The organism is Rhodospirillales bacterium, assembly GCA_016712595.1.
Lineage (GTDB): Bacteria > Pseudomonadota > Alphaproteobacteria > Rhodospirillales > Defluviicoccaceae > Defluviicoccus.
The window spans coordinates 2,560,419-2,669,423 of record JADJQT010000001.1 but is presented as its reverse complement, the minus strand read 5'-3'; the positions used below and the strand labels follow the sequence as shown (position 1 = coordinate 2,669,423).

Genomic DNA, 109,005 nt, shown 5'->3' with positions numbered 1-109,005 from the left:
CAGAAGTCGCGCAATACCGACTTCCAGTCGAGCCGGCCGCCCGAGACGTCGTCGAGCTGCTCCTCCATATCGGCAGTAAAGCCGTAGGCGACGTAACGCTCGAAAAAGCTTTCGAGAAATGCCGTCACCAGTCGCCCTCGATCTTCGGGAATGAAACGCCGCTGCTCAAGCCGGACGTATTTGCGGTCCTGGAGAACCGAAAGGATGCTGGCGTAGGTCGACGGCCGGCCGATACCGAGTTCCTCGAGCCGCTTGACCAAGCTCGCCTCGGTAAAGCGCGGCGGTGGCTGGGTAAAGTGCTGGTTTGGCGTCACGCTGACGCGATCGAGGGCCTCGCCGCGCGCGACGTCCGGAAGCATCCGCTCGGTATCGTCGTCGGCGGGCGCCGGCGTGCCGGCGCCTCGGTCTCGGGATCGTCGCGGCCCTCGCGATAGGCGCGCAGAAAGCCGTCGAAGGCGATGACGGAGCCGGTGGCGCGAAACACGACCTGCCCGTCCGGCGAAGCGATGTCGACCGCCACCTGATCGAGAATGGCCGACTCCATCTGGCTCGCCAGGGTCCGCTGCCAGATGAGCTGATAGAGGCGGCGCTGATCGTTATCGAGGAAACGGGCGACGTCGGCCGGCTTGCGGCCGAGGTCCGTCGGCCGAATCGCCTCGTGCGCCTCCTTGCGCGTTCTTTGCCTTGGTTTTATAAGGCGCGGCTTTTCCGGGACGTACCGGGCGCCGTATTCGCGCTCGATCACCCGACGGGCGGCGGCGATCGCCTCTCCCGACATCTGCACGCCGTCGGTCCGCATATAAGTGATCAGACCGACCGTCTCACCATCGATGCTCACCCCCTTCGTAGAGGCGCTGAGCGACGCGCATAGGTGGCTGGCGCCGAAGCCAAGCTTGCGCGAGGCCTCTTGTTGCAAGGTCGAGGTGACGAACGGTGGCGCCGGATTGCGCCGGGTCTGCTTGCGTTCGACCGAATCGACCGCGTAGGTGCGGGCTTCGGCGGCGCGCACCGCCGCTAAGGCCGACGCCTCGTCGGCGAGGTCGAACTTTTCGAGCTTGCGGCCATCGAGGCGGGTGAGGGCGGCGGTTAGCGTCTCGCCACCCGCCTTGCGAAAGGTGCCCTCGACCGTCCAGTATTCCCGCGAGCGAAAATTATCAATCTCGGATTCGCGCTCGCAGATCAGCCGCAGCGCCACCGACTGGACGCGCCCGGCCGACCGGCTGCCAGGCAGCTTGCGCCAGAGAACCGGCGAGAGCGTGAAGCCGACGAGGTAGTCGAGTGCCCGCCGCGCGAGATAGGCTTCGACGAGTTCGCGATCAAGTTCGCGCGGGCGGGCGAAGGCGTCGACGATGGCGTTCTTGGTGATCTCGTTGAACACCACCCGCTTGATATCAATGCCGTCGAGCAGCTTCTTTTCTTCCAGCACCTTGCACATGCCAGGAAATCGCCTCGCCTTCCCGGTCCGGGTCGGTGGCGAGGTAGAGGTGTTGCGCGCCATCCAGTGCTTCGGCAATCGCCTGAGGTGCTTGCCGGCCTTGGCGTCGACTTCCCAGTCCATGTCGAAGTCGGCGTCCGGGCGCACGGAAACCATCCTTCGCCGGCAGATCGCGGACGTGTCCGTAGGAGGCGAGAACGGTATAACCGCCGCCGAGATACTTATTGATCGTCTTCGCCTTGGCCGGCGATTCGACGATCACCACGTCCATTCGCAAGCCTCCGCGAGTTACGTGATCAGCGAAACGCGATTGCCCGGATGCCGCTCAAGGCGGCCCGCCAATTCCACTCCCAACAGAATTGTCGAGATCAGGCCCGGCGACAATTGGCAGGTGCGGATGATTTCGTCAACCGCAACCGGCGTCGGCGAGAGCGTTTCGGCAACCGCCCGACGCGCCGCGTCGGGCGGATCCGCATCGATGCCCGTTCGCAACGGGCTCTTGGCATGGGCGGGCGGAGGCGTCGAAGCGGGGCGACCGCGATCGGCGGGCGACTCGCATCGCTCGCCATCGCCGCAGGTCGCGGTATGCGAGGCGCCGCCGGCGCCGGGAGAACCGCCAGAATATCGGCGATGGATTCGGTCAAGGTGGCGCCGTGGCGGATCAACTCGTTGCAACCGCGCGCGCGCGGATCGCGCGGCGAGCCGGGGACGGCGAAGACCTCGCGCCCCTGCTCGCCGGCCATGCGCGCGGTGATCAGCGAGCCGGACCGCAGGTTGGCCTCTCGACGACGACGACGCCGCGCGCGAGGCCGGAGATCAGCCGGTTGCGGCGGGGGAAATGGCGCGCCTGGGGCGCCATGCCGGGCGGTGCCTCGGCGATGATTGCCCCGCTCTCCTTGATGCGGGCGTAAAGATCCTGATGTTCCTGCGGATAGCAGACGTCGACGCCGCCCGCCAGAACCGCGCGATCGTGCCGTAGGAAGCGCCGCGCGATGCGCTTCGCCGTCGATGCCACGGGCGAGGCCGGAAACGACGACGAAGCCGGCGGCGCCGAGATCGCGGGCGAGTTCCGCGGCTGTGTGCCTTCCGTTCAGCGAGGCGTTGCGGCTGCCGACGACGGCCATGGCGGCGGCGGTGAGCAGGCCGGCGTCGCCGATCAGCGCGACGCTCGCCGGGGCATCGTCGATCGCCGCCAGCAGGGGCGGGTAGTCGGCATCGCCGCAGATGATCAGCCGCGCACCGCAAGCGCGGAGCGACCCATCTCCGCTTGTGCCCGGGCGGGCGGGCAGATCCGCACGGAGCCGCGCCGGCCGCCGCGCCGGGCGAGATCGGGCAGCGCGGCGAGGGCCTCGCCTGCCGAGCCATAGCGTTCGATCAATCGGCGGAAGGTGATCGGCCCGACGTTCTCGCTGCGGATCAGGCGCAGACGGTCGAGCCGTTCGGTTTCGCTGAGGCTGGGCATGGCGCGATCAGACATAACCCGAAAAGGTAGTTTGAATGGGCCCGGGGATCAACGCCCGCGGCAACCGCCATCCGATCCGATCCGCGCCCACCGTCCCGCGCGCACTGGTGCTATCCTCGGGCGGTGTCGCGGTTTCAATTCCGCCCTTGATCGTTCCGTCGTAATCCAACGCTTTATCCCAGCCTCGACCGTTTGGAGGTCGATCTAGTCGGCAACCGCTATGTTACCCTTAGCGTCGAATCCTGTAGGTCGGAATAGCCCCAGGCGTATTCCGACGGATGAAGGCTGTCGTGTACCGAACCGAAGCGGCTCGATGCCCGATTTCCACCGACACCGTGTTCCCGGCGGCTGCTTTTTCTTCACCGTCAACCTCTTGGAGCGGCGCGGCAACACGTTGCTCGCCGACCGGATCGATCTCCTTCGCGACGCGGTGCGGCATGTTCGATCCTCGCGGCCGTTCACCATTGATGCCTGGGTCGTCCTGTCCGATCATCTTCACGCGGTATGGACGTTGCCGCCCGGCGACGACGACTTCTCCATCCGCTGGCGCCTGATCAAGACCTTTTTCGCGCGCGCCTTGCCGAAGACGGAGCGGCTGTCACGGGTGCGCCGAGCCGACGGCGAACGCGGCATCTGGCAGCGCCGCTTTTGGGAGCACGCCATTCGCGACGATGCGGACTATGCCGCGCACATGGATTACGTCCATTTCAACCCGGTCAAGCACCGCCTCGTCGCCTCGCCGGCGGATTGGCCATACTCCACCTTCAGGTCGTGCGCCGAACGTGGCCTCTATCCGGTTGATTGGATCGGCAGCGGCGTCGAGGATGTCCCGGCGGGCGAACCCGGAGACTGAAAACATTCGTCGGAATACGCCTCGATATTCCGACCTACGCGGGCTAGGCTTGCTGCTGCCTGCCGAAACTCCCAGTGCTACGATGGCGCCGAGCAATGTTGGGAGACCGCCATGCCCGAAAATCTTAGCGACCCCTCGGAACTCGATATTGAGGATCTAGTACGGACGCTTGATGATCGAATTGATGTATCCAAGCGCTGGATCAGCGAAAGACTCGATGGCGGCCTCTTCATGTTTGTTAAGGAACTTGTGGATATAGAGGATAAGATCTCACAATTAAAAGATATTTCGAAACGTCATTCTGGGGACTTTGGCAAGCATCTAAGTGTACAGTTATCAATATACGAAAATGATATGGTTGATTTGCGCAAGCAGCACATTTTATTTCTCGAAAGAGGCCAATCATCACAGCGAGCGTTTGAAAACATCGTCTTTATGCATCAATACTATTGGAAGAGATCGAGTGATGGGTATGTGTCCGGGCATCGTTACCTTTTAATCGCATATGGTGCGGGCATAGTGGCCGTGTTGACCACAATAACAAGTCTTTGGGGTCACAAAGAATCTGTGGAACTACTGGTAACAGCAGGTTTTTTGCTCGGAATTGGTCTATCGCTCTGCTCGTGTGCTATTAGCATGAGGATCTCGTATGATGCTATGTACTCAAAATATTACTCTGCGCTTGTCCACGCAAAAATTACATCACGTGATGACATAGATTTCATTGAAATACCAAATCGGAAAAAGAAGATCCTGTTCTATATACATATTTCATGTTTTATCGGTTCACTGGTAATTTTCTTGGTGTGTATTCTGCTCGGATTTCTGGCGATGGCGCGGTTGGCAGGCGGAAGTGTCACTTTCTTAAAATTGATGTAGTCAAGCGAAGCCCAGGATGCAACGGCGCACTCCGGGGATCGCAAGCCAGTGCGCCTGGGAATCACAGCCGCTTGCGTGCCGGTTTGGCCCGGACGACGTAGCATTTTTCCGCAACCGCCAGCCGGAAATCCAGGATTTCGCTACTCTGCACCCCAGGCTTCGGTTCATGGCAACCCATGTTCGCTTCGCCATCGAAACCCGACGCAGGATGCGTCCACCTCCGCGCAACGGCCATGTCTCTCCATGGCGAAGGCGTGACTTCAAGCTGAGGCACCGTCCATCCTCGCGCTTTGTTGATTTTTGCTCCTGAACATAATATTCTATATTAGTTATATAATGTGTATCGAGTATCACTCGCAGCCGTCGATCACGCCTCGACCGGTTCGTCCGTCCATCGCCTGTTTGGCGCGAGGGAAGGGCGAAGGCGTACGGGGCGGCTCGATCGACAGGCTTTTCTTGGGGAGAGGGGAACAATGCGCAACTGGCTGGCTCCACTGGCGCTCTCATTGGCGTTGCCGGCACTCGCCGCGGCGGCCGAAACCAGCGACGCTGCTCTGATGAAGGAGGCGCAGGAGCTGTTCGAGCCGATTCCACTCAAGCCGCCGGTGCTCAAGGACAACGCCAGCACCCCGGCGAAGGTTGAGCTTGGTGCGGTGCTTTACTTCGATCCGCGGCTGTCACAAAGCCATAATATCAGTTGCAACACCTGCCACCAGATCGGTCTCGGCGGCGGTGATGCGCGGTCGACCTCGATCGGCCATAAGTGGCAGAAGGGCGGGCGCAACGCGCCAACAGTGCTGAATGCCGTGTTCAACACCGCGCAGTTCTGGGACGGCCGGGCCGCCGACCTCAAGGAGCAGGCGGGCGGTCCGATCCAGAACCCGATCGAAATGGGCATCACGCTTCAGCACGCGGTCGAAATGCTGAAAGGCATTCCCGGCTATAAGCCGTTGTTCGAGGCGGCCTTTCCCGGAGAAAAGGCGCCGATCAGCATCGATAACGTCGAAAAGGCGATCGCCGTCTTTGAGGCGACGCTCATTACCCCCAACGCGCCGTTCGACAAGTACCTGCGCGGCGATGCCAAGGCGCTCACCGCCGAGCAGAAGGCGGGCTTGCGCCTGTTCATCGATCAGGGCTGCTCCGGCTGTCATAACGGCATCAACGTTGGCGGCGGCATGTACGCGCCGTTCGGTGTGGTTGAAAAGCCGGGTGCGGACATCCTGCCGCCCGAAGACAAGGGCCGTTTCCAGGTGACGAAGACGCCGAGTGACGAATACGTCTTCAAGGTGCCGAGCCTTCGCAACATCGAGCTGACCGCACCTTACTTCCATACCGGCAACGTCTGGGACGTCAAACAGGCGGTGGGGGTGATGGGTACGGCGCAACTCGGCGCGCAGTTGAACAAGGAGCAGGAAGATCAGATCGAGAGCTTCCTCAAATCGCTGACCGGGGAGCAGCCGCAGGTCGTCTATCCGATCCTGCCGCCAAGCACGGCGCTGACGCCGCGCCCGGAGTTGTAGTCGTTACGACGAGACCTTGGGGACGGATCGCGGCGATGCGCGGCGGCGTCAGTGTCGCGCCGCCGCGACCCAGGCGAGAAAGGCGGGATACGGCGTACGGTCGACGGTCAGGATGCCCCAGTGCGCTTCGATCGGATCGCCAACCTGAGCTCCTTTCCATGGCGCATCGAACGCCTCGAAGGCCGCCGCGTAGGAGGCAAAGACGGGCAGGGAGCCGTTCGCTGCCGGCGTCGTGAGCCGGACAAGGCGGCCGCGGGCGAGCCACTCTGCCCAGAATGCCCGCTGGCGGTCTGGCGACTGGGGTTCGCCACCGCCGTTGGGAAGACCCGTCTCCTTGACCAGGACCGGCTTGCCGGCAAGGTGGGCTATCGCCTCGGCGCGGCCCCGCACCCAGGCGACGGCGGCATCCGGTGGCAGGGACTGGTGGTCGATCGCCGGATGAATGTTGGGGGCGAGGAAGTCACCGAACGCGCGAATCGGCGGCCAGCCGTAATCGCCGGCCGGCTCGCTCGTGGTGATCGCCAGCGCCCGGCCGCGGCCGATCAGCGCCAGCAACCGGTCGCGGGCGCGGGCGAGATCGTCAATCTGGTAGCGGTTATCATTGATGCCCTCATTGCCGATGGCAACCGCGAGCGCGAGACGGTCGCGCCAGCGGCGGACGAGATCGGCGGCGGCGGCGATTTCGCCCTCGGACGTCGGATCCCAGATGCCGAGCAGAATCGCGCGATAGCCCGGGCGCAGGGCGGCGAGGTCGGCGCGTAACGGTTCCGCCGGATAGGGCGTGCCCGCGGGCGGCATTCGCGGATCGAAGCCGCTGGGATTGAAGACGACGAGCGCCGAGCCTTCGTCCTCGAGGTAGCTGAGGAATGGATAGGCGGCCTCCGCCCGCACGCCGGCCGGCGCCAGCAGAACGGCGAGTCCCGCGAGCACGGCGCACACGATCCGGATCATGGCGCCGCCTCGTAACGGATATCATCGAGAAAGATGCTCAGGTGTCCGGCCGGATTGTGCTTGTCGTTGGCGATCAGCATGAACGGCGTGATGACCCGGGACAGGTCGTGGCCGTCGGTCGCGATCCGGTATTCGCGCCAGTCGGCCGAAAGGGTCAGCCAGCCGGAATCGATCGGAAGCGACGCCGAATCGCCGAACGGCTGATCACCGGCGACGCCGGCCTTGATCCGCACCCGCTCGCCGCCGGCGGCGCCGCGGGCGGAAAACACCAGTGTCCGCGCGCCGGCGAGATCGAAGCCCTCGCCCGGCGTCGCGCCCCAGTAGTTGGGAGCGCTGGCGACGGCGATACCGGCCCAGTGGCCGGGCGCGAAGGTGATGGCAAGGCGAATCGCCGTTCCGCGCGGCGCGCCGGGATCGGCGAGATCGATCTGCAGCCGGGCACCGGTGTTGGCGGGAACGACGTTGGTCCACGAACCGTGGTTCAGCGGGGACGCAACATCCTGATAGACCCACCAGACGTCGCCAGAGCGCATCGCCGCATCGCCCGGACGCGCTATGATCGTGGTGGCTAGCACGCCCCCGGCAAGGGCGGCGATGGATGCCAACCGGATTGGGGAGAAGGTCCGCATGCAATCAAGGATCGAGGTTATCGAGGCCGATATCACCACCTTGGCGGTCGATGCGATCGTCAATGCTGCAAACCAATCGCTCTTGGGTGGCGGCGGGGTCGACGGCGCCATCCACCGCGCCGCGGGACCGGACCTGCTCGAGCAGTGCCGGTTTCTTGGCGGATGCCCGACCGGTCAGGCGAAGATCACCCAAGGCTTTCGCCTGCCGGCGCGCTTCGTCATTCATACCGTGGGGCCGGTCTGGCGCGGGGGCGGCTCGGGCGAGGCGGCGTTGCTGGCGTCGTGCTACAGCGAATCGCTCGAGCTCGCGCAGCGCCATTTCTGCCGGGTGGTGGCTTTTCCCGCGATCAGCACCGGCATCTTCGGCTTCCCGATGGACCCGGCGGCGCGGATCGCGGTTGAGGCCGTACAGCAATTTGTTGCCCGGCACGCGCTGCCCGGGCGGGTGATCTTCTGTTGCTATAGTGCGGAGTCGGCGGACGCTCATCGCACGGCGCTCGCCCTGCCGGTAGCGTAATTCTGGTGGCAGCCTCGGCGCTTCAACGAGCCGTTTCCGTCATCGCGGATGACGAGACGGCGCCGGGCCGCGCGACGTGAATGTTGGCGGCGCCGTTATCGCTCAGGATTGCCCGGGCCCGTTGTTCGCCGGACGCATCGGCCGTGCGCACCCACAAGATGACGCTGCCGGCCGCGAGCGAGCGGGCAAAGTCCTCAGTGTGCGGCGTGGCGGTGACCTCTTCTAATAGGTCCTTGGCGGCGATGCCGCCGACTGCGGCGCCGATGATCGCAGCGATGGTGGCGGCGATCGTCCCTCCGGCGAGGAAGATCGCACCGGCGGCGATGAGCGGACCTTCGTATTTCAGCTCGCCCACCAGCGCCAGCGTCACCTCGCGCCATGAGCGGCCGGGTCGCCCGGCGGCGTCTATCGATTCATGTGACGCGAGCACGCTAAGGTCGGCGCGCCCGAATCCCGCCTCCAGCAGATTGGCTACTGCCCGCTCGAAGGGCTGGCGTTCGGTAAACAGCCCGACCACCTCGCCATCGTTCTGCGTTGTTGCGTCCGCCATCACCGCATCCTTGTTCTGTCCTTGGCATTGTGCCGTATCCGCGCCGGCGATGACCAGCGCTTCGAGCCAGGCCGGCGCGTGGCGCGCGACGTGGCGTTCCGCTGCCGGACAGTCGTGCTAGTCTTCGCCGATCGGATCTTCCGCGTGAGTAACCGCTCTGCCCGACGATCGTTTCTCCCGGCTCCCGGCGGAGGCGCTGCCATCCACGCCTCCCGCCCCGCCACACCCACCGATGCCCGAGGGCGTGCCTGAACACGCGCGCGCAAGCGCGCCCGGGGCCGCTGGCGTCACGCCGCTGATGGCACAGTACTGGACGATCAAGCGGGACTATCCCGATTGCCTGCTGTTCTACCGGATGGGCGATTTCTACGAACTGTTCTTCGACGACGCGGTGACTGCCGCGGCCGCTCTCGACATCGCCCTGACCAAGCGTGGCAAGCACGCGGGCGAGGACATTCCGATGGCCGGGGTGCCGGTGCACGCGCACGAGGCCTATCTCGCCCGATTGATTCGCCGTGGCTTCAAGGTCGCCGTCTGCGAGCAGCAAGAAGACCCGGCCGAGGCGAAGAAGCGCGGCGCCAAGGCGATCGTCGCCCGCGATGTCGTTCGTGTCGTCACGGCCGGAACCTTGACCGAGGAAACCCTGCTCGAGGCCCGTCGGCCGAACTATCTCGCCGCGCTTGCCGAGAAACGGGGCACGTTTGGTTTCGCCTGGATCGATATATCGACCGGCGAGTTACAGGCCCAGCCGCTCGGTCGCGCCGATCTTGGTGCCGCGCTGGCGCGACTGGAGCCGGGAGAGCTTCTGCTGGCCGAGCCGCTGTTGCGCGAGCCAGGGCTGGCAACGGTCATAACCGAATGGCGTGAGCGCCTGACCGTTCAGCCGGCGAGCCGTTTCGATCCGCCATCGGCGCATCGCCGCCTGACCGTACTCTTTGGCATCGAGACGCTCGATGGGTTCGGCGCCTTCGGTCCGGCCGAGGTGGCGGCGCTGGGCGCGTTGGTCGATTACATCGAACTGACGCAAAAGGGCAGGCTCCCGCGAATCGCCGCCCCCCGCCGCCTGGCGCTGGGCGCGGTGATGGAGATCGACGCGGCGACGCGGCGCAATCTCGAGCTGACCCGCACGCTCGCCGGCGAGCGCTCGGGCAGTCTGGTCGATATCCTCGATCGCACGCTGACTGGTCCCGGGGCGCGATTGCTGCTTGCCCGCCTTAACGCGCCACTAACCGATCCCGGCGAGATCGGCCGGCGTCTCGACATGGTCTCGACCTTCGTCGAGGCCGAGGCGTTGCGCGCCAGCATGCGCGCGGCGCTGACGCGCTGCCCGGATCTCGAACGGGCGCTCGCCCGCCTGTCCTTGGGGCGTGGCGGCCCGCGCGACATGGCGGCGATCCGCGACGGCATCCATCAGGCAGGCGCGCTGCGGGCGATCGCGGTGGCAACGCCGGGCGGTCCAGCTTGCGGCATCGCCGAGGCGGTTTGTGCACTCGGTGAAGAACCTGCGGTCGCCGATCTGCTGGACCGGGCGCTCGCGGACGATCTGCCGCTTTCACCCCGCGACGGCGGCTTCGTCGCCCGTGGCTTTCGCTCGGATGTGGACGAAGCCCGTCGTCTGCGCGACGACGGCCGCAAGCTGATCGCCGCCTTGGAAACCCGCTACGCCGAGCAGACGGCAATTCCCACCTTGAAGATTCGCCACAACGGCATGCTCGGCTACTACGTCGAAGTGTCGTCGAAGCATGCCGAGCGCCTGCCGCAGGGAGCGTCATCGCCGTTTATCCTGCGGCAGTCGATGGTCGGCGCCCAGCGATACGCGACCGTCGAACTGGGTGAACTGGAAGCCCGGATCGCCCGTGCCGCCGACGAGGCGCTCGCCCTCGAACTGGCGGTCTTCGATGAGCTCGCGCAGGCGGTGATCGCCGCCGCCGCGCCGATCGCGGCCACGGCCGGTGCGATCGCCGAGCTCGACGTCGCCGCGGCCCTTGCCGAACTCGCCGTCGCTCGCCGGTGGGTGCGGCCGTTGGTCGAGGAGGGGACGCACTTTATTGTTGATGGCGCCCGTCATCCGGTGGTCGAGGCGGCACTGGCGGACTCTGGAACCGGCGCGTTTGTCGCCAATGACCTGAAGTTGGACCGTGAACGGCGGATCTGGCTGCTGACCGGCCCCAACATGGCGGGCAAGAGCACGTTCTTGCGACAGAATGCGCTGATCGCTGTGTTGGCGCAGATGGGTGCGTTCGTTCCGGCGGAGCGGGCCCGGATCGGCATCGTCGACCGCCTGTTCTCGCGGGTTGGCGCAGCCGACGACCTTGCCCGCGGCCGTTCGACGTTCATGGTCGAAATGATCGAAACCGCGGCGATCCTCAATCAGGCGGGGCCCGGGGCGTTTGTCATCCTCGATGAGATCGGCCGCGGCACGGCTACCTTCGACGGTTTGTCGATTGCCTGGGCGGTGGTCGAGCACCTGCACGCGGTCAACCGCTGCCGGGCTTTGTTCGCCACCCACTATCATGAGTTGACGGCGTTGGCGGCGAAACTGCCGACGCTCGCCTGCCAGACGATGCGGGTGAAGGAATGGCAAGGCGACGTCGTTTTCCTGCATGAGGTGGTCCCCGGGGCGGCGGATCGCTCATACGGCATCCATGTCGCCCGGCTGGCGGGGCTGCCGCCGGCGGCGGTGGAACGCGCGCTGCAGGTGCTGGAAATTCTCGAGACGGGCGAACAGTCCTCGGCGGTAACCCGCCTCGCCGATGACCTGCCGTTGTTCGCGGCGGCCGAAAGGCGAAGCCAACCACAGCGCCCCTCGGCCGTCGAGGAGCGCCTGCAGGCGATCGATCCCGATAATCTTACCCCGCGCGAGGCGCTCGATCTGCTCTACGCGTTGAAGGCCATAATCGGCAGGGCGCCATCATGACAGTCTGGTGCCCTTTGCTCAAAATCGCCGCCCTCGCCAGGGCTATTGGTTGGGCGAGCGGGCGATTGTCTTGATCGGGCCGCGAGGGCGCCCGGACAGCTCGGCGATCTTTCGGTCCTGTTCTTCGATCAACGCCCGTGCCGGTTCGTCCCCGTCGAGGCCGTCGACCTCTTCGCGGGGCACCTTTCGGTTCGAACTGCGCGAGCCATCCTCGTAGAGGACGTCAAACAGCACGAACGCCCCTTCCGCCGTCTTTTTGCGGCTGACCGAGTCATGTTTTCTGCGTGCCATGGTCCCTCTCCAACTCGAACGCGCGACCGGTGTCCGGGCGAGCCGCGAACCGCGTGCGGAGGTGATCCGCACTGCGATCCGCCGGCTCGCCCGGAGCCGATTTCTCTAAGGTTCGGGAATTAAGTCGGCGTCAGCCGGCGTCGGCGACCGTAACGGCCTCGCGCCCCTTCGGCGTATCGACGACGCCCATCGCCACCCGCTGTCCTTCGGCGAGGTGCGGGATGTTCGAGCGTTCAAGAACGGAAATATGCAAGAAGACGTCCTTGCCGCCATCGTCACAGGCGACAAAGCCGAACCCCTTTTCCGCGTTGAACCACTTGACGGTCCCGACCATGTCGACGGCGTTCGAGACATCGACCGAACGGCGGGAAAAACCGCCTGGGCTAGCCCGCTCGGTTCGACGTGGCGGTGGCGGCGCGATATTGGTCTCGTCAACCTCGAGTACGCGGGTTATTTGCGGACCCTTGGCGCCCTGACCGACATGCACGCGAAGCTTTGCTCCCGGCTGCACGGAATCGAAGCCCGCCGCCTGGAGTGCCGCGACGTGCATGAAGGCGTCTCCTGAGCCGTCAGCAATCTCGGCGAAGCCGAATCCCTTTTCGGGATTGAACCATTTTACCGTCGCGTCGACGATCGGGCCCTCTGCAGGAGCCGCATCTCGTGCGACGTCGCCGAATGGGCGTGCCGGGCGTATTCCTCGGCCTTCGCGGGAAAATGGTTCGTCATCGTCGAACCCGCGACGTCTCGGTTCCCGAAAGCCCTTACCTTTTCGCATCATTGCTCGTCATCACCTTTTGCATCATAACCGTCATCACCGACGCCGACAGGCCGCTGGCTGTGTGCTGGCCGCCGGCACGTCGCATTCTACCTGCCGCTTCGCGATCGTTTTTGCTTTTGCTCAATAAGCTTTGCAGCCATCTCAGGCTGCGTCATCTGCTGCCGACAGGCTACGATCGCATGGAACCTCCTGCTTGCGTTTCACCATAACACGAAGCCAGAAGAGCGGTCGCCAATAACTCACGTGTGAGCGGCGGCAGGGCACGAAGCCTGCAAAATGTAACGTTTATCGTTGAAATGCGTCGGCGGTGACTCGCCTGACCGTTCGCGGAACCAAATGATCGCGAAGGGCGTTGGTTGCGCTTGAAGCTGCAACAACCGAGAGTAAACGTCATGCACAAGACCAATTTCACTGCTCCGATCCTCGGAGCCCTTCTGTTCGCGGCGGGCACCGCCGGCGCCTTTGCCGCCAGCTCTTCGCATATCGAGGCCATCGACATGGCAAAGACAACGCTCGTCCAAGCCATCGAAACCGCAGAGGAGCAAGGCCACGGCAAGGCAATCGAAGCCGATTTCGATGCCGATGCCAACCCTGCGCGCTACGAAATTAAAGTGCTCAGCCAAAATGCGCTCGTAGCCTACACCCTTGATGCCGATACGGGCAAGGTTGTCGATACGGCCGATCAGCCGATTGAAAAGCTTTTCACCATTCTCACTCCGGCAAACGTTCGCGCAGCCCCCACGTCGCTGGGACAGGCGATCGGCATCGCCGAGGAACACACCGGTGGCAAGGCGTACGAGGCCGAGGTCGATCGAGATGGGAAAATCGTCAGCTATGACGTGACTGTCGCCAGAGCCGATGGTTCCAAGCGTGACGTCGCGGTCGATGGCGCGTCCGGTAAGGTCACCTCGGTTAAGTAGCACGATCAAGGCGATGCCTGCGAGCGGCCGCCGCCGGCGCTTGTGCGCTGCGGCGGCGGCGTCGCGGGACTGGAATTCCTGCGGTGGATGAATACATGCGATGTGCAGCCGCTTCGCGCCGTTGCACATCGCTCTTTTGTTACGCGCCGTTGCCGGTCGCGACGGTGTGTTCCATGGTGAGGAGATTGGCCATGTTGTCTCCGGTCCCGCCCCAGCCGGCGGCCTCATCCCGTGTCTGGTTCATCACCGGATGCTCGACCGGTTTCGGCCGGGTCCTGGCCGAGGAGGTGCTGGGGCGCGGTGAGCGGGCAATTGTCACCGCTCGCAATCCCGCGTCGCTTGCAGGCTTCGCCGAGGCGGCAGGTGCACGCGTCGCCGCGCTCGACGTCACCCAGCCGGAGCAGATTGCTCGTGCGGTCGGGGATGCCGAGGCGGTGTTCGGCCGCATCGACGTGCTCGTCAACAACGCCGGCTACGGCTATCTATCGGCGGTGGAGGAGGGGGAGGACGATGAAGTCAGGGCGATGTTCGAGACCAACGTCTTCGGCCTCGCCGCGATGACGCGTGCGGTTCTGCCCGGCATGCGCGCCCGGCGGTCTGGACACATCGTCAATATTTCTTCGATGGGTGGTCTCGTCGGTTTTGCCGGCATCGGCTATTACAACGCCACCAAATTCGCCGTCGAAGGTCTCTCCGAAGCGCTGGCGATGGAAACGGCACCGCTCGGGATCAAGGTGACGATCGTCGAGCCCGGGCCATTCCGGACCGATTGGGCTGGTCGCTCATTGAAAACACCGAAGGCAGCGATCGCCGATTATGCCGCCACGGCGATCGCGCGGCGCGAGGCTGTCAGCGGCTACAGTGGCACTCAGCCGGGCGATCCGGTTCGCGGTGCGCGGGCGATCGTCGCCGCCGTCGATGCACCGAATCCGCCGCTCCACCTCGTTCTCGGCAAGCCTGCCTACAATATCGTGCAAGGTAAGCTCAAGGCCTTTGCGGGTGAACTCGAGACGTGGCGCGAGCTCACTTTGGGCGCTGATTTTCCGCAAGACGCTTCAGCAGCCTAGAATCACTTTGTTCGGAATTCTGCCGCCCCGCCGCCTTACGCGGGGCGGTGTAGCCGTCGGTGTCGGTTGGCAAGGCCTGTCGACAACGGCTGCGCCTGCAAGTCCACGATGATGATGGCTGTCACCAAGCACTGCCGCCAAACCCAGGAGGCTAAACCTTAAGCCCCGCGCACGAAGCCCTTGGCTTGGCGCACCTCACCTCCAGGCGTTCCAAGTTCAGATTGCGGTGTCGCTGGCTGGATCGGGAGGGCCACTGCAGGTCCCCGTCTGCTGGCAGGGCGTGCCGCAGGTATTGTCCTTGCACCCGCTGTTCACCGGACCGGGGTGTGACGAAACCGTCGTCTCGCCGCCGCCGCGGCCAGCCTGATCGTAAAGCGCCGAGAGAATATCACCGAGCGGCATGCACATCGCGTCGGCGCCCAGGCACTGCTCGGGCGGCCGCGATTTCGCCGCGGTCTCGCCAGCGTAGGCGACGATATCACGGGCGATTTCCGGGTATGCGACGCACGCATCGGATATGCTCGCCTGGAGATTAGTCGCGTCCCCGGTCGCCGACCATGCTGCCACAGCCTGAGTGATCTGCTGCCGGAGCGCGGGCGGCAAGCCGCTATCTGCGAAACTCAATGCCGGCCATGCGGAGACACCCAACACAGCAACCACGGCAACCATTAAGGTGCGAGGGCGTCCCACTCTTCTCGTCCCATCCGTTGATTGCTTCCTGTACGAACTGCCGTCGCCCTTGACCCGTTGTGGGCTTGCATACGAAGGGCACGCGAGTCAGTCCGCAAGCAACAACCTATTCTATCTTTTTTCCTCGGTAGCTCGCAATGATACCGTGACATCCGCCGAGCGAAACCGACTTGGCGTCGAGCGAGTGTTGTTAGTGCGCCACGAACGACGCACGGACCGGCTTGGCGCGTCGTCGTTGGTTTATGATCCCGCCGGGGACGAGTGAGATGGGTTTTCCGAACGATCCCAACGACGCAGGTGCGTCCCCCGGGTCCACCAAACGCCGGGGGGAGCGAAGCGGTGCCGGTCGCCGGCGCACAACCCGTCTTCGCCGCAGCCCGCATTTCTGGGTGTCCGTTATCGTCCTCATTGCTGCCGCGTTTGTCTCCCGCGCCGAGCCGTCGTTCTTGGTCGGCGTCCGTGAGAGTCTGTTTGATTCCTACCAGCGTCTCGAGCCGCGGGTGGCTCGAGACGCGCCGGTGCGAATCGTCGATATCGATGAGGAAAGCCTCGCCCGGCTCGGTCAGTGGCCGTGGCCGCGCTCGCGCCTCGCCGAGTTGCTGCAAAAGCTCGACGATGCGCGCGCGACCACCGTAGCGCTCGACATCCTACTTGCAGAGCCAGACCGGACGTCACCATCGCGCCTGCTTCTGCCGCGCTGGCAAGGGGCATCTTCGCACGGCGAGGGGGCCGAGGCGCTTCCCGATTATGACCAGCAACTGGCCGCGACCATGGCCACCGGGCGCGTCGTCACCGGCTTTGCCCTGGTCGAGGCTGGCCTGACTGCGCTGCCGGCAATGAAGGCCGGGCTTGCCTTCGTCGGCGAAGGCGGCGGTTCGGACGATGCGCCGGCAGCGGCAGCGGTGCTGGCATCGGTGCCAGGAGCGGCGGGCGCCGTCGGCACGTTGCCAATGTTCGAGCACGCGGCGAAGGGCAACGGCGCTCTTAGCATCAGCCTGTCGGCTGGCGGTGTGATTCGCCGTCTGCCGCTGTTGCTGCAGGCCGGCGGACATATCCTGCCGTCTCTCGGCGCTGAGGCACTGCGCGTCGCCCAGGGATCGGATACTTATGTCGTCAAAGTCGCCGACGGTGGGCACGGTATCGATGAGGTTCAGATCGGCGCCTACCGCATTCCGACCGACCGAGCCGGCCAGATCTGGCTTTACGCCTCAAAGCCGGTCACGAGCCGGTTTATCCCCGCCTGGAAAGTCATCGTCGGCGAGGTCCCACCCGCCGAACTCGAAGGCCGGATCGTGCTTATCGGCTCGACGGCGCGCGGCCTGCAGGACGTGCATCAGACCCCTCTCGGCGACGACGTTCCCGGAGTTGAATTCCATGCGCAGGCGCTCGAGCAGGTGATCCACGAGGTCTACCTGCGCCGACCCGACTGGGCGAAAGGAGCCGAAATCCTGACGTTGCTCGCGCTGGGGGCCACGGTTCTCACCGTCGGCTCCCGCGCCGGTCCCACGTGGACGGCGGTGTGCGCCGGTGCCGGCGTCGTCGGCGCTTTCGCCGTCTCGTGGGAGGCGTTCATCGCCGTCGGCCTGCTGCTCGATCCCCTTTTTCCGGCAGCGACGGTGATCGCCGTCTATTTCGTTTCCTCGCTGCTGCGCCACCTCCAGACTGAGCGCGAACAGCGCTGGATTCGCATGGCCTTCGCCAGCTACATCTCGCCGAAACTGGTCAATGCGCTGATCGAGGACCCCGGCCAGCTGCAGCTCGGTGGCGAGCGGCGGGAACTGACCTTTTTGTTCACCGACCTTGAGGGATTCACCCCCCTGGTCGAACGCACGCCGCCCGCCGTGGTTGTGCCTGCGCTCAATGCCTACCTCGACGGCATGATCCGCATTGCCTTTGCTCACGACGGGACCGTCGATAAGATTATCGGCGACGCTGTGCACATCATGTTCGGAGCGCCGGTCGCCGACCCGGCCCATGCCGAGCGGGCGATCGCCTGCGCGCTGGAAATCGATCGCTTCGCCAAGGACTTCGCACGGCAAAAGCGCAGCGAAGGCCTCGCCTTTGGCCAGACCAGGATTGGGGTCAATTCCGGAATCGCCATCGTCGGCAACTTCGGCGGGGCGCTGCGCTTCGACTACACGGCGCATGGCGATGCGATCAATACCGCGGCGCGACTGGAAGGGGCGAACAAGTATCTCGGCACTCGTCTGTGCGTCAGCGAGGAAACGGCGCGGCGATCGGCAACCTTCTTCGGCCGGCCGGCCGGAAATTTGTTGCTCAAGGGCAAGACCGAGCCGGTCCGGGTGTTCGAGCCATTGGATCCCGGCGCGGTCGATGACGATGCGCTGCGGGCCTATGAGGCGGCGTTCGCGCTGCTCGAAGCTGGCGATCCCGCCGCCGAGGCGGCATTTGCTGCCACCGTCGGTCGCGCGCCTGAAGACGGCCTCGCCGCATTTCATCTGCGCCGTCTGCGCGCCGGGCAAACCGGCAGCACCGTCATCCTAACCGAAAAATAGCTGCGCCGGAAAATACCTGTGCCAAGCGATCAGAACGGGAACTGTTCGGCAATCTGTGGCTCCCAATCCTCTGCCCAATGGCGCAGCGTCTCCATGACTACCTGCTTTGCCGGATCGGATGCCACCGCCTCGTTCGTCCAGTCCGCTGGCTGCCAGACTGTGTTCTCCGGCGGCGGAAGCAGCAGATCGGGGTTCCATCCGTAGTCCACCTGCCACAACTGACCATCGTGGAAGCGGATGAAGCGGGCACCGACCATGACGACGGGCAGGTATTCGTCCCTGCCTGCCGCGTAGTGGGCGAGGACGACGTTGATCCAGTGCGGATGTCCGCCGAGCCCGAGATTGATCTCCCGGATGTGCCAGCATGCGCCGCTTCCGGTATTGGCGGCGGATGAGTTGACCGCGTAGTAGTACTCGGGCCGGCTGCAGCTCGTCCGCGGCTTGAAGTCGTAGCGCATGCCGAGTTCGACACGGTAGACCAGAACCAGCCGATCGATGACGCCGTGGTTTTCGCTGACGAGGATGCGGCGATGCGAAACACCGCCGAGCAGATTCTGATCGCCTTCGTAGATCGACTGCCAGTCCCCAGGAGGCATGGGCGGCACCATCAACGCCGCCGTGGGTGATGCGGGCGAGGTGGTAAGGGAGACTTCCCGGTCGGCCCCTTTGTCCCCGGTGCAGCCGGTGAGCACTGCCGCCGCCAGAACGGCAAGCCGGCACAGCCAGGGAAATCTCGCGCGTTTCACCTCGGCGTCCGCCTCTGGCCAGTTAACGTCTCGTCCGTCGCAGGGACGATTTTTCAGCATCCGTCTACTCAGCATTAGCCCACTCAGCATCCGCTGCAGTCGGCCCCCGAGCTCTTCACCGTCGTCGACAGGCGCGACGTATTTGCCTCGCCCCTATTTGCGCGCACGGCCGCGGCCTCGCCGATGGAGAACGCCGTCGACTGATCCCCCTCGCCGGAAATGGAGAGCAGGGCACTGACCTTGATCGTCTCGGCGATCAACTCGCGCGAGGGCATTGCCGGCGGTTCCGGGGCAACCCCGCCGCCCGGCGTGACCCGGCTCGCCTGGCCGGCCCGGACCGGCACGGTGAAGCCGGACGTGGAGGTCAGCGAAATCCGGCCGTGACGGACGTAGACATCGGTATTGCCGGCGTCGTCGACGTTGATGGCGATGTCGGTGCCGCGCACGCCGATCATCGCGTTCGGCGTGCGAATTTCGTAGATGTCGCTGGGTGATGTCCCGGTGACGAAGCGCATGAGGCCGCGAACGACGGAGACGGCGAAGCGTCGTGCCTCGCCGCCGCCGGCATAGACGAACTCGTCGATAACGACGCGCGAGTTGGGGCCGGAGGAAAGCGTTGTTCCATCGAGAAACACCATCTGCGCCGCGCTCTCGTCAGCGGTTTCGATGAGCTCATGCCAGAACACGGCATCGTGCACGGTGACCGGCAGCCGCTTGTCGTCCACCGTGCCGAACACCGAGCGCACGACGAGCGTCGCCTGCCCGACCGCTTCCGGGCGGATTCCAGAAACCAGCGTGCCGTCGCCGTCATTGGCGGAATCGCTCTCATCGGCGCGCTGGCCCAAAGCCGGCGAGGCGACGATCAGCATCACCCCCACTGTCGCCGCCATCAAGGTTCGAGCGTTCAGGACGGTCCCCTTCCTCGCGTCCATACGGGCTCCGCAAGCCTCGCACTGTCGCGAGGCAACTGCAAGGCGAACACGCGCCAACGGCAAAACGACCTCCCTCCGGTCAATCGGAGATTGACCGCTCCTAGACGATCGGCATCCGGTTGGTGGCGCTGCTGCGGGCGACGTCGGCGACGACGCGCAGGGCGCTCGCCAGGCGCTGGCGATCGGCGACGGCGCACAGGCAAAGGCGGACATGAGCGTCGGCGTTGGTCATCGCATGGTCAACCCTTGCAGGATCGGCCATCGCCGGCCGTTGGCCGGCGGCGCGAAGATCGTAGGTCGACGTCCCGGCTTGCCTGGTGAAGGTCGGCCCGGCGAAGGTCGCCCCCGCGCTCACCGCCACGCCGCGATCGAGCAGGGCGGCGACGAAATCGCCGCCGCGCCAGTTGGGCGGAAGCGGCAGCCATCCGTGGAACGCCGCCGGATGGCTGCGAAAGCCCAGGCCGCCCAAAATCTCCGCCGCCAGCCTCTGGCGTGCCCGCGCTTCCGCCCGCTGGGCGTCGGCCGCCACCGCCGCGGCACCGCTGACGATCGTCTGGCTCGCCACCTCGGCGGCGATCGACGACGTCATCAGCATGCTGGTGCGCACCGCATGGGCGAGGCGAGGGACGAGCGCCGCCGGGGCGAGCAGATAGCCGATGCGCAGCCCCGGGCAAACCGACTTGGACAGGCTGGTCACATAGATCCCGTGGTTGGGGGCGAAGCGGTGAATCGGCGGCGGCGGATCGTCGAGCAAAAAGCCATAGACGTCGTCTTCGAGGATGATGACGCCGTGACGCTCGGCGACCTCGGCGACCGCCTGCCGCCGGGCGACAGACATCACCGTCGCCGTCGGATTGTGCAAGGTCGGCATGGTGTAGAGTAGGCGGGGGTGATGGGTCCGGCACGCGGCGTCGAGGGCCTCGACGATCAGGCCGTCATCGTCGATGTCGACGCCGACGGGGTGCAGACCCTGCGCCGAAGCCGTCGCGTGCAGGCCCGGCCAGGTGAGCGCCTCGTGCAGGACGACGTCTTTCGGCCGGCACAACGCTTGAAAAGTCGTCGACAGCCCGCCCTGGCATCCGGGCACGATCAGCACGTTCTCGGCGCTGGCCCCGACGCCAAGGCGGCGAAGCCAGGCGGCGCCCGCCTCGCGGTGGGCGCGCATGCCGTTCGAGGGCTGGTAGCGGCCGATGGTCGCGAGCAGCGCCGCATCGTCGATCCGCTGCACCGCGGTGCGCAACGCCGCCGCAATCGGGGCGTCGTAGGGGTAGTTAAGGCTGAGGTCGAGGCGTTCACCAAAGCCCTCTTCGGCGATCCGCTCCAGTCCGTCCGCCGGTGGCCCGGCGAGGCCGCCGATCGCGCCGGCGGGAACTGCCGCCGCCGGCAACTCCGGTGCGCATTCGCCGGGGCCGGGCATCGACGCCGCCGCCGGCGCGCGTACGAAGGTACCGCGCCCGACCTCGCCGCCGATCAGACCGCGCCGCTCGGCCTCGGCATAGGCGCGGCTCACCGTACCCACGGTCACGCCGAGGGCGAAGGCAAGGTCGCGGTGGGTCGGCAGCCGCGCGCCCGGCGGCAGTCGGCCGGCGCCGACGTCCTCGGCGAGCGCGTCGGCGATGCCGCGATAAAGCGGGGCGGAGCGTTCAGTGAGATCGGGGAGCCAATTTGTCATGGTGACAATTTATATATTGACCCTGTCATTGCTGTCAATGACACTGATTTCCGCGATTGTATGGGAGCAATTGTCATGATGCAGCGACAAAGTTCGGCGATATTGTCTTCATTGACGCCACAGGCGCGGTTGCCAAGTTGGTTCGAATGGGGCGCTCTCGGCGTGCGCAAACTCGCTCGCGACACCCGCGCCGTGTTCGATATCCTCGCGGCGTGGGAAGAGCGGCGGTACCAGCGCCGCGCGCTGGCCGCGCTCGATGAGCATGCGCTCAAGGATATCGGCTTGAACCAGGTCGATGTCTGGCGGGAGACGCGCCGGCCGTTCTGGAAGGACTGAGCCGCGGATGTTTGGTCCATTCGCGGTGCCGGTCGCCTCGCCGCGGGGTTCAATCGAGCTGCCGGCCGAGGCGGCCGGCCAAGTCCTGAACGTACTGCCAGGCGACCCGCCCGGAGCGGGCGCCGCGTCCCGCCGCCCAGGCGATCGCCTCGGCGCGCAGCGTCTCCGCCGGCAGATCGAGGGCGAAACGTTCGGCGTAGCCGGCAACGATGGCAACGTAGGTCTCCTGATCGAGGCCGTGAAACCCCAGCCATAGTCCGAAGCGATCGGACAACGAGACCTTCTCCTCGACCGATTCCGCCGGGTTGATCGCCGTCGAGCGCTCGTTTTCGATCATCTCGCGCGGCATCAGGTGGCGGCGGTTGGAGGTGGCGTAGAACAGCACGTTCGAAGGGCGACCCTCGATCCCGCCTTCAAGCACCGCCTTCAGCGATTTGTAGGCGGCATCGCCGCCGTCGAACGACAGGTCGTCGCAGAACAAAAGGCAGCGCCGCTCTCCGTCGCGCAGGCGGGCGAGCAGACGCGGCAGGCTGGCGATGTCCTCGCGGTGGATCTCGATCAGTGCCAGCGATCCCGGGCTCTCGGCGAGCACCACCGCGTGCGCCGCCTTGACCAGCGAGCTCTTGCCGGTCCCGCGCGCGCCCCACAGCAGGGCGTTGTTGGCCGGCAGGCCGGCGGCGAAGCGCCGGGTGTTATCGAGCAGCACGGTGGCCTGTCGGTCGATCCCCTTGAGCAGCGCGAGATCGACGCGGCTGACGCAATCGACTGGCTCGAGCGCGGCGGTCTCGGCGTGCCAGACGAAGGCATCGGCGGCGTAAAGCGAGACGGGGACGGCAGGCGGCGGGCATGCCCGCTCGACCGCCGCAACGAGGCGTTCGAGCAGCCCCAGGACCTGCGGATCAAGCATGCCCGCACGCTACCAGCATCCCGACGCGCGTCAACCACCTGTGCTGCAGGGTGGAAAGCGCGCACGCGTATTCCACTTTGGCGGCTCGCCAGGGCCGCAACGTCTCCGCCTCTTCGGCCGGGAATGGCGGGTATCACTTCGCTCGACCCACCCTACGCCATCTTGACCCGAACGTGGGCTGGCCGCAGGATCGAGCGGGATTTTGGGGGCACCTGCAGAGCCGGATTCGCTCGATCTCGACGCACGATCGGGAGGCCCACCGACCATGCACAGGTACGAGTGAAACCTGCGAACGATGATCACACTGTTTTATTCCTATTCACACAAGGACGAGGAGCTTCGCGAGAGGCTTGCCGAGCATCTGTCGTATCTGCGACGTGATGGTTCGATAGCGGAATGGAACGACCGCGATATTGACGCCGGTGGCGACTGGGCCACGGAGATCGACGCCAATTTAGCCTCAGCGGACGTCATCTTGCTGCTGATCAGCGCCAGCTTCATCAACTCGGAGTATTGCTGGGGCATAGAACTGAAGAAGGCGCTCGATCGGCATGCGCGGGGTGAGGCGGCCGTCATTCCGGTTATCCTCCGTCCATGCCGCTGGACCCGCACGCCGCTCGGCAGATTGCAGGCCGCGCCGAAGGACGGCAAGGCGGTGACGTCGTGGCTCGATCAGGATGAGGCGTTCGACGACGTTGCCAGCAAGGTCGAGCGCGTCGTCGTCGCCCTCCTGGGCAAACGCCGCGCGACCGCGCCGTCAGTGGGTGATCAGCAAATTCGCCGCCCTTCTAATGCCGATTTCACTGTCTTCCGCGACGTCGACGTGCCGTGGTGTCCGGAGCTTGTGGCGCTTCCCGGCGGGAGGTTTCTGATGGGCTCGTCCGTGTATGAGGGGGGGCGTTGCGATGACGAAGGTCCGCAGCACGCGGTGACGATCGAGCCCTTTGCGATCGGCAGGTATGCGTTGACCTTTGACCAATGGGATGCTTGCGTTTCTGCGGGCGGCTGCGCACGCTACCGGCCATCCGACCGGGATTGGGGCCGCGGGCGGCGTCCGGTGATCAACGTCTCGTGGCGGGATGCGCAGGCGTACGTTGAATGGCTGGCCAAGGCGACGGGCCGGCCGTATCGTCTGCCGACGGAGGCGGAATGGGAGTATGCGTGCCGCGCCGGCACGACGACGCGTTATGCGTTCGGCGATGCGATTATGCCGAAGGAGGCAAATTATGCCGAACGCTGGCTTGGAAAGACGACAGAGGTCGGGTGTTACCCTCCTAACGCCTGGGGTGTTTACGATATGCACGGCAACGTCTGGGAGTGGGTCGAGGACGTCTGGCATGACAGTTACCAGGGCGCCCCTGCTGACGGCTCGGCATGGACGGACGGAGAAGGAAATCATTCCTCTCGCGCTCGCGTCTATCGCGGCGGATCCTGGCGCAGCGGTTCGAGGTACCTCCGCTCCGCGATCCGCGGCGGGAACGATCCCGGCCTTCGGGTCAACGTCTTGGGGTTCCGTGTCGCCCGGACGCTTAATTAGGACTTGAATCTTTACTGCTTTCCCTCTCGGGTCCAGCGCGTACCCCTGGTCGATCTGCCGGCCTTGCGAACGTTAACCACTGGCCGCGCGGCTGTCCGCCCCCGTTCCGGTTTGCATCGACGGGGGGGATGGCTATAGTCGCGCCGTTCCGGGCCTTCCGGGGCTGTTGAGGAGTCTTCGATGTTTGTTTCCACCGCGTTCGCGCAGGACGCGGCGCCTGCGGCGACCTCCCCCGATTCGCTGTTGCAACTCGCGCCGCTGGTTCTCGTCTTCGCCGTGTTCTATTTCCTTTTGATCCGCCCGCAGCAGAAGAAGATGAAGCAGCACCGCGAAATGATCGCCGGCATCCGTCGCGGCGATCGGGTGGTCACCGGCGGCGGCATCATCGGCACGGTGAGCAAGGTCGTCGACGATAACGAGGTGCAGGTCGAAATCGCCGAGGGCGTGCGCGTGCGCGTCCAGCGCCCAGCCATCTCGGCGATCGTCACCCGCACCGGCACCGGCTCCGACGCCAAGGACGCGGCCAAGGAGCCGGGGAAGGGCGTGGCGGTGAAGGCCGCCAACGACGGCGCGTCCGAAGCGTCCGGCGGCGAGCCCGCGAGCGAGGCCCCACCCGCCAAGCCCGCTGGGCGGACGTCGCGCTTCAGCAAGATCCTCGGCGGCAAGACCGACTGATCCGGCGAGGGCGATCCGCGCGATGCTCCACTTCTCACGGTGGAAGACGGTCATGGTGCTCGCCGTGTGCGGGCTCGCGGCCCTGTTGTTCGCACCCAATCTTCTCAGCCGCGACCAGCTGGAGGCGCTGCCGTCGTGGCTGCCCACTCGGCAGATCACCTTGGGTCTCGACCTGCAGGGCGGCTCGCACCTGCTGCTGCAGGTGGAAACCGAGGCGGTGGTGCGCGACCGGCTTGACGCGCTCGTCGATACGATTCGCTCCACGTTGCGCGAATCACGCATCCGCTACCGCGAGCTCGGCGTCGACGGGCAGGCGGTGGCGGTGACGATCGCCGATCCCGCCGAGGTCGAGGAAGCGACGAAGCAGTTGCGCGCGCTCGATCCCGATACGGCGCTGACGGCGGACGATGACGGGCGGCTGCGCCTGGAACTGAGCGACAAGGCGGTGCGCGAGCGCGAGAGCGCCGCCGTCGATCAGTCGATCGAGATCATTCGCCGGCGCATCGACGAGACCGGGGTGCGCGAGCCGACGATCCAGCGCCAGGGCGCCAGCCGCATTCTTGTCCAGCTTCCCGGGCTGGACGACCCGCAGCGGATCAAGGCGCTGATCGGCAAAACGGCGAAGATGACCTTCCACCTCGTCGATGATACCGCCGATCCCGCCGAGGCGATGAACGGCCGGCCACCGCCGGGATCGGAGGTCCTGCCCCTGATCGATCGCAGAGCACCGGCCGGCGCCGAGCCGCGCTTGGTCGTGCGCAAGCGGGTGATGGTCAGCGGCGAGAACCTCGTCGACGCCGAGCCGAGCTTTTCGCAAGGCGCGCCGGTGGTCTCGTTCCGCTTCGATGCCGCCGGCGGCAAGCGCTTCGGCGACGTCACCAGCCACAACGTCGGCAAGCAACTGGCGATTGTCCTTGACGGTCAGGTGATCAGCGCCCCCAACATCCGCGAGCCGATCCTCGGCGGCTCGGGCATCATCAGCGGCAGCTTCACCGTGGCCGAGGCGCAGGATCTGGCGCTGCTGCTGCGCGCGGGCGCCCTGCCGGCGCCGCTCGAGGTGATCGAGGAGCGTAGCGTCGGCCCCGGGCTCGGCGCCGATTCGATCGCCGCCGGCAAGCTCGCCAGCATCGTCGGCACTGTTGCCGTCGTCGTCTTCATGGTGCTCTGCTACGGGCTGTTCGGGCTGTTCGCCAACCTCGCGCTCGCCGTCAACATCCTCTTGCTGCTCGCCTGCATGTCGGTGCTGGGGGCGACCCTGACCCTGCCGGGCATCGCCGGCATCGTGCTCACCGTCGGCATGGCGGTCGATTCCAACGTGCTGATCTTCGAGCATATCCGCGAGGAGGCCCGCGCCGGGCGAACGCCGATCTCGGCGATCGACGCCGGCTTTTCCCGGGCGATGACGACGATCATCGATGCCAACCTGACAACCCTGATCGCCGGCTGCCTGCTCTATATTTTCGGCTCGGGGCCGGTGCGCGGCTTTGCCGTGACGCTTTCGTTCGGCATCCTCACCACGATGTTCACCGCGGTCACGGTCACCCGGCTGATCGTGGTTACCTGGCTGCGGCGGACACGTCCGCAGCTCCTGCCGATCTGAGGATTATCGCCGATGTTCCGCGGTTTGCGCCTGGTTCCGCCGGATACCAAAATCCGCTTCATGGCGATGCACAAGGTCAACTTCGCCATCTCCCTCGCCATGATCGTCGCCTCGATCCTGCTGTTCGCCGTCAAGGGACTGAACTACGGGATCGACTTCAAGGGCGGCATCCTCATCGAGGCCCGTACGCAAGGCCCGGCCGATCTGTCGCACATGCGCTCGGCGCTGGAAAACTTGGAGCTGGGCGAAGTCTCGCTGCAGAATTTCGGCCGCGACGACGACGTGCTGATCCGCATCGAGAAGCAGGAAGGCGGCGAGGCGGCGCAGCAGGCGGCAGTAGCGAAACTGCGCGAGGCCCTCGGACCCGGAGTGAGCTACGAGCGCACGGAAGTCGTCGGCCCACAGGTCAGCAGCGAGCTGTTCTGGCAGGGAATGCTCGCCCTCGCCGCCGCGATCGTCGCCATCGTCATCTACATCTGGTTCCGCTTTGAATGGCAGTTTGGCATCTGCGCCGTCATCGCCGAGGTCCATGACATCATCTCGGCGATCGGCCTGTTCGCGCTGCTCGGTCTCGAGTTCAACCTAACCAGCGTCGCCGCCCTGCTGACCATCGCCGGGTATTCGATCAACGATACTGTGGTGGTGTTCGACCGGGTGCGCGAGAACCTGCGCAAGTACAAGACCATGCCCCTGCGTGACCTGCTCGACCTCTCGGTCAACCAGACCTTGTCGCGCACAACGTTGACCAGCGCCACGGCGCTGCTGGCGCTACTCGCCCTTTATTTCTTCGGCGGCGAGGTGTTGCGCGGCTTCAGTATCGCGATGATCTGGGGCATCGTCGTCGGCACCTATTCATCGATCTTTGTCGCCTCGGCGCTCCTTCTCTACCTCAACGTCCGCCACATCGCTGCCAAGGACGAGGTGCCGGCGACGCAGACGCAGACACCTTAGGCTGCTGGCGCGCGCCGATGTCCGCGTCCTCCGACGATCAGCCACCCAAGCCCCCCCTGGCGCCAACGTCGAAGCCCTCGCGCGGGAACCGCGCCGCCGGCCTGCAAATCGTCGAGCGCTATGGCGGCGGCGGTTTCAAGGTCTCGGGCGTGCGCTATGAGGGCTCGGTGCTGGTGGGCGCGACGCGCACGCTCGCCTGGCCGGCTGCGCGCATCGCCGATCTGTCCGATCTGTCTTCCGGGGCCCCCGTCGAATCCCTGGCCGGATTTCTCGAGAGCGCGCGGCCGCGGCTGCTGATCATCGGTTGCGGTCCACGGCTGGAAGGCCGGTCGACGGTGCTCGACGCGCAGATGCGCCAGCGCGGCGTCGCCGTCGAGTGGATGGACACCGGCGCCGCCTGCCGGACGTTCAACGTGCTCGCGCTGGAAGGCCGGGAGGTGGCGGCGGCGCTCATCGCCGTCGACTGACGGCAGGAAGCCAGCCTGCGCGCCGATTTAAGAAAGAGTCGCGGGGCGTGCTTGAGAGACGTGCATGGGACGCGACGAGGCCCGATCGCAGCGACCAGGCCCCGACGATCCGCAAACGAGACAGCTACGCCTTGGCCAGGCTCTCGGTGACGAAGTCCCAGTTCACCAGATGGTCAAGGAAGGTCTGGACGTAGTCGGGACGGCGATTCTGATAATCGAGATAGTAGGCGTGCTCCCAGATATCACAGGTGAGCAGCGCCGTCTGGCCATGAGCCATCGGCAGATCGGCATTGCCGGTCTTGACGATCTTCAAGGCCCCCTTGTCGGCGACCAGCCAGCCCCAGCCGCTGCCGAATTGGGTTACGCACGCATTCTTGAACTCTTCGACGAATTTCTCGTACGATCCAAACGCTTGGTCGATCGCCGAAGCGATGGTTCCCGCCGGCTTGCCGCCGCCACCCGGCTTCATGCAGTGCCAGTAGCAGGTGTGATTCCAGACTTGCGCGGCGTTGTTGAAGACGCCGACCTTGCCGGCATCGCCGGCGACGGCGAGGATCACCTCATCCAGGCTCTTCGCGGCGAGGGGCGAATCCTTGGTGAGGTTGTTGAGGTTGGTCACGTAAGCCTGATGGTGCTTGCCGTGATGAAAATCGAGCGTGTTCGCCGAGATGTACGGCGCCAGCGCATCTTTCGCATAAGGCAACGGCGGAAGTTCAAATGCCATCGGTCCCTCGGTCCCTGGGGTTATCGATCTGACGGTCGCGAGAACATATGGCCTCACGCTGCCGAAGAAAAGCGCCCAGGGTACGACACGCCGCCCGAGGCGCCTTGTGCTTTACCAACGGACGATGCCGCGGACGGTTCCGATCCAGTGGCAGATCAGACGCTGCCAGCCGGCAAGGCCGACCCGTTCGCGCAGGGGGTCGTGATGACGAAAGCGGCGGACGAGCCGTCGCGCCCGGCACAAGACGATGGCGGTGTGGATCGCCATGCCGCGGTCGCGCAACAGACGCGGCAGCGGCGCGGCCTCGGCGAGCAGGCTTTCGACTCCGTCAAGCACGCGGTCGAGAACGGCGCGAGTCTGACCCTTTGCCGACGGTGCCCGCAGGTGCGCCGGCGTGATCATCGCATCGTCAAGGAATTGGCGGGGAATGCACAGACGATTGAAGGCAACGCTGCGATCCTCGCAGTCGCGCAGTTGCTTGAGAATGCGCAGCGCCGCGCACAGTGCGTCGGCCTTCGCTGCGCAGCGACTGATGTCCTCGCCCACCAATTCGAGCATGAGGCGACCGATGGGCGCGGCGGAGAACTGGCAGTAGGCCATGAGATCGCGCCATGTCGCGCACGCGTGGCCCTCGACGTCGCGACGGAACGCTTGCAGCAGGTGGTGCGGGTGCTGGCTCGAGACCGCGTGCCCGGCGAGTGCCCGGCGCAGGCTGTCGGCTGCCGCGTGGGCTTCCTTCGACCAGCAAGCGGCGGCTTCGTCGTCGAGCCGCCGTTCCAGCGCCTCCAGCCGCTCAAGCTTTTGAACCCGTGCAAGCGCGGGATTGTCGGCGATGTCCTCAGCGAGGCGGACATAATGGCCGAAGGCGCGCACGGCGGCTCGCTGGTCGGGCGCGAAGAGCGTGGGCATCAGCGAAAAGTCGGGATCTGAGCGTGGTCTCATCAGCTTGCCCGTCTTTCGCTAACCATTCATGGTGGGGAACGCCCGGCGAACGGTTGTGCTCCCGATCGTGTTCCTGAACACCGCGATGGTCCCAATGCCTCTTTCTTACTGCGCCGATCTGATGCGGCGCTACGACAACGATCGGTTCCTGTGCGCAGTCTTCGCGCCAGCCGACGAACGCGAGGGCCTGATGGCGGTCTATGCGTTCAATCTAGAGGTGGCGCGCATCCGTGAGACGGTGCGCGAGCCGCTTCTCGGGCATATCCGACTCCGCTGGTGGGCCGATACACTGGATGCGATCGATGCTGGCGGTCAGCCGACGCATCCCGTCGCGGGGCCTCTGGCCGAGGCGATGCGGCGGTTTGGCATTGAGCGGCGGCGGTTGGATCGTATTCTTCGCGCCCGCGCCTTCGATCTGGACGCCAGTGCGCCCGAAACCGTGGGCGACCTGATCGAGTACGCCGATGCGACCTCGGCCGAACCCGCTGCCGCCGGGCTGCAGGTTCTCGGCGTCACCGACGAGGAGACGCGGGCCGCGGCGCGCGAGGTCGGCATTGCCTGGGCGCTGGTCGGGCTGCTTCGTGCGCTGCCGTTCAACCTCGGTGGCGGACACCTTTATCTGCCGCAGGAACTGACGCGCCAAGCCGGTCTCGACGTCGAAGCGTTGCTTAACCGGGCATCGTCTGATCCGGCGTCGCTCGATCGGGCCGGGCGGGAGGGTGTAGCGCGTGTCGTTGCCCGGATCGCCGAAAGTGCCGATGATCACCTGAGACGTGCGCGAGACCGGCGCGCGGGTATCGACGCGCGGGGCCTGCCGGTGTTGCTTCCGGCGACGCTCGCCGATCTTTATCTCAGGCGTCTGCGGCGATCTGGATTCGATCCATTTGATCGTCGCGTGCAGGCGCCGGCACCGGCGCGGATCATCTGGACGTCGCTTGCCCGTGCGCGCGGACGCTTTTGACCCGCCACCGATCGCCCGCCGGACACTGCCCCGGAGCAAGACCGCCGCGCGCTCAGCGAGTCATGCTGTTGGGGGCTGCGATGCGGAGTTGAGAGCCGGGAGCCGGTGTCGCGGGATCGAACGGATTGGGCGTTCCGGCCGGCCATGCCGCGGGTTCGGCCTGGCCGCTCGACACCGACAGCGAATCGATCGCCGGCGCTGCAGCTTTCGCCGGTGACTGATTCACCGGTAACGCGCCGCCGGGGGCGGTCATTGCCACTGGCGGGGCGTGAAGCGCGGCTGCCTCGGCCTGCCCGCTTTGGTTGCGGCGGACGTTGCGGACGGAGACGAGGAAGTGGGCGATTCGGAAGTGGCCGCGGTCAATGGCAATATCGGCGGGCGTCATTCCCCAGCGGTCATGGGCGTCGATATCGGCGCCGTCATCAATGCTGGAACGCACCCCCGCCATGTCATCGGCATAGACGGCCTGAAATAAGTTCTTGGTGGCATTGATGGTTTTCGCCGCGATCGGCGCCGCGTCGGCTGCGGTGGGACGCACCATGTCGCCTGACGCCGCAGCGAAGCAGCCGGCGAGGATGAGGAGACCGTAGCGAAGAAAGCGTTTCATCTCATTCCGATCGTTGGTTGGTCGTCGCGCTGCGGGCATCTTGCCGAGCTTTTTGCAGTGCGGCAACCGATCCGCGTAAACCAGCCAGCAACTGTTACACTGGCGCAACAATCGCGTGGAGCGAATGAATGCCGCCTCTTGCCGCGTTGCCGCAGAATTTTAACGATGTCATACCTGTCCCGACAGGTGCTGGCGAGGAGATATGGCGATGCGCAGGCGCAACAGATGCCGTCATCGATGGGCGGGACGGGGAATGGGCGCGGTCTTGATGTTGTCGATCGCCGCTTCGCCGGGCTTCGCCGCGACCAAGCAGAAGGCGCAGATGTGCGCGACGGACGGCGATCTCGCGGCATTGAATGTCCGTGTGCTGCAGACGGAAATGATGGTCGCGGCGTTGAGTTGCGGTGAGCGCCAACGCTACAATACCTTCGTTACCGACTATCAGACGGTCTTGACCCAGCGCGGGAGGGCGCTGCAGACGATGTTTGTCAAGACACACGGCAACAAGGCCGAGCCACGGCTGAACGCATTCATCACCAAGCTCGCGAACGACGCGTCCAAGGACGTGCGCTTGCGCGGCGATACCTACTGCGAATTTGCCGCCGAACTGTTCGACGAAGTGCTTGCAGGCGGGCCGGCCAATCTCAACAAGGTTGCCAGCAAGCCCTGGATTGAGAGCCGCCACGGCTTCCATCCCTGCATCGTCGAGGCAAGAAGCCGAAAGCAGACGGGCTAGGAACCGGGCGACGATGCTCCGGTGCCCCTGGCTTGACCACTGAGGCCGACCTCTTCTTCCTCGCCGATCCATGCTCCGAGGTCGTCGCGGGCGCGAGCGGTGAGCGCGCGCTTACGCTCGGCTCCGCGTGGGCGCAGCTTCAGTGCGGCATCGAAATTGAGCGGCGGAAACAGCCCGAAGTTGACATTCATCGGCTGAAACGTCTCGCTGGTCGCGTGATCGGTGAGGTGGCGCAGCAGCGCGCCGAGGGCGGTGGTGGCCGGAGGGCGCTGCGGCGGTGAGCCGCGTCGTTCCGCGGCGGTGAATCGCCCGGCGAGCAGGCCGATGGCGGCACTCTCGACGTAGCCTTCGCAGCCGGTGATCTGCCCGGCGAGCCGGACCGTGGGCCGTGCGCGCAAGCGCAGTGTCTCGTCGAGCACTTTGCGGGCATTAACGAAGGTATTGCGGTGCAGGCCACCCAGCCGGGCGAATTCGGCGTGCTCGAGGCCGGGAATGGTGCGGAACAGGCGGACCTGCTCTCCGTGCTTCAGCTTGGTCTGAAAGCCGACGATATTATAGAGACTGCCCAGCGCATTGTCCTGACGAAGCTGGACCACGGCATAGGGCCGTTGGTTGTCGTCATGCGGATTGCGCAGGCCGACCGGCTTCATTGGCCCGAAGGCCAGTGTCTGCGGGCCGCGCTCCGCCATCACCTCGATCGGCAGGCAGCCTTCGAAGTAGGGGGTCTCGCGCTCCCAGTCGCGTAGTGGCGTGGTTTCGGCCGTGCGCAGCGCCGCAATGAACGCCTCGTATTCAACGCGGCTCAAGGGGCAGTTGACGTAGTCATCGCCGTTGCCCTTGTCGTAGCGTGACTGGCGCCATGCCTTGGTGAAGTCGATACTGTCGTGATAGACGATCGGCGCGATCGCATCGAAGAACGCCAGCGCATCCTCGCCGGTCAGCGCCCGCAGCCAGTCGGCGAGCGGCGCGGAGGTCAGTGGGCCGGTGGCGATGATGATGTTCTCCCAGTCCGTCGGCGGGTCGGCAACCACCTCCTCGCGCCGGACCTCGATCAGGGGATGGCCGGCGATCGCGGCGGCGACGGCGGCGCTGAAGCCGGTGCGATCGACGGCGAGCGCGCTGCCCGCGGGAACCCTGTGATCGTCTGCGGTGGCGATGATCAGCGAGCGGGCGCACCGCATTTCCGCATGCAGCAGCCCGATGGCGCTCGCCTCGGCGTCGTCCGAGCGGAATGAGTTGGAGCAGACCAATTCGGCGAGGTCGCCCGTCTGGTGAGCCGGCGTCATGCGAGACGGGCGCATCTCGTGGAGGACGACCGGCACGCCGGCGACGGCGAGCTGCCACGCCGCCTCACAGCCGGCAAGACCGCCGCCGACGACGTGCACCGGTGAAGGGGGAGTGGAACTCATCACCCCATCTCGCTATCCGCTATTGCCGCTAAATGCAAGCGAGCCGCAAATCCGGATGGGCCGCCCATAGGTGCGGCAGCATCGCCGCCGTTCGCTCACGACGCCGAGGGCCCTGTGGCGGGTGTCGTCGGCCTGGGGGCATTTGTCTTGTCTTGAAGCAGGTTATCCAGCCAGACGCGGATGAACGTGCCCGGGGACAGCCAGCCGATGCCGCTGATCGAGACTTTGGAGAACAGCGGGAAGTCCACCCCGTGCAACAGGGTGATACGCGCGACCTGACTGCGGCCGCGCGGTTGGAAGATCTTGCGAAACTCTTCCGGAAGCTGTTCGGCGACCGGCAGGATATCGGCGATACGGCCTGTGGAACGATGAAAGCCGTCGGTGATCTGGACCTCGTCGCCGACCGACAGCGAATAGAGCGTTCCGGTTTCGAGGTAGGCGAGGACGTAGTGTTCGTGACCGTAAAGCACCATCAGCGGCTGGCCGACGGTCAACACGTCGCCCGGGCGGGCGGTTCCGAAACCGACAATGCCGTCCTCCGGGGCGACGAGGACGCCATCGCCGTAGGTTCGGCTCATCTGATCGAGCGCCTGCGTCGTATCGGTCAAGGCGGCGTCGACGGCATTGATGCTGGAATCCGCGGTGAATGCCTCGGCCTGCAGCACCGCCACCCGCTCGCTGGCGGTGAATCGTTCCGATAGCGCCATCGACCAGGTGGCGAGCGAGACATTCCCGCCGTCGCGGGCGCTGCGGATGCGCTCGAGCGCGAGGTCGGCCTGGTGTTCGCGGTCGCGGGCGATGGGCAGAACGGCCGCCGCGACGCGCGCGCGTTGCTGGATCTCGGCGCGCTTCGCCAGCAGTTCGGCGTTGCGCGCCGTCAAGGTGGCAATGCTGAGGGACAGATCGAGAGAATTTACCTGGGCGAGTTTGTCACCGGCCTTCACCGCGGCACCCGGCACGACGGCGACCTCCTTGACCTGGGCGGTGAACGGAACGCCGATCGAGACATGCTCGGCGATGACCAAGCCTCCCGCTTCCAGTCGGAGAAGCGGTCCGATCACCAGATCGGCGAGCCAGAGGAAAAACCCGAACAGCAGCGCGAGGTAAACCCATTGTCCGCCGCGGCCGCGCCGGCGGCGCAGGTCGATGGGGATGCGATCGACGCTTCGTCTGTCGCGCAGCCGACGGATCAATACCGTGGTACCTCGGCCAGAACACGTGCCGGTACATAGTTGTCGTGGTAGGAGCGCCGGAAAACCAGCTCCTGAACGTAGGCGTAGAGCCGGACGCTGCGTACCAGATAGGTCTGGAACGGACCATAGATGATCACGTACGGCAGCAGCCGCCAGGCGTCTGGGCGATCAGAGCTGGCAAGGGCGCAGATCACGGCGATGGCATCGAGCAGCATGTAAAACACGGTGACGAGCACGAGGATCGATACCGCGCCGCCACCGAACGTGAACACCAGCCAGCCGACATAGAGCGGAAATGCGAAGGTCAGGCCGACGTGTCCCAGGACGAACTCGAACTGGTGGAACAGCTCGCTGGTCCGCAGGCTGCGGCTGGCGGGATTGATCGTCTGGCGATGCTTGCGCAGGCGCAGGCGTAGAGCGTCGCGTTCCCATCGCAGCCGTTGGCGAACGAACCGTGCGAGGCTTTCGGGCGCGTCCGTCAGGCACCAGGCCTGATCGGCGAAGCGGATTTGCCAGCCGGCCCGGCGCAGGCGCAGCGTGATGTCGAGATCCTCGCCGGCACCGCTATCGAATCCGCCGACCTCGATGAAGGCGCGACGGCGAAAGGCGCCGAAGGCTCCCGATACGCAGGTGACCTGGCCGAAGGTCTCCATGATCCGTTTACCGATGGAGATGCACATCAGGTATTCGACAGCCTGCAATGCGGCCAGCATCGAACAGCCGGTGTTGCGGATCCCGACGTTGCCGGCGACCGCTCCCACCCGAGGATGGTCGAACGCCGCGACCATATGGGCGATGGCATCGTGATCGAAGGTGCAGTCGCAGTCGGTGACGAGAATGATTTCGCCACGTGCCGCGGAAAACCCGAGGTTGACAGCGCTCGACTGGCCGCAGCGAAGCCGGGTGGTGAAGGCGGCATCGATCTGGTCGTTTCCTCGCAGGCGCCGGAGTTCCCGCTTCATTCCATCGGAGGAGCCGTCGTCGACGCAGACGATTTCGATGCGCCGATAGCTCTGTTCGCGCAAGGAGCGAACGCAACGGGCGACGGCGGCGGATTCGTTATGACCGGCAAGGATGACGGTGACCAGGGGCTGCGCGGGCTTCCGGCCGCGTTGCCGATTGTGGTTGCGCGAAAAACGGTCGCTGACGGCGATGGCAAGAAAGGCAAACGTATAGCGCGGCACATCGAGCAGCAGCGCGATCAACAGCGTCGAGACCAAGGTGGGAGTATCCAGATTGAGCAATAGCCACGTTGGGTCGAAATCGCTCATTGCCGCTCCTCTGGGCGCGAGAGGTATGTGTCCGGATCGATCGGGCGGATATCGATGCCAAGGTCGAACGCGAGGGTGGCGGACAGGCGGGCGAGCAGCCGGCGCTGGGCGGCCTCGCCGGCGGTGGCGTTGGTTTCGGGCAGGACGATGAGCAGTCCGTCCTTGGCCTCGAGAATGAGGTCCGTATCGCGCAGTTCGCCGCGCACGATCTCAATCGCCTGACTCTTGCTCATGGCCAGATCCCGGCTACCGATCTCCGCTTGCGCCTGCTCGCCGCGGGTGAAGGCGAGGCGGAGCACCGTGGCCGGCCGTCCATAGCGCGAGCGGATGCGCATCCAGTGCTCGGCCAGGGCGTGAAACGTCTCATTCTCGAGGGCAGAACCGACTTTGAGCGTCCGCAAATCACCACCTAACAGGCGACCCTCGGCGGCGGGGGTCAACGCGTAGGTGTGCCAGTCGCGAGTCGAGACCGAGATGGCGCGATGCACGACGGCGCAATCGATGCAGATAAAACCGATTTCCGCCTCGGATTCGACGTGGGCACAGGTGCGGCAGACGGTGGCTGAGCCCGGCCGGTCGTAGTCGACGCCGAAATGCCGCAGCGTTGCCCGGCATTTCGGACAGACGAGCTTGTCGCCCTGCACGAAATGCCGCTCGATGCTCTGATGCGAACAGCGGTAATGGTGGACCAGTTGCTCTTCAAGCAGGTCGGGTGAACGGCAGGCCGCGCATTCCTCGCGGACATTCAGCCGCGACGATCCGCAGTTCGGGCAGACATGAAGCCGGTCGAAGAGTGTGCGGGACAGCCATCCCGAGGCGACGAGTGGCTCGGCCAGGGAGGCGGGATCGGCGAGAATGCCGGCGAGCGGGTAGCGCAAGAGCTGCGGCGAGGCGCCATGGTACTGGGGAGTCAGTGGCTGCTGCCGGGAATACATGCGGGCAAGCAGCAGGACGTTCGGCTCATCGGCGTCGACGATCGTCGTCGGCAGTGCGGCAAGCATATCGACGATCGCGTTGCATCGCTCGAGCGCCGATCGCAGATGCGCGGTCGAGATATCCCCGGTATGCACGTCGGCAAACCACAGCGGCGCCGTGGTGAGATCGGCAACGGGGCAAAGCCAGGCCCGTCTTTGGCGCAACAGCCGCTCGACATCGTGTCCAGACGCGGCATCGGCGATGATCACCCCATCGAACGGCGTGCCCGGGTCAGTCGAGAAGGTACACGGCCAACCATCGACGGATCGGGGCCGCAACGGCCCGAGGACGAGAAAACGTGGTTGCGGCGCCGGCGATTTCCTCCTTCCGTCGGTTGACATGTTGCGTGTGTGCAGGCTCGTCATCCCACGGCTGACGCGATAAGAGGAGGGATCGTCGCCCGAGCCTGTCGTTTGCTCTAACGGGTAAAATGAAGCGAAAACTGAAACCCGCTACGACAATCTAACTTCCTGCGCTTTCGCGCACCTAGAGATTAGTTACCCTCATATGGGGGATTATGTCAATCGTCGCTTCGACGTGCCGGTTGCTTTGGCGCGCTGCGATTGCCCGCGCCCCGGATCCGACACTCGGGACGAGCAGAACGCGGAGACCTTCCGGCGGCCCGTCCGTCAGGTGCGCCAGAAGGTGCGGGTGAGCGGGATGACGAGGGTGAGAATTTCGAGGCGGCCGGCGAGCATCTCGATCGTCAGCAGCCATTTTGCCGCTTCGGGTAGCGGAGCGAAGGTGCAGCAAGGGCCGATCGTCGATCCCAGTCCCGGTCCGACGCCGCCGAGCGCGGTAGCGGAGCCGCCGAGCGCCGCGTCCAGGCCGAGCCCGCAAAACGACAGCGCCAGCGCGAAGAGCAGGAACGTTGAGGTATAGACGAAGACATAAAGACTGACGCCGGCGCGCACGGCGTCGACGACGGGAGCGCGGTTATAGGTGACGACGAAGCTGCCGTGCGGATAGATCTGGCGGTGGGTCTGGGCGCGCAGGCCACTCAGCATCAGACAGAGCCGGAACATCTTGATCCCACCGGCGGTGGAGCCGGTGCAGCCGCCGACAAGCATCAACGACAAGAGCAGCACCTGGGCGAATCCGCCCCACTGGCTGAAGTCCTGCGAGGTGAAGCCGGTGGTGGTGATGATCGAGACAACGTTGAACGTCGCTTCGCGTAGCGCCTCGATGATCGGCGCCTCGTTCCAGGCGACGCGCCACAGGAACAGGCTGAAAACGGCCGAGCCGATGATCGCCAGGAACAGACGCACCTGTGCGTCTTGCGTGAGTGCGCGCGGACCCCGACGCAAGGCTTCGATGTAAAGCGAGAACGGCAACGCGCTCAACAGCATCTGCACCGATGCGGTCCATTCGATCGCCGGGCTCTTGAAATAGCCGATGCCGGCATCATGCGACGAAAAACCGCCGGTGGCGACCGCGGCCATTGAATGGCCGATGGCATCGAATGTACTCATGCCTTCGAGGCGGTAGGCGATGGCGCCGCCGACGGTGATCGCGAGGTAGACCAGGGCGATGTTGAGCACGAGGTCGATCATGCGCGGGACGAACTTCCCCGCCTGCGCCGAGAGGTCGATGACGAACAACTGCTGGCCGCCGATCCGCAGGAACGGCAGGACGAGAACGGCGAGGGTTACGAAGCCAAAGCCGCCCAGCCAGATCAGCAGCCAGCGCCAGAGCAGCAGGCCGGTGGGAGCGGTATCGAGACCGACGATCACCGTCGAGCCGGTGGCGGTGACCCCGGACATGGTCTCGAACACCGCATCAACGTAAGGCAGATGGAGACTGGAAAAAACGAAGGGCAGGGCGGCAAAGGCGACGACCGTCATCCACGTCGCCGGGACGGTCAGCATGACTTCACGGATGCCCATCGACGAGCGATGGCGATGAAAGGCCAGCGCCAGGCTGAGGCCGACGAATATGGAGATCGCCGCGCAGGTAATGAAGACACGGTAGTCGTCGTTGCTTTCGGCGACGTCGAACAATGCGGGAATGAGCATGGCGCCGCCGAAGCCGCAAAGGATCACGCCGACGAAAAAGAACACCGCCGGCAGGTTGATGACCGGGGAAGCGGCTAGTCGTCTGTAAGACTGGGCGTAGGCCATGCGGATGGGAACGATCGTGCTGTGAATGGACGTTGGGCGGTGTATCGGTCATCGGCCAGCGAGCGGGCGCTCCGGATGCCCGCCCTCATGGCGCATTGTACATCGATGCAAAACGCGGTCCGGACCGGACGTTCCGTCGTGGCTGGCGAGGGCGCGCCCGCGATCAGCGCTCGGGTGTGACCTGCGCTCCCGTATCACCTTCGTAAATCACGCGATAGCGGCCCTCGCTGCAGGTGATGACCCATGCGTCGCGATCGGGCCGGCTTGCGGCGGCATCATGGCCGATCGAACTCGGACGCGAGCAGGGAAAACCGCGATCACGCACGGCGGTGGCGACGACGTCGACATCCGGAAAGCGCGCGCCCATCGGTCCCGCGTCCGGCGGGGAGGGCGTTGCGGGCGGCGCGGCACGCGCCGAGAATGGTAAGAACAGAGCGAGCAGAAAAATCGCCAGCACGTCACCCTCCGGCAAATCGAGACGGCACGCCGGCGGAGAGTGCAGCACCCGGACGATCACGGCAAGGCCGACGATGATAATCCGATGACGATGGTGCGCGCGCCGTGTCATGGGCGACAAGACCGGGTGGCGCACGCATCGAGGAGCCGCGCGCCACCCCGCCTTGTCGCATTTTTATGCATCACGCGGCGATCGAACGTTGCAGATCGCCGCGTGATGCCAGCGTTGGTTCAAGGTGCGGTTGTCTGCGGGGCGGGGCCGGGTGTGCGAACGATGATGTGAGTGACGTTGGAGACCGATCGCCCGCCCGACTTGTCGCCGGGAACGATCAGTCGCGCCATGCCCTCGCTGTCGTCAAGGGGATGGCCGTCGCCGTCGGCGTAGGCGAGGATCGCCGCCTGACCGCCGAAGGTGGAGAGGACCTCGGGAACGGCGACGACCACCTGATAGCAGTCGGTTGCGGTCACCAGGAGATAGCGGCGCAAAAGGTCGTTCTTCTGACCGGCGCTGAGCTTCACTTCCGCTTCATCCAGCAGATCCGAGACGAGCACACCGGTGTAGGTCTCGGTGACGAGGCCACTTTTTCCTGAGTAATAGGAGACCGTAAGCCGTGTGCTCGGCCGCGCCTGCAGGTCGGCGAGCGTGAGTTTCAGCGGGTGGGCGACGGTTCCGCCAATGCGGACGGCGGGAGCGTAGCCCCCGGGGCAGGCGGCGGGAGCATCGGCGAGCGCGGGTGATGCCATCATCACCAGCGTGGCCATCATTGCGGAACGCAATCTGGGCATGGTTCGGGCATTCCTATCAAGAGAAGAGGCGTGTATCGGGGCAAATTTTGGCCTTGCCAACGGTTCAGGGGCGGCAGTTCAGAAGGACAACTTGAGCCCGGTCGCGGCGCCGATGCCGTTTTCATTTTCGGAGAGTTTATTCTCGGCCTGCCAGTTGTAGTAGAAGAGGCCGCCGACAAGCCTGATTCCCGGGCCAAGCACGTAGGTTCCGCTCAGCGCGGCCTGATCGAGCCGATCTTTGCCGCCGTTGGGTGTCCGGTTATTGTTGCCGCTGAAGTAGTCGGCACCGACCTTGTAGGGGCCGAATTCGTAGGAGGCGCCGGCCGACCAGCTTGAGCCGTTGAACCGCGTCGTTGCGGTCCGCTGCCCTTGCGGGACGTACATCCACCCGCCGCCGACGGCAAAACCGCCATAACTGAGCTGCGCGCCGGCATTGTAGGCGAGCAGATTGGCGTTGTTGGTATTGGCGCCACCGGAGAATGACTCCGCCCGCAGGAAACCGCCTGACGCCTGGACGCCCACGCCACCGATGACGTCCCTGTAATTGACGCCGCCGGCGACGCCGTTCTTCTGGCCGGCGGCTCGACCGCTGTCGCCGGAACCCGCCTGCGTGAGCGCGCTGTTGTCATCGCCGCCGCTTTCGAATTCTGGAATGAATGAAACCCCGACCTGAAAGCCGGCGAAGCGGGGAGTAATGTAGGTGAACTTGCCCGAATCGTTGTCGTTCAGCCTGAGGTTGGTCGTTGCCAGTGGCGAATCGAACAGCACGCCAGGTCCGGTCTCGAAGAAGCGGGATTTGACCGTATCACCGGAATCGATGCTGATGCCGCCATCCGGCGCGGTGACGTGCAGCAAATAGGCGGCATTGTCCTTATCACCGATGATTGCTTGGCCAACCGTTGGTGACTGGAGAAAGAGAAACGATTCGTCGACGGTATCCGCTTCGGTGAACGCTTCGAGCTGGATGTTCACGCCGATCGTCAGGCCGTTATCGAGGGTTGTCTGGCCAATGACACACACTTCCGAGTTGTGCTTGTTATCAACCAGCGTGGTCGATTGCTGCTGCGCATTGGCACCGGGCGCGGTACGGGAGCGTAGATGCTGATCGGTTACGACTCCCCACTGCTGATAATAACCGCTTAGCGATAGCTTAATTTTATCGGGAGAAGTTGTCTCAGCATTTGATGGATGAGTCATACTCAAGACAAATGGAAGTGTTGCAAGCGCAGTTGTAGCGTATGCACGATTTCTCATAATCGCACCTCTTATCGCGCAGATATTGCGCTGTTATTGATGATTTATCGCGAACGCCAGATAAATCGGGCGCATTCTCGCGTACATATTCTGACATATGCCATGTCAGATAGGTCATTTCTTGCCAGCGTTAAACTTCGTCTTCGTTATATACGAATGTATATAACGCTAGCAACACCTTGGCGTCGGGGTGCCAATGGTGGCCACAATGCGTGACAAAAATGACGCTTTATGCGAACGAGTCGCCGCCCGCCGGTGCGATCGGCGGTGCGCCCGGCGCGAGCCCAAGATGATGTCAGGCGAGGGGAAGACTTCAGGCGGAGGGGGGATGCCCCTGGGACGCCTCGACGTTGCCTCGGTCATCGGCAAGCGCGCGCGTGGCGTCAGACAGGGCGAGGTCTAGTGCGCGAAGGTGGGCGGCGACAGCCGAATCGGCCTCGGCCTCAATCGCCCGGTAGCGCCTGACGATGTCCTCGCCCAGCGGAGTCAATGTCGTGCCGCCGCCGCGGCTGCCGCCCATCTGCGTTGCCACCAGCGGCTCCTTGAAGCAGCGGTTAAGCTCCTCGACCAGCATCCAGGCGCGACGATACGACATGCGCATCGCCCGGCCGGCGGCGGCAATCGAGCCGTGTGCGGCGATGAGCTCGAGTAGGCGCACCTTGCCTGGACCGAGGCGGGCGCTCGGCGCGAAATCGACCCTGAGGCTCAGCCTGGCCATGGCAAGCCCATTCTCTGTTATGACGACGAACCAGATCGATATGGGAACGGTTCAGACAAGCCGCGACTGCTCGACGGCGGCGCGAATGAACGAGGCGAACAACGGATGCGGATCGAAGGGACGTGAACGCAATTCCGGATGGAACTGCACGCCGATGAACCACGGGTGGGCGGGCAGCTCGAGGATTTCCGGTAGCAGGCCATCCGGGGACATTCCGGAAAAACGCAGTCCGCAGCGCTCCAGCGTGCCGATGTAGTTGTTGTTGACCTCGTAGCGGTGGCGGTGGCGCTCGCTCACCCGTTCAGCCTGGAAGATTGCCTGCGCCCGGCTCTCCGGCTTGAGCACGCATTCGTAGGCGCCGAGGCGCATGGTGCCACCGAGGTTGCCGCCGGCCTCGCGCAGCTCGACACGATTGCCGCGCATCCATTCGGTCATCAGCCCGACCACTGGAGCGGCGCACGGCCCGAACTCGGTGGAGCCGGCGCCGGGAATGCCGGCGAGATTGCGCGCCGCTTCGACCACCGCCATCTGCATGCCGAAGCAGATGCCGAAGTAGGGAACTCGGCGCTCGCGGGCGAAGCGCACCGCCTCGATCTTGCCCTGGGCACCGCGCTCGCCGAAGCCGCCGGGCACGAGAATGCCGTGGACGTGATCGAGTACCGGTGCTGTCGCGCCGTTCTCGAAGGCGACGGAATCGATCCACTCAATGCGGACGTGCACGTTGTTGGCGATGCCGCCATGCGACAGCGCTTCTGCCAGCGACTTGTAGGCATCGAGCAGGTCGATGTACTTACCGACGACGGCGATCGTCACCTCGCCTTCGGGACGCAGCGCCCGGGAGACGATCTCATGCCAGCGGCTCAGGTCCGGCGGCGGCGCCTCAAGACCGAAGTGCCGGCAGACTTCGTCGTCGAGCGCCTGTTCATGGTAGCTGATCGGCACCGCGTAGATTGTCTCGACATCCAGCGCCGGAATCACCGCCTCGTAACGGACATTGCAGAACTGACCGATCTTGCGACGCGCACCCTCGGTGATCGCCCGGTCGGCGCGGCAAAGCAACAGGTCGGGCTGGATGCCGACGCTGAGCAGTTCCTTGACCGAATGCTGTGTCGGCTTCGTCTTCAACTCGCCTGCGGCCGGCAGGTAGGGAATCAGCGTCGCATGAATGTACATCACCCGCTCGCGACCCAGTTCGTTGCCAAGCTGGCGGATCGCCTCGAGGAAAGGCAGGCTTTCGATGTCGCCGACGGTCCCGCCGATTTCACACAGCACGAAATCCTCGTCATCGATGTCGGCGACGACGAATTCCTTGATCGCGTCGGTGATGTGCGGGATCACCTGAATGGTGGCGCCGAGGTAGTCGCCGTGGCGCTCGCGGGCGATGACATCGGAATAGATCCGGCCGGTGGTCACGCTGTCGCTGCGCCGCGCCGGAACGCCGGTGAAGCGTTCGTAATGGCCGAGGTCGAGATCGGTTTCCGCCCCGTCGTTGGTAACGAACACCTCACCGTGCTGGTAGGGGCTCATCGTCCCCGGATCGACGTTGATATAAGGGTCGAGCTTGCGCAGCCGTACGGAAAAACCCCGGGCCTGCAACAGCGCGCCCAGCGCCGCTGAAGCCAATCCCTTGCCGAGCGAGGAGACCACGCCGCCAGTGATGAAGATGAACCGCGTCATGGGGACTACGTTATACGGTAATCGAGGACGCCCTGGAAAGGGCGCGTCACGTAGCGACAAAATCTACCCATGCGGGTCACCGGCGCCCGGCGAAACGCGTTGATCTTCGCCTCTTAGCGAGCGATCGGCGCGGTAGGCTCCGCCGGCTGGGCCGGCTCCTCAAGCGGAGCCGGGGCAGGTTCGTCGAGAATCGACTTCGGAACATGATGGCCGCCAGCGAGGCGGGCGAGGCCAAGACTGGTGATGATGAAGACCGCGGCCAGGATTGCGGTCGAGCGGGTCAGCAAGTTGGCCGTGCTGCGGCCGCTGAGAAATCCGCCCATTCCGCCGCCTCCACCGCCGATGCCGAGCGCTCCACCCTCGCTGCGTTGGAGCAAGACGATGCCGACGAGGGAGACGGCAACGAGAAGGTGGATGACGAGCAGAACGTTAATCATCGGCTGAGCGGCTATGCGACCTGAGGAATGATTGACCGTAATCGGTTACTTCGGCGAGCCTTCGGCGACGGCGAAGAAGTCATCGGCCTTGAGCGAGGCACCGCCGATCAGACCGCCGTCGATGTCGGGGAGCGCCAGCAGTTCGGCGGCATTCTTCGGGTTCATCGAGCCACCGTAGAGCACGCGCATGCCGTCGGCGATGGCCTGTCCGAGCTTGGTGACGAGTTCGGCGCGGATCATCGCGTGCACTTCTTGCGCCTGTTCCGGAGTTGCCGTCCGCCCGGTACCGATCGCCCACACCGGCTCGTAAGCGACGACAGTGTTTTCGGCGGTCGCGCCGTCCGGCAGCGAGCCGAGGAGCTGGGTGCGGTTGATCTCGAGCGTCTTGCCGGCATCGCGCTCTTCGAGCGTCTCGCCGATGCAGACAATGGCGACGAGGCCGGCAGCCAGGGCCGCCTCGGCCTTTGACTTGATGATGGCATCGGTCTCGCCATGGTTGGTGCGCCGTTCGGAGTGGCCGACGATCGCCGCGCCGCAACCGAGATCCTTAAGCATGTAGGCGCTGGTATCGCCGGTGTGCGCGCCCTTCTCCTTCATGTGGCAGTCCTGGCCGCCGACGATGACGTCGGAACCGGCGACCGCGTCGAGCACGGGGGAAACGAGGGTGAACGGCGGGCAGACGAGCATGTCGTAGCGAGCCGGCGAGGCGGCTTTCAGCCGCTTTGCGATCTCAGAGGCCAGCGCCACGCCATCGGCTTTGAGCCCGTTCATCTTCCAGTTCCCGGCGATCAGTTTGCGACGCGCCATTGCTCTCTCTCCCCTGCGGAATTCGTTCGGGCCTCGGCGCCGGCGCGAACGCGCGGACGACGGCGAGGCCTCTTGAAGTTCGGCGCCTCTTTAGCATAGGCGCCGCGGGCGTTCCAACCCCTACGTCGTCGAAGCATTACCCGCAAGCCTGCGTCAGCGCTTGCGCCCTGGCGATGATTGCGATTGCTTTTTATCGACGTCACCCTGCCGCGCTTGCCACCCTAACCACCGGGCGGTATGTCTCTGTCGGCGTCCGCGGGCGGACCTTGGGCCAGCGTAGAGCAGAACAAACCGACAGTTAGTCCTTCCGAGGGGAGAGGAGCTCGAAATCATGAGCGAAATTATCGACGTAACGGCGCGTGAAATTCTCGATAGCCGCGGCAATCCGACCGTGGAAGTGGACGTAACCCTGGAAAGCGGCGCGATGGGTCGTGCGGCGGTTCCGTCGGGCGCGTCCACGGGCGTTCACGAGGCGGTGGAACTGCGCGACGGCGACAAGAAGCGCTATCTCGGCAAGGGCGTGACCAAGGCGGTCGCCTCGGTCAATGGCGAGATCTTCGACGCCATCTCGGGCATGGATGCCAGCGATCAGGTAGCGATCGACCAGACGATGATCGATCTCGACGGCACCTCGAACAAGGGACGGCTTGGAGCCAACGCCATTCTCGGCGTCAGCATGGCCATCGCCAAGGCGGCAGCGCAGGAAGCCGAGCTTCCGCTCTACCGTTATATCGGCGGCACCCAGGCACGGCTGCTTCCGGTTCCGATGATGAACATCGTCAACGGCGGCGCCCATGCCGACAATCCGATCGACTTCCAAGAATTCATGATCCTTCCCGTCGGCGCCGGCTCGATCGCCGAGGCGGTGCGCATTGGCGCCGAGGTCTTCCACGCGCTGAAGAAGGCGCTGAAGGATGCCGGCCACAACACCAACGTTGGTGATGAAGGCGGCTTCGCCCCCAACCTGAAGAGCGCCGATGACGCGCTTGCGTTCATCGTCAAGGCGATCGAGGCGGCTGGCTTCGAGCCCGGCGAGGACGTGTTCCTCGGCCTCGACTGCGCGTCGTCCGAATACTTCAAAAACGGCAAGTACGAGCTCGTCGGCGAGGGCAAGTCGCTTGACGCCGCCGGCAACGCCAAGCTGCTCGCCGATCTGGTCAGCCGCTTTCCGATCGTCACCATCGAGGACGGCATGGCTGAGGACGACTGGGAAGGCTGGAAGATCCTCACCGAGGAACTTGGCTCCAAGTGCCAGCTCGTCGGCGACGATCTGTTCGTCACCAACGTCACGCGCCTGTCGGACGGCATCGAGAAGGGCATCGCCAACTCGATCCTGGTCAAGGTCAACCAGATCGGCTCGCTGACCGAGACGCTGTCGGCGGTCGAGATGGCGCACAAGGCCTCCTATACCGCGGTGATCTCGCACCGCTCCGGCGAGACCGAGGACTCGACGATCGCCGATATCGCGGTTGCGACCAACGCCGGGCAGATCAAGACCGGCTCTCTCAGCCGCTCGGATCGCATCGCCAAATACAATCAGCTCATCCGAATCGAAGAGCAGCTTGGATCGGCGGCGCGCTATGCCGGTCGGGGAGCGCTTCGCCGGCTGTAGGCGAAGTCGGCCCGTTCTCGCTGTCGGGGCGGCTGGTGAAGCCGCCCCGAAGCGATTGATTCTCATCACTCGAGGGCCGGCTCGGGCGCGCTGCAGCGGTTTGCGCGGCCGCGTTTGGCGATCGGCGCTATCGCATGACAGCGCTGCTGCAATACTCTTCGTCCAGACCTGCCGCCGCTACGCCGAAGCCTTAACCGCGGAAGGCTTCGGTGTGGTTGCGTTGGTGGACCGGGAGATTGGGGAGCCGCGTTATGAGCATGCTCGGAGAATTGCGCATTCGCGCGCGCCACGTGCTGTTTCCCGCATTCGGCGTCGCTGCGGTCCTTTACTTCGCCTACCACGGGATCAATGGCGATCGCGGGGTGCTGGCGCTGCGGGCAAAGCAGCAAGAGGTTGCCGCCGCGCGGGCGGAATATGACGCGATCAAGGAGGAGCGCGAGGCACTCGAGCGCCGGGCGAAGCTGCTTAATCCCGGTAGTCTCGATCCCGATATGCTCGACGAGGAAGCCCGGCGCCTGCTGAATTACGGCCTGCCGGATGAAACCGTGATTATCGACGACGGCCGGCTGCCTCCTCGCTAGGCTGATCGACCGTCGATCGCTGCCGTCATCATCCCGACCGGTTCATTTTGAGTGTCGCGGGTTAAGCGTCGCCGGTTGAGCTTCGTGGACTGGCGGATGCTCCTGCACGGCGGCGGCTTGGACGTGGCGCACCGCCGACTGTGCGTCGGCCTCGTCGCAAAGGGACAAGATCGCCTGCCGCGCGCGTTCTCGCAGGGTGACGGCCGCGGCCCAGCGATCGCCACTGTCATCGGCCGCTTGCGGCGGGGTGATGACGACGCTGATCGCGCCGCGTCGCGGAACGCGCGTCTCGCCGCGCAGGATCGCCCGCGTGCCGCGCAGCACAACCGGTAGCACCGGCAATCCCGCCTCGACGGCGCAGGCGAAAGCGCCCATGCGGAACGGCATCAGGCCCGGCACCCGCCTGAACGTGCCTTCGGCGAAAAACAAGGGCGAGCGGCCGTCGCGCGCCGCGGCAGCGATGCGGCGATAATCCTCAAGCCCCTTCTGGCGATCGAATCGTTCAACGAAGCAGGTGCCGATCCGGCGCAGCAGCAGGCGCGCCGTCCATGTCTTGCGCAGTTCCGCCTTGGCGACGAAGGCGACCGGCCGCGGCAGCGCCGCGGCCAGCGCCAGGACGTCGAGGTAGCTGGCATGATTGGCGACGATCACGCATGCACCCGGCGGCAGGTGCTCTTGCCCGTCAACGCGCAGGGGAATCGCGCAGGCATGAAGGACGAGGCGGGCCGTTCCCCGCAACGCCCGCCAGCGCCAGGACAAGCGCGGTAGGGCGAGGATCGCCATCGCGGCGAGGGTGATGCCCACGGCGATCACCGTCCACGCCCAGCCGGCGTACGCCAGCAACTGGACGCTGCGCGCCAGACGTTGCGCCTGGGCACGACCGGCCCGCCGCATGGCCTCCCCATGCCGCGGCCGGGATCGGGCGGCGGTATCGCCGGTGAGCCGGCCCTCGAGCCATAACCCGCGACAGGCGGCGCGGCGAACCTTGCCGCTCGACGTACGCGGGATGGCGTTCGGCGCGGCAAGCACGACGGTATCGGGCGGCTCGCCGGCGGTTTCGGTGACGGCAGCGATGACGCCTTCGCGCAGTCGCTGCGTTTCCGCCGCAACGTGCCGGCGGGTCTCGACGACAACGATCAGTCGCTCGGTACCGCCGTCGGCATCCGCGGCACCAAAGGCGGCAGTGCGTCCGGGCAAAACGCCGTCGACGCCCGCAGCCGCCGCTTCGATATCGGCCGGATGCAGGTTGCGTCCAGCACGGATGATCAGGTCCTTCGTCCGGCCGGTCAGGAAAAGATCGCTGCCGGCGAGATAGCCGAGGTCGCCGGTCTCGCGCCAGTCGCCGCGTACGAGATGGCGCGTCGCCTCGGGGTTGTTCCAGTAGCCGCGGCTGGCCGAGGGGCCACGAAACTGCACCCGACCCTCTTCGCGATCGCTCCGCTCGACGCCGGCGCTGTCGACGATGCGGATCTCGTGGCTCGGCAGCGGCTCGCCGCAGGCGACGAGCCGGACGGGATTGGGATCGTCGGCCAGGGCGAGAACGGCGCGCCTCTCATCGGCGAGGGCGGCGCGGCGGATGCGCTCGATCCTGGGACCACGGCCGAGTGGCGGAAAGGCGAGGCCGACGCAGTTCTCGGCCAGGCCGTAAACCGGCATCAACGCCTCGCGCCGGAAACCGGCAGTGGCGAAGGTGGAACAGAAGCGCTCGACGGTTGCGGCATTCACCGGCTCCGCGCCGCTGAAGGCGACACGCCAGGACGAAAGATCGAGGCGCCGCCGCAGTGCATCCGGGGTATGGCGCAGGCACAGCTCAAAGGCGAAGTTGGGCCCGCCCGAGAGCGTCGCGTGATGGTGGTCGATCGCGTCCAGCCAGCGGGACGGGCGGGCAAGAAAGGCGAGCGGTGACAGTGCCACGAGCGGCGCGCCCTCGTGCAGCGCCCCCAGCCAAGCGCCGATCAGGCCCATGTCGTGATAGAGCGGCAGCCAGCTGACGAAGACGTCTGCGGGTGTCACCGCCAGCGCCGCCGCCATCGCCCGGATGTTGGCGAGCAGGTTGGCGTGGCTGAGCATGACACCCTTGGGGTTGCCGGTGCTGCCCGAGGTATATTGCAGCAGGGCGAGGTCGTCCGCGCCGATCGCGGGGCGTTCGAGGCGCCCGCCGGAGGTGGCGAGGCTATCGATCGTCTCGATGCGGCGCAGGCTGGCGATCCGCGCGCGCGGCCCGCTCGCGGCGTCCTTGAGATCGTCGGTGACGATCAGGACCGACGGAGCGGCATTGCCGAGGATGCCTTCCAGGCGGCGAAGATGCTCGTCAATCCGACCGGCGCGGACCGGCGGGTAAACCGGCACGGCGATGGCGCCGGAGAGGAGGGCGGCGAAGAAGCCGACGAAATACTCGAAACCCGTCGGCAACATCAGGGCGATGCGCTCGCCGGGAACGATTCCGATCGCCTGCAATCCGGCGGCGACGGCGGAGGCGCGCGCGTGCAAGTCACCATAGCTCAGCGCTTCGCCGCCGCCCTCATCGGCGAAGAGCCGCACGTGCGTTCGCGCGCCATGATGGCGGGCGTGCCAGTCGAGGACCGCCGGCAGCGAGATCAGATCGGGCGGAGCGGCCGCGGTGGCGTCACGCTCGTCCGGCGCGTACCGCACCGCCGCGGCCGCCGGTACCTTCGGATCGGCGGCACGCTGCACGGCGGCGATGAGGTCTGCCGGCGTTTCCGCCGCGGCGATCGCCGAATCGGGCAGGGTGAGGGTGAACGCGGCCTCGATCCGGGCGGCCAGTTCGACGCGGGCAAGGCTGTCGAGGCCGAGGTCGCGGTCGAGCGATGCGTTGACGGTGGGAAACGCTGCCGGCCGTCCGGGACGGAGCTCACGGGCGACCGCCTCGACGATGCCAAGGATCTGCACCGTCAGCGATGGGTCATCGGCGATGCGCGGGACTGTCGACGTCAATTCGGGCGAAACTCCGGCAAGGATGTTCGCGTCCATTGTAAACAGTTCTTCGCCGCCCGACCTCTGTCGCAATTCCAGTGCGCCCCACCGCTATATCCTACGACCAAGGTCGCGCATTCGGCTTGAGTTTCAGAGTTGGCCGCAATAGCATGACGTAACTAAACACATTTCCCGTCATCGCGTAGCTCAACCGGGTCCTTAATCTTGCCCGCGATGGCGAACATTCCGCAAAGGAGGAGATCGATGGCAGCGGAGGCAGCCGCCAGCAGCGGCACCGAGTCCACCACGCACCCCCAGCCGACGCTGGACCGCGACCAGCTCTTGACCTATTACCGCGAGATGCTGCTGATCCGCCGCTTCGAGGAAAAGGCCGGCCAGCTCTATGGCATGGGCCTTATCGGCGGCTTTTGTCATCTCTACATCGGCCAGGAAGCCGTGGTCGTCGGCCTGCAGGCCGCGGCGTCGGCGGAAACCGACTCGGTGATCACCACCTATCGCGATCACGGCCACATGCTGGCCACCGGCATGGATCCTAAAGGGGTCATGGCGGAGCTTACCGGTCGCATCGGCGGGTATTCCCGCGGCAAGGGCGGCTCGATGCACATGTTCAGCCGCGAGAAGCGTTTCTATGGCGGCCATGGCATCGTCGGCGCCTCGGTGCCGCTCGGCACCGGGCTGGCGTTCGCCCATAAGTACCGGGGCGATGGCGGCATTAACTTCTGCTATTTCGGCGACGGCGCCGCCAACCAGGGCCAGGTCTATGAGGCCTTCAATATGGCCAGCCTGTGGAAGCTGCCGATCATCTACGTCATCGAGAACAATCGCTACGCTATGGGTACCTCGGTGCAGCGGTCTTCGGCGACGACCGAGCTGTTTCGCCGCGGCGAAGCCTTCGGCATTCCGGGAATTCCGGTCGACGGCATGGACGTGCTGGCAGTGAAGGCGGCGGGTGACGAGGTGATCGCCCACGTTCGCGCCGGCAAGGGCCCCTACGTGATGGAGATGAACACCTATCGCTATCGTGGCCACTCGATGTCCGATCCCGCCAAGTACCGCAGCAAGGAGGAGGTCACCACCTTCCGTAAGGAGCACGACCCCATCGATGGCTTGCGCGCCTACATGGAAACCAAAGGCATGGGTGACGAGGCCGCCTTCAAGGAGATCGATCGCGAGGTCAAAGCCATCATCAACGAGGCCGCGGAGTTCGCCCAGTCGAGCCCGGAGCCCGATCCGAAAGAACTGTGGACCGACGTCCTCATCGAAGCCTGAACCAACAGACTCTGCGGCGATAGGCCGTCCGGGAGACACGCGCATGCCGATTCAAATTCTCATGCCGGCGTTATCGCCGACCATGACCGAAGGCAAGCTCGCCAAGTGGGCGAAGAACGAGGGGGATAAGGTCGCTTCGGGCGACGTGCTGTGCGAAATCGAGACCGATAAGGCGACGATGGAGGTCGAGGCGGTCGACGAAGGTACGCTCGGCCGCATCCTGGTGCCAGCCGGCACCGAAAACGTTGCGGTCAACGCACCGATCGCGCTGCTGCTGGCCGAGGGTGAGGACGCCTCGGCGCTCGACGCGGCGCCGGCTGCGGCGGCGGACGCCGGACCGAAGGATTCGGGCGCGGCTCCGGCATCGACGCCGGCCCCGAAGGAATTGCCTGTCGCGGCGGCGCCGCCGGAAGTGGAATATACCGGACCCACGGCGAAGATGACGGTGCGCGAAGCCTTGCGCGACGCCATGGCCGAAGAGATGCGCCGCGATAACGAGGTGGTGCTGATGGGCGAGGAAGTCGCCCAATACCAGGGTGCCTACAAGGTCAGCCAGGGCCTGCTCGACGAGTTCGGCGACAAGCGGGTGATCGACACCCCGATCACCGAGATGGGCTTCGCCGGTCTCGGCGTCGGTGCGGCGATGGCCGGCATGAAGCCGATTGTCGAGTTCATGACTTTCAACTTCGCCATGCAGGCGATCGACCAGATCCTCAACTCCGCCGCCAAGACGCTTTATATGGCCGGCGGCAAGCTCGGCGCGCCGATCGTCTTCCGCGGTCCCAACGGCGCCGCCGCCCGCGTCGCCGCCCAGCACTCGCAGTGCTACGCCTCGTGGTACGCCCACTGCCCCGGTCTCAAGGTGGTGGCCCCATGGTCCGGCACCGATGCTAAGGGCCTCTTGAAGGCGGCGATCCGCGATCCCAATCCGGTCATCGTCCTTGAGAACGAGATCATGTACGGCCAGCACTTCGAGGTTCCGACCGACCCCGATTTCCTCATTCCCATCGGCCGCGCCAAGATCGAAAAGCCGGGCAAGGATGTCACCATCACCGCGTTCTCGCGCATGGTCGGTGTCGCCCTCGAGGCGGCGCAGCTTCTCGCCGCCGACGGCATCGATGCCGAGGTGATCAACCTGCGCTCGCTGCGCCCGCTCGACGTTGAGACCATCGTCGCCTCGGTCAAGCGCACCAATCGCCTGGTCAGCGTCGAGGAAGGCTGGCCGGTCGCCGGCATGGGATCGGAGATGGCGGCGCTGATGATGGAGCACGCGTTCGACTACCTCGACGCGCCGGTGGTGCGTGTCTGCGGCGCCGACGTGCCGATGCCCTACGCCGCCAACCTCGAAAAGCTCGCTCTGCCGCAGCCGGACTGGGTCGTCCGTGCCGCCAAAGACGTCTGCTATCGCTAGGCCGGGGGAGACCATCATGCCGATTCAAGTGCTGATGCCGGCCCTCTCGCCGACGATGACCGAGGGCAAGCTGGCGAAATGGACCAAGAACGAGGGTGATCCGGTCGCCTCCGGCGACGTGCTGTGCGAGATCGAAACCGACAAGGCGACGATGGAGGTTGAAGCCGTCGACGAAGGCGTGCTCGGCAAGATCCTCGTGCCCGCCGGCACCGAGGGCGTTGCCGTCAACGCGCCGATCGCGCTGTTGCTCGAAGAAGGGGAGGATGCCTCGGCGCTCGATGCCGCCGCTACGGCCGCCCCCGCAACCGCTCCGACGACGGCAGCACCGGCGGCAACCGGGGCGCCGGCCGAGGCTGGGAGCGCGCCCGCGGCCCCTGCGCCATCGCCGGCACCGACGAGCGCGGCGAAACCCGAGGGTGGTGGGCGCGTCTTTGCCAGCCCGCTCGCCCGTCGCCTCGCCAAGGAAGCCGGCCTCGATCTTGGCACCATCACCGGCAGCGGCCCGCACGGCCGCATCGTCAAGGCGGACGTCGAAAAAGCCAAGTCGGCTCCCAAGCCGGCCCCGGCTCCTGCGGCAGCCCCCGCGGCAGCTCCTGCGGCCAAGCCGGCTCCGGCGGAACCAGGCCCGGCCTACGTCGAGGTGCCGAACAGCAGCATGCGCAAGGTCATCGCCAAGCGCCTCGGCGCGGCCAAGCGCGATATCCCGCACTTCTACCTGACCATCGACTGTGACCTCGAAGCCCTGCTCAAGCTGCGCGAGGAGTTGAACGGCCGTTCGCCGGAGGGCGAGGGCGCCTGGAAGATCTCGGTCAACGACTTCGTAGTCCGTGCCGTCGCCCTGGCGCTGCGCGCCTATCCGAACGCGAATTGCGCGTGGACCGAAGAAGCGATCCGCTACTACCAGAGCGTCGACGTTTCGGTTGCCGTCGCCACCCCCAACGGGCTGATCACGCCGATCGTCAAGAACGCCGACCTCAAGGGCCTCGCCGCCATCTCCAACGAGGTCAAGTTCCTCGCCAAGCGGGCGCGCGACGGCAAGCTGATGCCGGAGGAATACCAGGGCGGCTGCTTTACCATCTCCAACCTCGGCATGTACGGCGTCAAGGACTTCGCGGCGATCATCAACCCGCCGCAGGCCTGCCTGCTCGCCGTCGGTGCCGCCGAGAAGCGGCCGGTGGTCAAGGACGGTGCGCTCGCCGTGGCGACGATGATGAGTTGCACGCTGTCGATCGATCACCGCGCGGTCGATGGTGCCGCCGGCGCCGAATACCTGCAGGTGTTCAAAAAGCTGATCGAAGATCCGCTGCGGATGATGTTGTAGGGAAGGGCGAAGATTATGGCTGACACTTCGTTCGACGTCGTCGTCGTCGGCGCCGGTCCCGGCGGCTACGTCACCGCCATCCGCGCCGCCCAGCTCGGCATGAAGGCGGCGATCGTCGAGGAAAAGCACCTCGGCGGTATCTGCCTGAACTGGGGATGCATTCCGACCAAGGCGCTGCTGCGCTCGGCGGAAGTCTACGAGAACATCAAGCACGCCGGCGAATACGGCATTACCGTCAAGGACTTCGCCTTCGATCCCAAGAAGATCGTCGAGCGTTCGCGAAAAGTGGCCAAGCAGCTCAACGGCGGCGTCGGCCACCTGCTCAAGAAGAACAAGGTCCCGGTGTTCGACGGCCGCGGCCGCCTCGCCGGTCCCGGCAAGCTGGCGGTGACCAAGGACGGCAAGCCGGTCGCCGACCTGACCGCCAAGCACATCATCCTTGCCACCGGCGCCCGCCCGCGCGCGCTGCCGGGGCTCGAGCCGGACGGCAAGCTGATCTGGACCTACTTCGAGGCGATGGTCCCGGAGGCGATGCCGAAATCGCTGCTGGTGGTGGGTTCGGGCGCCATCGGCATCGAGTTCGCGAGCTTCTACCGCTCGCTCGGCGCCGAGGTGACGGTGGTCGAGGTGCTGGAGCGGGTGCTGCCGGTCGAGGACGAGGAGATCTCGGCGTTCGCCCGCAAGCAGTTCGAAAAGCAGGGAATGAAGATCCACACGGCAACGACGGTGAAGTCGCTGAAGAAGAACGGCGGCTCGGTCACCGCGACGCTCGAGGGCGGCGGCAAGAGCTGGGAGGTGACGGCGGAGCGGGTGATCCTCGCTGTCGGCATCGTCGGCAATGTCGAGGACCTCGGCCTCGAAGGCACCAAGGTTGCGGTCGACCGCACCCACATCGTCATCGACGAGTGGTGCCGCACCGGCGAGCCCGGCGTCTATGCGATCGGCGACGTCGCCGGCCCGCCGTGGCTGGCTCACAAGGCGAGCCACGAGGGGGTGATCTGCGTCGAGAAGATCGCCGGCATCAACGACGTCCACCCGCTGGTCACCGCCAATATCCCCGGCTGCACCTATTCGCGCCCGCAGGTGGCGAGCGTCGGGCTGACCGAGAAGGCGGCCAAGGACAAGGGCTATCAGCTCAAGGTCGGCCGCTTCCCGTTCATCGGCAACGGCAAGGCGATCGCGCTCGGCGAGCCCGAGGGCATGGTCAAGACCGTCTTCGATGCCAAGACCGGCGAGCTGCTTGGCGCCCACATGGTCGGCGCCGAAGTCACCGAGCTGATCCAGGGCTACGGCATCGCCAAGACCATGGAGACCACCGAGGCGGAGCTTATGCACACCGTCTTCCCGCACCCGACGCTCTCCGAGATGATGCACGAGTCCGTCCTCGACGCCTACGGCCGCGCCGTCCACTTCTAGGCATTGCCGCCGCCCGCTCCCTGAACCAGCGAGTGGGCGGCAGGTTCGGCCTTACGGCTACCGCTCCCATCTGCGCCATTCGTATCGCCGCTGCCGGCGGTTGCCGGTTGCCCATGGCGCTCGCCCGTGGCGCTCGCCCGCCGCGTGCCGACGCGCGGCCCGGCGGCGAAAACATTAACTTTTCGTAAGCTGCTTCACAGTCCGCCCGCCGCATGAGCTCTAAGGTGCTCTTGGAGAGAGAGAGCGGCGGGGGGCGGGCCGCGGCGTCGGCCGATTTCCCGACCGGTGCCAGAGCGGTGGGCTCCTTTCGTCGTCCCGGAACACGGGGAGCGAGCCAGCATGTCACAGACAGTCAATTACCCGTCGTTTCCGGCGCGTTGAGCAACCCGGCGGGCCGGGCACGTGCGTCCTCTCTCGGAGCCAAGGTCGTCAACGGGGAGAAAAAACGATGGGTGCAAGATCGAGGTGTTCTGCCGGCGCGTGCGCGCTGATCATCGCGGCGGGCACCGCGCTCGCCGCACCTTCGGCGATGGCCGACGATCCGCTGTGGATCACGCAGTTCGGGAGCCGTCGGCAAGACACAGCTTCAGGCGTCGCCACCGACCCGGCCGGCAACGTTTACGTGGTCGGTGGGACGGACGGCGTGCTTGCCGGTGCCAAGCACGGAAAGGTCGGCGATACGGACGCCTTCCTGGTGAAATTCGATGCCGATGGGCATTGGCTGTGGAAGCATCAGCCGGGATCAAGCGAGTATGACATCGCCACCGCCGTTGCCACCGATGCCGACGGTAATGTCTTCGTCGCAGGCAACACGTACGGCGCCCTTGGTGGCGCTTATAATAAGGGCTACGGGGACCCCTGGGTGATAAAGTTCGATGCCGATGGGCATTGGCTGTGGAAGCGCCAGCCGGGATCAAGCGGATCAGATGGCACGAGTGGCGTTGCCACCGACGCCGCCGGCAACGTCTATGTCGTAGGCTTTACGCTCGGCGCGCTCGGCGGTGCCAAGCACGGAGGGGTCGGCGATGCGGACGCCTGGGTGGTAAAATTCGATGCCAATGGGCACCAGCTGTGGAAGCGCCAGCCGGGAACCACCACGCCCGACGGCGCGGGCGGCGTTGCCACCGACGCGGCCGGGAATGTCTACGTCGTCGGCTCGACGCGAGGTGCGCTCGGCGGGTCCAACAAGGGCGGGTCCGACATCTTTGTGTTGAAGTTCGATGCCGACGGGCACTGGCTGTGGAAGCGCCAGCCTGGGAAAGCCAGGTGGGATGAAGGAAGGGCCGTCGCCATCGATACGGCCGGCAACGTCTACGTCGTCGGTTCCGCATACAACGCCGACGGCGGTGCGGGGGGGTACGACGTCGAGGTCATCAAATTCGATGGCGATGGCAGGGTGATCTGGAAGAGGCTGGCGGGAACGAGCGCCGACGATACCCCGACGAGCGTCGACACTGACGACTTCGGCAACGTCTACGTTCTTGGCGACACTTCACGTCCCTTCCTGGTGAGGCTTGATGCCGATGGGTATTGGGTTTGGCAGCCCCTGAGTTTAAACCAGACAGGTCGCGTCTCCGATGTTGCCACCGACGCCGCCGGCAACGTCTACGTCACAGGCTACACGTCTGGCACCCTCGGCGCCGCCAACATTGGGCTTTACGATGCCTTCCTGATGAAGTTTGCGCCGGGCGGCGCGCCGTGAGCGGCGTTGTCTTTCATTATATTTTCGAAGAGGGCATGTCATGACCAAAGGCAGATACGTGCGCTCCGGATGCGGTGCGCTGATCATCGCGGCGGGCATGGCGCTCGCCGCGCCGGCGATGGCTGACGATGCGCTGTGGATCAGGCAGTTCGGCAAGTCTGCCACTGAATATGCTTACGGCGTTGCCACTGATGCCGATGGCAATGCGATCGTTGTCGGCACGACGACCGGAGGCGCCTCGGCCGGTTCGCCGAAGGGACTCAGCGACGCGTTCGTTATCAAGTTCGGTCCGGATCACGAGGTGTTATGGAAGCGGCAGCCCGGAAGTGTGTCTTTCGACGGCGCCAGGGATGTCGCAGCCGACGCAAACGGCAACGTTTTCGTGGTTGGATACACCCGCGGTCAGCTCGCCGGTTCCCGAAAGGGCAATAACGACGTCTTTATCCTTAAATACGATGCCGACGGCAAGCTGCTGTGGAAGCGCCAGCCGGGATCGCGGGGGAGCGATATCGCTCGTCGGGTGGCGACCGACGCCGCCGGCAATGCCGTTGTCGTGGGCGAAACGAGCGGCGCGCTGGGCGGCGCCCTGAAGGGGCGCATCGACGCCTTCGTGATCAAGTACGACGCCGATGGTCGGGTTCTCTGGAAGCGTCAGCCCGGAACGGTTGGGCAGGACTATGCGGAGGGCGTCGCCACTGACCGCGCAGGCAATGTGTATGTGATCGGCTCAACCACTGGCGCGCTGGGCGGCACGAATAAGGGCAACTTTGACGCCTTTGTCGTCAAGCTCGATGCCGAAGGGCGCTTTCTCTGGAAGCGCCAGCCGGGACGGCGGAACGGCGACCTGGGAGTCGGGATCGCGACCGACGCCGCCGGGAATGTTTATGCCGTCGGTACAGCGCAATACCCGTTATACGGCGGCTTGGGTGCTTCCGACGTTGTGGTCATCAAGTTCGATGGTGATGGAACGGTGCTGTGGAAGCGCCTGCTGGGAACGAGCTATATCGATTCTGCTAGTGGTATCGCTGTCGACGCTGCGGGCAACGTCTATGTCGTCGGATCTACCAACAGCCTTCCGTCCGGATTGGGGACCGGTCCCTATCGTGGTTTTTTTGCCAGGCTTGATGCCGACGGGAAGGGGACACTGCGGTTCCTCGAGGCGTCTGAAAAAGGTGATTACCCGGAAGGCATTGCCGTTGATCCTGCCGGCAACGTTTACGTTGCGGGATGGACCTTGGGCAAGATTGGCGAATTCAGCCGCCGGCCACCCGATGGTTACCTCGCCAAGTACCCACACATCGTTCCCTAAAGCTCAGGCCCTTGTGTGCACCTCGCCTGGGGGCATCGTTCGTTGGTGAGGAGGGGTAAGCATGAAAACCGGCAGTGAAGGTGCGCGCGCCGTCACCAGCGCGCTGTTGATCGCGGCGGGCATGGCGCTCGCCGCGCCGGCGTGGGCCGACGATCCGCTGTGGGTCCAGCAGTTCGGAACGCTACGGGACGATCAGGCGGAGGCCGTCGCCACCGATCGCTTCGGCCATGTCTACGTTGCCGGCGCGACCGAAGGCGACCTTTCCGGGGCGAACCAAGGAGAGATCGATGCCTTCGTTGCCAAATTCGACGCCGAAGGGCGGCCCGAGTGGCAGCGCCAACGCGGAGCGGAAGGAACTGATATCGCCCGCGCGATCGCAACGGACGCGAGCGGCAACGTCTATGCTGCCGGCTCGAGCAGCCTGAACGGCGGCAAGTCCGCTTGGCTGGTCAAGTACGGTGCCGACGGCGACGAAGTGTGGGCTCAGCAGATGTCGACCTGGCACAGCGTCGTCGAGGCGCGCGGAGTTGCCGTTGATCGCAACGGCGACATCTATGTCGCGGGCGAAACCCAGGGTGCCCTCGGCGGGACGAAGAAGGGCGGAATCCTGGACGCCTGGGTGATCAAGTTCGATGCCGCCGGGCATCGGTTGTGGTCGCACCAGCCGGGAACGAGCGGCGACGACGCCGCGGCGGGGATCGCCACCGACGCGGACGGCAACGTCTACGTCGTGGGCTCGACCTCTGGTGCACTGGGCGGTCCCAACAAGGGGGATTACGACGCCTGGGTCGTCAAATTCGATGCCGACGGGCATTGGCTCTGGAAACGCCAGCCCGGCACGACGGGACGGGACTTTGCCAGCAGCGTTGCCGTCGACGCGTCCGGCAATGTCTACGTCTTTGGCGGAACTGAAGGCGCACTCGGCGGTGCCAAAAGGGGGGGCCAATCGGATTTCGACACCTGGCTCGCGAAGTTCGACGCGGGTGGGCGTTGGCAATGGAAGCGTCAGTTCGGTACGCCGAACTTCGACACGCCGAGCGGCGTGGCCGTGGACGCCGACGGCACCGTCGCTATCGTCGGCTACTCGCACCAGCGCAACGGCAATGACCAGGCCTGGCTGGCGAGGTTCAGCACCGACGGCCTCCGGCTGAGCAAGAGCGTGCCGGCGATCGGTGAAATCGACTGGGCGACGGGCATGGCGGTGGACGCCGGCGGCTCCGCCTATGTCGCAGGCCTGACGTGGAGCATCAGCAATCCCGGAGGGCAGGACGCCTTCGTTACGAGGTACGCGCCGGCCACGCAGTAATCCGTGGGCGCCGCGGGTACACGGCGGTGATCGCCGAAGGGGATCCGCTCGCCCGCAACGCGACCACGGCGACTGCCGCGCGGACGCCGGCGCGGCTTCCGAGGCCCACGATGGCGGGCGGGACGAGAGACTTCAGCGGCGCGAGCGCCGAGCTAAACGTCGGAGCGGCGGTCGCCACCCCGATCGGTCTCTGTCCGGGGGACGAAGCCATGCACAGGACACCCGGCGCTCGCCGATGGTGTGGCAGCCTGCCGACGGTGGCGCAGCCAATGCCGGCCCGCCGTCGGCATGGCGGAGCGAGTCCGCGCGGCCGTCATCAAGCCTTCGTCTCATGGCGAAACGCTGAGGACGCTTCGGCGTCTGGGCATCATCTCAAAACAGGGGGCGGAACGTGACCGATAGCACTCGGCTGCGCGTTGCCTCGGGCGCGCTGATTCTCGCGGCGGGGATCGCGCTCGGCGGAGCGATGGCCGCTCCCGCGGCCCCGTAAGCGGCAGGCCGGGTCCCCGCCCGCCTGGCGAAATCACTTCCATGGGGTATGGCGGTATTCCGCTTTACCCCGGTCAGCCTTTCTTCACAGACGGCGCGGCCGACGACGGCGGACGCGGTTCAGAGTCCTTAACGGGCAGGGCGCGCGGCCGAGCATGAGGAGCGGCGCTCGGCCCCTTCCGTCCCATGGGAGCGATGGCATGTACGAAAGAAAGCAGGACATTGCCGCGAGCCCATGGGCCGTGGCCCCACCTCGCGGCGATTGAGCCGTGCTCGCCACGCGGTCAACGCGCACGCGCGATTGAGTCGTGCTCACCGCGCAAAGACCCGCTGCCCGCGATCACGCCGCTAGCCAGCGGAAACTTAGCAATGAACGAATCGTATTGATAGTGGGAGTCGGAATCAACGATGAGGCGGCTTTGACCGGAGACAAAAACGTTTCCCGAAGAATCGGCGGCGATACGCGACGGTGACTGATATCCCGGTGCCGTGCGGACACTATGCGCCAGCACGGTACCGTCCGCGTCCGTATTGAAGACGAGCACATCGGAAGCGTTGTCCGGTTTATATAATAAGCTCGCAAAGGAAAGAATGCCGTCTGCGTCGATTGCCATGCCAAGGACCGAAATTCCGTTTAAGATATCGAACTTGAACTTCTTTACGAGTTGACCATCTTCATTGAACTTCAGCGCATCGAATCCCCTTCCCGCGCCAAGGGTTGGAAAACGCCCTGCAATGTAAACATTTCCATCGCCATCGGCGACAACGCCCGACATTTCGTAAGCATACATGCTGGGTTCGCGCGTCCAACGAAATTGTCCATTCGTATCAAACTTGATCACAAATGGACTTACATAGAAGTGGTTATCTTTCTTTTGCCCGTTTAGCGCGCCTTCCGTAAATCCGACGACGTAAACGTTACCTGCGGCGTCAGTCGTTACACCTGTGGCCTCGTCATATAGGTCGCTTCCGGGCTGGCGCTTCCAAAGACAACGTCCGTCCGAGTCAAACTTGATTACAAACGCGTCATGATCGTTCGCTTCGCCTTTCTTCTCGCCACCGAACGGACTGTTCGTCGTACCCACGACGATGACATTTCCGTCAGCGTCGGTGGCGACCCCCCTCGGACTTTCCCGCCCATTCGTGCCGGGCTGACGCTTCCAAAGCATCCGTCCGTCGGCATCGAACTTGATGATCCAGACGTCGGTATCGCCCTTATAAGTTCCGCCAAGCGGACCAAATGTTTCGCCCACGACAAAGACATTGCCGAACCGATCCGTGGCAACGGCTTCGCCCCAGTCGGCTGCCTCCGTTCCGGGCTGACGCTTCCAAAGTATTCGTCCGCCGGTATCAAGCTTCATCAACCATGCGTCAGTGTGACCCTTGGCGACACCCCCCAGCGCGCCGCTGGTTGAGCCAGCGACGTAGACGTTCCCGTCCGGGTCGGTGGCGATGCCACCGTCCGCGTTAGAATCAGGCCTTCCAAGCTGGTGGAACCAAGATGCGTCATCGGCCATCGCCTTCGGAGCGGCGAGCGCGAGGCTAGCCGCCATGACCAGCACGCCGCATGCGGCGTGCAAGACTCCATTCCACTGCATGAACTGCTCCCTTCCGATCAGGTTTGAACGAGATCGATCCCGCCGCACGCGTGAGGTGTGGGCGAGGGGTGCCTGCGCCGGGCGGCGATGGCCGCATGAGATTCTCGGCGCGAAGTTCGGCAAAGTTCCCCCCCACTGTGACGACTCCAGCAGCGCCAGTGCCATCTCCCCCATTCTCATTATGACTAAAGTCGATGCCGAATGCACGCGCACGCTTTCTGTTCGCGCCGACGGGGCAACGGACCGGGTGAACGGGCGGAAATGCTGAGACGAGCCTCTGAATCTGACCTCACGGACAGCGTGGCGCACGAGGCCCATAATCGGGGGCGAAAGCCAATTCTGGCGCGGCGGGGTACCCGGCCCCAATTCAGCGAAGCGGCGGTGCGCCGGCATCGAATGGCGCGGGAGCGGCGAAATCCGATCGTGTCGGGGAACCTTTGCGCATGCGGCGCGTTCGTCGAAGAGTGTTTGGCAAACGATTATAGAGTAACCGAGCGTTTATCGATGACCAGCGCCTGCCTATATGTATTACGTCCGGTTATCCGCTTCGACAGAACCTCACTAATGGTTGGACCAAACGGCAGTGACAAAAAAGCGCGCCGCGTCGATCGGAGAAATCGGTCGCAGGACGCGCGCCGGGCTGCGGACGGCTCGGCGCCGGTCGCGGATGCCTTTAACCGTTGGTTGAACGACAAACTTAACTCTTTATATGATCCGGTATTGCGCGAGCCCATCCCCGAGGACTTGCTCGAGTTGATTGAATCGTACCGCGCAGATGACGAGAGTGATAAGTAGGCAAAAATAAGGAGCGCGCGATGTGTTGTCGCCGGAAACCGTAGTCGGTGATCGAGGCGAAGCAAGGACAGATGAATCGCGCCCCCTTTGGCAAGGAGAATTCGCAGTGGACGTTTCGAAAGCACCTGTAAGCTGTACAGACGAATCGAACGAATTCTACAAGCAACTGATTGAGTGCCTACCTCACCTTCGGGCTTTTGCCCGGGTCCTGTGCCGCAGGCACGATCTTGTCGATGATCTGGTACAGGATGCGGTCGTTCGGGCCCTCGCCGCACAACGGCAGTTTCAGCCAGGGACAAACTTCAAGGCCTGGATGTTCACCATCCTGCGCAATCAGAACATCAGCATGTTCCGCCGTCAGCGCGTGCAACCGACGTCCTATGAGGATGTGGTCTATGACATCCCGCAGGCCGCCTCCCAGGTCGATGCCCTGGTGATGGCGGACCTCGATGCTGCCGTCCAGAAGCTTTCTCCATTACGGCGCGAAGCGTTGCTGCTGATCGTCATTCACGGGCTGTCCTATGAGGACGCGGCAGTGGTCTGCGGTTGTGCGGTCGGCACGATCAAGAGTCGCGTCGCTCGTGCGCGGGCCGAATTGCAGTCGTCGGTTTTGGGCGAAGAGAGAGGCGATGCTCTCGCCTTCCAGCGTCGCAGTGCATCGCGCCGGCAGGCGCGCCATTCGTCGGCCGAGTACGGAGTACATGAGGGCGCGGAAGCCGGCGCCCCTGCAACCGGTGATGGGGCCGGGACCAGCCAGAGGCAGGCAGAAACGCACCCGGACCACGGCTACGCGCACCCTTCGTTGCGAATGCAGGCTGACAGCCCGGCGCGAGCCCGTTCGCACTTCTCGCAAAGCGGACGTTCAGCGACGGATGGCGCGATTCTGCTCTGATGGGTCGGTGCGGAACAGTGACCACTGCCAACGATGGCGAAGGCGCATGGGCAAATAATTGGTGACGCCTGCGTCGAGCAAGCGACGCAGGCGCCGAGGTAGGCAGGCAGCTTATTCGTCCGTTCCTTGCGCTCGTTTCGGCAAACGGCGCGATCGGACCACCGCTCTCCAAGTGGCCTGAGGCCCTCAGCTTTCCGCGCGGGGGCCTTTTTTTTGCTGTTGGAAAAGACCATACAGCAATAAGGGCATTTGTACTGGCGCAGGTTGCGCATAGCACGCCTGCGCCAGACGAAACACGGGTTACGCGGGAACCCGCCCGCCACGCGGGCCGGCGAAGAACCAGATGATGAGCCCGAGAATGGGCAGGATCAAAATCAACAGTACCCAAAGAATCTTCGCGCCTGTCGTGGCGCCGCTCTGGACAACGTTGATGATTCCCCAGATATCGAGTGCGAGGATGATAAGGCCGATCACACCGCCATAATCAAACATTGTCTACTCCTACTCCCGGTCGGAAATTCAGGCCACCGGCCGATCGGTCTCGGGCGGGGGGCATCCGGTCCGAACGACACGGCGCGCGGCACACGATCCGCTGTTGGCAAGGTGCCTTACGCTCGCGCCTCGGTTCAGCCGTCAACGATGTATGTCCAACGTTCGCCTCCGCCGGGGGTTCCGGTGTGCCGCGGCCCGGGACCGGCTTCGCCGTCAATCGCGTCGTACGGATGTCGGCACTACTGACTTGTTTGCGGTAATCGGCGATGATCCGCGGCATGCAAGTGCGCCGTTTGGGCTTGTCCGTTCTCTTCGCCGCCGCCTTGAGCGCGTTGATCGCGGGATGCAGAAGCCGCGTCGACGCGCCGGTGCCGATGGCGTCTTTTGAGCATTCCGCGTTCGTCACCGGTGAGGCCGAAGATGTCTTCAAGGTCGGTTATGGCGCGATTGCGCAGCGCTTCTTGGCGCCGATAAGCGTCGAAGACGTGGCGGTCGCGGGCCTGCGCGGGCTGTCGGACATTGATCCCCGTATCGCCGTCGGGCTCGTTGGCGATTCGGTCGAAGTCAGTCTCGACGGCCATCCGCTCGGCTCCTTCGGAACCGCCAAGGCCCGCGACGTCGGTGGCTGGGCAAGACTGACCGTCCGCATCTGGCACCTCGCTCGCGAGCACTCATCGCTGATCGCCGCCGCCACGCAGGAAGACGGCTACAAGGCGATCTTCGATCGCGTGGTCGGCGCCCTCGACGCCAATTCGCGCTACGCTACGGCAAGCGCGGCGCGGCGCAATCGTCTGCGGCGTGACGGCTACACCGGCATCGGCGCCACCATCCGCATCGATCATGACGAGCCGGTGATCGTCGAGATCAACGGCCGTGGACCGGCCGAGCGCGTGGGCCTGCGGGTCGGGGACGTGGTCACGCGAATCGACGGCGTGCCTTTGGCCGGGCTCAGCGAGCAGGAAATCAGTGAGCGCCTCCAGGAAAATATCGCCGGCTGGGTGAAGATCACCGTGCGCCGGCCCGGGCGGGGACTGTTGAACTTCGTCGTCAAGCGCAGTTACCTGATCGCCGAGACAGTGCACGAGCGCTACGAGGACGGTATCCTGGTGCTTGTCATCGATCATTTTAACCAAGGAACGGCCGAATCGCTGCAGGCGCCACTGAAATTGCTGGCGACGGGGCCAAAGAACCGCCTGCGCGGTATCATCCTTGATCTGCGCGACAATCCCGGGGGCCTGCTGCAGCAGGCCGTGCGCAGCGCCGATCTCTTCCTCAGCGGCGGCGAGATTCTCTCGACCCAGGGGCGACATCCGGATAGCGACCAGCTCTATATGGCGACCGGCACCGACATCGCGCATGGCCTGCCGGTGATTCTCCTGGTCGACGGCGAAACCGCATCGGCGGCCGAACTGCTGGCGGCGGTGCTTCAGGACCGGGGCCGCGCCGTCGTCGTCGGCAGTACGACGTATGGCAAGGGCACCGTGCAGACGGTGATTCCGCTGCCCAACGGCGGCGAACTCAGCTTTACTTGGTCGCAGGCGGTGCCGCCATCCGGGGAGATTCTCACCGGTCACGGCGTAACGCCCGCGGTGTGCAGCGCCGGGCTCTTCGTCGCCGATCCCGATGCCATGGACCTGCTTCTCGCCCGCGCCGCCGGCGGCGAGGCGAGGGGGGAGATCCGCGAGTGTCCGGCCGAGCGCCGCGAGGGCGAGGTTGATGTCGATCTCGCCCGCAAGCTGATCGAGCAGCCCGGTCTTTATGCTCTGTTTCTTCGCCGCCCGGCGCCGCTGCTGCCGATCTTGCGACCGCCCTTCCCTTGACACCGGCGCGCAGGTGCGTATGGTTCCGCAGCGGGCGTCGACCCTGGCGCGCGGTGCAATTGATATGAGCCGAGAATGGCGAAGCCGAATACAATCCTAATCAAGCTGGTGAGCTCCGCCGGCACCGGGTTCTACTACGTCACCAAGAAGAATCCCCGTACGTCGACCGAGAAGCTCGAGTTCCGCAAATATGACCCGGTCGTGCGCAAACACGTGCCCTTCCGCGAGGCCAAGATTAAATAGCCGTCTGGTGGAGTGTCTTCGCGCCGGCGCGCCGTTACGGCGACCGGCAATACCGGCGATGGACGGCGCGCGGCGGAGAGCGGGCCGTTGCCGCCCATGCGGCTGTGAGGCGGGTTAAAGCAGATCGATGTGAAGCCGCTGCGAGTCCGCTCCGCTCGCGCCCGCCTGCCTAGCCGCGAACCTCCTGCACCATCGATTGCAGCAGCCGCATATTGCGGATGAGCAGTGCGTTGCGCGAGCGCTCGACGATGCCTTTGCGGGCGAGATCGTTGAGAACCCGCGCGACGGTCTCTCTCGTCGTCGAGACGCGGCTGGCGATATCGCTGTGCACCGGAATGGGCTCGATCAACGCGGCGTTGCGCAGCGTCGTATGAACCTGGGCCTGGCGTAGCAGTTCCGCCTGCACCCGATTGTGGGCGCCGAGGGTCGACAAATCCATGATCCGCTCGTCGGCGCGGCGCACGATGCGAACGAGTTTGGTCATCACCTTCATCGCCACCTCGGGGTGGTCGGCGAGAACGCCGAGGAAGACACGGCGCGGCAAGGAGAAGACGAGCGTTTCCTTGACCGCGACCACCCCGGCCGCGCGTGGACATTCGTCGATCGCTGAAAGCTCGCCGAAATAATCGCCCTGCTTGAGGTCGGCAAAGGTGATTTCGCGACCGGACACCGAGTAATTCACCACCCGCGCGTGGCCGCGGACGATGAAATAAACATCCGACGACAGGGCGTCGCGATCGATGATGTGTTCATCGGCGGAAAAACGCCGGTAACGGCAGGCCTGCTCGATCGTCGTCAGGGCGCCACGCCCGACCGTCTTGAACAGATCGATGTCAGCGAGGAGGCTCTGATCGGCCGGCCTGGCTTCGGCGACGCCCACCGCGAGGCGGCCGGGCTCACTCAAGGCTTTGCTTTCGAGCATGTGAATACCGCCTCCGCGGGTGTTATGACTTAATATCACAACCCGCATCATAGGCGAAAGTGGTTAACAATGATTGCGTGTATTGTGTCGTTATGAACTTATTTGCGGTTGCCGCATGGCTGATGCAAAACACCGCCAGCGCCCAAGCCGCGCCTGCCCGTGCCTGCGCCGTCCCCAAAGCGAACGGTGCCGGTGATCAGCGAAAAACGATCGTTCGCCCGTTGTTGAGCAGCACGCGATGCTCGACATGCCAGTGCACGGCCCGCGCGAGCACGACGTTTTCGATATCGCGACCAACCCGGGACATCTCTTCCGGGCCGAAACTGTGGTCGACGCGTTCGACCGCCTGCTCGATGATCGGGCCGGCATCGAGATCGGCGACGACGTAGTGCGCCGTGGCCCCGATCAGCTTGACCCCGAGATCGTGCGCCTGATGGTAGGGGCGGGGCCCCTTGAATCCCGGCAGGAAGGAATGATGAATGTTGATGCAGCGACCGCGCAAACGGTCGCAGGTGGCGGGCGTGAGCACCTGCATGTAGCGGGCGAGGACGACGAGGTCGATCTCGAGGTCGTGGACGAGTGCGAGGATCGCCGCTTCCTGCTGTGGTTTGGTCGTGGGTGTGATCGGCAGGTGATGGAAGGGAATGCCGTGCCACTCGGCCAGCGGCTCGAGTTCGGGGTGGTTGGAGACGATCGCCGGAATATCGACCCGCAGGTCGCCGGTGCGATACCGGTAGAGCAGATCGTTCAGGCAGTGATCGAGCTTGGAGACGAGGATCAGCACCCGCTCGCGGCGCTGCGCGTCGTGCAGGCCCCAGACCATGTTGAAGCGTTCCGCGACACGGGAGAAGCGCTGGGCGAACTGATCGAGCCCCGGTGTGGCCGCGCCGATGCGAAATACCGTGCGCATGAAAAAGCGTTGGGTGCGCGCATCGCCGAAGTGCGAGGATTCGGTGATGAAGGCGTCATGATCGGCGAGAAAGCCGGCGACGGCGGCGACGATTCCAGTCCGGTCCGGGCAGGAAATGGTCAGGATGTAACGCTGCTGCGAATCACTCACGATATCGTCGTCGCCTCCCTGCCTTCGAGGATGTCTGTGGGCCTTCGGGGATGTCTGTGATTCACGCGCTGCGCACCGCGCCGCCGCGGCGCGCGTCCGCGGTGCCCTCGACGCTGCCCGCGCTGTTCCGCCGCACCGCGTGAACCCCGCCGAAGAACATGCTCTTCGTTGGCCAGCGGTCGATCCGAGCGAAACCGGCGGCGATGGCATCGAGTTCGTCGCCGTTGAAACCTGGCTCGATGCTCAGCGTCTCGCCCTCGACATGCAGCCGTGGCAGCGCGACCGCGTCGTCAAGCCGGCAGCCAAGGGCGAAATGATTGAGCAGGGTCTGCAGCATCGCCGAGCGGATGCGCATCGATCCGCCCGAACCGAGCGCGGCGATGCCGCCATCGCCATCCAGCACGAGGCAGGGCGCCATCATCGAGGCCATGCGCACGTTCGTCGGCCAGGCGTGCGCCCCGCCGGGGCAGAGGTCGTCCTCGCCCAGCATGTTGTTCATCACGATGCCGGTTCCGGGAAGCACGTAGGCATTGCCCTCGCCGTTGGAGATCGACAACGCCGCGGCGCTGCCGGCGGCGTCGACGACACTGATGTGCGTGGTGCCGCGCCGCGATGCTGGGGTGGCAAGCGCCTCGCGGCAGGCGCGGGCGATCCGCTGCGAACCCAGCAGCGCGTCCGTTCGCGCCGATGCCGGCTGGGCGTCGAGTCCGTCCTCGCTTCGCGCCCGGCTCATCGCTGTCAGCACCCGCACAAGCCGGTGCAGGTGGGCCGTTCTGCCCCAGGTTGCCGCGTCGGCCGCTGCGCCGGGCGTCGCTCCGTTCGGGCCGTCCAGTTGCGCCATCGCTTCCCACAGCGACAGGCCAAAGCCGACGAGCAGACCGCCGAGCGCCGGGGGCGGATTGAGCTGCACGCGCGCGCCGAACGCGCCGAGTGCGATGGGCGCGCGCCGTTCCGTCCGGTATTGGCGCAGATCCTCGCGGCCAAGGTGTCCGCCGCCGGCGGTACTGTCGCGGGCGAGGAGCGCTGCCATCTCGCCGCGATAGAACAGCCCGGGGCCTTCAATGGCGAGGATCTCGAGCGCATCGGCGAACTCCGGAGCGCAAAAGACGTCGTCTTGCCCCAGCAGCGCGTCCGGACGCGAGGGGCTGGCATAGAGCGCGCGGGTCGCGGCGGTCGCGGTGACGATCGCGCTGACGATCCGCAGGACCTCGCTCTGCGTCGCATCCATGCGCACACCGCGCCGGGCGAGGGCGATCGCCGGCCCGAGAACCTGGCGCAGGGGCATGTGGCCAAGATCGCCGTGGGCATCGAACAGGCCGTGGACGACGCCAGGGGTGGCGATGGTGCCCATGCCGATGTTGAATCCCTGCTGCGCCGGACCGAAGTCGGCGACGACGGATCGCACATCGGCATCGTCCGGGTCGCGCCGGGACCGGGGAGTCTGCACGAAGAAGTCGTACACCATCGTCTTGCCGGCGGCTGGTCCCGTTGCTGGTCTTGCGACGAGAAAGCCGCCGCCGCCCAGCGACGCCAGCACCGGTTCGGCGACGCACGCCGCGGCAAGAGCGGCGAGCGCCGCATCGATGGCATTGCCGCCGTCCGCCAACACCGCGGCGCCGGCGCCAGCCGTTTCCGGATGGCCGGCGGCGACCATGCCTTTCAGCGCGACCATCGATGCCTCGCAGACCTCGATCAAAATGTTCAGATCAGAATGTTCAGGCGGTGGCGTATCGGCCGGGTGCGTTCGTGTCAACGGCCAGGACTTGCACGCGGGCTCGGCCCGGCGCTACAGCGCGGCATTGCCGCTGGCGCACGTTGTCGTTGACGCTGGGATGTGCGCACGGGATCATGGTGGTTACGTGCTGCCCGGACGATCGATCGTTCAGGCGGCACGCGCGCCACATTCGGGGGAGTGACGACCATGAGCCGCCTGTTCATGCCGTTCTTCGTCGTTGGTCTGATGGCCGGCGGTGTTGATGCAGTGGCGGAGCCGTCCGGTCAGGCGACGCTGAACGCCGTCGCCTTCCAGCCGATGCCCAAGGCAGCGGCTCTCGAGGTGCGCGTGCTCAACGATTCCGCCGACAACCTTGCGATCAAGCGGGAGTTGGAGACGGCGCTGGCGGCGCATGGCTATTCCGTCGGTGCCAGCGAGGCGCCCTTGATCATGACCATCGATACCGGCGAAGACGTCGGTGCGTGGCAGTACCCCAGTGATTCCGGCTCCATCCGAATGATGGACGATCGTGGCCGGCTGTTTCCCCAAGGCGAGCTCAATGTCACCCGCATGGCCCGTCTGCCGCTGCCGAAAACCACCGTCGTTACTCCGCCCCAGTATCGCCTTGGCCTCACCCTCGATGCGCGCGCCAACGGTGTCCGGCTGTGGCAGGGATGGTCGATCGCCGATCTCAGCCAGGGTGAGCCGGCGGAACTCGCGCAGGCGATGGTCCCGAAGTTGGCGGAAAGCGTCGGCGAGACAGTGCGTGAAGCGCGGTTCGATCTGCAATAGACTGCCGGTGGTAAACTGACGGCGATAAACCGCCGGTGATCGAGCTTGCTGGTACCGGGACAGGCGATTTGCGTCGCCGCGGATGAGAATTCACTTCGCTGCCCCCGCCACCTGCGGCTAAAACCGGGGCCGGACGCGTGCCAGTGCCAAGCGTCAACCCGGAGCCATGGATCGACACATGATGCACACCCTCGCCGACACGGCGCTGCTGCCGGCCGGACTGATGGACGTTTTGCCGCCTTTCGCCGCGTTCGAGGCGAGGATGGTCGAGCGGCTGATGGCTCATTTCGCCAGTTTCGGCTACGAGCGGGTGAAGCCGCCGCTGATCGAATTCGAAGAAACGATGCTGGCCGGGCAGGCCGCGGCGCTTGCGCCGGCCACGTTCCGGCTGATGGATCCGGTTGCCCAGCGGATGCTGGCGCTGCGCCCGGATATGACGATGCAGGTGGCGCGCATCGCCTCCAGCCGTCTTGCCCACTGGCCACGGCCCTTGCGTCTCGCCTATGCCGGCCAGGTGCTGCGTGTTCGTGGCGCGCAGGTCCGCCCGGAGCGGCAGTTCGGTCAGGTCGGCGCCGAGATCGTCGGCTCGGACGGGCCCGCCGCCGATGTCGAGGTGATGGTCATGGCGACGTCCGCGCTCGCCGAACTCGGCGTGGCCGGCCTGACGGTCGATCTCGGACTGCCGCGGCTGGTACCGGAGATTCTCGCCGCCATCACGTGCGATCCGGATAGCGAGGCGCGCGCCCGCCTTGCTCTCGACCGCAAGGACGCAGCGGCGATCGCGGAGCTTGCGCCGGTGCTGGGGGAGGTGACCGCCGATCTGCTGGCTGTGCTTGTGGCGAGCACCGGGCCGGCCGAGGCGGCGCTGGCGACGCTGGCGACGCTCGAGCTGCCGGCGGCGGCGGCGGCGGAGCGGGCGAGCCTCGTCGCCGTCTATGAGCGCTTGCACCGCTCGGCGCCGATGCTGACAATTACCATTGATGCGGTGGAAAATCGCGGCTTTGAATACCACCGTGGTGTGACCTGCACCGTGTTTGCCACGTCATCGACCGACGAGATCGGTCGTGGCGGCCGCTACCGCACCGAGAAGGGCGAAGCTGCGACAGGCATCACTTTATTCATGGACGCGGTATTGCGCGCCCTGCCGCGCCCGGAGCCCCAGCGCCGGGTCCTGTTGCCCGCCGACGCACCGGCCGAGGTCGCCCAGGGTCTCCGACGGGAAGGCTGGGTCGCGCTCGCGGCGCTCGACGACGGCATCGAGCCGGCGCACGAGGCACGCCGGCTCGGCTGCACGCACGTATTTCTTGATGGTCGCACCGTGCCTGCGGGCCGGGAGCGGCGGCCACGCAGCGAAGGTTGATCTGACATGGCGAACGTTGTCGTCGTTGGCGCCCAGTGGGGCGACGAAGGCAAAGGCAAGATTGTCGACTGGTTATCGGAACGGGCGCACGTCGTCGTGCGCTTCCAGGGCGGCCACAACGCTGGCCATACGCTGGTCATCGACGGTGTCACCTATAAGCTCAGCCTGCTGCCGTCGGGCGTGGTCCGTTCCGACAAGCTGTCGATTATCGGCAATGGCGTTGTTCTCGATCCCTGGCATCTGTTGCGCGAGATCGACGGGCTGCGCAGCCAGGGGGTGCATGTCGGTCCCGACAACGTGCGCATCGCCGAGAACGTCCCGCTGATCCTGCCACTGCATCGCAACCTCGACCTTGCCCGTGAGAAGGCGCTCGGCAACGCCCGGATCGGTACCACCGGGCGCGGCATCGGCCCGGCTTACGAGGACAAGGTCGCCCGCCGCGCCATCCGTCTCGGCGATCTTGCCGATGCGTCCGTGGTCGGCGAGAAGCTGGATGCGATGCTGTTTCACCACAACGCGTTGTTGCGCGGCCTCGCCATGCCGGAGATCGATCGCGAGGCGATATTCGCCGAACTTATGACGATCGCCCCGCAGGTGCTGCCCTACGCCGATGCCGTGTGGAAGACGCTCGACGAGGCGCGGCGCGCCGGCAAGCGTATCCTTTTCGAGGGCGCGCAGGGCACGCTGCTCGACATCGACCATGGCACCTATCCGTTCGTGACCTCCTCGAACACGGTCGCCGGTCAGGCAGCCGCAGGCTCCGGCCTCGGCCCCGGGTCGCTGAACTACGTGCTCGGCATCTGCAAGGCCTATACAACCCGTGTCGGCTCCGGCCCGTTTCCGACCGAGCTCACCTGCGAGACCGGGCGGCAGATCGGCGAGCGCGGCCGCGAGTTCGGCACGGTCACCGGCCGGGCGCGGCGCTGCGGATGGTTCGACGCGGTGCTGGTTCGCCAGGCGGTCAAGGTCAACGGCATCAACGGCATCGCGCTCACCAAGCTTGACGTTCTCGACGGATTTAAGGAAATCCGTGTATGCACCGGCTACCGCCTCGACGGTGAGGCGCTCGACTACCTGCCGGCCTCGAGCGTGCGCCAGGGGCGGGTCGAGCCGGTCTACGAGGTGATGGAAGGCTGGTCGGACAGCACTCAGGGCGCCCGGTCGTGGGCCGACCTGCCGGCGACGGCGGTCAAGTACATCCGCCGCATCGAGGAGATGATCGGTGCTCCGGTTCACCTCCTTTCCACCAGCCCTGAGCGCGACGACACCATCCTGGTTCGTGACCCCTTCGTCGATTAGGCACGGATTTTCTGCACTACTTTTACGTGCTATGAGTTTATTGTAATTGATTGCAGGCGGTTTCGCCGTCATCAGTTCTTTACTTGCCTTGACGAGCCATCTCGCCGAGCCTGCATAGGCTTGCAAGCCCGCTGATACGGCAGGCGTAGCCGCCGCGGGCAATTGCATCGGGACTGACGGGACCGAAGTGTCGGGACCGAAAGCGCGGAAGAGGCGATCGCAGCGGCCGCGGCGCGGCTTTGGGCGCGCGGCTCACCGCCAACGCCGGCGGCGGGGGCCTCGATAACAAACAACCGGCAACCGCCGGCGACGGCGGTCAAGTACATCCGCCGCATCGAGGAGATGATCGGTGCTCCGGTTCACCTCCTTTCCACCAGGCCTGAGCGCAACGACACCATCCTGGTTCGTGACCCCTTCGTCGCCTGACCGCGCTGGCCATAGTTCTACTTTTGCGAGTGAAGTAGTGACGAAATTTAGTTGTAATGACGTTCTGTCATCCAATCGCGGGTTGCCCTGACCCATACTGACGTTGCATCCTTTTTCAGCAAGACAATCCGCTTCGGGAGTGCGGTTGTCCACTGCGGGCTGTTTCGTTGTACCCACACTCGCTGGGAGGACGACGATCGCCGTGCGTGCGACGCGCAGCCGAGGGCTCGATGAGGGGGCGAGGATGGACGATTCCGTAAAATTTCTGACTGCCGCGATCGTGGATGGAACCGGAACACCGACAGAGGATCGCCTTGCCGGCGATGCCGTGGTGACCGCGGGTGATGCGTTCGACCTCTCCATCGCCGCCGGCAGCGGCGAAGACAGCGTTGACGGCGCCAGCAACGAGACGGTGGTGGGGAGTGGCGATACCCTTTCCGGTCTTGCCGGCAACGATACGATCGCCGGCGATGTCTACGGCGACGGGGCCGGGCCGATCGCCCTCGCAGTAACCGCCGGCGCCGGCGGGGTGACGCATTTCGATTACGATACCGGTGACGAGGGACCGGACGCGGGCAGCGGCGGCGCGAACAACCATGCCGCCGGCTTCGCCGATAGCCTTCTCGGCGGCCTTGGCGCCGATGCGCTGGTCGGCGACGTCATATCCTTCTCCAAGGACGAGGCGGAACTGGTGGCGGACGCCGGGGGCGGCGGCCTTTCCGGTAGCTACCGCGCGTCGCCCGATGCCGCAGCGGGTGGCGATGACAATTCGGCGCATGCGTTCAACGATACTCTTCGCGGTGGTGACGGGAGCGACCTGATCGTCGGCGATCTGTGGAAGATCAACGGTAACAGTACTATCGAGGTCAGCGCCGGCAGCGGCTACCGTGGGTTCGTTCGCCCGGACTCATATGGTGGATCGCTGGAAACGCCGGGTGAGCCTGGCAGTTCGAACCAGACGATTGCGCTTGCCGACCTTTTGGTCGGAGCCGCTGGAAACGACACGCAGGTCGGCGATGCCTTCTCGCAAGGGCGTGGCGATCTTGGTATCCGCGTGCTCGCCGGCGCCGGCCGCAGCAAATGGGCGGGCGGCGATGACAACGAGGTTGCGGCGGCGGCAGACACGGCGATCGGTGGCAGCGGCGATGATGTCCTCGTCGGCGATGCCTACCGTCTGGATGCGCTCGGGGACTCGGTCGTTCTCCAGGCGGATGCGGGCGAAGCGTCGCGCGGCAGCTACCAATTTTTCTTCACTCCGCCTGATGGCGGGTCGGGCAACCGGGTCACCGCTTTTGCCGATAGCCTGACAGGAAACGCCGGCAACGATACCATCGCCGGCGATGTTCTCAGTGACCACGACCTTTCGCCGCTGTCGATGAACGCCTTCATTGGGCGCGCCGGCACCGGGCTCGGCAATGGCGCGGGCGGCGACGAGAACATGCTGGCGGCCTTTGCCGACAGCATGCGCGGTGGTGGTGGTGACGATTGGTTGGCCGGCGATCTCCTGCGCTTGGGAAGTGAGGGCGATGTGGCGCTTTTCGTTGCCGCGGGCAGCGGCAGCGTCGGTGGGTTTGGCGGACGAGGCTCCCGCTCGCCTGGGAAAGCCGGCGGCGACGATGGTGCGGTGCACGCATTTAACGATCTCGTACTGGGCGGTGACGGCAACGATCAGATTGTCGGCGACATCGCGCAGCACCTCTCCCGAAGCGAACTGGTTCTGAGCGTCGATGTCGGGGTCGCGGGGAATGGGCGCGGTTCGGTTGTATCCTATGTCCTGCCGGGCGGCGACGGTGGCAGCGGGAATTCGGTCGATTCCTTTGACGATAATCTGAGGGGCGGCAACGGCGACGACGTAATCGTCGGTGACGTTCACGAGGTCGACTCGGAGGGAAATCTTGCCCTGACGGTCCGCGTCGGCGCAGGCGGCAACGGTGGCATCGATTATTACGGCACCGCCGTCTCCGGTGGCGCCGGTGGCGAGGGCAATCACGTCGCCGCATTGTGCGATATGCTCGACGGCGGCGACGGAAACGACTGGCTGGCTGGAGACGTTGGCGCCGAGAACAGCAGTGCCCACGTTACGTGCGAAATCGACGTCGGCACGGGCGGTGATGGCAGCAGTGCGCCTGCGGGGGCAGGGGGAGACGGTAACCTTGTCGACGTATCCAACGACCGGCTGACGGGCGGTGCAGGCGATGACACACTGATCGGCGACATCGCCCGGGACGACCTGAGCATCGAGCATGGTTTATCTCTGACCATCCGCATCGATGCTGGCTCGGACGGTAGCGCTGAAACGCCGGGAGGCACGGGAAACGCCGTTGTCGCCTTCTGCGATACGCTCATCGGCGGTAATGGCGATGACCTGCTGTGCGGCGATTACCTCGGCGGGTACTACGCGGAGTTCGATCTGCGCGGAGACGGGGGCAACACGATGTCCGCTTTCCGCGACGACCTCCAAGGCGGAAGCGGCAACGACACATTGCTGGGCGAAACGATAAACGACGATTACAGCAGCTTCTCAATGATCCATGGCAGCTTCGGCGGTCGGGCCTTGCTGTTTGCGGATACGCTTTCGGGCGGCGCGGGCGATGATTCGATCGTCGGCGGACTTGGCGCCGACAGTATGACCGGTGGCGCCGGCAGCGACCGGTTTTCCTGGACACCGGCTGATCTGACCATCGGCAGCTTCGATCCCGGATCAACCGGCGGGCAGCGATTCGCGGTCGTCGATACGATCACCGACTTTTCGCTGGCCGACGTTCTCGACCTCTCGGCGTTCCATTCGACCGTTTTCGACGCTGCCGATGTCCAACTGCGTGTCGAAAATGGCGATACGGTCGTCTCGGTTAATCCTCAAGCAGGTTTCGTCGATCTGGTGGTTCTGCACGATTTCACCACGATGCTCACCGTCCAGCAGCTCGTTGACGACGGCGTCATCCTCATCGCCTGAGTCATCTCATCCGCAAATGGCGCAGCGCCATCCGATCATGGAGGCGCCCGAGGTACCAAGAGCCGTCAGCGCTCGCCGGCCACCGGGTCAAGCGGCGGTGCCCAGCCGTCTGGGGCGAGTTCGAAGCCGGCGAATGCGAACGCCGGTGCGACGGTGCAACCGGCGAGGGCGAACCGGCCCATGGGCCGCGCCGCTTGCCACGCGCCGGCCGGAACGATGCCATGCGCCTGCTCGCCGCGCGCGAAGTCGGTCCCGAGCATCAGCGTTCGCGGCGCCTCGCCGGCAGCGGCGATGCTGAGCTCGAGCGGATCGCCGGCGTAGAAGTGCCAGACCTCGATCGCATCGATTCGGTGCCAGCGCGAGCGCTCACCCGCGCACAGCAAAAAGTAGATCTGGGTGAGCGCCCCGCGATTCTCGGGGGCGGCGCCTTCGGCTGGCCGGTCGCGGAAGGTTTCGCGATACCAGCCACCCTCCGGGTGCGGCGAGAGTGCCAGCGCTTCGATCAGCTCTGCAGCGTTCATCGATCTCACCGCCGAGCGGAGCGCCTCGCGCAAAGTGAGTGGCGCTTCACGACAGCCGCGCCACGCGGCGCTTGCACGACAGCCGCGCCACGCGGCGCTTGCACGACAGCCGCTAGAACTTGTAGCCGACGTAGACGCCGCCGAAGCCCTGGTTCTTGTTCCCCTCGTTGCGGGTGACAGGGCTGGAGGCGGCATCACCCAGCATGCGCTCGTAGGTTCCGCTCGCACCGGTAAACCAGTGATCGGCGAACTGCCAGTTGACTCCCAGCGTCAGCCCGACATCCTTGAAGTCGGCATCGGCGTTTTTCTGCTTTAGTCCGCTCTTCGCTGCCTGATTGGCATCGATCCCGAAATACGTGCTCATGTAGTCGTCGTTGGCGTAGTCGGAAAACACCCGACTGTTGAGGCTGACGCCGTCACCCAGCGCGACCTTGTAGGACAGCGCCGGCTGAACCCACCAGCCGTCGTAAGCCCCCGAGGCATCGGCAGCGCCGGAAAAGCCGAGGCCGATCGACTGCAGCACGTCGCCGGGGAGCGGCAGCCAGTAGTTGGCGAAGCCGCCCAGCTCATAGCCGTTATCCACGTTCGGCAGGCTGCGGACGGCCTTATTGCCGACATGCTTGCGGCCAGGGCGATAATCAATCATCGGCCCCATCTCGATTCCCTCATAGGGCAGGACATTGATCCGTGCCTGATAGGTGCGGCTTCCCGGATTTGGTCCCAGCTGGAGGTACTGCTGATATTCCTGGTAGCTGAAACGGGCGAACGGCACGGCGCCGTACTTGTAGACGTCCGAGCCTTCATAATCCGGCGAAAGCCCGAAACCGAGGCCGATAATGGCGTTCGAGCGGCCGACACCGGTTTCACCCGCGCCACTTCCGGATTCGACGACCCCGACGCCGCTGACCGACTGGGCCGACGCCACGCTGGCGCCGGACACCAGTGCAATCAATGCAATAGAAGCGATCGCGTGCGTCCGCATCATCATGTCCTCACCTGATCCGTTTGCAAGGGTATTCCGAGCCCCTCTCAATGGTTTTATCTGGAGATCCTCTTACTGCCAAAGCCGATCGTATGGGGTTCGGGATACGCGTCGCGGTTGATGCAACGGAGTCACACTGGATGGTCCCGATGTTCAAAGAAGCGCGGTGACTGCCGCTAGGGTTCCGTTAACGCGCAGCATCTAAGCTTGCCGGTGGTCTTGCAGACGGATCGGTCCGGCGTATGGTCGCGCGCATCAATACGGTCGCCTTTCAGGGCATCGACGTTCTCGATATCGACGTGCAGGTGCAGATCACCCAAGGTCTGCCAGCGTTCTCCGTCGTCGGCCTGCCGGACAAGGCGGTGGCGGAGAGCCGCGAGCGGGTGCGGGCGGCGCTGGTGGCGATGGGGCTCGCGCTGCCGTCGAAGCGGATTATCGTCAATCTCGCACCGGCCGACGTGCTGAAGGAAGGCAGCCACTTCGACCTGCCGATCGCGCTCGCCCTGCTGGCGGCGATGGATGTGCTGCCGCGCGACGAACTCAGGGCGTATGCGGCGCTCGGCGAACTCGCGCTCGACGGGGCGCTGGCGCCGGTGGCGGGGGTGCTGCCCGCCGCCGTGCACGCATCAGCGCGCGGCCTTGGGCTGATCTGCGCCCGGAGCCAAGGGGGCGAGGCGGCGTGGGCCGCGGGGATCGAGGTGCTGGCGCCCGATTCGCTGCTCGCCGTCGTCAATCACTTCAAGGGAACGCAGGCGTTGAGCCCGCCTGAGCCGAAGCTGTCGGCCGCCGCCGGCCCCTATCCCGATCTCGGTGACGTCAAGGGTCAGGAGACGGCGAAGCGGGCGGTGGAGATCGCCGCCGCCGGCGGCCACAACTTGTTGATGATCGGGCCACCCGGCTCGGGGAAGTCGATGCTGGCGCAGCGGTTGCCCGGCCTGCTGCCGCCGCTCGATCCCGGTGAAGCGCTCGAAGTCAGCATGATCCATTCCGTCGCCGGGCTGCTCGAGGAGGGTGGTCTGGTGCGCACCCGGCCGTTTCGCGAACCGCATCACTCCGCCTCGGTCGCGGCGCTCGTCGGCGGCGGTCTGCGCGCCCGCCCGGGCGAGGTCTCGCTCGCGCATCTGGGCGTGTTGTTCCTCGACGAACTGCCGGAATTTCCGCGCCCGGCACTGGAAGCACTGCGCCAGCCGCTTGAAAGCGGCCGTACCACGGTGGCGCGGGCCAATGGGCACGTCACCTATCCCGCCCGGGTGCAACTGGTCGCGGCGATGAACCCGTGCCGCTGCGGCTGGCTGGACGACGCCGGGCGCGCCTGCGGCCGCGCGCCGGCGTGCGCCGCCGACTACCAGGCGCGCATATCCGGGCCAGTGCTCGACCGCATCGACCTCAGCGTCGATGTGCCCGCTGTCTCGCCCGCCGACCTCGCCCTGCCGCCGCCAGCCGAACACTCCGCCGAGGTCGCCCGCAGGATCGCTGCCGCCCGCGAGGTCCAGCGCCGCCGTTTCGCCGGCGCCAGTGGCGGGCAAATGGCGCGGACGAATGCCGAGGCCGACGGCGCACTGCTCGACCGGGTGGCGGCGCCGGATGCCGCTGGAAGCCGGTTGCTGGGCGCGGCCGTCGAGCGGCTGCGGCTCTCGGCGCGCGGGTATCACCGCGTCCTGCGCGTTGCCCGCACGCTTGCTGATCTCGAAGGCGCCGATGTCGTGCGTGGGGCGCACGTCGCCGAAGCGCTGTCCTTTCGCCGTATGCCTCTCCGGCGTACCGGTGCGCGGGCTTAACGGACGCTCGCCACGGACAGGCGCCGCCGATTGCTGGCTGTTCCGTGATGCTCGGTTGCCGTCGACCGGCCTTGCCCGCCGTCGGCAGAGATAATCAATCGATCAAGGCAAAATCGATGGTTGAAACCACCCGAACGGTCTTGGCGATCTGCGCGCTTTCACCTGCTCCCGGAACATTATCGCGCGGCAGGATCTGAAACAGACCTTGGCTCGCCCGACGAATGCCGCTGACCCGCCCGCCGGAGTCCTGGGCGAATTGGTCCGCCCCCTGGCGGGCGTTGCGCGTCGCCTCGGCGATCATTGCCGGCTTGATGTCGTTCAGCTTGGTGAACAGATAGAGAGGACCGCTGGACGGCTGTCCCTCGCTGCTGAGCACGACGCCGTCGGAGACCAGATCGCCGATCTTCTGGCTGGCCTGGGCGACGCGGTCAACGTCGCCGGTGCGCACCATGATCGTCTGCGCGACGATGAAGCGGCTGTCGACCGGTCCCGAGCGGTAGGGTTGGGCGAGAAGATCGCTGACCTGGAGATTCTGCACCTCGGCGGCAGCGGTGGGAATACCGTTCGCGGCCAGAAAGGCGAGAACCTTCTGCGCGTCGGCATCGATGCGTTGCTGGGCGTCGGCGAGCTGGTTCGCCGTGACGACGAAGCGCAGCGGCCAGAGCGCGAGATCGGCAGTCACATCACGTTCGGCCACGCCCTTGACGGTGACGACACGATCCGCCAGCCGTGAATCGAGAAACCCCCGGCCAATGAACCAGCCGCCGATCGCAAGTCCGAGAGCGAGGATGATCGCGGCGAGGAGGGTGACGAGCGATCGCATAGGCTACATCTCCAGTCCACTCCTGGATAATGGCCTCGCGTCGCTGGCGCAACTCCTCGCTTGGGAGAACGGATCGTGGTGGCGGGATCGGGGCACCGGGCCGGCTCGAAGATCTCCCGGCCCGGCGGCCCACCTGGCAGGGGCGGGGTCAGAAACCTGTTTTGACCCGGAAGGCGAGAAACTGGGTGACTTGCGTCGTGCTGAAGTTGTTGTCGGAGACGAGGATCAGCGAGCGTTTGCCATCGGGGAGCAGCGGTCCAAAGGTGATTCCCTCGACATTGTCGGCAACGATGCCGAAGTCGGCAAGGTTGGCCACCAAGGTCTTGCCGACCGGCCGGACGGCATGCCCTTCGATGCTGTCGAAGCCACGAACGTCGGTGGCCGGCCAGAGCTTGACGATGAACAGCTTGATGACGTTGCCCTTGTCGGTGGTGAACGAGCGCTCCATGGTCAGAAGGCGCCGCTCGCCCAGAGTTACGAAATCGACCAGGCCGTTGGTGGCGAACGCGGTCGCGGGATCGGGTGCGTCGGCGACCGGATCGGTGACGTAGACATACTCGTGCAGCGGCGCTCCCGAACGCACAGCGAACTCGAGGATTCGTGACGGCGTGCCTTCGGCGAAGGACGCCGCCGGGCCGTCCTGATAAAGCGCATTTTCGGTCGCGGTGATGACGCGGTCGAGCTGCGGCGAGAAAGTAAGGCTTTCAAACGCGAGGTTGTTGCGAATACCGCTGCTTTGATCGGCGGTGGGCGTGTATGTCTGGGGCGTTCTCAGCTCTCGCACGAAGGTGCCGTCGAGCTTCATCTCGCGAACGAACGGCGGCAGAAGCGCATTGGCGTCACCCTCGCTGGTCCAGAACAGCGCGTTGCGGGCACGATCGTAGCGAATGCTTTCCGGATCGACCGTATTGATCGCGAACGGCTGTCCGCTTTCGTCGAGCATCGGCGTGACATCAGAAAAGGTCACGTCGCCGTCATCGAGCATGCCGTCGGATAGATCGATCTTTAGCTTGTAGAAACGGGCAGGGTTGATCTGCGAGCGGTCGTCGCTGATCGCGTAGAACACCTTATGTCGGCGATCATAGTCGATGCCGGACAGGCCGCCGACCGTCGTGCCTTTAAAAGCGTAGCCGGTGGGAAAATCGACCTCGCCAATGAACTCGAGTTCCGGTGCCGCGCTCGCGGTCGATACGCAGGCCGTCGCGGCCACCAGCGCAGCGCTCAGCGTCAGAGACTTACAGACACGCGACGTCGTCTTGTTGAACCAGAACATACCCTCGCTCCCCATCAAAGACTTGCTGAACGATGAGTACGCGATGCATGCGACGCCTACATTTCCTCTCTGTGACGCTTCAAAGAAGCTTGCGTGATCGCCGTGAACAGGAAACGCCGCCGCCTCCTTCTGCTCAAGGCGGGTAGCGACGGTCATGGACAGAGCGCAGCTGCGGAGATGGGCAAATGCGGCGCGCGATCCGGGCGTTGCCAGCAGTGCGCCAATCCAGCAGTGCGCCAATCAAGCCTCCATGCCGGAATCGAAAATCAGCGGATGGCCGCACGGACCAATGTTGGGAAACATGCTGCATTGCAGTAATTGCATATTGCGGCCCACGGTCGATCAACCTATAATTTGAAATTCATTGATCGGCCCTATTTTCATCAGTGATGGTAAGGGCTAGCAAATAAGAGTGTGGATATGGGCCTGTATTGGCGGGCGAGTGGTGTGTGTCGATGGCAGTTGTTGCGAACGCGAATTATACGTTTTTTGATTGCAAACCTTTAATATTGAGCAAGCATATATTTCGTTAAATTGTAGTGATGGCGGTGGAAGTCCGCGCTCTGGGCCTGGAGGTTAATAACGAACGTGTCAAACATCGTACAAGAGATGCCCGAACTCAGTCAAAATGTCGGGCGATACATGGTTGCGCTAATGCGTGCGACCAATCGGGAAGTCACCGAGTTTTCCGATAGCTGCATGATCGCAGGACAGATTGCGATGCGCGCGCGTCGTGAAAATCCCATGAGCTTGTGGGAAACGGCGCAGGTGATGCAGCACAACCAGTCGCTGATCATGAAAGGAATGATGAGCGCGCAGGAAAAGCTGCTGAGCTACGCGTTCGATCGGATCGAAGAGGGCACTCAGGCGCTGTTCAACTCGGTCTATCCGAGCAAGAACGGCGGCGAGACCCTGGGCGGCTATGTCCGTCGCGAGGCCGACGTGATGGAAGCCGTTGCCAACTTCAACGAGCAGATCGAGAAGATCAAGGACGAGTTCGGCTTCCAATTCGACTCGCCGGATTACAAGCTCGTGCATGAGACCTCGACCTTCCAGATGTATCAGGTCCTGCCGATCAAGAAGGGGGTCAAGGTTCGCGACGACCTGCCGCCGGTTCTGCTCGTGCCGCCGTACATGCTGGGTGTGCATATCCTCTCGTTCCTGCCATTCGAGAACAAGAGCTACGCGCACTCGTTTGCCAACGAGGGCATCCCGACCTACGTGCGCGTAGTCAAGGACATCATGTCCACCGAGGCGGTCCAGCAGACGACGCCGGACGAGGACTGCCTGCAGACCCTTGAGTTGTGCACCAAGCTCAAGCAGATCCATGGCAAGAAAGTCGTGCTGAACGGCACCTGCCAGGGCGGCTACATCTGCCTGATGAACGTGCTGTCGGGCAAGCTGACCGATGTGTGCGATACCCTGATCACCAACGTGGCGCCGATCGACGGCACCTACAGCGCGGCGATCAGCGGCATGCCGCAGATGCACAGCGACTTCATCACCACGCCGCTCGCCAACGGCAACAAGGTGGCCAACGGCTACATGCTGAGTCTCGGCATGCGCTTCGTCGCCATCGATCGCGAAACCCCGCTGGTCAAGGTTCTCGACCAGGCGGCGCTGCAGAAGGCGACCGACCTCAATCCCGGCAAGACGCCGGCGGCGCTGTTCCGCTGGCTGCTCAAGGAGCGCGTCCACCTGCCGCTGGCGGTAGCGCAGATGAGCACCTGCACCTTCCAGCAGCCGATCGCCGAGGATGGCTCGCTGCCCGTCTCGCTGTTCGGCAAGCCGCTGAACCTCAAGGACCTCGCCACGCTCGGCGTCACCTGGTACCAGAACTACGCGATCAAGGACGATCTGGTCACCCCGGCATGCGCCACGGCGGGTAACAAGCATCTCGAAGGTACCAACGTCGTCGAAACCGTCGCCTTCCACGGCGGGCACGTTGCCATCCTTACCAGCCCTTACAGTAAGAAGGCCCCGGTCAACGGTGAATTCACCGATGCGACCGGCAAGAAGGTGCGCGGCCCGGTGAAGTTCATCATCGACCGAGCGACCGTCGCCGCCTAATCCTCCTTAGCCATACCAAAAAGCTTGGGCAGGGCACCTTCGGGTGCCCTGTTTTTTTGGTGGGTTCAGCTTGTGGAACCGTTATAAGTCGCAGTCGACGCGGCGGCCGTGGCGGCAACGCTACCGGCGCACGCGAGCGAGCAAAACCAGTGCCGGCCGACACCGTCGTTTGGCGGCGAAGATCGGCAAGAGCCCAACTCGGAGGAGAGCAAGGATGGACTGGAGCGCACAATCAAACGAAATGATGAAAACCTGGGGGGACGCACAAAAGCGCCTTTGGTCCGGCTGGATGGACTGGGCGCAGAGTGCTGGCAACCTCGGGCAGTCGGGGACGATGTTCGATCCGACCCAGATGTTCAAGGCGAGCGCGGATGCATGGTCCGGCCTGAGCGAGGGCTCGGCGCAGCGGGTCGCCGGCAATATTCTCGGCTCTCCCGAGATCATGACACGCAGCATGAATCTTCTGATGCAGGCGTGGAAGACGGTTGCGCCGTCAGTGGAGAAGGGGGGCGCCTGGCAGCCTGATCTGCAGAAGCTGCTTGAACAATGGCGCGAGGAGATGACCGCCATGCCGCAGCGCATGGCGTCGGCGGGCGGCGATTTCGCCCAGCTCTCCAAGGCGCTGTTTGAGCGCTGGACGCCGATGACGGCGCCGTGGCTGTCGATGTTGAGCCAGGCGACGGCGGGCGGCCATCCGGGCGCGGGATTCCTCTCAGGGACCCAGGGCTTCGGGCAGATCGCCGGGATCGGCGAACTGATGCAGATGATGACCGGTGGCCAGCAGCTCGGATTGGGCGAGCTGCCGCGCGCAACCGTTGCCCGCGAGAAGATGGGCAAGTTCCTTAAGATGTTCGATTCCATGACCGACCTGCAGGAAGCGCAGAAGTCGTATCAGAAGATCCTCTCCGATGGCATTTCCACCTCGGTGGAACGCACGATCGAGCATCTCGTCAAACTGGCGGAAAAGGGCGAGAAGATCTCCAGCGCGCGCGACCTGATGAAAATCTGGTACTCGACCGCCGATCGCACCTTGCTTGAGAAGTTCAATACCCCGGAATTCCTCAAGACGCAGGAAGATCTGACCGTCGCCTTGATGAAGCACAAGAAGACGCGGCGTGACGCCCTTGAGATCGTCTATAACTCGCTGGAAATCCCGACGCGGAGCGAGGTCGACGAGGCGTACAAGGACATTCACGATCTGAAGCGGGAGATCCGTGCACTGAAAAAGGCGCTCAAAGACGCGTCCGGCAAGTCCTCTGCGGCAAAACCCAGCAAGAAAATCGCGGCAAAAGAAGCGGAAGCTTCCGAGGCGGTGTCCTCCTAGGACGCAAGCAACACGGTTTCACGGATAGAGCGGTGGCTCGAGGAGAACATAGATGAATCAATTCCCCATACAATTCCGCTCCGATCAGATCGCCCATGAAGTGGCGGAGATGGAGAGCAAGATCTCGGCAGGCATCAAGCTGCTGACCAGCATGACCGACGACGAGGTCGACATCGGCAGCACGCCGAAGGACATCGCCTACGAACGCGAGACGTTCAAGGTCTATCACTACAAGCCGCTGGTGCCGAAAGAACAGATCCATCCGGTGCCGATGATCATCTCGACGCCGCTGATCAACGGCTATGAGGTCGCCGACCTGCAGCCGGACCGTTCGCTCGTGCGTAACTTCCTCAATGAGGGGATCGACGTCTACCTGATCAACTGGGGTTATCCGAAGCGCTGCGACCGCTTCAACACCATCGATGATTACGTCGGCGACTATCTCGATGATATCGTCGATCAGGTGAGCGAGCAGAGCGGCCAGGAGAAGATCAATCTCTTCGGTATCTGCATGGGTGGAACGATGGCGACGTGCTACAGCGCCCTGCACCCGGAGAAGGTCCGCAACCTGGCGCTGACCGTCACGCCGATCGACTTCCATCAGAACAAGGTTGCCGGCCAGCCGCACGTCGGCCTGCTGTTCGAGATGGGCAAGGCGGTCAACGTCAATGCCATGGTCGATGCCTTCGGCAACGTGCCCGCCGACGTTCTCAACATCTCGTTCATGATGGCCTCGCCGTTTGCCCTGATGTTCGGTAAATACGCGGACACCCTCGATATCCTTGACAAGAAGGACGCGCTGCTGAACTTCCTCAGGATGGAGAAGTGGCTGTTCGGTGGTCCGGAAGTGCCGGGCGAAGCCTATCGTCAGTTCGTCACCGAGTTCCTGCAGAACAACGCGCTGGTCAACAACACTCTGGTTCTCGCCGGTCAGAAGGTCGACCTGAAGAACCTGACCATGCCGGTTCTCAACGTTTACGCCGAACGGGATCATCTGGTTCCGCCACCGAGCACGGTTGCGCTCGGCAAGCACATCGGCAACAAGAAGGACTACGAGGAATTGCCGATCAAGACCGGCCACATCGGGATCTACACCGGTGGCGCGCCGCAGAAGATCGTTGCCCCCAGCATCGCCAAATGGCTTAAAGCCCATTGATCTGAGGACGCGAACGCGTCGGTGCAATGACGTTCAAGCGCGGACGGCGGCGGATTGACCGTCGCCGCTCGCGCTGCGCCGGGGTGACGTGTTTCAATTGACCTGTTGAATTCGGGTGGCCGGCGTTTCGGCCACCCGTTTTCGTTTGTCGACAATGACAGGCTCCAGGCGCGCCGCCGGCCAGGTCGGCCAAGTCAGGCGATCGGCGGCGATGGAGGCCCAAGTCCCTGATCGTTGCGCTCGATTGGCGCACCGTTCTGCAATACGCTGACGCCAGCCGGACGTTGAGCGCGCGTGATTGATCGATCTGTCTTAGCGCCGGTGACAGGCGGGGTGGCCCGCTTGGAAGGCGAGAGAATACGAAAGGAGAGGTGCCGTGGAGAAAGTCACCCGCGAAGCTGTCTTGCGGTATCACTCCGAAGGGCGCAAGGGCAAGATCGAGGTCGTCCCGACAAAGCCGAGCCTCACCCAGTACGACCTGAGTCTGGCCTATTCGCCTGGCGTGGCCATCCCCGTGCAGGAGATCGCCGAGAATCCGGAAAATGCCTACGAATACACCGCCAAGGGTAACCTAGTCGGTGTTATCTCCAACGGCACCGCCATTCTCGGTCTCGGCAACCGCGGGCCGCTCGCCAGCAAGCCGGTCATGGAGGGGAAGGGGCTTTTGTTCAAGCGCTTCGCCGATATCGACGTCTTCGATATCGAAATCGACGCGCATGACCCCGAGGAGGTGATCGGCATCGTTCGCGCTCTGGCGCCAACCTTCGGCGGGATCAACCTCGAGGATATCAAGGCGCCGGAGTGCTTTGCCATCGAGGGCCGGCTGCGTGAGATGCTTGATATTCCCGTCTTTCACGATGACCAGCATGGAACCGCGATCATCCTCATCGCTGGTCTGCTCAACGCCCTCGAACTGACTAATCGGCGCATCCACGACATCCGCGTCGTCTTCAGCGGCGCCGGAGCCGCCGGCATCGGTTGTGCCGAACTGCTCGTACGCGCGGGTGCGCCCCGCGAGCACGTGATGATGTGCGACAAGGACGGCGTGGTCTACAAAGGGCGCGAAGACAACATGAACCCCTGGCTCGAGCGGTTCGCCCAGGAGTCCGAGGCGCGGACGCTCGCCGACGCGATCCGGGGAGCCGACGTGTTCATCGGTGTTTCCGTGGGCGGCGTTTTGACCCGCGATATGGTCCGCACCATGGCCGAGCGGCCGATTATCTTCGCCATGGCCAATCCCGATCCAGAGATCACCTACGAAGACGCCAAGGCGGCGCGACCGGATGCCATCGTCGCCACCGGCCGCAGCGATTATCCTAACCAGGTGAACAACGTCCTGTGCTTCCCGTTCATCTTTCGCGGCGCCCTCGACGTGCGGGCGCGGCAGATCACCGACGGCATGAAGCTCGCCGCCGCCCGCGCACTGGCGGCACTCGCCCATTCGGACGTGCCGGATTCGGTGCTCAAGGCCTACGGCGTCGACAGCATGCTGTTCGGTCCGGAGTACATCATTCCCAAGCCGCTCGACCCGCGCGTGCTGCTGTGGGTGGCGCCGGCGGTGGCGCAGGCAGCCATGGCGGAGGGGGTGGCCCGCCGCTCGGTCGATGCGACGACCTACCGCGAAGAGCTGGAAAGCCGGCTCGGCAAGGATTGGGCGCTGATGCGCACCATCTTCAACAAAGCACGCAGCGCACCCAAGCGCATCGTCTTTGCCGAGGGCGAAGAGGCGAAGATTATCCGTGCCGCGGCAGAGATCGAGGACCAGGGCCTCGGCGAGCCGATTCTTCTCGGCCGCGAAGCAGTAATCATGGCCATCGTCAGTGAACTCGGCCTCGATTACCGGCCAAAGATCATCGATCCGCGCGAATCCAGCCGCGCGGAGAGCTACGCCAAAGTGCTGTTCAAGCGCCGTCAGCGCAAAGGGATCACCTTGCCGGAAGCGCGGGAGATCGCAAGGCGGCCCAACTACTTTGGCCTGCTGGCCGTCCAGTGCGGCGATGCGGATGCGTTCATATCCGGCCTTACGACAAATTATGTCGAGGCACTCGAGCCGGCGTTCCAGGTCATCGGCACCCGCCCCGACGTCCGTCGGGCGGCGGCGCTGTTCATCATGGTGATCCGCGATCGTGTGTTCTTCTTCGCTGATTGCGCGGTCAATATCGCGCCGTCATCCGACGATCTTGCCGATATCGCCGAGCTCTCGGCGGAAGTGGCGACAAACTTCGATATCCAGACGCGCATCGCCATGCTGTCGTTCTCCAACTTTGGCAGTGTCGCGCATCCCAGCCCGCACACGGTCGCCCGCGCTGTCGAGATCCTCAAGAAGCGCCAGCCGCACCTGCAGGTGGACGGCGAGATGGCCGCCGACGTCGCGGTAACGCCGGATCTGGTCGACCGCCTTTACTCGTTCAGTCGGGTGCGCGAGGCCAACGTGCTGATCTTTCCGGACCTCAATGCCGCGAACACGTCCTACAAGCTGATGCAGCGCCTCGGCGGTGCCGAGGCGATCGGCCCGGTGCTGATGGGCATGGCACGGCCCGTGCATATTCTGCTGCCGAGCGACGATGTCCGCGGCATCGTCAACATGGCGGCGATCGCGGTCGTCGACGCGCAGATGCGCGCGCTGGTGTAACGGCGGGCGGTTCGCGACGAAAACCGTGATGCCTGGCAGAGGAACTCCATGAGCGAGAACGCGGCCCGGATGAGTGTTGGCGTTGGCTTTCGATTGTCTTTATCGCGGTGGCGATGTTCCGCAACAGTCAGGATCAGGACGAGCCGGCTTCGCGCCATTACACGTCGATGAGTTCCTCTGCGCGTCGTTTGGAGCAGATCGCCGGATTGTTTATTCTGGTGATTCTAGCCGTCGGCTGTTTCGTCGTGCTACGCCCATTCCTCGCCGCCCTATTATGGGCGACGATCCTGTCGATCTCCACTTGGCCGGCGTTTCGCTGGCTCGAGCGCCGGCTGTTGGGCCGCACGACCCTGGCGGCAGCGGTGATGACCTTGCTGTTGGCGCTGGCGCTCCTAGTGCCGATCGCGATCCTCGGCACCAGCCTCGCCGATAACGTCGCCCGGTTTTCGGCCAACGTGCTCGGTGTGTTCGAAAACGGTCCGCCGCCGCCGCCGCCGTGGGTCGAGGACATACCGCTGCTCGGGGCGCAGCTCGCCGAGGCGTGGCACTATTTCTCCGACGATACGGCGCATTTCGCCGCGACGGCCCGCGACTACGTCGGTCCGGCGACACAATGGCTGATCGGACTGGGCGCTAAACTCGGCGGCGGTCTGCTCGATCTGACGCTGAGCGTCATCGCGGCGTTTTTCTTCTTCCGCGATGGCGCCTACGGCGCGAAGCGACTGAAGGTTATGCTGGAAAAGGTGGCGGGAGCGCGCGGGCAGCGCCTGCTCGACGTCGCCGAAACGACGGTCAACGGCGTGGTTTACGGCATGCTCGGCACGGCGCTGGCACAAGGAGCCCTCGCGGCCTTCGGTCTATGGATCGCCGGCGTGCCCGGGGCGCTGTTCCTTGGCCTGCTGACATCGCTGCTATCCTTCGTGCCGATGGGGCCTCCGATGGTATGGCTGCCCTCGGCAATCTGGCTGTTTTCCTCGGGCGACCTCGAATGGGGCGTATTCATGGGGCTGTGGGGCTTCTTCGTCGTCAGCACCGTCGATAACGTCATACGCCCTTACTTCATCAGCATCGGTAGCGCGCTGCCGCTGCTGCTGGTCTTGCTCGGCGTTCTCGGCGGGATCGTCGCCTTCGGATTGCTCGGGGTGTTCATCGGGCCGACGATGCTGGCGGTCGGCTTTACCTTGATTCGCGAATGGAGCCATTCCAAAGACCTCGACGGCGATCCGCAGGCGCACGACGGAAAACAGGCGCTTCAAGGTGGAGATACGCCAGCATGATCATTGATGCGAGGGCAGGGCGCGCATCGCCATGAGGAGATAAGATGGCGTTTCTGCAAGAAGCCGCGGTGTTTCTGACCGCTGCCGTCATTGCCGTGCCGATTGCCCGGCGACTGGGGCTGGGAGCCATTCTGGGATATCTCGCCGCTGGTGCCGCGATTGGCCCGCAAGGTTTTGCCTTTGTCTCCGACGTCGATAGTGTCTTTCATTTCGCCGAGTTCGGCGTCGTCCTGTTGCTGTTCATCATCGGCCTCGAGCTCCAGCCGAGTCGCCTGTGGACGATGCGGCAAGCGGTGTTCGGCGTCGGCGTCCTGCAATTGTTTGTCACCGGGGGCGTGCTCGCGTTCACCGGGCGGCTGCTCGGCCTTGGCGCAGAAGCGGCGGCGGTGGTCGGACTGACGCTGTCGCTGTCGTCGACGGCCTTCGCATTGCAGACGCTGGCGGAAAAAAACCAGCTGACCATGCGGCATGGCCGCATCGCCTTTGGCATCCTGCTTTTTCAAGATCTGGCGGTTATTCCCTTGCTGGCGCTCGTGCCCTTGCTGGCGCCGGGGGCACACGGTCCGATGGAAAGCGCCGGGCTGATGGCGGGCATCGGAACGATCGGGGTTCTCGTTGCCACAGCCATCGCCGGGCGGTACTTCCTGCGCTATGCGTTGAAGGTCGTGGCGATGACGCGGGTGAAGGAGGTGTTTACTGCCCTCTCCCTGCTCGCCGTGGTTGGTGCGGCGCTGCTGATGGAAAACCTCGGATTGTCGGCGGCGCTGGGCGCCTTCCTCGCCGGTGTTCTTCTTGCCGATTCGGAATATCGCCACGCTCTCGAAGCCGACCTCGAGCCGTTCAAGGGGCTGCTGCTCGGCCTATTTTTCATTGCCGTCGGCATGTCCCTCAGTCTCGAGACCATCGTCCGCGAACCGGCGACGGTCGCTGCTCTTGTCGTCGGACTGACGCTCGTCAAGGCGATTGTCCTGTTCGCCATCGGTCGCGCCAACGGCCTGACCACGCCATCCGCCCGGGCGCTGGCCATTGCCTTGGCGCAAGGCGGCGAGTTCGCCTTTGTCGTTCTCGGCGTTGCGGTCGATGCGGCGATCATCCCGCGCGCCGAAGCCGACCTGCTCATCGCCGTCGTCACCCTGTCGCTGGCCCTGACGCCGTTTCTGTTTGCCGTCAACAGCGGAATTGAACGGATGGAGGCGGCGCGCAAGGCTAAGGACCGTGCGTACGACGCGCTGCCGGGCGGCGATAATCAAGTAATCATCGCCGGATTTGGCCGCTTCGGTCAGATCGTCGCGCGCATCCTGCGTGCTCGCCGGATTTCATTCACCGCGCTCGATATCAGTGCCGAACAGGTCAACTTCGTGCGCAACTACGGCTCGCAGGCGTATTTCGGTGACGCCTCGCGCCTCGACCTCCTTATCGCCGCCGGCGCCGAGCGGGCAGTCGCCTTCGTCCTTGCCATCGATGATGTCGAGGCATCGGTGCGTACAGCCCGCGTCGTTCGCGAAAATTTCCCCAATCTCGCCATCTACGCGCGCGTCCGCAATCGTGCCCACGCCTACCAGCTTATGGAGCTAGGCGTTTCGGTGGTCTGGCGGGAGACTTTTTTATCGTCGCTTTCAATGGCCGAAGCACTATTGAAGGGGCTGGGGCTGCCAGCTTATGCGGCTGAGCGATCCGTCGAAATCTTCCGCGCCCATGACGAGCAGCGGCTTTACAGCCTTTATGGCGAGCATCGCAACGAAGAGCGCATGCGCATGTTGGCGAAAAGGGCGGCGCAGGAACTCGAAGAGCTGTTCGCCGAGGACGTCGCCAACGAGCACAGCGATCGCACCTGAGCCGCTGCAACGCGTTTACGTGGCGGATTCGTGCGTTCGCCGGATGGTGCGATTCTTTTTCGGCCGTTCGAGCGCAGAGTTGGGCGGCGAGGGTGGTTGGAGCGGGCGCCGCCAGATCGTCCCGCAGCGTAAAAGCGCTTCCATTTCTTCCGGCGGCAATGGCGCCGAGAGATGGAACCCCTGAACCGCGTGACAGCCTTCGGCGCGCAGGAAGGCGAGTTGCTCCGGTGTCTCCACGCCTTCGGCGACGACGCGCAGGCCAAGGCTGCTGCCCAGCGCGATCATCGCGCGGACGATGACCTCGGCATCGCGTTGTTGGCCCACGCCGCTGACGAAGCTCTTGTCGATCTTCACCTTGTCGACCGGCAGGCCGCGCAGGCGCCCGAGATTGGAATATCCGGTTCCGAAGTCGTCGATCGAGATCATGACGCCCTGTTGTTTCAAGCGGCGCAGGATATCGACGCAGGCGTTGGTTTCCTGGGGCAGGAACATCTGTTCGGTGACTTCGAATTCGAGGTGGTGAAGATTAAAGCCTCGGTTGGCGAGCTGTTCGACAGCGGCGATGAGGTTGTTGCGCCGGCACTGGCTGAGCGACAGGTTGACCGCCATGATGATCGGCGGCAGGCCATTGTCCTCCCATGCTTGAGCCTGACGGCAAGCGTGCTCCAGGACCCACGTGCCGAGGGGAACGACGAGCCCGGTCGTCTCGGCGACAGGAATGAACGCATCAGGGGGCAGGATGCCACGGGTCTTATGGTGCCAGCGCAGAAGGGCTTCTGCCGTGGTGATCCGCCCGTCGGCGAGGTCGATCTGGGGCTGGTAATGCAGAGTGAGACCCTCTCCCGTCATCGCCAAACGAAGATCACGTTCGAGGAGCTTGCGTGATTCTACCTCCGCCGCCATGGCGAAGGCGTAGAACGCATAGGTGCTGCGGCCTTCCTCCTTGGCGCGGTAAAGGGCGAGGTCGGCGTAGCGCAGCAAATGGTCGGGATTGATGCTGTCGTTCGGACTGACCGTAATGCCGATGCTGGCACCCAGCCTGATTTCGTGACCGTCGACAAAAAAGGGCTCAGCGATCGAACGAATAATTCTCTCGGCAATTGCCGCAGCTTCGTCTGGTTTAAGTAATCCATTGATAATCATGGCGAATTCGTCGCCGCCAAGGCGGGCAGGCGGTTCGTCGGCGCAGCCGGCGGTGCGCAGCCGATGCGCAACCGCGGCGAGCAGGCGATCGCCGGTCGGATGTCCAAGGGTATCGTTAACGTCCTTGAAATGGTCAAGGTCGAGCAGCATCACCGCGAGCAGGCCGCGTGATATCGAAAGGCGCGCGAGGCAATTCTGCAGCCGGTGCCGGAAGACCTTGCGATTTGGCAAGCCGGTGAGGGGGTCCTCGAACGCGAGGCGTTGAATGCTTTGCTCGGCGCACCGCCGATCCACCGCCACGGCGAGCAGGTTGGCGACCGACTGCAGAAAGGTGATGTCCTCTTCGCCCAGCGAGCGCTTCAGAATGTCCGTCGCTTCCAGGATGCCAAACGGCCGTGGGCTGCCGGCAATAACGACGCAGGCGAGGCTGACGACACCAGCATTGCCGTAAACGGCAGGAACGGTGAAGCGTTGCTCGCAAGATAAGTCGCCGCTGATAATCGGCGCTCGCAGAAGCAGTGCCGAGCCACTCGGCGATTCCAGTCCCGTGGGAATCCAGCTTTGCGGCGGGATGTCCGATGCCCAGCCCGCCGCCGCGCGAACAAATAGCGACTGGACATCCTCGGAAAGCTGGAGAACGGCAGTTCCCGCCATGGCGAGCTTGTTATTGACGAGGCAGACCGCCTCGTTGAAGAGCAGATCAATGCTCGCGCCAGACAGGATACGCTCGCCGAATTCGGCGAGCGCCGTTTGCCGGCCGCCGATGTCGGCGAGGGCCGCTTCGGCGCGGCTTCGTTCGGCAATGTCGAGTGAGAGACGCTCACTCGTCTGTCGCAAGGCTTCGGATTCTTCGGCGATGCGATTTTTCAGTGAGCGAACGAGGGTCTGATTCTCGTGGACGAGTTGAAGCGACTGGATTGCCCAGCAATGCGCGCGCCAGCCGAGATAGGCGAGCGACGCGGTATAGGCCACGCACATCAGCGCCATGGCTTCGGCATGAACGCTTCCTTCCAGCGCGAGGCGGATGGTGAATGGCAAGACCGACGGAATAAGGAAGGCGTAGAAGGCCCAGACGTAGTGGGTCAGGGCGGTCAGTGCACCGGCGCCGAGGCCGCCGAGGACGAACCCCAAAACGACGAAGTCGTTGTTTCCCGGCAGCGAAAACATCGCGCCGGCAATGCCCCAGACGACGCCGCTGGCGCCGGACCCGAGGACGTGCCAGATCGCCCAATTTTCCGCTGGGCTCCCGTCCTCGCGCGCCCGGCGATAAGCGATCCATAAAACGGCGCGAAGGACGAGGACGCCGCCGAGCGCGCCACACCAGCCCGCAATCAGGGGGCGGGGAACCGACTCGCGGAAGATAAGAACAATAATGACTGCGTTCAGCGCGTTGGTCGCGAGCACGACAGGGAGTGCTCGTTGCAAGTGATCGAGAGAGGCGCGTTTCAGGCGATGTTGCTGAGCGCCGTCCTCGCCCATGCCCATCGTGCCTGCCTTGGCACTCACGAAACCCCCCTCTAGTTCCCGTGTTTTTGCGGGTGAACTATGCGACTCTGACCCTCAAATGGATTATCAGTACACGCACATCATTGCCACATAATTGCTGATGCGGCCAGCGCTTTCCCAAATGCGAAGACGACCTGCGATTCCGTGGCAACGGGAAGGCGTTTCGCCCCGCCGACGTCGGCGTCAGGTACTCAGGCCGTACGGCCGTGACAATGCTTATATTTCTTGCCCGATCCGCACGGGCACAGCGCGTTGCGCGGCGTCTTTCCCCAGGTTGCGGGTTCGCTGGGGTTGATCGCCTCGGCGGCGGCGCGCGAACGCACGGTCGTGCCGGCAGGAGGATCGAAGGCATCGGAAGGGTCTGCTGCGGGTCCGGCATCGGCGTTCGTCGCGGCGGTGAACGCCGGGTCTTGACGGGTCTCGTGCATTTCCTGCGCTGGTGGCTGCAGGGCGCTGTCGAGCGCCGGATCGACGCGCAACTCGATGTGAGCGAGCACCTGGGTCACGCGCTCGCGCAGTCGATCCAGCATCGCCTCGAACAGCTCGAACGCCTCGCGCTTATATTCGTTAAGCGGGTCCCGCTGGGCATAAGCGCGCAAGCCGATGCCCTGGCGCAGGTGGTCGAGCGCGAGGAGATGTTCCTTCCACACCTGATCGAGGATCTGCAGCAGCAGGCTTTTCTCGACCATCCGCATGACGTCGGCGCCGTAGTTTCCGGCTTTCTCCGCCATCTTCAGGTTGGCGCGATCGAGAACGCGCGATTGGATCTCTTGATCAGCGATGCCCTCCTCGGCGGCCCATTCGGCAAGCGGCAGATCAAGGCTGAAGACGCGCATGACCTCAGCGTGCAGGCCATGGACATTCCACTGCTCGGCGTAGGCATTCGGCGGGATGTGACGCGCAATCAGCCCCTCGATGACGTGGTGGCGCATGTCCGCGACCGTCTGTGCGACATCGTCCGACTGCATGAGTTCCTTGCGCTGCTCGTAGACGACCTTGCGCTGATCGTTCATCACGTCGTCGAATTTCAGCAGGTTCTTGCGAATCTCGAAGTTGCGCGCCTCAACTTTCTGTTGCGCCTTTTCCAAGGCCTTGTTGACCCAGGGATGGATGATCGCCTCGCCGTCCTTCAGGCCGAGGCGTTGCAGCATTCCGTCGATCCGCCCGGAGCCGAAGATGCGCATCAGGTCGTCTTCGAGCGAAAGGTAGAATTTCGATCCGCCCGGATCACCTTGCCGCCCAGAGCGACCACGAAGCTGGTTATCGATCCGCCTGCTTTCGTGTCGTTCGGTACCGATGATGTAAAGGCCGCCCGCCGCCAGAACCTGTTCCCGCGCAGCGCTAACTTCGGCGCGGATGCGCGCTGTTCCGACCTCGTCGTTCGGGTCGGCGAGTTCCTGGCGGATCCGCATCTCGGCGTTGCCGCCGAGTTGAATGTCGGTTCCGCGCCCGGCCATGTTGGTGGCGATCGTTACCGCGCTGCGGCTGCCCGCCTGCGAGACGATCGAGGCTTCCTGCTCGTGGTAGCGGGCGTTGAGCACCTGATGCGGGATCTTGCGCAGCTTGAGCAGCGCCGAGAGATGCTCGGATTTCTCGATCGAAACCGTGCCGACCAACACCGGCTGGCCACGCGAGCGGCAGTCGTCGATCATGGCGATGATCGCTTCGTTCTTCTCCGCCGCCGTTCGATAAACTTCGTCGTCGTTGTCCTTGCGGATGCACGGAACGTTGGTCGGCATATCCACGACGTCGAGCTTGTAGATCTCGGAAAACTCGCCGGCCTCGGTCATGGCCGTGCCGGTCATTCCAGCGAGTTTGGGGTAGAGGCGGAAGTAGTTCTGGAAGGTGATTGACGCCAGGGTCTGGTTTTCCTGCTGGACGTGCACGCCTTCCCGCGCTTCCAGCGCCTGATGCAGGCCCTCGGAATAGCGGCGTCCTTCCATCATCCGGCCGGTAAATTCATCGATGATGATCACCTTGCCGTCCTTGACGACATAATCGGTATCGCGGCTGAACAGCTTATGCGCGCGCAGCGCCTGGTTGGCATGGTGGACGAGGGAGATGTTTGCGACATCGTAGAGGCTGCCCTCGCGCAGCAGGCCATCGTCTCGCAGCATCTGTTCCATCTTCTCCGTGCCGGATTCGGTCATGGTCACGGAGCGGGCCTTCTCGTCCTTCTCGAAGTCCTCGTCCTCGAGCAAGGGGATCAGCCGATTGATGCGGAGATAAAGTTCGGACGAATCTTCCGCCGGGCCGGAAATGATCAGCGGTGTCCGCGCTTCGTCGATGAGGATCGAATCGACCTCGTCGACGATGGCGAACTGGAAGGGGCGCTGTACCATCTCGTCGAGACGGAACTTCATGTTGTCACGCAGGTAGTCGAAGCCGAGTTCGTTGTTGGTGGCGTAGGTGACGTCGCGTGCGTAGACGTCGCGGCGTTCGCTATCAGTCAGGCCGTGGACGATGCAGCCGGTGCTCAGACCCAAAAAGCCGTAAACCGCACCCATCCATTCGGCGTCGCGCCGCGCGAGGTAATCGTTCACGGTAACGACGTGCACGCCCTTGCCCGCCAGGGCGTTGAGGTAGACCGGCAGTGTTGCGACCAGGGTCTTGCCCTCGCCGGTTTTCATCTCGGCGATCATGCCGCGGTGCAGAACCATGCCGCCGAGTAGCTGAACGTCGAAGTGGCGCTGCCCGAGTGTCCGTTTGGCGGCTTCGCGGACAGTAGCGAAGGCATCGACGAGCAGATCGTCGAGATCCTCACCCGCGGCCAGCCGCTGCTTTAACCACGATGTACGGGCGCGGATCTCATCATCGGGAAGCCCGGCGAGATCAGCTTCGATCGCGTTGATGGCGGCAACCTGCTTATGCAGCCCCTTCAAGAACCGTTCGTTGGCGGTACCGAACAGCCGCCGGGCGATCGCGCCAAACATCAATGATCCTCAAAGCGAAAACACAAACCCCACCCGCCCGTGAACCGCCGGCCCGGGAGCTTTAGCCAAGACATAGACAGGGCCTGGGAGCCTGTCAATGCACCCCGTCGGGCGAAGCGGTGATCGAAATCGTCGCGGCCGGCCAGGATCGGACCTGGAAGCGGGCGGATCGAACGGTCCGGGGCGGGCCCGCCAGACGCCTGCGGGTGGGCCGAGATCGGTCTGATGGAGCATCGAGGGGTGCGATGTTGCTCTTGCGACGATGTTCTGGGCGCGTGCCGCGGCCTTAGTGAATTCTTCCGTCATCGATTCCATCTGCCATCGTTTCCATCGGGGAAGACGATGGCGGTGTCTGCGGTGGCGTGGAGCAGGCACTGGCCGCGGTCCCGTACGGCAGTGCGCACAGCCGTGTGCTCGCCTCTTCGATCTGCAGCTCCAGTTCACCGAGAAAGCCGGCCCGCTCCAGTCCCGGCGGGATCGGTGGTAGAAATTCAATGGTGATTGTTCCAGGGAATTTAAGAAAGCGCTTGCGACCCCAGAACAGACCGGAATTCAGCGCCACCGGTGTGACCGGAACATTCATGCGCGCATAAAGGGCAGCGATTCCCGGATGATAGGGGGTATGAACACCGGGCGGCGAGCGCGTGCCTTCGGGAAACACGATCACCTGCGCGCCCTCGGCCAGCGCCGCCTCGACGCCCGGCAGCAGCGTTTTCATCGCGCGAAATCCTGCACTGCGATCAATGGCGATGTTGCCGGTCTTCTTCAGGTACCAGCCAAGGAGCGGCACGTTCAGCAGTTCGCGCTTGAGCACAAAAACGGGATCGTCGAGCAGGATATAAAAGATCAGCGTCTCCCAGGCCGACTGGTGCTTGGCGGCGAGGAGTGCCGCTCCGCGCGGAAGGTTTTCCCGCCCATCGACCTGCCAGTCGATGTTGCAGCACCAGCGGACGAGCGTGATCAGACCACGGCACCAGACGGCGGCGGCGCGTTGGGTGTGGCGTCGTGGTGTCGCGAGGAACGGCACGAACGCGATGCACAGTGCCGTCGTCCATAACAGGGCGAGGACGGCGAAGGCGGCGGAGCGGAACGCGATCACGCGCTACGCCCTCCTGGCGGACGGGTGACGATGCGCTGCGCCCAGTGCTCCACCCGCGCTAGCAGGTATTTGTTGTATTCGCTGATGATCAGCGCGGCGGTTCCGGGGCGGAACCACCAGCTCGTCTGCTTGACGTCCTTGGGAAACACCGGGTGCGGGATGACCACCGCATCCGGGAGAGCGACATGAAACTCCAGCAGGCTGCGCGGCATATGGTAGCTTCCGGTAACGAGACGTAAGGAATGATAGCCGTGCCCGTGCATCCAGGCGGCGGTCTCTTCGGCATTGCCTTGGGTGTTCTTCGCCCCGTATCCAGCGTCGATTCGCTGGCCGATGGCAGCAGCGCGCGGCGCGTCGAGCCTCTCGCCGGCGGTCTCGCTACTGCCGTCATCGGCCGCGGCGTCGGTCGCCGCTCCGATCTCCTCGACACGGGCCTGCCCGGTGCCGTCCGAATTGGCCAGCTTGACCAGGCGCTCGACGCCTACCGTCGGATGAACGCCGGAGACGAAGACGCGTTCGGCCTTGTGTTCGGCCAGCAGCGAAAGTCCGGTGGTCAACCGCTCGCTGCCGCCGGTGAGCACGACGATCGCGTCGGTATGACTGTTCGGATCGGCGACTTCCCGCGGAATGGTATCGGCGAAGCGCATAAGGCCGGCCCCCCAGGGTATTCCCCCTCCGATGAGAGCGGTCGCCAGCAGAACGGCCGCCGCGCTGATCCAGGGATTTTCTGGTCGGTCCGTGGGCATAGATCGCCTACGGCATGGCTCGGAGCGCGCGTCGCGCCGCAAAGCGCGCGGTCGCGCCGGCGATCGCCGCCGCCGCCAGAGGCGGTATGGCGACGAGTGCCCAAGCGAAAACGGAAAGATGGATATCGTGTGGAGCTCCCGCATCGGCGGGGGCGGCAATCCAGGCGAATGCAATCAAGGTTGCAATGCCGGCGGCGAACCCGGCGAGCCCGCCCAACAGCGCCGTCAGCAGCGCCCTGCGGGCCATAGCGGCGACGATGCTCTGATCGTCGGCGCCGAGAAGGTGTAAAACCTCGATGGTTTCCTGCCGTGCCGCCATGCGCAGGCGCGTGGCGAAAACGACCGCGGCGGCAAGCGTCGCGGCAAGGATGGCGACGATCACGACTGCGAGGCCTTCCAGCGTCCGCATCAGGCGCAGGACCGGGGCAAGCAGGTCGGTGCCGGCGTCGATCTGGGCTCCGGGTAGTTCCTTTTGCAGGTGTGCCCGGATGTCGTCGAGCTGGGCGCCGGCATCCGGGCGCAATTCGACCTCGATCACCGTGGGCAGCGGCAGGCCGCTTTCCCGCGCGGCCACGACCAGCCAGGGTTGGAGCAGAGCCTCGAGTCGTTCGCCCGGCAAGGCGTCGGCACGGGCGACCTCCGGGTGCGCGCGAATGCTGGCCAATGCGTGCTCGAGTGCGTCGCGGCTCTCGCTTTCGTCCTCGATCGCGGGAAGCTGGGCGACAAGGCGTCCGGACCGCTCGCGGTCGAGACTGCTCGCGACCGTTCCAATCACCAGCATCGCCGCGAGGAACACGCACGCAAGGTAGACGAGCACGGCGATCAACGCTGGAACGAAGTGGCGTTCTTCTGCGTCGTCGACCGCGGCGGCGAGCGAGGCGTTCACAGGGCGATTTCCGCGGCCGCTTCGCGACGCTGGTGCGCGGATGACAAGGCGCTGTCCGGCGGTGCAGATCCCGGCCTTGCGGTGATGCCGCCGTGAATGCAGCCGCCTTCAAGACGCAGGCGCGGATGCGGGAAGCGATCGGCCAGACGCTCGTTGTGGGTGGCGATCAGGACCGTCGTTCCCAGCCGGTTCATCTCCTGGAACAGCAAAATCAACCGGACCGCGAGGGCACCGTCAACGCTTGCGGTCGGCTCATCGGCGATCAGCAGGCGGGGGCGGGCGATCACCGCGCGGGCGATTGCCGCAAGCTGCTGCTGACCCCCGGAAAGCGCCGGTGGTGTCGCGTGCGCGAGGTGTTTCAGTCCGACCCGCTCGAGCAGGCGTATGGCGTCGTGGCGAATTGTCGCGTCGTCACCACCGGCGATTCGCATCGGCAGTGCAACGTTGTCGAGAAGCGTCAGCTGCGGCAGCAGGCGGAAATCCTGGAAAACAATGCCAATTCGGCGCCGCAGCGCCGCCAGCTCCGCGCGCCCCACCCGGCCGACATCCGTGCCGAACAGCAAAACCCGACCGCGAGACGGTAGAAGCCGCAGATACAACAGCCGTAACAGCGAAGTCTTACCCGCGCCGCAAGGGCCAACGAGAAAATGAAACGATCCCGCCGGCAATTCGAGCGAAACGTCGCGCAAAATCTCTGGACCACGCCCGTAACGCAGCGCGACGCGATCGAAATGAGCAACGGTATCGCTGGTCTGCTGCGGTTCCATTGAATTCTCTTTGCTCCGCCTGAGATACCCCATTCCGGGAAAAATAAGACGCCAATCGATAACGCGGCGACTTGCGCGGGGGTTCTCCGCAGCATATAAAGCGGAAGACCTTAGCACACCCTGCCACAGATGATTATAGCCTGCCCGCGTTGCACGGCATCCTACGCGGTCGAAGACCGCGCATTTGGTCCGAACCCTCGGATTGTCCAGTGTTCCGCGTGCAACGAGCGCTGGACGCAGCATCCGGACGGACGCACCACAAACGCCGCGACGGCGTTGGAGATGCACGATCCCGACGAAAGACGCGAATCGCCGGAATTCCCTGAGGACGACGAGCCCGGGGCGGAGTTCGCGGCGGCAACGGGCGAGCCGCCGTGGCAGGAATCCGAGGATGACGATGCGCCGTCGGAACCCTCTGTACCGGCCGCTAAGGACAGGGCACCCGACACGGCGCCAGGCGCAGGGGGCGTCGCCTTTGACGTGACGCCTGAACAGCCGCGCGACGGGAGCGGAGGTGCCGACGATGGCGCTGCGACAGCCGGCGGCACTGAGGTCGAAGATGTTCAGACGGCGCAAGATACGCAGGCCGATACGGCCACCGATGTGGCAGGCGAGACTGCCCGCGCGCCTGATGGCGAAGGATCGGCGAGCAAGGCGCCGGCCAATAAGGCGCCCGCGAAGGCGCGCGGCGGGAAAACGGCAAACGTGCCGCTGTACCGCCGTACGAGCGTTATTGCATCGGTTTCCGCCATCGCCACGACCATTACGCTGTCGGCCTTGCTCATCGTTCTGCGCGCGCCGATCATTGCCGCGCTGCCCGCGACAGAACGCGCTTACGACGCCCTTGGACTGACGTCGAACGACCTCGGAGCCGGACTTGAAATCCGTCAAGTGGTGGGGTCTCGGGAGCGGAACGGCGGCGACGACGTCCTGGTGGTGAATGGCATCGTCACCAACATTGGCAACGCGCGGGTTCCGCTGCCGGCGGTGCGCATAGGACTCTACGGCGAGTCCGACGATGAACTCCAGGTCGTTACCGTACCGAACCCGCGCGAGAGCGTCGCCCCCGGCGAGACAGTCCCGTTCGAGGCGAAGTTCTCTCCCCCCAATCCCGAGGCCCGACGCATCCGCGTTGGGTTCGCCGAGCCGCATCCGTAAACGACCCGGAGCGCCCAGCCAGCACGGGCAGGTGTGAGGCGAGGGGAGCGGGCGTGCCGGGCGGTGATCGTGCTTATCCTTGCCGGACCCACTCGATCGCCTGCGAACGTGCGGACGGTGGAAACCGGCGGACCGTCGCCGCATGGAATATATCGGCGATGCGCTGGCTCTCATCCGCCCATGTCTCGTCGGCGACGATGGCGACGCGGCCGACCAGCGCCCGGTGGTGCATGCCGAACCAGGTGCCGGTACTGCGTGTGCCCTTGTCCCAGCCGTCCAGGTCGGTCCAATCCATAAGCATGTGCTCGACGCGTTCCCGTGCGAAAATCGCTTCCACCTTACCGAAATATTCGTCCTGCTCTTCCTCGGTGATGGTTCCCGCCATCCTGACCGCGATAAGATTTCCGCTCGTTTCCGGCAGCAATTCAATCATGGTTTTTCTCCGTGCAAACCTGCCGGACGCAATAATCCCGCTCGGCAGAGCAAGCGCAAGCCCCTTGCGCGCGAGACCATCGTCGTCTGGTCCCCTTCCGTTTTTCGGCTCTCGTTTCGCCCTTCAGAGGGAAATCGCGTCCTGCGCCGCTTTGAGAATCTCGGCGCTGCGGCGAAGTGCCCGCCGTTCATTATCGTCGAGTCGCGGCGGAATCGTCACCGCCACTCCGTCGCGCGCGACTACCCGCGGCAGTGACAGCGCGACATCAGTGATCCCCTCGGCATCCGGGGTGACGGTCGAAACGGTAAAGACCCGATGCTCGTCGGATAGGATCGCGCGCACCAGTCGGGAAAGGCCGGCGCCGATGCCATAATGGGTGGCACCCTTGCCACCGATGATCTTATAGGCGGCATTGCGGACGCCGTCGTCGATTGCCTCTCGCGCTTCTTTGGTCAACGGCCGTCCAACGTGACGGGAGAAGACCTCGATCGGCATCGTCGCCGCGTCGGCACTCGACCAAATCAGCACCTCGCTGTCGCCGTGCTCGCCGAGAACGTAGGCGTGAATGGACTGCGGTGCGATCCGCAGGTGGGCCGACAGCAAGCTGCGGTATCGCGCTGTATCGAGGATCGTTCCGGAGCCGACGATCCGTGTCGGCGCGAGACCGGAAATGCGCGTGGCCACGGAGGTCATGATATCGACGGGATTGGTTGCGATCACCAGAATGGCCTCGGGCGCCGCCGCTAGTACCTGCGGAATCACCGTCTTGAAGACTGCGGCGTTGCGTTCGAGAAGCTGCAACCGGGTTTCACCCGGCTTCTGGTTGACGCCGGCGGAGACGACGACGACTGCAGCGCCGGCGAGGTCCGCGTAGTCGCCGGCTCGGACGAGGACCTGGCTGCCGAACGGTACGCCATGCACGATGTCCATCGCCTGCGCTGCCGCGGCGGCGGCATTGAGGTCGACAAGGACGATCTCTGTGCCCACCGCGTTGAGCATCATGGCAAATGCGGCAGACGAGCCAACCTGGCCCGCGCCGATGATTCCGATCTTCATGCCCCGTTCTCCCGCCCTTACTGTCGGTTGCGCCGCGGGCCGGACGAGCGTCCGGACGCCTCGGATCGTGACCCTACGGATGGTTGGTTGCGTTGGCTTGTTCGTTCGGTCCCGGTGCCAGGGTAATGCGGATAGGATAACCTACGCGTTCGTTAAGCGCCTTTTCGATCGCCGGCCAGTCAAGCCGCGGTACATCCTCGCCGGCGACGGCAAGAATGTGGTCAGCCTCCTGCGCCAGCGGCAGCGGCTCCGGCGGTGGCGGAGATTTGCTGGTCTCCTCCATCGTATCGATCTGCTTGGTCGAAGGCTGGACCTCAATATAAAGTTCGCCGTCCTTCCAGCCAAGCTTGACGACCTGATCGACGACCGTAACCGGCGTGCCGATCGGCACCCGCTCGAACAGCCATTCGATGTCCTCGGGGTACATGCGGATGCAGCCGCGGCTGGTGCGCCGGCCGATTCCCCACGGCGTGTTCGTGCCGTGGATAAGGTAGGAGGGCCAGCCGAGGTACATCGCGTATTCGCCAAGGGGATTATCCTCTCCGGGCGGAACGACGCGCGGCAGCTCCGGGTGATCGCGGATCTCCGACGCGGTCAGATACCAGGACGGATGGTCCTTCTTACGCACGATTTTTGTCGAGCCGACCGGGGTGAGGTAGCCGTCGCGGCCCACTCCGAGCGGGAACGACAACGGACCGTCCTCCGCCCCGTAGTAGTAGAGCCTGAGTTCGGCGGTGTTGATGACGATGCCGACGTGCCGGGCGTCCGGCAGGATGTGCATGGTCGGCAAGGTCACATGGGTGTTCGGGCCCGGGAACCAGGGATCGACGCCGGGGTTCGCCACCATCAGCTCGATCAGTCCGAGCTCCTCGGCCCGCGCGATGTCGAGCATGTCCTCCTTGGGATTCCACGTCACGTAATCGTGCATCTCGCCGATGATGTCGCCGGTCTTCGCCGCTGTCGCCTCGGGCGTCGCCCCGGGCGTTGCCTCGGGCGCTGCTCCAAGCGTCGCGCTGGGCGCCGCCCCGATGACGGCAAGCGCGAAGAGCGCGCCGATAAAGGCGCTGCCGATCCGCCTGACGATGGGCAAACATAATTTTTCCGGCTCGGTGTTACGCGCCGAGCGGAGCAAAGGGTATGGCATGAGGACTGCGAACGCTCCTGTTAATCCTACGGGACCGCGTGGTCCGCCTTGGCAATCACCTGTACGCCATCAGGGCGCTGTACCGGGCGGGTGATGAGAGGTTCGAGCGAGGGGGCCAGGACCTTGAGCACCTGCGTCGGCAACGCGCTGGTAAACGTATACCGCCCCGCGCGCTCGCCGGGAACATGCGCGGTGATAACGCCAAAAAAACGGTCGCCGATGTAGAACGCGAATGCGGCGGCGCGACCGACCTCCTTCGAGCGTCCCGAGCCCCGACCGAACGTCTCGTCGCCAGTTCCGGTCTTGCCACCGCAGGGGAGTTGCCTGCCGTTGGCGTCGACGAATGCGCCATAGGCGCGCTTGGCCGTGCCGTTGGCGACCACGTTGGCGAGAGCGCGGCGCAGCGCGACGGCGACTTCCGCCGGAAACAGTTGCTCGCCGGCCTCGCCCGGCCGGACGAGATGGGCCTCGTAAGGCGTGCCTTCGGCGAGGTGCACCGATTTGATCCGCACCGTCGGCTGGCGGACGCCGTCGTTGAGAATGATGCCGACGAGTTCGGCGAGTGCCGCCGGCCGGTCCGCGGAACTGCCGATCGCCGTCGCCAGCGACGGCACCAGTGTGGCGAAGGGGTATCCCACCTGCGCCCAGGCCTCGTGCAGCTTCTCGAAGGCCTCATCCTCGAGCATGATGCGGATGCGCGAATCCTTGACGCCCTTGCGCTTCGCCTTGAACAGCCACGCGTAGACTTCCTGGCGCGTATCCGTGCTCGCGGCGATCACCTCGTTGCGGGTGACGTCCGGCTGTTTCTGCAAGTAGTTGACCAGCCATAGCTCGAGCGGATGGACGCGGGCGATGTAGCCGCGATCATGAAGATTGAACTTGTTGGGTCCGTAACGGTTATACAGCCGCAGGATTTCATCGTTATCGAGGTCGGCGTCGGGCAGCCGCTGCTTGATGAACGTGCGGAATTCGCTGACGTCGGCGTCCGGACGCACGGAACGGAAGATCGTCGCTTGGCGGTATGGCGTCGGGCGAGCACGCTTCGACAGCAATGCCAGCGCTTCGTCCGGCGTGCGGTTGCGGTAGCGGCGGTAGAAGCGATCGAGGTAGGCCTTGCCTTCCATGTCGGCAAAGCGCTCGAGGTAGGCGCCGCGCTCAGGATGGTCAGGGTCCGCCAGGACATCGCGCAGCGGCTCGGGACCGAGGGCCTGATAATAGCGGATGATGTCGCGCATCAGCCGGATGAATACGAGGTTGACCGAGTTGCGCAGTGCATCGGTCAGCGACATGACCAGGCCGTTGCTTTTCTTGTCGAAGTTCGAAAAGACATGCAGCCCGTGGCCGGTAAAGAAGGCCTCGCCGGGGCTCGCCGAATAGGTTCTGTCCATCGCCGCGTCGACCATTGGCTGCAGCCGTCGATCGCCCGACTCGGCGAGGTATTGCGCTGCCCAGCGCGTCAACGGATCATCCGCGTCGGCGGCGGCACCGGTCAGTTCGGCGCGACTCATCGTGGCGAACTTTTCGTGCAGCTTGGCGATGATCTGCAGGTAGGTCACCAGCGTCCGCAGCTTCGCGGTCGATCCGAGATCGAACTTTCCACCTTCGTTGAGGTCGAGTGGCCGGTCGAGGGTATCGGCCTGGACGCGCAGATAATTGGCGCCGGAGCCGCGTTCGTAGAGCGTAAAGCTGTAGGCGACGCCGCTGGCCTCGCCTTTCTGCAGCAGGCGCTTGCCGATCAGCCCCAGCTTTTCCGCCTGATCGTCATCGGTGACCTGCCGAAGCACGTTGATGACGCCGCGTTGCGTCGCCGCGTCGAGCGTCGACTCGGCGCGCAGATCGAGACGGTCGAGTTCGTAGAACTGTGGCACGCCGATCAGCGAGAGGATATGCGCGCGCATCGCCGTCGTCGCCTTGCGATCGATGAACGAGGCTTCCGCCGGCGGCGGCTGGTCGTGGCGAAACGCGAGCGGTGCGGCAATCGCGGCATCGCGCATTTCTGCTGAGATGATGCCGTCGGCGGCCATCAGTCGCAGGTAGGTATCGATCAACTGTTCGAGGTCTTCGTGCCCCTGCAGCAGGTAATAGGAGGGGCGTCGCTGGGCGATCAGTAGGCTGACCACCTGTTTGTAGATCGTCGCGGCGCGGAGCTTCTCCGCGCGTGACCGGTTGGGTCCGTTCAGGACCCGGACGGCCTCGTCAAGGTCGGTTCCGTACCATGCCCACAGGCCGTCGCCGATGCCGATGACCTCGCCGAAGCCGGCGCGCGCCGACAAAGGCGTCGAATTGATGTAATCGACGACGATATGCTGACGGGCGGGAGCCGTGATCGGGCCGCCGCTGTACGCGCGCAGGCTGGCCGAGGTGATCTGACGCAGCTTGTCCTCAATGCCGTTGGTCCGGCCTTCGGGCGAATGCCGATACTTCTCGATCTGCGTCGCCAGGGTCGAGCCGCCAAAGCGCTTACCACCGCTCTCCAAGTGGCCGGTCACCACGTTCGCCGCCGCCGCCGCGAACCGATCCCATTCCACCGCCGGGTTGCGCATGGGATAGCGATCGTCGAGAAGCTCTCTGTTCTCGATAAACAAGAGCGCGTCAACAATGAACGGGGGGATGGAATCGAAGCTGGCGAAAACCCGTTCCGGATGGCGAGATAGGTAAAGGATCTCGCCTGTCGAATCATACAGGGTCAACCCTGCCTGTGATTTCTCCGGAAACACAGCAAAACCGCCGTAATCGATGAAATCCGTCAGTGCAGATGACAGTCTGGCCTGGTCGGATACGACAAACCCCGCCTCCGTGAGCGAGGTGATGAAGCTTGGAATGTGCGCGTAGCCGAGGCGCTCGTCATAAGGGCCGAACTCGGGAAAACGCGCGTCCGCGTTCGGCCCGGGCTCGACGGTATAGCTGAAATTACTTGCTAGCTTGGAGAAAAGCCGTGATTGGATCGGAGAGGCTTCGAGCTCGATGCTCACGCCCCAGATTGCCACGCCGGCGACACCGGCAAGCAACATGCCGGCGAGAACCCGATCCCAAGACATCCGAAGCTTGGCCCTGCCTTCTCGCATGTCCGTTGACCGATGTGAGTGAGGTTCCTACTTGAGCAATCCAGCGGCGAGTGGCTGCGATCGCCTTTCCGCTTTCCGTGCATAAAAATATAGATAATACTTTAAATCGAGCGGCGTAATCTGCATAGGATGAAAAGAGGCTTCGCCGATAGCCGCCCTGACTGTGGCAAATTAGTGACGGCATAAGCGCGCGCGGGACGCGGCTCGCCCAGTTCAACGCGGCCGTGTTTGTCGCCTGCGTACGTTCGCTCCGTCCGGGCCGAGCGGAAACAATTGAAATAAAGTTGCCGGCGGCGCGACATCGATCGGAAACGGTGGTCCCTCATCTTGCTGGCGTTCCCGGCGCGAGCGCGTCGCCGGGGGCCAGTCGAGCACCCGACGGGCGCGTCGCCGTGCAGTCTTGCTCGATGCGAGTTGTCTCGATGTTTCCGGCAGTCGTGCAGGCGCATCTCATGGTTTTTCGCAAGAGCGAACGCGGGGAGGTACGACCCCGAGCTGTTCGCTCCGCGCGGTTCCCTCGACCGCTTGGCGGCCCATGGAAGTGCCTTGGTTGCGATCCGGAGAAGAGCAGGGAGGTCGGCACCTCGCTGCCCTCAGCGGGGCTCGGCTGGCTTTTTTTCACTTTGCCTCGGCGTCGGCGTGCGCACTCGTCCCATCTGCGAAGCCTTGTCTGCCAGCTCTGGGCATCCCATCGCCTTACGGGACCGCTCCCGGCGGGTGCTTTCCGTTCGCCACCGGCAGCCGTACGGTAAATGCGGCGCCGATGGCCGACTCGTCATCGATGCCAAGG

86 protein-coding genes and 3 pseudogenes (1 of these 89 cut by a window edge) are annotated in these 109,005 nt (G+C 64.7%); 42 read left to right on the top strand and 47 right to left on the bottom strand.

The window, feature by feature from the left end:
* Positions 1 to 1,706, bottom strand: a pseudogene (gene topA, locus IPK66_11950) (type I DNA topoisomerase).
* A 17-nt stretch (positions 1,707 to 1,723) separates the two neighbouring features.
* A pseudogene (gene dprA, locus IPK66_11945) lies at positions 1,724 to 2,912 on the bottom strand (DNA-protecting protein DprA).
* A 298-nt stretch (positions 2,913 to 3,210) separates the two neighbouring features.
* Between dprA and IPK66_11940 the strand changes: the two are divergent.
* From IPK66_11940 to IPK66_11930, 3 genes are all read left to right on the top strand, one after another.
* Entirely contained in the window at positions 3,211 to 3,750 is a 540-nt protein-coding gene (locus IPK66_11940) for a transposase (protein ID MBK8175943.1), read from the top strand.
* Positions 3,751 to 3,861: 111 nt separating this feature from the next.
* Positions 3,862 to 4,629, top strand: a complete 768-nt coding sequence (locus IPK66_11935; GenBank protein MBK8175942.1) for a hypothetical protein — start codon at positions 3,862 to 3,864, stop codon at positions 4,627 to 4,629.
* A gap of 473 nt (positions 4,630 to 5,102) precedes the next feature.
* The gene (locus IPK66_11930) at positions 5,103 to 6,149 is read left to right on the top strand and encodes a cytochrome-c peroxidase (protein ID MBK8175941.1); all 1,047 of its coding nucleotides are present in this window, start codon (positions 5,103 to 5,105) and stop codon (positions 6,147 to 6,149) included.
* A gap of 48 nt (positions 6,150 to 6,197) precedes the next feature.
* Here IPK66_11930 and IPK66_11925 read toward each other — a convergent pair whose 3' ends face one another.
* Positions 6,198 to 7,100, bottom strand: a complete 903-nt coding sequence (locus tag IPK66_11925) for a hypothetical protein (GenBank protein MBK8175940.1) — start codon at positions 7,098 to 7,100, stop codon at positions 6,198 to 6,200.
* A complete protein-coding gene (locus IPK66_11920) occupies positions 7,097 to 7,633 on the bottom strand; it encodes a hypothetical protein (GenBank protein ID MBK8175939.1) in 537 nt (178 codons plus the stop codon). The genes IPK66_11925 and IPK66_11920 overlap by 4 nt, the downstream gene beginning before the upstream one ends.
* Positions 7,634 to 7,727: 94 nt before the next feature.
* Between IPK66_11920 and IPK66_11915 the strand changes: the two genes are divergently transcribed.
* On the top strand, positions 7,728 to 8,246 hold the full coding sequence (locus IPK66_11915; GenBank protein ID MBK8175938.1) for an O-acetyl-ADP-ribose deacetylase: 519 nt from the start codon (positions 7,728 to 7,730) through the stop codon (positions 8,244 to 8,246).
* Between the two features lie 22 nt (positions 8,247 to 8,268).
* On the opposite strand, the gene IPK66_11910 is transcribed toward IPK66_11915, so the two are convergent.
* Positions 8,269 to 8,796: a hypothetical protein gene (locus IPK66_11910; GenBank protein MBK8175937.1), complete on the bottom strand. Its 528-nt coding sequence runs from the start codon at positions 8,794 to 8,796 to the stop codon at positions 8,269 to 8,271.
* A 232-nt stretch (positions 8,797 to 9,028) separates the two neighbouring features.
* Between IPK66_11910 and mutS the strand changes: the two genes are divergently transcribed.
* A complete protein-coding gene (gene mutS / locus IPK66_11905; GenBank protein MBK8175936.1) occupies positions 9,029 to 11,713 on the top strand; it encodes a DNA mismatch repair protein MutS in 2,685 nt (894 codons plus the stop codon).
* Between the two features lie 42 nt (positions 11,714 to 11,755).
* On the opposite strand, the gene IPK66_11900 is transcribed toward mutS, so the two are convergent.
* On the bottom strand, positions 11,756 to 12,004 hold the full coding sequence (locus IPK66_11900; GenBank protein MBK8175935.1) for a hypothetical protein: 249 nt from the start codon (positions 12,002 to 12,004) through the stop codon (positions 11,756 to 11,758).
* A gap of 130 nt (positions 12,005 to 12,134) precedes the next feature.
* Positions 12,135 to 12,779, bottom strand: a complete 645-nt coding sequence (locus IPK66_11895; GenBank protein ID MBK8175934.1) for a cold shock domain-containing protein — start codon at positions 12,777 to 12,779, stop codon at positions 12,135 to 12,137.
* A 395-nt stretch (positions 12,780 to 13,174) separates the two neighbouring features.
* Here IPK66_11895 and IPK66_11890 point away from each other — a divergent pair, with 395 nt between their 5' ends.
* Together IPK66_11890 and IPK66_11885 are read left to right on the top strand one after the other, a co-directional pair.
* Positions 13,175 to 13,702: a PepSY domain-containing protein gene (locus IPK66_11890; protein ID MBK8175933.1), complete on the top strand. Its 528-nt coding sequence runs from the start codon at positions 13,175 to 13,177 to the stop codon at positions 13,700 to 13,702.
* A gap of 191 nt (positions 13,703 to 13,893) precedes the next feature.
* Positions 13,894 to 14,769 (top strand): SDR family NAD(P)-dependent oxidoreductase, encoded by an 876-nt coding sequence (locus IPK66_11885; GenBank protein MBK8175932.1) that lies wholly within the window; start codon positions 13,894 to 13,896, stop codon positions 14,767 to 14,769.
* A gap of 216 nt (positions 14,770 to 14,985) precedes the next feature.
* Here IPK66_11885 and IPK66_11880 read toward each other — a convergent pair whose 3' ends face one another.
* Positions 14,986 to 15,372, bottom strand: coding sequence for a hypothetical protein (locus tag IPK66_11880; protein ID MBK8175931.1), 387 nt, complete (start codon positions 15,370 to 15,372; stop codon positions 14,986 to 14,988).
* Positions 15,373 to 15,848: 476 nt separating this feature from the next.
* Between IPK66_11880 and IPK66_11875 the strand changes: the two genes are divergently transcribed.
* Positions 15,849 to 17,975 carry an adenylate/guanylate cyclase domain-containing protein gene (locus IPK66_11875; protein MBK8175930.1) on the top strand — a complete coding sequence of 709 codons (2,127 nt, stop codon included), beginning with the start codon at positions 15,849 to 15,851 and terminating at the stop codon, positions 17,973 to 17,975.
* 29 nt (positions 17,976 to 18,004) lie between these two features.
* On the opposite strand, the gene IPK66_11870 is transcribed toward IPK66_11875, so the two are convergent.
* From IPK66_11870 to IPK66_11860, 3 genes are all read right to left on the bottom strand, one after another.
* Positions 18,005 to 18,721, bottom strand: a complete 717-nt coding sequence (locus IPK66_11870; protein MBK8175929.1) for a hypothetical protein — start codon at positions 18,719 to 18,721, stop codon at positions 18,005 to 18,007.
* An 83-nt stretch (positions 18,722 to 18,804) separates the two neighbouring features.
* Positions 18,805 to 19,653: a FecR domain-containing protein gene (locus IPK66_11865; GenBank protein ID MBK8175928.1), complete on the bottom strand. Its 849-nt coding sequence runs from the start codon at positions 19,651 to 19,653 to the stop codon at positions 18,805 to 18,807.
* 100 nt (positions 19,654 to 19,753) lie between these two features.
* Positions 19,754 to 21,325, bottom strand: a complete 1,572-nt coding sequence (locus IPK66_11860) for a PLP-dependent aminotransferase family protein (protein MBK8175927.1) — start codon at positions 21,323 to 21,325, stop codon at positions 19,754 to 19,756.
* 78 nt (positions 21,326 to 21,403) lie between these two features.
* Between IPK66_11860 and IPK66_11855 the strand changes: the two genes are divergently transcribed.
* Positions 21,404 to 21,661: a DUF1127 domain-containing protein gene (locus IPK66_11855; GenBank protein ID MBK8175926.1), complete on the top strand. Its 258-nt coding sequence runs from the start codon at positions 21,404 to 21,406 to the stop codon at positions 21,659 to 21,661.
* 49 nt (positions 21,662 to 21,710) lie between these two features.
* On the opposite strand, the gene IPK66_11850 is transcribed toward IPK66_11855, so the two are convergent.
* Entirely contained in the window at positions 21,711 to 22,568 is an 858-nt protein-coding gene (locus IPK66_11850; GenBank protein ID MBK8175925.1) for an ATP-binding protein, read from the bottom strand.
* A gap of 295 nt (positions 22,569 to 22,863) precedes the next feature.
* Here IPK66_11850 and IPK66_11845 point away from each other — a divergent pair, with 295 nt between their 5' ends.
* The 5 genes from IPK66_11845 (at position 22,864) to IPK66_11825 (ending at position 27,798) form a co-directional block, all read left to right on the top strand.
* Entirely contained in the window at positions 22,864 to 24,105 is a 1,242-nt protein-coding gene (locus tag IPK66_11845) for an SUMF1/EgtB/PvdO family nonheme iron enzyme (protein ID MBK8175924.1), read from the top strand.
* A gap of 180 nt (positions 24,106 to 24,285) precedes the next feature.
* Positions 24,286 to 24,780 (top strand): preprotein translocase subunit YajC, encoded by a 495-nt coding sequence (gene yajC, locus IPK66_11840; protein ID MBK8175923.1) that lies wholly within the window; start codon positions 24,286 to 24,288, stop codon positions 24,778 to 24,780.
* 22 nt (positions 24,781 to 24,802) lie between these two features.
* Positions 24,803 to 26,380 carry a protein translocase subunit SecD gene (secD, locus tag IPK66_11835; GenBank protein MBK8175922.1) on the top strand — a complete coding sequence of 526 codons (1,578 nt, stop codon included), beginning with the start codon at positions 24,803 to 24,805 and terminating at the stop codon, positions 26,378 to 26,380.
* Positions 26,381 to 26,392: 12 nt separating this feature from the next.
* Positions 26,393 to 27,331 carry a protein translocase subunit SecF gene (secF, locus tag IPK66_11830; protein MBK8175921.1) on the top strand — a complete coding sequence of 313 codons (939 nt, stop codon included), beginning with the start codon at positions 26,393 to 26,395 and terminating at the stop codon, positions 27,329 to 27,331.
* Between the two features lie 17 nt (positions 27,332 to 27,348).
* Entirely contained in the window at positions 27,349 to 27,798 is a 450-nt protein-coding gene (locus IPK66_11825) for an Mth938-like domain-containing protein (protein MBK8175920.1), read from the top strand.
* 124 nt (positions 27,799 to 27,922) lie between these two features.
* Here IPK66_11825 and IPK66_11820 read toward each other — a convergent pair whose 3' ends face one another.
* Positions 27,923 to 28,522, bottom strand: a complete 600-nt coding sequence (locus tag IPK66_11820) for a superoxide dismutase (protein ID MBK8175919.1) — start codon at positions 28,520 to 28,522, stop codon at positions 27,923 to 27,925.
* 111 nt (positions 28,523 to 28,633) lie between these two features.
* Positions 28,634 to 29,464, bottom strand: a complete 831-nt coding sequence (locus IPK66_11815) for a squalene/phytoene synthase family protein (protein MBK8175918.1) — start codon at positions 29,462 to 29,464, stop codon at positions 28,634 to 28,636.
* A gap of 94 nt (positions 29,465 to 29,558) precedes the next feature.
* Between IPK66_11815 and IPK66_11810 the strand changes: the two genes are divergently transcribed.
* Complete coding sequence (locus IPK66_11810) at positions 29,559 to 30,425, top strand: squalene/phytoene synthase family protein (GenBank protein MBK8175917.1); 867 nt, start codon at positions 29,559 to 29,561, stop codon at positions 30,423 to 30,425.
* Positions 30,426 to 30,477: 52 nt separating this feature from the next.
* Here IPK66_11810 and IPK66_11805 read toward each other — a convergent pair whose 3' ends face one another.
* Positions 30,478 to 31,032: an ankyrin repeat domain-containing protein gene (locus IPK66_11805; protein ID MBK8175916.1), complete on the bottom strand. Its 555-nt coding sequence runs from the start codon at positions 31,030 to 31,032 to the stop codon at positions 30,478 to 30,480.
* A gap of 253 nt (positions 31,033 to 31,285) precedes the next feature.
* On the opposite strand from IPK66_11805, the gene IPK66_11800 reads away from it, so the two are divergent.
* Positions 31,286 to 31,768, top strand: a complete 483-nt coding sequence (locus IPK66_11800) for a hypothetical protein (protein MBK8175915.1) — start codon at positions 31,286 to 31,288, stop codon at positions 31,766 to 31,768.
* Here the strand turns inward: IPK66_11800 and trmFO are convergent.
* The 12 genes from trmFO to IPK66_11740 all read right to left on the bottom strand — a co-directional run bounded on the left by trmFO (position 31,765) and on the right by IPK66_11740 (position 44,871).
* On the bottom strand, positions 31,765 to 33,177 hold the full coding sequence (gene trmFO / locus IPK66_11795; GenBank protein ID MBK8175914.1) for a methylenetetrahydrofolate--tRNA-(uracil(54)-C(5))-methyltransferase (FADH(2)-oxidizing) TrmFO: 1,413 nt from the start codon (positions 33,175 to 33,177) through the stop codon (positions 31,765 to 31,767). The two genes, IPK66_11800 and trmFO, sit on opposite strands and share 4 nt — an antisense overlap.
* 95 nt (positions 33,178 to 33,272) lie before the next feature.
* Positions 33,273 to 34,370 carry a biotin/lipoyl-binding protein gene (locus IPK66_11790; protein MBK8175913.1) on the bottom strand — a complete coding sequence of 366 codons (1,098 nt, stop codon included), beginning with the start codon at positions 34,368 to 34,370 and terminating at the stop codon, positions 33,273 to 33,275.
* Positions 34,367 to 35,641 carry a glycosyltransferase gene (locus IPK66_11785; GenBank protein ID MBK8175912.1) on the bottom strand — a complete coding sequence of 425 codons (1,275 nt, stop codon included), beginning with the start codon at positions 35,639 to 35,641 and terminating at the stop codon, positions 34,367 to 34,369. The genes IPK66_11790 and IPK66_11785 overlap by 4 nt, the downstream gene beginning before the upstream one ends.
* A complete protein-coding gene (locus IPK66_11780; GenBank protein ID MBK8175911.1) occupies positions 35,638 to 36,981 on the bottom strand; it encodes a hypothetical protein in 1,344 nt (447 codons plus the stop codon). Before IPK66_11780 ends, IPK66_11785 begins: the two co-directional genes overlap by 4 nt.
* A 264-nt stretch (positions 36,982 to 37,245) precedes the next feature.
* Entirely contained in the window at positions 37,246 to 38,736 is a 1,491-nt protein-coding gene (locus IPK66_11775) for a TrkH family potassium uptake protein (protein MBK8175910.1), read from the bottom strand.
* 163 nt (positions 38,737 to 38,899) lie between these two features.
* Positions 38,900 to 39,304, bottom strand: coding sequence for a hypothetical protein (locus IPK66_11770; protein MBK8175909.1), 405 nt, complete (start codon positions 39,302 to 39,304; stop codon positions 38,900 to 38,902).
* Positions 39,305 to 39,423: 119 nt separating this feature from the next.
* Positions 39,424 to 39,978 (bottom strand): molybdopterin-dependent oxidoreductase, encoded by a 555-nt coding sequence (locus IPK66_11765; GenBank protein MBK8175908.1) that lies wholly within the window; start codon positions 39,976 to 39,978, stop codon positions 39,424 to 39,426.
* A 78-nt stretch (positions 39,979 to 40,056) separates the two neighbouring features.
* Positions 40,057 to 41,175 (bottom strand): porin, encoded by a 1,119-nt coding sequence (locus tag IPK66_11760; protein ID MBK8175907.1) that lies wholly within the window; start codon positions 41,173 to 41,175, stop codon positions 40,057 to 40,059.
* A 370-nt stretch (positions 41,176 to 41,545) separates the two neighbouring features.
* Complete coding sequence (locus IPK66_11755) at positions 41,546 to 41,950, bottom strand: winged helix-turn-helix domain-containing protein (GenBank protein MBK8175906.1); 405 nt, start codon at positions 41,948 to 41,950, stop codon at positions 41,546 to 41,548.
* A gap of 51 nt (positions 41,951 to 42,001) precedes the next feature.
* Positions 42,002 to 43,627: a CTP synthase gene (locus tag IPK66_11750; protein ID MBK8175905.1), complete on the bottom strand. Its 1,626-nt coding sequence runs from the start codon at positions 43,625 to 43,627 to the stop codon at positions 42,002 to 42,004.
* Positions 43,628 to 43,740: 113 nt separating this feature from the next.
* Positions 43,741 to 44,064 carry a preprotein translocase subunit SecG gene (secG, locus tag IPK66_11745; GenBank protein ID MBK8175904.1) on the bottom strand — a complete coding sequence of 108 codons (324 nt, stop codon included), beginning with the start codon at positions 44,062 to 44,064 and terminating at the stop codon, positions 43,741 to 43,743.
* Between the two features lie 45 nt (positions 44,065 to 44,109).
* On the bottom strand, positions 44,110 to 44,871 hold the full coding sequence (locus IPK66_11740) for a triose-phosphate isomerase (protein ID MBK8175903.1): 762 nt from the start codon (positions 44,869 to 44,871) through the stop codon (positions 44,110 to 44,112).
* A 331-nt stretch (positions 44,872 to 45,202) separates the two neighbouring features.
* Here IPK66_11740 and eno point away from each other — a divergent pair, with 331 nt between their 5' ends.
* Together eno and IPK66_11730 are read left to right on the top strand one after the other, a co-directional pair.
* On the top strand, positions 45,203 to 46,483 hold the full coding sequence (gene eno, locus IPK66_11735) for a phosphopyruvate hydratase (protein MBK8175902.1): 1,281 nt from the start codon (positions 45,203 to 45,205) through the stop codon (positions 46,481 to 46,483).
* Between the two features lie 257 nt (positions 46,484 to 46,740).
* Entirely contained in the window at positions 46,741 to 47,064 is a 324-nt protein-coding gene (locus tag IPK66_11730; GenBank protein MBK8175901.1) for a septum formation initiator family protein, read from the top strand.
* A 42-nt stretch (positions 47,065 to 47,106) separates the two neighbouring features.
* Here the strand turns inward: IPK66_11730 and IPK66_11725 are convergent, their stop codons facing one another.
* Positions 47,107 to 50,055 (bottom strand): AMP-binding protein, encoded by a 2,949-nt coding sequence (locus IPK66_11725; protein MBK8175900.1) that lies wholly within the window; start codon positions 50,053 to 50,055, stop codon positions 47,107 to 47,109.
* Positions 50,056 to 50,262: 207 nt separating this feature from the next.
* On the opposite strand from IPK66_11725, the gene pdhA reads away from it, so the two are divergent.
* The 7 genes from pdhA (at position 50,263) to IPK66_11690 (ending at position 59,753) form a co-directional block, all read left to right on the top strand.
* Positions 50,263 to 51,288, top strand: a complete 1,026-nt coding sequence (gene pdhA / locus IPK66_11720; GenBank protein ID MBK8175899.1) for a pyruvate dehydrogenase (acetyl-transferring) E1 component subunit alpha — start codon at positions 50,263 to 50,265, stop codon at positions 51,286 to 51,288.
* A 43-nt stretch (positions 51,289 to 51,331) separates the two neighbouring features.
* Entirely contained in the window at positions 51,332 to 52,699 is a 1,368-nt protein-coding gene (locus IPK66_11715) for a pyruvate dehydrogenase complex E1 component subunit beta (protein MBK8175898.1), read from the top strand.
* A gap of 16 nt (positions 52,700 to 52,715) precedes the next feature.
* Positions 52,716 to 54,020 (top strand): pyruvate dehydrogenase complex dihydrolipoamide acetyltransferase, encoded by a 1,305-nt coding sequence (locus IPK66_11710; GenBank protein MBK8175897.1) that lies wholly within the window; start codon positions 52,716 to 52,718, stop codon positions 54,018 to 54,020.
* Positions 54,021 to 54,035: 15 nt separating this feature from the next.
* Positions 54,036 to 55,436 (top strand): dihydrolipoyl dehydrogenase, encoded by a 1,401-nt coding sequence (lpdA, locus tag IPK66_11705; protein MBK8175896.1) that lies wholly within the window; start codon positions 54,036 to 54,038, stop codon positions 55,434 to 55,436.
* Between the two features lie 448 nt (positions 55,437 to 55,884).
* Positions 55,885 to 57,138, top strand: coding sequence for an SBBP repeat-containing protein (locus tag IPK66_11700; protein ID MBK8175895.1), 1,254 nt, complete (start codon positions 55,885 to 55,887; stop codon positions 57,136 to 57,138).
* Positions 57,139 to 57,178: 40 nt separating this feature from the next.
* Positions 57,179 to 58,447 (top strand): SBBP repeat-containing protein, encoded by a 1,269-nt coding sequence (locus tag IPK66_11695; protein MBK8175894.1) that lies wholly within the window; start codon positions 57,179 to 57,181, stop codon positions 58,445 to 58,447.
* Positions 58,448 to 58,508: 61 nt separating this feature from the next.
* On the top strand, positions 58,509 to 59,753 hold the full coding sequence (locus tag IPK66_11690) for an SBBP repeat-containing protein (protein MBK8175893.1): 1,245 nt from the start codon (positions 58,509 to 58,511) through the stop codon (positions 59,751 to 59,753).
* A gap of 773 nt (positions 59,754 to 60,526) precedes the next feature.
* On the opposite strand, the gene IPK66_11685 is transcribed toward IPK66_11690, so the two are convergent.
* The gene (locus tag IPK66_11685; protein ID MBK8175892.1) at positions 60,527 to 62,005 is read right to left on the bottom strand and encodes an SBBP repeat-containing protein; all 1,479 of its coding nucleotides are present in this window, start codon (positions 62,003 to 62,005) and stop codon (positions 60,527 to 60,529) included.
* 339 nt (positions 62,006 to 62,344) lie between these two features.
* Between IPK66_11685 and IPK66_11680 the strand changes: the two genes are divergently transcribed.
* A complete protein-coding gene (locus IPK66_11680) occupies positions 62,345 to 62,635 on the top strand; it encodes a hypothetical protein (protein ID MBK8175891.1) in 291 nt (96 codons plus the stop codon).
* Positions 62,636 to 62,741: 106 nt separating this feature from the next.
* On the top strand, positions 62,742 to 63,527 hold the full coding sequence (locus tag IPK66_11675) for a sigma-70 family RNA polymerase sigma factor (GenBank protein MBK8175890.1): 786 nt from the start codon (positions 62,742 to 62,744) through the stop codon (positions 63,525 to 63,527).
* A gap of 300 nt (positions 63,528 to 63,827) precedes the next feature.
* Here the strand turns inward: IPK66_11675 and IPK66_11670 are convergent, their stop codons facing one another.
* Entirely contained in the window at positions 63,828 to 64,019 is a 192-nt protein-coding gene (locus tag IPK66_11670; GenBank protein MBK8175889.1) for a PLDc N-terminal domain-containing protein, read from the bottom strand.
* A gap of 278 nt (positions 64,020 to 64,297) precedes the next feature.
* Between IPK66_11670 and IPK66_11665 the strand changes: the two genes are divergently transcribed.
* A complete protein-coding gene (locus IPK66_11665; protein ID MBK8175888.1) occupies positions 64,298 to 65,839 on the top strand; it encodes a PDZ domain-containing protein in 1,542 nt (513 codons plus the stop codon).
* Positions 65,840 to 65,914: 75 nt separating this feature from the next.
* A complete protein-coding gene (gene rpmG / locus IPK66_11660) occupies positions 65,915 to 66,082 on the top strand; it encodes a 50S ribosomal protein L33 (protein ID MBK8175887.1) in 168 nt (55 codons plus the stop codon).
* A gap of 169 nt (positions 66,083 to 66,251) precedes the next feature.
* Here rpmG and IPK66_11655 read toward each other — a convergent pair whose 3' ends face one another.
* Both IPK66_11655 and purU read right to left on the bottom strand, forming a co-directional pair.
* Positions 66,252 to 67,004 carry a Crp/Fnr family transcriptional regulator gene (locus tag IPK66_11655; protein ID MBK8175886.1) on the bottom strand — a complete coding sequence of 251 codons (753 nt, stop codon included), beginning with the start codon at positions 67,002 to 67,004 and terminating at the stop codon, positions 66,252 to 66,254.
* 196 nt (positions 67,005 to 67,200) lie between these two features.
* Complete coding sequence (gene purU / locus IPK66_11650; GenBank protein MBK8175885.1) at positions 67,201 to 68,274, bottom strand: formyltetrahydrofolate deformylase; 1,074 nt, start codon at positions 68,272 to 68,274, stop codon at positions 67,201 to 67,203.
* A gap of 1,711 nt (positions 68,275 to 69,985) precedes the next feature.
* Here purU and IPK66_11645 point away from each other — a divergent pair.
* From IPK66_11645 to IPK66_11625, 5 genes and pseudogenes are all read left to right on the top strand, one after another.
* A complete protein-coding gene (locus IPK66_11645) occupies positions 69,986 to 70,570 on the top strand; it encodes a hypothetical protein (GenBank protein MBK8175884.1) in 585 nt (194 codons plus the stop codon).
* Between the two features lie 181 nt (positions 70,571 to 70,751).
* Positions 70,752 to 71,930: an ATP phosphoribosyltransferase regulatory subunit gene (locus IPK66_11640; protein ID MBK8175883.1), complete on the top strand. Its 1,179-nt coding sequence runs from the start codon at positions 70,752 to 70,754 to the stop codon at positions 71,928 to 71,930.
* Between the two features lie 6 nt (positions 71,931 to 71,936).
* A complete protein-coding gene (locus IPK66_11635; GenBank protein MBK8175882.1) occupies positions 71,937 to 73,229 on the top strand; it encodes an adenylosuccinate synthase in 1,293 nt (430 codons plus the stop codon).
* 303 nt (positions 73,230 to 73,532) lie between these two features.
* Positions 73,533 to 73,655: pseudogene (locus tag IPK66_11630) on the top strand (adenylosuccinate synthetase).
* Positions 73,656 to 73,899: 244 nt separating this feature from the next.
* Positions 73,900 to 76,608, top strand: a complete 2,709-nt coding sequence (locus IPK66_11625; GenBank protein ID MBK8175881.1) for a hypothetical protein — start codon at positions 73,900 to 73,902, stop codon at positions 76,606 to 76,608.
* A 65-nt stretch (positions 76,609 to 76,673) separates the two neighbouring features.
* On the opposite strand, the gene IPK66_11620 is transcribed toward IPK66_11625, so the two are convergent.
* On the bottom strand, positions 76,674 to 77,129 hold the full coding sequence (locus tag IPK66_11620; protein MBK8175880.1) for a cupin domain-containing protein: 456 nt from the start codon (positions 77,127 to 77,129) through the stop codon (positions 76,674 to 76,676).
* A gap of 112 nt (positions 77,130 to 77,241) precedes the next feature.
* Positions 77,242 to 78,069: a MipA/OmpV family protein gene (locus IPK66_11615; GenBank protein MBK8175879.1), complete on the bottom strand. Its 828-nt coding sequence runs from the start codon at positions 78,067 to 78,069 to the stop codon at positions 77,242 to 77,244.
* A 284-nt stretch (positions 78,070 to 78,353) separates the two neighbouring features.
* Between IPK66_11615 and IPK66_11610 the strand changes: the two genes are divergently transcribed.
* The gene (locus tag IPK66_11610) at positions 78,354 to 79,889 is read left to right on the top strand and encodes a YifB family Mg chelatase-like AAA ATPase (GenBank protein MBK8175878.1); all 1,536 of its coding nucleotides are present in this window, start codon (positions 78,354 to 78,356) and stop codon (positions 79,887 to 79,889) included.
* A gap of 94 nt (positions 79,890 to 79,983) precedes the next feature.
* Here the strand turns inward: IPK66_11610 and IPK66_11605 are convergent, their stop codons facing one another.
* On the bottom strand, positions 79,984 to 80,712 hold the full coding sequence (locus tag IPK66_11605; GenBank protein ID MBK8175877.1) for an SIMPL domain-containing protein: 729 nt from the start codon (positions 80,710 to 80,712) through the stop codon (positions 79,984 to 79,986).
* A 148-nt stretch (positions 80,713 to 80,860) separates the two neighbouring features.
* Entirely contained in the window at positions 80,861 to 82,141 is a 1,281-nt protein-coding gene (locus IPK66_11600) for an esterase-like activity of phytase family protein (GenBank protein MBK8175876.1), read from the bottom strand.
* Positions 82,142 to 82,705: 564 nt separating this feature from the next.
* Here IPK66_11600 and IPK66_11595 point away from each other — a divergent pair.
* From IPK66_11595 to IPK66_11570, 6 genes are all read left to right on the top strand, one after another.
* Positions 82,706 to 84,055: a hypothetical protein gene (locus tag IPK66_11595; GenBank protein ID MBK8175875.1), complete on the top strand. Its 1,350-nt coding sequence runs from the start codon at positions 82,706 to 82,708 to the stop codon at positions 84,053 to 84,055.
* Between the two features lie 214 nt (positions 84,056 to 84,269).
* The gene (locus IPK66_11590) at positions 84,270 to 85,379 is read left to right on the top strand and encodes a hypothetical protein (protein ID MBK8175874.1); all 1,110 of its coding nucleotides are present in this window, start codon (positions 84,270 to 84,272) and stop codon (positions 85,377 to 85,379) included.
* 52 nt (positions 85,380 to 85,431) lie between these two features.
* Positions 85,432 to 86,535 carry a class III poly(R)-hydroxyalkanoic acid synthase subunit PhaC gene (gene phaC / locus IPK66_11585; protein MBK8175873.1) on the top strand — a complete coding sequence of 368 codons (1,104 nt, stop codon included), beginning with the start codon at positions 85,432 to 85,434 and terminating at the stop codon, positions 86,533 to 86,535.
* A 376-nt stretch (positions 86,536 to 86,911) separates the two neighbouring features.
* The gene (locus IPK66_11580) at positions 86,912 to 89,167 is read left to right on the top strand and encodes an NADP-dependent malic enzyme (GenBank protein MBK8175872.1); all 2,256 of its coding nucleotides are present in this window, start codon (positions 86,912 to 86,914) and stop codon (positions 89,165 to 89,167) included.
* A gap of 167 nt (positions 89,168 to 89,334) precedes the next feature.
* The gene (locus tag IPK66_11575; protein MBK8175871.1) at positions 89,335 to 90,444 is read left to right on the top strand and encodes an AI-2E family transporter; all 1,110 of its coding nucleotides are present in this window, start codon (positions 89,335 to 89,337) and stop codon (positions 90,442 to 90,444) included.
* Positions 90,445 to 90,488: 44 nt separating this feature from the next.
* Positions 90,489 to 92,279 carry a cation:proton antiporter gene (locus IPK66_11570; protein ID MBK8175870.1) on the top strand — a complete coding sequence of 597 codons (1,791 nt, stop codon included), beginning with the start codon at positions 90,489 to 90,491 and terminating at the stop codon, positions 92,277 to 92,279.
* A gap of 15 nt (positions 92,280 to 92,294) precedes the next feature.
* On the opposite strand, the gene IPK66_11565 is transcribed toward IPK66_11570, so the two are convergent.
* The 6 genes from IPK66_11565 to IPK66_11540 all read right to left on the bottom strand — a co-directional run bounded on the left by IPK66_11565 (position 92,295) and on the right by IPK66_11540 (position 101,359).
* Entirely contained in the window at positions 92,295 to 94,928 is a 2,634-nt protein-coding gene (locus tag IPK66_11565) for an EAL domain-containing protein (protein MBK8175869.1), read from the bottom strand.
* 191 nt (positions 94,929 to 95,119) lie between these two features.
* Positions 95,120 to 97,861 (bottom strand): preprotein translocase subunit SecA, encoded by a 2,742-nt coding sequence (gene secA, locus IPK66_11560; protein MBK8175868.1) that lies wholly within the window; start codon positions 97,859 to 97,861, stop codon positions 95,120 to 95,122.
* A gap of 286 nt (positions 97,862 to 98,147) precedes the next feature.
* Positions 98,148 to 98,960 carry a 1-acyl-sn-glycerol-3-phosphate acyltransferase gene (locus IPK66_11555; protein ID MBK8175867.1) on the bottom strand — a complete coding sequence of 271 codons (813 nt, stop codon included), beginning with the start codon at positions 98,958 to 98,960 and terminating at the stop codon, positions 98,148 to 98,150.
* Positions 98,957 to 99,706, bottom strand: a complete 750-nt coding sequence (locus IPK66_11550) for a YdcF family protein (protein ID MBK8175866.1) — start codon at positions 99,704 to 99,706, stop codon at positions 98,957 to 98,959. The genes IPK66_11555 and IPK66_11550 overlap by 4 nt, the downstream gene beginning before the upstream one ends.
* Before the next feature lie 7 nt (positions 99,707 to 99,713).
* Positions 99,714 to 100,592: a hypothetical protein gene (locus IPK66_11545; GenBank protein MBK8175865.1), complete on the bottom strand. Its 879-nt coding sequence runs from the start codon at positions 100,590 to 100,592 to the stop codon at positions 99,714 to 99,716.
* Positions 100,589 to 101,359: an ATP-binding cassette domain-containing protein gene (locus IPK66_11540; protein MBK8175864.1), complete on the bottom strand. Its 771-nt coding sequence runs from the start codon at positions 101,357 to 101,359 to the stop codon at positions 100,589 to 100,591. The genes IPK66_11545 and IPK66_11540 overlap by 4 nt, the downstream gene beginning before the upstream one ends.
* A 129-nt stretch (positions 101,360 to 101,488) precedes the next feature.
* On the opposite strand from IPK66_11540, the gene IPK66_11535 reads away from it, so the two are divergent.
* The gene (locus IPK66_11535) at positions 101,489 to 102,517 is read left to right on the top strand and encodes a zinc-ribbon domain-containing protein (GenBank protein MBK8175863.1); all 1,029 of its coding nucleotides are present in this window, start codon (positions 101,489 to 101,491) and stop codon (positions 102,515 to 102,517) included.
* A 73-nt stretch (positions 102,518 to 102,590) separates the two neighbouring features.
* Here the strand turns inward: IPK66_11535 and IPK66_11530 are convergent, their stop codons facing one another.
* The 5 genes from IPK66_11530 to IPK66_11510 all read right to left on the bottom strand — a co-directional run.
* Positions 102,591 to 102,950, bottom strand: a complete 360-nt coding sequence (locus IPK66_11530; protein ID MBK8175862.1) for an STAS/SEC14 domain-containing protein — start codon at positions 102,948 to 102,950, stop codon at positions 102,591 to 102,593.
* A gap of 123 nt (positions 102,951 to 103,073) precedes the next feature.
* On the bottom strand, positions 103,074 to 104,006 hold the full coding sequence (locus IPK66_11525; GenBank protein MBK8175861.1) for an L-lactate dehydrogenase: 933 nt from the start codon (positions 104,004 to 104,006) through the stop codon (positions 103,074 to 103,076).
* Between the two features lie 73 nt (positions 104,007 to 104,079).
* On the bottom strand, positions 104,080 to 105,096 hold the full coding sequence (locus tag IPK66_11520) for a L,D-transpeptidase family protein (protein ID MBK8175860.1): 1,017 nt from the start codon (positions 105,094 to 105,096) through the stop codon (positions 104,080 to 104,082).
* A gap of 80 nt (positions 105,097 to 105,176) precedes the next feature.
* Positions 105,177 to 108,188 (bottom strand): transglycosylase domain-containing protein, encoded by a 3,012-nt coding sequence (locus tag IPK66_11515; GenBank protein MBK8175859.1) that lies wholly within the window; start codon positions 108,186 to 108,188, stop codon positions 105,177 to 105,179.
* Positions 108,189 to 108,911: 723 nt separating this feature from the next.
* A protein-coding gene (locus IPK66_11510) for a PAS domain S-box protein (GenBank protein MBK8175858.1) crosses the window boundary here: on the bottom strand, positions 108,912 to 109,005 show its final stretch. 3,656 nt of this gene lie beyond the right edge of the window; the window shows 94 of its 3,750 coding nt (coding positions 3,657-3,750); its start codon lies beyond the right edge, outside the window; its stop codon occupies positions 108,912 to 108,914.

Coding starts and splice junctions, on each gene's coding strand:
- IPK66_11515 (MBK8175859.1), bottom strand. CDS start 108,188: ATGTCTTGGGATCGGGTTCTCGCCGGCATGTTGCTTGCCGGTGTCGCC.
- IPK66_11915 (MBK8175938.1), top strand. CDS start 7,728: ATGCAATCAAGGATCGAGGTTATCGAGGCCGATATCACCACCTTGGCG.
- IPK66_11525 (MBK8175861.1), bottom strand. CDS start 104,006: ATGAAGATCGGAATCATCGGCGCGGGCCAGGTTGGCTCGTCTGCCGCA.
- IPK66_11800 (MBK8175915.1), top strand. CDS start 31,286: ATGGGCGCGGTCTTGATGTTGTCGATCGCCGCTTCGCCGGGCTTCGCC.
- lpdA (MBK8175896.1), top strand. CDS start 54,036: ATGGCTGACACTTCGTTCGACGTCGTCGTCGTCGGCGCCGGTCCCGGC.
- IPK66_11535 (MBK8175863.1), top strand. CDS start 101,489: ATGATTATAGCCTGCCCGCGTTGCACGGCATCCTACGCGGTCGAAGAC.
- IPK66_11640 (MBK8175883.1), top strand. CDS start 70,752: ATGCACACCCTCGCCGACACGGCGCTGCTGCCGGCCGGACTGATGGAC.
- IPK66_11925 (MBK8175940.1), bottom strand. CDS start 7,100: ATGATCCGGATCGTGTGCGCCGTGCTCGCGGGACTCGCCGTTCTGCTG.
- IPK66_11765 (MBK8175908.1), bottom strand. CDS start 39,978: ATGCCCAGATTGCGTTCCGCAATGATGGCCACGCTGGTGATGATGGCA.
- IPK66_11600 (MBK8175876.1), bottom strand. CDS start 82,141: ATGACCGTCGCTACCCGCCTTGAGCAGAAGGAGGCGGCGGCGTTTCCT.
- IPK66_11740 (MBK8175903.1), bottom strand. CDS start 44,871: ATGGCGCGTCGCAAACTGATCGCCGGGAACTGGAAGATGAACGGGCTC.
- IPK66_11755 (MBK8175906.1), bottom strand. CDS start 41,950: ATGGCCAGGCTGAGCCTCAGGGTCGATTTCGCGCCGAGCGCCCGCCTC.
- IPK66_11930 (MBK8175941.1), top strand. CDS start 5,103: ATGCGCAACTGGCTGGCTCCACTGGCGCTCTCATTGGCGTTGCCGGCA.
- pdhA (MBK8175899.1), top strand. CDS start 50,263: ATGGCAGCGGAGGCAGCCGCCAGCAGCGGCACCGAGTCCACCACGCAC.
- IPK66_11685 (MBK8175892.1), bottom strand. CDS start 62,005: ATGGCACTGGCGCTGCTGGAGTCGTCACAGTGGGGGGGAACTTTGCCG.
- IPK66_11825 (MBK8175920.1), top strand. CDS start 27,349: ATGTCCGCGTCCTCCGACGATCAGCCACCCAAGCCCCCCCTGGCGCCA.
- IPK66_11845 (MBK8175924.1), top strand. CDS start 22,864: ATGATCACACTGTTTTATTCCTATTCACACAAGGACGAGGAGCTTCGC.
- IPK66_11865 (MBK8175928.1), bottom strand. CDS start 19,653: ATGGACGCGAGGAAGGGGACCGTCCTGAACGCTCGAACCTTGATGGCG.
- phaC (MBK8175873.1), top strand. CDS start 85,432: ATGAATCAATTCCCCATACAATTCCGCTCCGATCAGATCGCCCATGAA.
- purU (MBK8175885.1), bottom strand. CDS start 68,274: ATGCCATCGCCGCCGGTTTCGCTCGGATCGACCGCTGGCCAACGAAGA.
- IPK66_11665 (MBK8175888.1), top strand. CDS start 64,298: ATGCAAGTGCGCCGTTTGGGCTTGTCCGTTCTCTTCGCCGCCGCCTTG.
- IPK66_11635 (MBK8175882.1), top strand. CDS start 71,937: ATGGCGAACGTTGTCGTCGTTGGCGCCCAGTGGGGCGACGAAGGCAAA.
- IPK66_11770 (MBK8175909.1), bottom strand. CDS start 39,304: ATGACACGGCGCGCGCACCATCGTCATCGGATTATCATCGTCGGCCTT.
- eno (MBK8175902.1), top strand. CDS start 45,203: ATGAGCGAAATTATCGACGTAACGGCGCGTGAAATTCTCGATAGCCGC.
- secF (MBK8175921.1), top strand. CDS start 26,393: ATGTTCCGCGGTTTGCGCCTGGTTCCGCCGGATACCAAAATCCGCTTC.
- yajC (MBK8175923.1), top strand. CDS start 24,286: ATGTTTGTTTCCACCGCGTTCGCGCAGGACGCGGCGCCTGCGGCGACC.
- IPK66_11605 (MBK8175877.1), bottom strand. CDS start 80,712: ATGCGATCGCTCGTCACCCTCCTCGCCGCGATCATCCTCGCTCTCGGA.
- IPK66_11750 (MBK8175905.1), bottom strand. CDS start 43,627: ATGACGCGGTTCATCTTCATCACTGGCGGCGTGGTCTCCTCGCTCGGC.
- IPK66_11620 (MBK8175880.1), bottom strand. CDS start 77,129: ATGAACGCTGCAGAGCTGATCGAAGCGCTGGCACTCTCGCCGCACCCG.
- IPK66_11805 (MBK8175916.1), bottom strand. CDS start 31,032: ATGAAACGCTTTCTTCGCTACGGTCTCCTCATCCTCGCCGGCTGCTTC.
- IPK66_11570 (MBK8175870.1), top strand. CDS start 90,489: ATGGCGTTTCTGCAAGAAGCCGCGGTGTTTCTGACCGCTGCCGTCATT.
- IPK66_11550 (MBK8175866.1), bottom strand. CDS start 99,706: ATGCCCACGGACCGACCAGAAAATCCCTGGATCAGCGCGGCGGCCGTT.
- secD (MBK8175922.1), top strand. CDS start 24,803: ATGCTCCACTTCTCACGGTGGAAGACGGTCATGGTGCTCGCCGTGTGC.
- IPK66_11760 (MBK8175907.1), bottom strand. CDS start 41,175: ATGACTCATCCATCAAATGCTGAGACAACTTCTCCCGATAAAATTAAG.
- IPK66_11815 (MBK8175918.1), bottom strand. CDS start 29,464: ATGAGACCACGCTCAGATCCCGACTTTTCGCTGATGCCCACGCTCTTC.
- IPK66_11785 (MBK8175912.1), bottom strand. CDS start 35,641: ATGAGCGATTTCGACCCAACGTGGCTATTGCTCAATCTGGATACTCCC.
- IPK66_11780 (MBK8175911.1), bottom strand. CDS start 36,981: ATGACGAGCCTGCACACACGCAACATGTCAACCGACGGAAGGAGGAAA.
- IPK66_11810 (MBK8175917.1), top strand. CDS start 29,559: ATGCCTCTTTCTTACTGCGCCGATCTGATGCGGCGCTACGACAACGAT.
- IPK66_11595 (MBK8175875.1), top strand. CDS start 82,706: ATGCGCGCGCGTCGTGAAAATCCCATGAGCTTGTGGGAAACGGCGCAG.
- IPK66_11590 (MBK8175874.1), top strand. CDS start 84,270: ATGGACTGGAGCGCACAATCAAACGAAATGATGAAAACCTGGGGGGAC.
- IPK66_11645 (MBK8175884.1), top strand. CDS start 69,986: ATGAGCCGCCTGTTCATGCCGTTCTTCGTCGTTGGTCTGATGGCCGGC.
- IPK66_11860 (MBK8175927.1), bottom strand. CDS start 21,325: ATGACAAATTGGCTCCCCGATCTCACTGAACGCTCCGCCCCGCTTTAT.
- IPK66_11575 (MBK8175871.1), top strand. CDS start 89,335: ATGAGTTCCTCTGCGCGTCGTTTGGAGCAGATCGCCGGATTGTTTATT.
- IPK66_11940 (MBK8175943.1), top strand. CDS start 3,211: ATGCCCGATTTCCACCGACACCGTGTTCCCGGCGGCTGCTTTTTCTTC.
- IPK66_11895 (MBK8175934.1), bottom strand. CDS start 12,779: ATGCGAAAAGGTAAGGGCTTTCGGGAACCGAGACGTCGCGGGTTCGAC.
- trmFO (MBK8175914.1), bottom strand. CDS start 33,177: ATGAGTTCCACTCCCCCTTCACCGGTGCACGTCGTCGGCGGCGGTCTT.
- IPK66_11900 (MBK8175935.1), bottom strand. CDS start 12,004: ATGGCACGCAGAAAACATGACTCGGTCAGCCGCAAAAAGACGGCGGAA.
- mutS (MBK8175936.1), top strand. CDS start 9,029: ATGCCCGAGGGCGTGCCTGAACACGCGCGCGCAAGCGCGCCCGGGGCC.
- IPK66_11715 (MBK8175898.1), top strand. CDS start 51,332: ATGCCGATTCAAATTCTCATGCCGGCGTTATCGCCGACCATGACCGAA.
- IPK66_11680 (MBK8175891.1), top strand. CDS start 62,345: ATGACCAGCGCCTGCCTATATGTATTACGTCCGGTTATCCGCTTCGAC.
- IPK66_11885 (MBK8175932.1), top strand. CDS start 13,894: ATGTTGTCTCCGGTCCCGCCCCAGCCGGCGGCCTCATCCCGTGTCTGG.
- IPK66_11725 (MBK8175900.1), bottom strand. CDS start 50,055: ATGGACGCGAACATCCTTGCCGGAGTTTCGCCCGAATTGACGTCGACA.
- IPK66_11820 (MBK8175919.1), bottom strand. CDS start 28,522: ATGGCATTTGAACTTCCGCCGTTGCCTTATGCGAAAGATGCGCTGGCG.
- IPK66_11625 (MBK8175881.1), top strand. CDS start 73,900: ATGGACGATTCCGTAAAATTTCTGACTGCCGCGATCGTGGATGGAACC.
- secG (MBK8175904.1), bottom strand. CDS start 44,064: ATGATTAACGTTCTGCTCGTCATCCACCTTCTCGTTGCCGTCTCCCTC.
- IPK66_11710 (MBK8175897.1), top strand. CDS start 52,716: ATGCCGATTCAAGTGCTGATGCCGGCCCTCTCGCCGACGATGACCGAG.
- IPK66_11855 (MBK8175926.1), top strand. CDS start 21,404: ATGCAGCGACAAAGTTCGGCGATATTGTCTTCATTGACGCCACAGGCG.
- IPK66_11655 (MBK8175886.1), bottom strand. CDS start 67,004: ATGCTCGAAAGCAAAGCCTTGAGTGAGCCCGGCCGCCTCGCGGTGGGC.
- IPK66_11695 (MBK8175894.1), top strand. CDS start 57,179: ATGACCAAAGGCAGATACGTGCGCTCCGGATGCGGTGCGCTGATCATC.
- IPK66_11700 (MBK8175895.1), top strand. CDS start 55,885: ATGGGTGCAAGATCGAGGTGTTCTGCCGGCGCGTGCGCGCTGATCATC.
- IPK66_11610 (MBK8175878.1), top strand. CDS start 78,354: ATGGTCGCGCGCATCAATACGGTCGCCTTTCAGGGCATCGACGTTCTC.
- IPK66_11670 (MBK8175889.1), bottom strand. CDS start 64,019: ATGTTTGATTATGGCGGTGTGATCGGCCTTATCATCCTCGCACTCGAT.
- IPK66_11910 (MBK8175937.1), bottom strand. CDS start 8,796: ATGGCGGACGCAACAACGCAGAACGATGGCGAGGTGGTCGGGCTGTTT.
- IPK66_11690 (MBK8175893.1), top strand. CDS start 58,509: ATGAAAACCGGCAGTGAAGGTGCGCGCGCCGTCACCAGCGCGCTGTTG.
- IPK66_11935 (MBK8175942.1), top strand. CDS start 3,862: ATGCCCGAAAATCTTAGCGACCCCTCGGAACTCGATATTGAGGATCTA.
- IPK66_11775 (MBK8175910.1), bottom strand. CDS start 38,736: ATGGCCTACGCCCAGTCTTACAGACGACTAGCCGCTTCCCCGGTCATC.
- IPK66_11890 (MBK8175933.1), top strand. CDS start 13,175: ATGCACAAGACCAATTTCACTGCTCCGATCCTCGGAGCCCTTCTGTTC.
- IPK66_11530 (MBK8175862.1), bottom strand. CDS start 102,950: ATGATTGAATTGCTGCCGGAAACGAGCGGAAATCTTATCGCGGTCAGG.
- IPK66_11850 (MBK8175925.1), bottom strand. CDS start 22,568: ATGCTTGATCCGCAGGTCCTGGGGCTGCTCGAACGCCTCGTTGCGGCG.
- IPK66_11920 (MBK8175939.1), bottom strand. CDS start 7,633: ATGCGCTCTGGCGACGTCTGGTGGGTCTATCAGGATGTTGCGTCCCCG.
- IPK66_11730 (MBK8175901.1), top strand. CDS start 46,741: ATGCTCGGAGAATTGCGCATTCGCGCGCGCCACGTGCTGTTTCCCGCA.
- secA (MBK8175868.1), bottom strand. CDS start 97,861: ATGTTTGGCGCGATCGCCCGGCGGCTGTTCGGTACCGCCAACGAACGG.
- rpmG (MBK8175887.1), top strand. CDS start 65,915: ATGGCGAAGCCGAATACAATCCTAATCAAGCTGGTGAGCTCCGCCGGC.
- IPK66_11540 (MBK8175864.1), bottom strand. CDS start 101,359: ATGGAACCGCAGCAGACCAGCGATACCGTTGCTCATTTCGATCGCGTC.